The organism is Streptomyces sp. DT224 (assembly GCF_049844595.1).
In the GTDB taxonomy this organism is placed as follows: domain Bacteria; phylum Actinomycetota; class Actinomycetes; order Streptomycetales; family Streptomycetaceae; genus Streptomyces.
The window spans coordinates 336,259-448,810 of the sequence record NZ_JBNCLI010000005.1; the positions used below are offsets into that span (position 1 = coordinate 336,259).

The window sequence follows — 112,552 nt, forward strand, 5'->3', positions numbered from 1 at the left end:
CCTGGAGCGCGCGCACGTCCGCTCCGTACGCCCCGAGCTGCTGGACCGGATGCACGCCAACGACCCTGCCCTCGCGCGCGAACTGCTCCAGGACGGCGTCGTGCGGCGCCGCAACCGCATCGCCCTCGACTGGACGGGCGCCTGGCGCCTGGACACCGGGGGCGACACCCGCCCGGAGCACGAGGCGATCGACGTGTCGGTCCGCTTCGGGGCCCGGATACCGCTCCGTCCGCTGCGCCTGATCGCGGACGGCTTCGGGCTCTCCCGGGCCGATACGGAACGCCTGCTGGCCGAGGGGAACCTCGTCTCGGCGGCGCGCCTGACCGGGCGGACGTCGAGCGGCTTCGGCTTCCTGCTGAAGCGGTGAGGCGGCGGGGCCGGTTTCCACGAGGGCGCCGGCCCCCGCACTCAGTGCGCCGCCAGCCGTCCGACGAGCCCGATCGCGCGGGCCAGCAACTCGCGCTCCTCGCCGCTCAGTTCCGCGTCGATCGCACGGGCCAGCCAGTCGGCCCGGCGCTCCCGCTCCTCCTCCAGGAGGGCACGCCCGGCCTCCGACAGCTCGACCAGGCTCTTGCGGCCGTCGGTGGGGTGGGCGCGGCGCGTGATCAGCCCCTGGTCCATCAGCAGCCCGACCGCGCGCGCCATGGACTGCGGCCGCACCCGCTGGTTGGCGGCGAGCTCGCTGGTGGTCAGGGCGCCGTTGCGGTCCAGCTCGCCGAGCACGGCCACCTGGCCGAGCGGCATCTGGTCCTCAAGCTTCACGCGGCGGGTGAGCTTGCCCATCGCTGTGCGCAGCTCGGCGGCGATGGAGGCGGATTCCGGGAGGGGCATACCGCACTTTAACGCGGGGGCGGAAACAGGACAGAGGACTGTACAGCAGAACTGAACAGCACATCTGAACAGCACATCTGAACAGCAGAGCTAAACAGCATTGCTGTAGAGTCGCTTCTCGCCGGGTCCCGCGCCACCGTCGTCGCAGCCGGACCGCGGCACGCGACAAGGGAAGGACTCCCATGACCGCCATCACCTCCGTCACCGGCCGCCGCGTCCTGGACAGCCGGGGCAACCCCACCGTCGAGGTGGACGTGGAGCTGTCGGACGGCTCGCTCGGCCGGGCCGCGGTCCCCTCCGGGGCGTCGACCGGCGCCCGCGAGGCCGTCGAACTGCGCGACGGCGACCCGGCCCGCTGGCACGGCAAGGGCGTCGACCGGGCCGTGCACCACGTCAACACGGAGCTCATCGAGGCCGTCATCGGCCGGGACGCGGAGGACCAGGCGGGGCTGGACGCCGCGCTCGTCGCGGCGGACGGCACCGCCACGAAGTCCCGGCTCGGCGCCAACGCGATCCTGGGCGTCTCGCTGGCCGCCGCCAAGGCCGCGGCGGCCGCGCACCGCCTGCCGCTGTACCGGTACCTGGGCGGGCCGGACGCCCGGCTGCTGCCCGTACCGATGATGAACATCGTCAACGGGGGCGCCCACGCCGACAATCCGCTGGACTTCCAGGAGTTCATGATCGCCCCGATCGGCGCGGAGACGTTCGCCGAGGCGGTCCGCATGGGCTCGGAGGTCTTCCACACCCTGCGCCGCGACCTGCTCGCCGCCGGCCACTCCACGGGCGTCGGCGACGAGGGCGGCTTCGCGCCTTCCCTCCGTACGGCGGAGGAGGCGCTGGACTTCGTCGTGGCGGCCGTCGAGCGCACGGGGTACCGGCCGGGCACGGACATCGGGCTCGTGATGGACCCGGCGACGTCGGAGTTCTTCCGCGACGGGGTGTACGACTACGCGGGCGAAGGCGTACGCCGCACCCCGGCGGAGCACGCCGACTACCTGGTGAAGCTGATCGACGCCTACCCCGTCGTGTCGGTCGAGGACGCCATGGCCGAGGACGACCTGGACGGCTGGCGCGAGCTGACCGCCCGCGTCGGCGACCGCTGCCAGCTCACCGGCGACGACGTCTTCTGCACGAACGACGCCCTGCTCCGCGAGGGCATCGCCTCCGGGGTCGCCAACTCGGTCCTGGTGAAGGTCAACCAGATCGGCACGCTGACGGAGGCGATGACCACGGTGTCCACCGCGCACCGCGCCGGCTACACGGTCGTCATGTCGCACCGCTCGGGCGAGACGGAGGACACCACGATCGCGGACCTGGCGGTCGCCACGGGCTGCGGCCAGATCAAGACCGGCTCCCTGTCCCGGTCCGACCGCACCGCCAAGTACAACCAGCTGATCCGCATCGAGGAGGAGCTGGGCGAGAGCGCCCGGTACGCGGGCACCGAGGCGCTGCGCCGCCGCTAGAGCGTGTCCGGCGGGTCGCCGCCGGCCCACGACGATCCGCCGGACAGGGCGGTACGCCTGGAACGATCGGGGCGTGCCGGAGCCCTGGCGGCCGTTGCCGCAGGCGCGTAACATCCGGTCGGTCCCGGCCCCTTGAGCCTCGTGAGCCTCAGGGGCCACGGCAGGAACGGTCATACGACCCCAAGGGGGACCAGGGTGTCAGCGCTTCCCACGATCATCGTCGTCGTCTTTCTGGCCCTGCTGGTGATCTGGATCATCTCGGCGTTCACCGGCGGGCGCGGCGGCCGCGGTTGACGCGTGCCACGCCGCTGACGGCGGAGCGGCGCCGGGCCGCGGTCAGCCGGGTCCCGGACCGGTGCGCGGACGCGGGAGTGGTGGAGCGCCGGGCCCCGCGGTCACCCGGGCCGTAAGTCCCCGCTTCCGGGGCACACGCCTTCCATGACCTCATCGCGGAGCGAAGCGAAGGGCCGGGCGGTCCTGGCCGGGTGCGCGCTGCTGGTGCTGTCCGCCTGCGGCCACGACGGCCCGGACGCGCGGGGAGCGGAATTCCGGACGGCCGACCTCGCGCAGGACACCCGGCTCGTCATCACCACCCAGGGCGGTGTGCGGGTCGTCGGGACGGACGGGGACCGCGTCACGGTGGACGACTCGGTTCTCGCGCACGGGGACGACGGGGAGGGGCGTACGTACACCCTCGACCTGCCGTGCGACGAGGGCGACGACCGGGCCCGGGACAACTGCGGCGGCATGCCGCTCGTACGCGTACCCGCCGGGGTCGCGCTCACCGTGCGGGCGCGCAACGCGGGGATCGACGTCAGCGACGTACGGGGCGGGCTGAGCCTCAGCACCGTCAACGGCGACGTCACCGTGCAGGACTCCGGCGCGAAGGACGCCCGTCAGCACCTGGTCACCCGGAACGGGTCCGTCCGCGCGACCGGCCTCCGGGGCGCCGGCATCGACGCCGAAACGGTCAACGGCGACGTGGACGTAGGCTGCGCCACCGCCCCGGCCGCGCTCAGCGGCATCACCCGCAACGGCTCCGCGCGCGTGACGCTCCCGGCCGACGCACCGGCGTACGCGGCCGACGCGCACACCGTCAACGGGCGCTCGACCACGGACGTCCCGACGGCCGAGCGCTCGGACCACGCGCACCGCCTCACTCTGCGTACCGTCAACGGCGACACGGAGGCCCGGCGGGGGTAGGGGCGCCGCCGCAGGCCAGGACATCGCGAACTATCGCCCGTATATTCGTAAAATGCGCTTTATGGGCATCGCGCCTTTCCTCCCCGCCCGGACGGAGGCCCCGGGGTGAGGGACCCCGGAAGGCTGGAGGCGCTGCGGCTGGCCGGGCTGACCTCGGCGGCCGATCCCGGCATGGACCGGTTCGCGCGGCTCGTCTCCCGCCTGCTGCGCGTCCCGGTCTCCCTGGTCTCGCTCCTGGAGCCCGACCGGCAGGTGTTCCCCGGCATGGTCGGGATGTCCGGCCCCTGGGCGGACCGGCGGGAGACCCCGCTCAGCCACTCCTTCTGCCAGCATGTCGTCGCGGACGGCGGCCCGCTGGTCCTCAGTGACACCCGGGCGCACCCCCGCACCTGCGCCAGCCTCGCCATCCCCGATCTCCGGGTGGTCGCGTACGCCGGTATGCCGCTCACCGACGCCGACGGACGGGTGCTCGGATCGCTCTGCGCCATCGACCACCACCCCCGGGAGTGGACGGCGGACGAGCTGCACGACCTGGAGGACCTCACCGCCGCCTGCTCGATGGAGCTGCGGCTGAGGATCGCGACGGAGCTGATCCAGCGGGACCGCGACCATGCCGGTCTGCTGCTGCGTGCCTCGGTCGAACTCGCCCGCGCCCTCGATCCGACCGACCTCGTCCGCCGCCTCCGCCAGCTGTTCAAGGGCCCCGCCGAGCCCGCGTTCGTGGGTCTGCTGCTGGCCGACGGCGAGGGGTTGTGGCGGGTCGTCGACCCGGACGACGTACGCCCTGCGGAGAGCGCCATCGACCGTCTGGACCGGGACGCGGCGTTCCCCAGCGCTCTGGCCATGCGGGAGCAGCGCACCGTCTTCGTGCCGGACCGCGCGACGCTCGTGGCCGGCTTCGGGCCCGAGGCCGTCGCCGGGTACGACTCGCTGGGCCTCCAGTCCGCCCTGTGCGTCCCGCTGCCGGACGCCCACGGCGTGCTGACGTGGTGCTGGACCCGCCCGCACGTCATGGCACCGACCGAGGAGGCGGTCCTCACGAGCGTGGCGGGGTACGTCAGCCAGGCCGTGGAGCGCACCCGCTTCGTCGCCAACCGGCTCAGCACGGCCGAGCAGCTCCAGGCCGCGATGCTGACGGAGCTGCCGGACGTGCCCGGCCTGGACATGGCGGCCCTGTACCTGCCCGCCGCCGACCAGGACATGGTGGGCGGGGACTGGTACGACGCCTATCCGCTGCCCACGTCCCTCATGATCTCGATCGGCGACGTGATCGGCCACGACGTCCGGGCCGCCGCCGTGATGGGCCAGATCCGCAGCATGCTCCGCCAGGCCAGCCTGGACGACCCGGCCCACTCACCCGCCGCCGCCCTGCACGCCATCGACCAGGCCATCGACGTCCTGCCCCTGGGCGCGGGCGCCACGGCGGTGCACGCCCGCCTCGACCGCGACGCCGGCCGCTGGAGCCTGACCTGGTCCAACGCCGGACACCCCCCGCCGCTCCTCCACACCCCGGGCTCGGGCGTCGCGCCCCTGTACGGCCACGACCTCCTCCTGCTCGGCCTGCCGGACGCCCCACCCCGCGAGGACCACACCCAGGACCTGCCCCCCGGCAGCGTGCTCCTGCTCTACACCGACGGCCTGGTCGAGCGCCGCGACGAGGACATCGACGCGTGCACCGCCCACACGGCCGCCGTACTCGCCGACCACGCGGACCAGCCCCTGCCCCTCCTCCTCCAGGCCCTCTCCGCCGGACTCGCGGAGATCCCGCACCGGGACGACGTGGCGGTACTCGTCATCCGGGTCACTCAGCCCGGAGGGTGACGGGGCGACGAACCGGATTACTCCACGGCAGGGAAGTCAGCCTCGCGCACTCTCGACCAGGTGTCAGGCATGGAGGCCATCCCCTCATCATGCCCAAAGCCGCTCGCATCAGTGCCTGTTCACGGCACCACCGCCGCGGACGACTGTCAGACGCGGCCTCCGCCGGCCGCCTCCAGCGCCTCGGCCACCGCCTGCTCCAGTGAGCCATCGGTGACCCAGCGGTTCTTCCCGCCGGCCAGGGACGCGACGGCCCGCCCGACCCATTCCGGGTCGCCGAGGAGACCCAGCCTCCCCTCATCGGTGAGCCGCCGCAGCAGGGCCTCCAGCCGGAGAGCGTCCACCGCCCGGTAGGGACGCGCGTGCTGGTCGAAGCGCAGCTGGTGGTCCTCGTACGGGTCGCGCAGGGTCATGTGGAGCCAGGCCCCGTCGCGGTCGGCGACCAGGCCCTTCAGCGTGTACTTGCCTCGGCTGCTCGTGTTCCGGGCGTGCTTGCCCCAGGTGATCCTGATCCCGGTCATGACCCTGGCCCAGGGCACCAACTGCCCTTCGACGTCGGGCTCGTGCTGCTGGAACCCGTCCGGACGCAGCTCCACCCAATGGCCGCTGGGCCGTGCGGAGTCCCCGATCCCCCAACGCCCGTCGGCCAGTTCCAGTGGTCCCAGGGATGCGTGGTCCGCCATCATGCGGTCATTGCATCACGCGTTCGACGCGCTACGGCTCCGCCTGCGTCAACGAGGAGGCGGGCCGGTGGCACCCCTGCGTACCCACGAGAAACCGGAACGCGACTGTCAGCCCAGATACGGGTGCTCGCGCGCTTCCAGATAGTGGCCGAGGCGCAGCCGCTGTGTGTGGTGCATCGGCAGCGCGTCCACATCTTCGGGCGCCACGAAGCGCAGCTCAGTCGACTCGTCCGACAGCGTCAGCCGGCCACCGGTGACCCGGGCCGTGAAGCACACATTGAACTGCCGGCGCACCTCGCCGTCGCTGTACGCGATGACGTGCCTCGGGTCGGTGTACGTACCGACGAGCCCGGTGATCTCCACATCGAGCCCGGTCTCCTCCTTCACCTCGCGCACCGCCGTACCGGGCAGCGAGTCGGTCATGTCCATCCCGCCCCCGGGCAGCGCCCACAGCCCGTTGTCGCAACGGCGCTGAAGCAGGATGCGGCCGGCTTCGTCAGTGACGACCGCCGAGGCGGCGACGACGAGGCTGTTGGGCTCCGGGGCGCCCGGGTCGTCGTAGTACTCCGTACGGCGTGACATACGCTCAGCCTTCCTGAACGGGGGTGGCGGTGGACCAGATCGCGTCGAAGGACGCCGCATAGGTCGTGAACATGCCCTCGTCACTCTGCCGGCGCAGATGCCACAAGGGCGCGGCGTAGGCGCTTACACCCCAGACGTGCGCGTTGACCAGGAGCTGGTCATCCGCCCGGTACAGCGAGTTGTAAAGGGTCGTCGCGTGCGTACGCACATCGATGCCAGGAACGCCGACGAGAGGGCGAAAGTGCATCAGGGCCAGGCGGCAACGCGACTCGATGCCGTGTCCGTACCGTTCCTCCCGGCCGCGCTGACTGACGTGGTCGCTGTCCGCGTCACCCAGTGCGATTCGTACGGTGCAGCCGGCGGCTGAGCGCTCGCTGAGGAGATCGTTCAGCCTGGGGTACGCCTCGTGCAGGTGCACGGCGGCGTAGACAAGAATGTCGATGCGCTCGCGGGCCCGAGCGAACAGTTCGATGAAGGCAGAGACAGGCAAGTCCGCGCGCTGATCGTAAACGGCGATGAGTTCAGGACTGGCGGCGCGAGCTGGGCGCGCCTGTCGTATCGCCGGCCAGAGCGCGTGCACGTCCTCCCCCAACTTCTCAGCCGCCCTCACGGCGGTCCTGCGACGCGGGACCCGGCCGAGGTTGACCCACCGTTCGACGGACTTCGGGTCGACGCCGACCTTCTCGGCGAGGCTGCCGTAGGTGAAGCCGGCCGCGGCCATCGCTTCTCGTAATCGCTCGTTCTGCATGGACAGTCTCCCCCTCGATACCGGGACGGCGCCACGGACGTTGCCAGGACGCTCTACCCGACGCGGGACGTCCCGATGTGGTCTTTAAGCGAGGTTTCACCGTCCCACCGACGGGTTTCAGTATCGGGGCCCGCACCTTCAACGAAGGAGGAATCCGAATGTCCCCACAACAGGCACGCACCGAGGCGGCCACCGCTGCGGCGGAGCGCTTCGACATCCAGTCACTGGCTGAGGTCCTGGCGCGCACGCTCCCGCAGGCCGGACTGGACCGCATGACCTCGGAGAAGGTCGAAGAAGTCCTGGCCGTCACAGCGCTGACCGCGCACATCTAGAAGCAGCGGCCCCGTCCCTGTGCCCCCTCAGGGGCGGGGCCGACTGCGCACAGTCACAGCGCATATCCGACGACACTGGAGACGCACATGGTCACGCTCGATCAGGTCACGATGCTGTTCTCGCAAGGCGCCCGGAGCCCGAAATCCCAGGACCTGTTGACACTGGCCGACGTCCTTCTCGCTCACCGGCTTCCCCCCAGCCTGTTCCAGGCATACGAGGTACCCGGCGACGGCAGCCTCAAGCCGATCCCCATTTCGGCGACCTTGGCAGAGGTGCAGGACGACCGGCAGGTCATTCTTCAGTGCATCCGTAATACCGACATCGACGCGATCGATCCCGGCAAGGTGGAGACCGTGGAACATGGCCGGAATCCGGCCGTCGCGATGTACGACTTCCAGTGGGCCGACGATGCGAAACGCCCCACTCATCGCGTCCACACCCTGGATGCCGAGCAGGCGCAGGAGATCGTCTTCACCAGGATCTGCGACTTCCTCACCGACCACACCGCGACTCCGCCTCTGGTGGCCGGAATCTCCGGCGGCGGTGACTCCAATACCCTCGTGCAGGGCACCCAGCGCTACGTGTCCAAGCACGGTTTGGACCCGTCGAAAGTGGTGTGCTTCACGCTGACGATGATGCCGATCTGGCCCGAAGCGGCCACCGAGCGGGCAGCAGCTCTCTGTGCGGAGGCAGGCTTCACGCACCGGGTACTGCACCCCGACGAGATCGCGATGTTGCTGGGGATGAGCAAAGGCCCGGACGAGCTGTGGCGTGAACTTTCCAGCCGTTACAGTCCGGACCTTGCACATTTCTTCGCCACGTTCCTGATCAACCTCGCCGGCCGGGCGATCTGCGAGGAGATCGGCGGATCTCGGCTGATGGTCGGCTACAACCGCGAGGACGTCGCGGCGGAACTGTTGTTCTGCCTGATCAACGGCCGCCGTCCCATGCCGTTTCCGGTCCGCCGCACCGGGAACACTGACGTCTTGATGCCCGTCTGGGACGTCCCCAAGGGCATGCTCGATTCCTGCTACCCGCGCTTCTCGGAGGAGAATTACAGCGAACGGGTGGACTCCTCCGCCGTCCGCCGGTCGTCGATCTACTACATGGCCCACGGCATCGACGCCCTCGTGCCCTCCATGTCGCTGTCGCTGATGACCGGCGTGCAGAAGCTGATGGACCAGTTGAGCGGCTGGGAACAGCTCACGGAGATCGAAGGAACCCCACTGATGCACACCGGCTACGGCGACCAGGGGCAAGTGGACGAACTGCTGTCGACGCTGGCGCGATACTTCCCCAGCTGGCGCCTCTCCCACTCAACAGCGAAGTAGGCTACGCGCATTCAACCGACCTAGACGCCAACGGAGTGCACCGCGCATGGGCAAGGCCGCTCAGCCCCCGTCCGGAACCCGCGACTTCCTCGCAGACGACCTCCGTCGCCGTAAGTATGCGTTCGACACTCTGGCCGAGATCTTCGAACGCTACGGCTTCGACCCGCTGGAGACTCCGGCGTTCGAGAACCTTTCGGTGATCACCGGAAAGTACGGCGAGGAGGCCGCCCGCCTGATCTTCAAGATCCTCAAGCGCGGTATCCACGAGTCCAGCGGGCAGGCGGACCTTGCCTTGCGCTACGACCACACGGTTCCCCTGGCTCGCGTCATCGCGACCCACGGATCGAAGCTGCCGCAGCCCTACAAGCGCTACGCCATCGGCCCGGTGTGGCGCGCGGACCGCCCGCAGGACGGCCGTTTCCGAGAATTCGTTCAGTGCGACATCGACACGGTCGGCTCCCGTTCACCGCTGGCGGACGCCGAAATCGTCCTCGCGCTCGCGGACGGCCTCGACGCCCTCGGCGTCGAGGGCTTCACTTTCAACGTCAACTCGCGTCGGGCGCTGCACGCGCTGCTGGATGTCTACGGTGTCACTCCGCAAGCGGGGACGACCGTGCTGGCCATTCTGGACAAGCTCGACAAGGTGAGCCCGGACGCCGTCGCCAAGGAGTTGGCGACCGGCGCGGCCGGGTTGCCGACGGAGACTGCCGACAGCCTCGTCGCCGACGTCACCGCCGACGACCGCGACGTCATCCGCGAACGTTTGTCCTCCACCGAGGACGGGACAGCCGGTCTGGCCGAGATCGACACTCTCATCCAACTGGTGACCGATGCCGGCCTCGCGGCCGGCCGGATCGCCTACAACCCGAGCATGGTTCGTGGGCTGGACTACTACACCGGCGTGATCTATGAGGCGACCGCCCCCTCCTACCCGGGCTCCATTTGCGCGGGTGGCCGCTACGACAAACTGGTCGCCACGCTCGGCGGTCCGGACATGCCCGCTTGCGGTGGTTCCATCGGCGTCGAGCGCATCCTCGCCATCCAGAGCCACGAGACCGCCTCCCCTCGCGGACTGGACGTCGCCGTTCCCGCACTCCTCGATGAAGCCTCCGTGGCAACCCTGGCCGCGCAGTTGCGGCGCGAGGGCCTGCGCACCGGTGTCTTTCTCGGTGCATCGAAGAAGCTGGCCCGCCAACTGAAGTGGGCGGCCGATCAGCACGCCCGCGTCGTCGCGATCGTGGGGCCCGACGAGGAGGCTGCCGGAAACGTCACGGTACGGAACATGACGACTGGCGAGCAGACCACTGTGGCCCGAGCGGCAGTGGCAGACCATGTGCGCCAGTTGCTGGCGGACCGTTAGAACGGCCCTCCACGGCGGGTTCCTCGCTCCGGGCACCGGTTCGCCGGCGCCCGGAGATTTCGACGCTGACAGCCCAACGACGCCCGCACGGGAGACTGATGGGCCGCGATCGCCGCTGCGCGGGGTCCCTACGCTCCCGTCACGTCCAGAGCCGTTCCGTACAGCCGGTCCGCCTTCAGTCGGATGACCACCCGGCGCTCGGCCACCAGCTGCTCAAGGAACACGTCCTCGTCCTCGGGTCGCGCGGCCGGCGGGATCACGGCGAGGAGTTCTCGCCCGACCGCGTCGCCCGGAGTGGTGGTGACCTCGGAGACCTCTGCCGTACCCTCGGCCACCGCGAACGACCACACGTCATCGCCCAGTACGTGCAGCGCCGCGTGCGGGTCGCGGCGCAGGTGCGAGACCTTGACCCGTTCCGCGGTCGTGGAGAACCGCGCGACGCGGGCCTCCGCGTCCCAGCTGTACAGCATGGTCGTCAGGTGCGGGTGGCCGCTGCGCTTGACGGTGGCGAGCGTGCCGAACTGCTGCGTCCCCAGCAGTTCGGACAGGGCGGCGTCGGACAGGGAGCGCGGCGCGGGTCCTTGAGTCATGTCCGCACCAACACGCCGGGCCGCCGCCCCCATTCCCACGTCTACGGCCGCGCGGCCAGCGACGCCCGAAACGCGTCCCATGCGGTGGGGGCGAGTACGAGGACGGGTCCGGCGGCCCGCTTCGAGTCGCGGACGGCGACGGTGCCGGTGACGTTGCGGGCCACCTCGACGCACTCGCCGTTTCCACTGCTGTAGCTGGACTTGACGAACTCGAAGTGCGGCACGACTACAACTCCTTGCGGATACGTCCCATCAGAGCGATGGAATCGCGGGGAGCGAGTCCGTTTCTGGCGATACGACTGAACGTGACGTTGTGCCGCTCGGCGTCCGTCTCGCTCTCCAGCCACAGCGTAGACGACGTGGTGTCCATGTAAACCACGTCCATCGCCCCTGGTTCAGCGAACGATACGACGCTGAACGCGCCGGTCATGCCGGGGTGGGAGCCAGCGAGGAACGGCACAATTTGCACCGTGACATTTGGCTCATTGGCGGCCTCCTCCAGCCGCTCCAATTGGGCGCGCATCACGTCGCGGCCTCCGACGAGCTGACGCAGGGCGCCCTCCGAGACGATCGCCCACAGCGCGAGCGGGTTGTCGTCCGCCAGACGCTCCTGCCGTGCGATCTTGGCCTCGACGAAGCGCTCGATCTCGTCCGGGTCGTCCCAGTCCGCGTTGCCCACAGCGAGCGCCCGCGCGTAGTCCGGAGTCTGGAGCAGGCCGGGCACAAAGGCGCCCTGCCACGTCCTGATCTGGGTCGCGATGTCTTCGAGGGCCACGTACTCAACCAGCGACCGCAGCTCCGGGTATTGGTTCCACCAGCCCTTCGCTTTGCGACGTTCGCGGTCCAGTCGGGCCACTTCCAGCAACCGGCCGATCAGCTTGGAGTCCGTGAGGCCATAGAACTCGCACAGCGTGCGGATGTCCGGATCCCTCATCGGAACCCACCCGCGCTCCATCTTGACGATCTTCGAGTTCGTGGCACTGATGACCTGGGCAGCCTGCTGCTGAGTCTTGCCCGAGGCGTCCCTCAAGCGCAGCAGTTCGCTACCGAGCCTGCGGCCCAGGACAGTTGACGACCGATTGCCTAGCTGAGTCGCTCGATTCACCGGGCCAGTCTCTCGCGCCGCGAGCAGCGTCGTCGACCACCCCTCACCCGCTGGAGACAATTGTCTCCGTTTCACTTGCCCTGAGCGTGCGGCAGTCGCTACTTTCAGTACAGACCCGCTGGCACAGCGCTAGCACCGGCGGAAGCGCACCGGCCTGCCCCCGGGCAGCACCGGCATTGCCACCGCTCCACACAGAAGGGCCCCCCATGACCGCAGCCCAAGAGGTTCCCGAGGACAACCCGCCGCTTCACGACGACCTCCTCGACTACACCCCCACCGCCCGCAGCGTCACCCTCGCCCGCCGACGCGCCGCGCGGCTCGTCGGTGAATGGGGGCACGCCGACCGCGCTGGCGAAGTCGCGCTCCTGGTATCCGAGTTGGCCACCAACGCGCTCATCCACGGCAGCCTGCGCGGCCGGCTCTTCCGGGTCCACCTCATCCTCACCGGCGGAGCCATCCGTATCGAGGTCAGCGACCCCCGAGGGGAACGGCTCCCGGGACTCCGCGAGGCGGAGCGGGACGAGTGCTACGGGCGCGGGCTCGTCCTCGTGGACGCCGTCGCCGACCGGTGGGGCGTCGAGCCGCGCACCGTGGGCAAGACCGTGTTCGCCGAACTCGCGCTACGGACGGCGGAGGCGGTGCCCAGGGGCCCGCACCGGCTCGGCGCGGACCCCTCCGGCCCGCCGGAGGCCGGGCCGGTCCCCGGTCAGGCGGCGGGCCCGACGACGATGACCCGCCGGCCACGCGTGTGACCCGCCTGGCTGTCCGCGTGCGCCTGGGCCGCCTCGGCAAGGCCGTACGACTTCTCGACCGGGATGTGCAGCCGCCCCCGTGCGATGAGGCCCACCGCCTCCGCGAGCGCGTCCGGGACGCTCCCGGCCACGCCGGAGAACCGGACGCCGAACTCCGGCGCGCCGAGATCGGCGATGGTGATCACCCTGCACGGGTCCCCCGTCAGCTCGACCAGTTCTCGGATCACGCCCGAGCCGGCCAGATCGAGGGCCGCGTCGACCCGCCCGAGCCTCCGCACCCGCTCGACCCAGCCCTCTCCGTACGTCGTGGCGAGCGCGCCCAGACTGCGCAGGTAGTCCTGGTTCGCCGCCCCGCCGGTGCCGATCACCGCGATGCCCCGGTCGCGGGCGATCTGCAGCACCGCCGACCCGACTCCCCCGGACGCCCCGCTGACCAGCAGCGTCTCGCCCGGCCGTACGCCGACCTGGCCGATGACGCGCAGAGCGGTCTCCACCACGGACGGATACCCGGCCGCCTCCGCGAACGACAGCCCCTCGGGCATCCGGGCCCACGCCGACAGCACGGCGAACTCGGCGTAGGTGTCAGCCCCTTCGCCGAACACGCGGTCGCCGGTCTCCACGCCCTCGACACCCTCACCCACCTCGTCCACGATCCCGGCGGCGTCCAGCCCCACGCCGGAAGGCAGCACGGTCGGATGGGCACCCAGGACCTGCCCCTCGCGAACCCTCCAGTCGACGGGGTTCACCCCTGCCGCCCGCACGGCGATACGTATCCGGCCGGGGCCCGCGTGGGGCTCCTCGGCATCGATGAGGCGCAGGACCTGGGGGCCGCCGAACTCGGCGAAGCTCACTTTCTTCATACCGGGGACGCTAGCACTAACGGTTAGTGTTTTGAAACGGTTACGGATACGTACCTGATAGCGTGAGCGCATGACCGTGCAGCCCGGACGCCGCGAGCGCAAGAAGGCCGCGACCCGCCAGAAGATCGCCGACACCGCCCTGCGGCTTTTCCTGGAACGCGGATACGACGCGGTGGGCATCCGTGACATCGCCGCCGAGGCCGACGTGGCCGTCACCACGCTCTTCTCCCACTTCGCCTCGAAAGAGGCCCTGGTGTTCGAACAGGACGCCGACTTCGAGCACCGGCTGGCGCAGGCGGTCACCGGCCGCGCACCGGACGAACCGCTCATGCCCGCACTGCGCCGCGAGATGCACGCCATGGTGCGGCACTGCACGGGGGACGGCGCCGCCCCCGTCTGGCGCATGATCGACGGATCGGCCTCTTTGCGGGAGTACGAGGAATCGATGAGGCTGCGGCACGCGGAGTCGCTGGCGACGGCCATCGCCGCGGACCCAGGGCTGTCCCGGACCCCGACGGCCTGCCGGACGATCGCCGGATTCGTGGTCGCCGCGCACGCGCTGGCCCGCGAGGCGGCCGATCCGGAGGCCGCGGTGGACGAGATCTTCGGGATGATCGAGGCGGCCTGGGACTCCACGGCCCCCTGAGGGCCCTGGCCGACGTACGGACGAGGGGCCCCGCACCGTCACGGGACCCCTCGTCGATGTGCCCGAGGGCACGGACCGTACGGCTCAGCCGCCCTGCCCCGCGCTGCCGATCGGGCCGACCGTCACGGGGTCGCCCGAGCCGTCCGTGACGGGGAGCGAGGGCTTGCCCGGCCAGGCGAGGGTGACCGACTTCGTCTCGTTGGGCGGGGTCACCACCAGCCCGGTGATGCGGACGCCGGAGCCGCCCGTCTCGTTGAGCGGGTAGTTGACGGCGAAGGCGATCGTCTTGCCGTTCTTCAGGACGTACGGGTCTGCGGGCGCGCCCTTGCGCTCGGCGGAGATCGTGCCCGCGTTGGTCTTGAGGTCGACGCCCGCGAACCCCGCGACCACGCAGTCCTGGCCGCTGGTGTTCTTCATCTCCACCGCGACGGTCGCGTCGGGGTCGCCGTCGATGTAGTTGTCCTTCGCCGTGATCGCCAGCCCGGCGGTGGCGCACTTGGCGGTCTTGCCCTGCGTGTCCTGCTCGGCCGGCCCCGCCCCGGCGGCGGTGTCCTTCCCGCTGTCCGCGTCCGAACCGCTCGCGCCCGAGCCGCCCGAAGTCGGACCACCACCCGAGGGGGACGCGGTCGCGACCGACGACGGGTCGGTCTGCGCCGCGGCGTCGTCGCCGTCGTTCTGGCAGGCCGTGAGCGAGAGGCCCGCGACGACGGCCAGGGCGGCGAGGGTGATCTGGTGAGCGCGCATCGTTGTGTCCTCGGTATCCGTTGACAGTGCCGGCCGCTCGGCCGGGGTCGCCCGAGCGAACGCTTCTGATCAGCAAGAACCGTGCGGGACGGCGGTACGTTGCGCCCGAGCGGCGGCTAATACGTCCCTGTTACACAGCCGGGGGAAGACCGTGGCATCCCGTCCGGCGTGGGCTGCGACGGACACGGAGAGGGGCCCGCGCGAACCTCGCGCGGGCCCCTCTCCAACGGACGACTACGCCCAGGTGATCAGCCGCTTCGGCTGCTCCAGGATCGCGGCGATGTCCGCCAGGAACCTGGAGCCCAGCTCGCCGTCGATCAGGCGGTGGTCGAACGACAGGGCCAGCGTGGTCACCTGACGGGGCTTCACCTTGCCCTTGTGGACCCAGGGCTGGAGCTTGATCGCGCCGACCGCGAGGATCGCGGACTCGCCCGGGTTGAGGATCGGCGTACCGGTGTCGACGCCGAAGACGCCCACGTTGGTGATGGTCACCGTGCCGCCCGCCATCGCGGCCGGGGACGTCCTGCCCTCCCGGGCCGTGGCGACCAGCTCGCCCAGGGACGCGGCCAGCTGCGGCAGCGTCTGGTCCTGGGCGTCCTTGATGTTCGGGACGATCAGGCCGCGCGGAGTGGCGGCGGCGATGCCCAGGTTCACGTAGTGCTTCTGGACGATCTCCTGGTTCGCCTCGTCCCAGACCGCGTTGACCCCGGGGTTCCGCTTGATCGCGACCAGGAGGGCCTTGGCGATGAGGAGGAGCGGGTTGACCCGCACCCCCGCCATGTCCTTGTCCTCCTTCAGCTCCGCCACGAGCTTCATCGTGCGCGTCACGTCGACGGTCACGAACTCGGTGACGTGCGGAGCGGTGAACGCGCTGCCGACCATGGCCTGCGCGATGGCCTTGCGCACGCCCTTGACCGGGATGCGCGTCTCGCGGGTGCCGGCCGGGACGGGAGCGGGGGCCTGCACGGGGGCCGGGGCCTCGACGGACGGCTCAGGCACCGAGGGCGTTGAAGGCGTTGAAGGCGCCGAAGGCGCGACGGGCGTCGCCGCCGCATGCACGTCCTCGCGCGTGATGACCCCGCCCGTGCCGGTCGGGGTGACCGTCGCCAGGTCGATGCCCAGGTCCTTCGCGAGCTTGCGGACCGGCGGCTTGGCCAGCGGACGGGCCTCCGGAAGCGCCGCCGTGCCCTGGCCGTTCAGCTCGGCCTGGACGGCGGCGGGCGCGGCGGCCGGGGGCGCGGTCTCGGCGCCCTTGCGGGCCCGCCGCTTCGTGGAGGACTCGGCCACGCCGTAACCCACGAGGACGGGCTGGCGGCCCTTGGGCGCCTCGGCCTCGGGAGCGGCGGCGGCTTCGGGAGCGGCGGCGGCCTCGGGGGCCGGAGCGGCGGCCGGCTCCTCGGCGCCGGAGTCCGACCCCGGCGCCACGTCCACCGCGATGATCACCTGGCCCACGTCGACCGTGGTGCCCTCGGGGAAGCGCAGTTCGTGGACGACGCCGTCGAACGGGATCGGCAGCTCCACGGCGGCCTTCGCGGTCTCGACCTCGCAGACGACCTGGCCGTCCGTGACGGTGTCGCCGGGCTGGACGTACCACTTGAGGATCTCGGCCTCGGTCAGTCCCTCGCCCACGTCGGGCATCTTGAACTCACGGAAGCGAGCAGCGTTGGAAGTGTCGGTCATCGTGGTCACGCTCCTCTCTCCTCAGTACGCCAGCGAGCGGTCGACGGCGTCGAGCACCCGGTCCAGGCCCGGCAGGTACTCCTCCTCCAGCCGCGCCGGCGGGTACGGGGCGTGGTAGCCGCCGACCCGCAGCACGGGCGCCTCCAGGTGGTAGAAGCACCGCTCCGTGATGCGGGCGGCGATCTCGGCCCCGGAGCCGTAGAAGACGGGTGCCTCGTGGACGACGACCAGGCGGCGGGTCTTCTCGACCGACGCCTGGATGGTGTCGAAGTCGATCGGGGACATCGAGCGCAGGTCCACGACCTCGACCGACTTGCCCTCCTCCTGGGCGGCCGCGGCGGCCTCCAGGCAGACCTTCACCATCGGGCCGTACGCGGCGAGCGTGAGGTCCGTGCCGGTGCGGGCGACGGCCGCCGCGTGCAGCGCGCCCGGGATGGACTCGGTGTCGACCTCGCCCTTGTCCCAGTAACGCCGCTTCGGCTCGAAGAAGATGACCGGGTCGTCGCTCTGGACGGCCTGCTGCATCATCCAGTACGCGTCCGACGCGTTGGAGGGGGAGACCACCTTCAGGCCCGCGACGTGCGCGAACAGTGCCTCGGGCGACTCGCTGTGGTGCTCGACGGCGCCGATGCCGCCGCCGTAGGGGATGCGCACGACGACGGGGAGCTTGATCTTGCCGAGCGCGCGGGCGTGCATCTTCGCGAGCTGCGTGACGATCTGGTCGTACGCGGGGAAGACGAAGCCGTCGAACTGGATCTCAACGACCGGCCGGTAGCCGCGCAGGGCGAGGCCGATCGCCGTGCCGACGATGCCGGACTCGGCGAGCGGGGTGTCGATGACGCGGTCCTCGCCGAAGTCCTTCTGCAGGCCGTCGGTGATCCGGAAGACGCCGCCGAGCTTGCCGACGTCCTCACCCATGATGAGGACCTTCGGGTCGGTGTCGAGGGCCTTGCGCAGCGACTCGTTGAGCGCCTTCGCGAGGGACATCTTTTCCACGGCCATGGTTACTTGCCCTCCTCGGCGAACGAAGCCTGGTAGGCGGCGAACTCGGCGCGCTCCTCGTCGACGAGCGGGTTCCCGTCGGCGTAGACGTGGTCGAACATCGCCATCCGGTCCGGGTCGGGCATCGCCCGTACGGCCTCGCGGACGCGCTTGCCGAGGGCCTCGCTCTCCTCGTCCAGGGCGGTGAAGAACGCCTCGTCGGCCGCGCCCTGCTTCTCCAGGTACGCGCGCAGGCGCAGGATCGGGTCCTTCGCCTCCCAGGACGCGCGCTCCTCGTCGGCCCGGTACTTCGTCGGGTCGTCCGAGGTGGTGTGCGCGCCCATGCGGTACGTGAACGCCTCGACCAGCGTCGGGCCCTCGCCGCGCCGGGCGCGCTCCAGGGCGGAGCGGGTGACGGCCAGGCAGGCCAGGACGTCGTTGCCGTCGACGCGGACGCCGGGGAAGCCGAAGCCCTGGGCGCGCTGGTAGAGCGGCACCCGGGTCTGCTTCTCGGTGGGCTCGGAGATCGCCCACTGGTTGTTCTGGCAGAAGAAGACGACCGGGGCGTTGTAGACGGCGGAGAAGGTGAACGCCTCCGCCACGTCGCCCTGGCTGGACGCGCCGTCGCCGAAGTACGCGATCACGGCCGAGTCCGCGCCGTCCTTGGCCACGCCCATGGCGTAACCCGTGGCGTGCAGGGTCTGCGAGCCGATGACGATCGTGTACAGGTGGAAGTTGTTGCTGTTCGGGTCCCAGCCGCCGTGGTTCACACCGCGGAACATCCCGAGCAGGTTGGTCGGATCGACGCCCCGGCACCAGGCCACACCGTGCTCACGGTAGGTCGGGAAGACGTAGTCGTCGTCGCGCAGGGCCCGTCCCGAACCGATCTGGGCGGCCTCCTGGCCCAGCAGCGAGGCCCACAGGCCCAGCTCGCCCTGGCGCTGGAGGGCGGTGGCCTCGGCGTCGAAGCGGCGGGTGAGGACCATGTCCCGGTACAGGCCGCGCAGCTCTTCCGCGCTCAGGTCGATCGAGTAGTCCGGGTGCTCGACGCGCTCGCCCTCGGGCGTCAGCAGCTGTACGAGCTCGGGCGTCGAACCCTCCGGCGTCTTCGCGGGCGTTTTCGCGGCGCTGGTCCGCTTGCTGCTGCGTCGCGGTTTACGCGCGGCAGCAGTGCTCTCCACGGTCACGTGCGTGCTCCTCCGTCGGTCCGGCCCCCGGGGTCTGCCGGGAGACCAGTGCGGCTCGCCTGTGTCCGTACCCGTGCACGGGGTGGGTGCCGCTCGGTCCGGGAAACAGGCGTGACAGGTGCCCCGGCGAGCGCCCTGTCCAAGGCACGTTACCCAGTGGGCCCCATAACTGCGAAACCCTCCCTGACCTGCGATTTTGCTTGGATATCCAAGTAAATCGAGGAATTCGGGAAGTCTCGCTGGTCACAGCACTGATCACAGCCTCGCAGGCCGCCGGAACAACGGCACGTTATCCCGCCCGGCAGCGGCAGGGAAGGGGCGAGTGTGTGAGACTGCGATTGTGCGCGAAAATGGAAAAATCACCGTATTCCTACTCGACGATCATGAAGTAGTCCGACGCGGGGTCCATGAGCTGCTCTCGATGGAGGACGACATCGAGGTGGTCGGCGAGGCGGGCACGGCGGCCGACGCGCTGGTGCGGATTCCGGCGGTCCGCCCCGACGTGGCCGTGCTCGACGTACGGCTGCCGGACGGCAGCGGCGTCGAGGTCTGCCGCGAGATCCGGTCCCAGGACGACTCCGTCAACTGCCTGATGCTGACGTCGTACGCGGACGACGAGGCCCTGTTCGACGCGATCATGGCGGGCGCCGCGGGCTACGTCCTCAAGGCGATCCGGGGCAACGAGCTGCTGGCGGCGGTCCGGGACGTGGCGGCCGGGAAGTCGCTGCTGGACCCGGTCGCGACCGCGCGGGTGCTGGAGCGGCTGCGCGACGGGAAGCGCGGGCGGGACGACGAGAAGCTGGCGAACCTCACGGACCAGGAGCGCAAGATCCTGGACCTGATCGGCGAGGGGCTGACCAACCGCGTGATCGGCGAGCGGCTGCACCTCGCCGAGAAGACGATCAAGAACTACGTCTCCAGCCTGCTGTCCAAGCTGGGCATGGAGCGCCGCTCGCAGGCCGCCGCCTACGTGGCACGGCTCCAGGCGGAGAAGCGCTGAGAAGGACTTTGGTCCCGGTGAAACGGGGGCCCCGGCCTCTTATCCGGCCCACACGGACTGGCCGACAGTGGAAGGCATGTCCACCGAGGAACTCCACGCGATCGACCTGCTCGGCCGGGTCCCCTACGGCCGGCTGGCGACCAGCATGCGGGCCCTCCCGATCCTGACGGTGGCCCGGCACATCGTCATCGACGGGCGCGTCGTGCTGCGCATGCACAGCGGGCTCGGCCACCACGGCGCCTGCGACGGCGCGGTCGTGGCCTACGGCGCGGACAACTTCAACACCGCCCCCGTCGGCACGGAGGACCTGTGGTCCGTGCAGTTCACCGGGCCCGCGCGGGTCGTGGAGCCCACCCCCGCCCAGCGCGAGCGCTTCGGGCCGCCGCCCGTCGAGGTCAACGGCGAGCCGTTCGCTCCCTCGTACCTCTGGCTCGAACCTCACTTCGTCACGGTGCACACTCTGGACTTCCACGCAAGCCGGCAGATCCGCAACGCAGCGTGATCTAACATCTGACGCGTGTCGCGCTCATCTGTCGCCTCCCCGCCGGTCCCGCCGGTCGGCGAGGTGCTTCGCCGTTACCCGGGCGCCGGTGAGCCCCTCACCTGCGCCCCGCTCTCCCAGGGCCTGCTCAACCACGGTTACCGGGTGTCCACCACGCGGGGCTCGTACTTCCTCAAGCACCACTCGGACGACACCACCCGCGACCGCGCCACCATCGTCCGCCAGCACCGCGCGACCCGGCGCCTCCAGTCACTCGGAGTGCCCGTCGCCCCGCCCGTCCGGGCCCGCGACGGCGAGACCGTCACCGAGATCGCCGGCCGCTGCTACGCCCTCCACCCCTGGGTCGACGGCCTGCACCGGGGCGGCGCCCAGCTCACCCCCGCCCAGTCGACGCGTCTCGGGGCGCTCCTCGGAGCCGTACACACGGGTCTTGAGCAGGTCATGGGATCCGAGCGCGATACGGGGACCGGGGGCGGGCATCCGCCCGGTTACGCGAGCCCGGAGGCGGCCGACACCTACGCGCTGATCGGCGACCTGCTCGCCGCCGCGCGCGGACGCGACGGCCGGGACGCCTTCGACGAGCTCGCCGAGCACCGGCTGCGCGAGCGGCGCGTCCTGCTCGAACGGTACGCCGACCGCCGGCCGCCCGACCCGGGGGCGCCCGCGACCGGCTGGGTGCACGGCGACTTCCACCCGCTGAACGTGCTCTACCGGGGCGCCGACCCGGTCGCGATCCTCGACTGGGACCGGCTGGCCGTCCAGCCCCGGGCGGAGGAGGCGGTCCGGGCGGCGGCGATCTTCTTCGTGCAGCCGGCCGGCGCCCTGGACCTGGCGAAGGTGCGCGCCTACGCCCGGGCCTACCGGCGGGCGGCCGGGGCGGACGCCGCCGAACTGGCGGCGGCCGTGCACCGCGTCTGGTGGGAGCGGCTCAACGACTTCTGGATACTGCGCTGGCGCTACTGCCTGAACGACCGGAGGGCCGACCCGCAGTTCCCCGCGGTGTCGGCCCTGGCGGTCTGGTGGACCCGTGAGTACGAGGCGGTGCGCGCGGCCTTCACGGGCTGAGCGGGGCAGGCCCTGGCTAGGGCGTGTTTCGAAAGTCCCGCCTGTCCCGCGACGCCTGGCACGCACGCTCGCCGCGTTGTCGGGATCACCCCGATACACCCAGTATCGGGGTGCCCCTCCGCCTTGCGATCGCACGCACCAGACGCCGCCGGACCCGCCCTACGGGCGGACGGCGCTACTTTCGAAACACGCCCTAGTTGCCCGTGGCCGAGCCCGCCGCTCCACCGGGCGCTCCGGTCGCGCCTGCCGCGGCGCCGCCGGGGGCGCCCTCCGAACCCTCGGCCGCGCCCTCGCTGGTGCCGGCGTCGGTGCCCTCGCTCGTGCCGGTGCCGGTACTGGTGCCGTCGCTGGTCCCGGTGCTGGTGCCGTCGCTGCTTCCGGTGTCGCCGGTGTCCCCCGTACTGCCACCGCCGGAACCGTTGTCGTTCCCGCCGGTGCCGTTGTCTCCGTCGTCACCGCCGTCCGCGCCGGCGTTGTCCGAGCCGCCCGTGCCCGGCTGGGGCGAGGAGGCGGTCGGGGACTCGGAGGTCTTGCTCGGCGGGGGCGACGGCGGCCAGGTGTCGTCGCCCCAGTCGCCGCCGGTGCCGCCGCCCGGCTGCTGGGTGTCGTCCTCGGTGGCGTCGGGGGTCGGGGTGGGCGAGTCCTTCGTGGGCGTCGGCGAACTGGAGGTCTCCGTGGGCTGCTTCTCGTGCTTCTGGCCGCCCCCGTTCGCCGCGTTGAGCGCGATGGCCACGCCCGCGCCGATCGCGACCAGGGCGAGCACGACGAACAGCCACAGCTTGCCGCGCCCGCCGCCGCCCTGCCGGGTACTGCCCCCGTCGTACCCCCCGTCGTCCGGGTTCATCGGCGGCAGGATCGGCGCCTGCGAGGTGTCCCCGTGCTGCGGGTAGCCGCCCATGGCGCGGGTGGCGCCGGCCATACCGCCGGGCGGGGTGCCGGGCCCGTCGTTGAGAACGACCGGGCCGGTGTTCCACGTACCGGTGTGGCCGCCCTGCACCTGGAGCATCTGTAGGCCGTACTGGACCAGGCCGCGCATCTCCTCGGCGCTCTGGAAGCGGTCGTCCGGGTCCTTCGCCAGCGAGCGCATGACGAGCCCGTCCAGCTCCGGCGGCACCGAGTCCAGGATCCGCGACGGCGGAACCGGGGTGTCCTGCACGTGCTGGTACACCACGGACAGCGGCGTCTCACCCGTGAAGGGGGGCCGCAGCGCCAGCAGTTCGTACAGCAGGCAGCCGGTGGCGTACAGGTCGGAGCGGTGGTCGACGGCCTTGCCGAGCGCCTGCTCGGGGGAGAGGTACTGCGGCGTGCCCATGACCATGCCGGTCTGCGTCATCGTGGACTGCGCGCCGTGCAGCGCGCGGGCGATGCCGAAGTCCATCACCTTGACCGCGCCGGAGTGGGTGATGATCACGTTCGCGGGCTTGATGTCGCGGTGCACGATGCCGTGCTGGTGCGAGTAGGCCAGCGCCTCCAGGACCCCGGAGACGATGATCAGCGCCTGCTCCGGCGGCGGGGCCTCGGCGTTGATCAGCAGGTCGCGGATGGTGCGGCCCTCGACCAGCTCCATCACGATGTACGGAACGGTCTGGCCGGCGACGGTGTCCTCGCCGGAGTCGTACACCGCGACGACCGCGTGGTGGTTGAGCCCGGCGACCGACTGCGCCTCGCGCGTGAAGCGGGCCTTGGAGACCGGGTCCTCGGCGAGGTCGGAGCGCAGCAGCTTCACCGCGACGGTGCGCCCGAGCCGGACGTCCTCCGCCGCGAACACCTCGGCCATGCCGCCCCGGCCGAGCCGGTGGGTCAGCCGGTACCGTCCGTCGCCGACGACCCCGCCGATGCCCCAGGAATCGGTGCCATCCGGAACGCCGCCGCCGTTTGCTTCGGGTTCGGGTGCCATCAGTCCTCGCCGTCGTATCTGTCCGCGTCCGTCCGCGCGTCCGCGGGGTCTCACGGTGCCTTGCTGCGTCGCCGGCTGCGCTGCCGGCCGCATTGCCCCGTCACGCTACAGCCTCGGTAGGACAGGCCGATTCGGCGCCGGACCGGCCATCCAATCGGCTGGCGCGCCGCCGACGCAAATTCCATGCCGGTCCTGTAACGCTTCCGAGACGCTTCCAGCGCGTACGGTCACGGAACGGGCACCCGGCTTGACGTGTCGTACCCCTACGGCAGACTTGGCCAGTAATTACGGATCATCGCGTGAGTCGCGCGCCGAGTTCCCGGGAGTCGCGCGCCGAGGGGGAAGCAAGTCATGAGCCACGACGGCGCACACGGTTCGCCGGGTCGGTACGCGGGCGGTTCCGTCGCCGGCGGCCGCTACCAGCTGCGCGACCTGCTCGGCGAAGGCGGGATGGCGTCCGTATACCTGGCGTACGACTCCGCCCTCGACCGGCAGGTCGCGATCAAGACGCTCCACACCGAGCTGGGCCGCGAGCAGTCGTTCCGCGAGCGCTTCCGCCGCGAGGCCCAGGCCGTGGCCAAGCTCCAGCACACCAACATCGTCTCGGTGTTCGACACGGGCGAGGACGAGCTCGGCGGCGCGCTGATGCCGTACATCGTCATGGAGTACGTCGAGGGTCAGCCGCTCGGCTCCGTGCTCGCGGCGGACATCCGCGCCCAGGGCGCGATGCCGGCCGACAAGGCGCTCAAGGTGACCTCGGACGTGCTGGCCGCGCTCGACACCAGCCACGAGATGGGCCTGGTGCACCGCGACATCAAGCCGGGCAACGTCATGGTGACCAAGCGCGGTGTCGTGAAGGTCATGGACTTCGGCATCGCCCGCGCCATGCAGTCGGGTGTGACGTCGATGACGCAGACCGGCATGGTCGTCGGCACCCCGCAGTACCTCTCCCCCGAGCAGGCCCTCGGCCGCGGGGTGGACGCGCGCTCCGACCTGTACTCGGTCGGCATCATGCTCTTCCAGCTGCTGACCGGGCGTCTCCCCTTCGACGCGGACTCCCCGCTCGCCATCGCGTACGCGCATGTGCAGGAGGAGCCGGTCGCCCCGTCCACGATCAACCGCTCGCTGACGCCGGCGATGGACGCCCTCGTCGCCCGCGCGCTCAAGAAGAACCCGAACGAGCGCTTCCCGAGCGCGGCGGCCATGCAGGACGAGATCGCGCGCGTGCTCAGCGCGAGCGGCCACACCGGTGCCCCGGTGATCGTCGGTGACGGGGGCGCCCCGGCCAACAGCGGCTCCGGCGTCGGCTCGGCGGTCTTCCCGCCGGTCGACCAGTCCGCGCCGGCCCCGCACAGCGTCCAGACGCCGTACCAGCCGGGCCCGTACCAGCCCCAGCCCGGCCCGTACGGCCCGGCGACGCCGGCCCCGGCCACCAACCCGTCGTACGGCTACCCGCAGACGGCAGCCCCGGCGTACCAGAGCCCGGGGCCGATGCAGCACCAGACGCAGACGCCCGCGCCGTACACGGTCTCCCCGCAGACGACCTCGTCCCCGGCCTCGGGCGGCGGCTCCAAGCGGAACATGCCGGTGATCATCGGCTCGATCGTCGTCGCGCTGGTCGCGATCGGCGGCCTGATCACGGTCATCGCGCTCAACGGCGACGACAAGGGCGGCGCGGACGCGAAGGCCACCGAGTCCCCGGCCGGCGAGCACCGCGATCCGGAGCGGAACCGGACGATGAAGACGGAGGACTGCACGGAGGCCCACGAGGACTTGGACGACCCGAGCAAGGTCGACGCTCCGAGCTTCATGTACAAGGACATCCTCTCCGCACGCGCCTGCGCGGACGCGGCGGGCTGGACGCTCAAGGTGAAGAAGGTCGCGGGCAACGCCTACGCGGAGGACCAGGTCGTCAACCAGTTCCCGTCCCCTGGGGCGGCGGTTCCGGAGACCGGCGCGCACTTCGAGCTGGAGATCGCGACGGGCGACCCCGCGTAGGGCCTTTCGTTCGCACCGGACCCCGCGAGCCCGGCGTGATCCATGCACCAGACCCCGCAGGCCCGGCGTGATCCGCCGGACACGCCCTGGTCCGCGCGCTCCCGCCATCCTTACGCCTCACCCGGGATGCCGCTCGTGCCGTCCCGTGTGACGGTGACCGCATGGCTTCGGGACGGCTCCGCGCGCGCTGCTCCCGGGGCGTGGTCTGTCTGGTGCTGACGGCGGCCGCGGCCCTGGGTGCCGCCGCCCCAGGCGTTTCCGGGCCGGCCTCCCCCTCTCCCTCGTCCAGTGGTTCACCGCACGCCGGGGAGATGCAGTCCCCGCTCGCCGGGTGGCCCGCCGGGGCCGGACGGGAGCGGCCCGGGCGGTCGGCGGCCGAGGTGGCGCGCCAGGACGCGCTGGACGACCGGGAGCCGCAGCCCTCGCCGTCCGAGTCCGCCGCCGTGCTGGCCTTCACTCCTGACCCGGACGACTTCCGTGATCCTCCGCCCGCGGGCCGGCAGGCCCTGAGCGGGGCGGCCGTGCGGCGGTTCCAGCAGCTGTCACTCGGTGCGGGGATCGCCCTGGTCGGGCTGGGTCTCGGCTTCCTCGCGCTGCGGATGCGCCGGGCCGGCTGACCGTACGGCCCTCCTCTCGAACCGCCGGACCGGAGACTTGCGGTGATCAACATACTCGGTATACATACTCAGTATGTCGATCCGTCACGGGCTTCTCGCCCTCCTGGAGCGCGGGCCGCGTTACGGCTCCCAGCTCCGCACCGAATTCGAGTCGCGCACCGGCTCCACCTGGCCGCTCAACGTCGGGCAGGTGTACACGACGCTGAGCAGGCTGGAGCGCGACGGCCTGGTCGTCCAGGACGGCGAGGACGACCAGGGCCACGCCCTCTACTCGATCAGCGACGCCGGGCGCGCCGAACTGCGCACCTGGTTCGAGACGCCGGTCGACCGCAGCAGCCCGCCCCGTGACGAACTGGCCATCAAGCTGGCCATGGCGGTCGGGGCGCCCGGCGTCGACATCAAGGCCGTCATCCAGGCCCAGCGCCACCACACCGTGAAGGCCATGCAGGACTACACCCGCCTCAAGGCGCGGTCCCTCGCCCAGGCCCCCGCCAACCGCGACGAGGTGGCGTGGCTGCTCGTCGTGGAGCAGCTGATCTTCCAGGCCGAGGCCGAGGCGCGCTGGCTGGACCACTGCGAGGCGCGGCTGATCCGCCTCGCCGAGGCCGCCGCGAAGGAACCGGAGGAGGGCCCGTCCCCGGGCCCGGCCGCCCGCACCACGGCCCGGCCCTCCGGCCGGTCCCGCACGCGCCGCTGAGTCCGGCGCGCGCTCCATCCACCCGTTCCGAGAGGGAGCCATGTCCCTGCACGTCCCGTCCCCATCCGCCCCGCCCCTGCCGGTGGACGCACCGGTGCTCGAACTCCGCTCACTCACCCGCACCCACGGCACCGGCATCGCCGAGGTGCAGGCGCTGCGCGGCATCAGCCTGTCGGTGCACGCCGGTGAACTCGTCGCCGTCATGGGCCCGTCCGGATCGGGCAAGTCCACCCTGCTCACCCTCGCCGGCGGTCTCGACACCGCGAGCGGCGGCCAGGTGATCATCGAGGGCCAGGACATCTCCACGCTCGGCCGCAAGGGCCTCGCCGCCCTGCGCCGCCGCAGCGTCGGCTACGTCTTCCAGGACTACAACCTGATACCCGCCCTCACCGCCGCCGAGAACATCGCCCTGCCCCGCGAGCTCGACGGCGTCTCGGTCCGCAAGGCCCGCAAGGAGGCGCGCGCCGCGCTGGAGGAGATGAACCTCCTGGAGATCGCGGACCGCTTCCCGGACGAGATGTCCGGCGGTCAGCAGCAGCGCGTCGCCATCGCCCGCGCGCTGGTAGGGGACCGGCGCCTCGTCCTCGCCGACGAGCCGACCGGGGCGCTCGACTCCGAGACCGGCGAGGCCGTCCTCGCGCTCCTGCGCAACCGCTGCGACCAGGGCGCGGCGGGGGTGATGGTCACGCACGAACCGCGTTACGCGGCCTGGGCGGACCGGGTCGTCTTCCTCCGGGACGGTTCGATCGTGGACCAGACGCTGACGGCCGGGGCCGACTCGCTGCTGGACGCCGGGGGAGCCGAGTGAGCGTCTTCACGGGGTGGCGCGCCGCCCTCCGGATAGCCCGCCGCGACGCCCTGCGGGCCAAGGGCCGCAGCGCCCTGGTGGTCGCGATGATCGCGCTGCCGGTCCTCGGGGTGACGGCCGCCGACATCACGTACCGCAGTGCGGATCTGAGCCCGGCCGAGCAGCTGACGGCCGAGATCGGCTCGGCCGACGCGCTGTACAGCGACGCCGGTCTGGGGCCGATCCATCAGATGCCCGACGGCGACATGTACGACAGGGCGAGCGGCAAGGAACCCTCCGAGGCGCCGAAGCCGGTCGACATGCGTTCGGTGTTCCCGAAGGGCGTACGGGCGATCAGCGAGCAGTCCGTGTCCGCGACCGTCACCACCTCGTACGGCATCGCGAGCACCGAGATCATCGAGCTCAGGACCTCGGACCGGATGGTCCGGGGGCGGATCGATCTCGTCGGGGGCGCGTTCCCGCAGGCCACGGGCGAGCTGGTGGCCACTGAGGCGTTCCTGGAGTCGGCGGGGCTGCACGTGGGCTCCGACGTCGAGGTGACGACCTCCGGCAAGAAGTACACGATCACCGGTGCGGTCGAGCTGCCCGCCGACCTGTCGGCGAAGGCGCTGTACGCGGAACCGGGCGCGGTGATCGCCCCCTGGGCGGCCCTGGCCGAGCACGACAAGAAGGTGCCGGCGCCCCAGCCGGGCGAGACCCGGTGGCTGGTCGAGGGGGCCGGGGACGCCGGAATCGTCTGGCAGGACGTGCTGGCCGCCAACAAGGCCGGTGCCCTCGTCACCTCCCGGCAGGTCTTCGAGAACCCGCCGCCCGACTCCGAGGTCCCGCTGCTCCGGTCGAACCCGCAGTACGCCGTCGACCGCAGTTACGCCTCCGACGAGACCGATGCCGCCCTGATCACCGTCGTCGCGATGGCGCTCCTGGAGGTCGTGCTGCTGGCCGGTCCGGCGTTCGCCGTCGGCGCCCGCCGGTCCCGGCGCCAGCTGGGCCTGCTCGGCACGTGCGGCGGCGACCGGAGCCAGGTCCGCGCGGTCGTCCTCGGCGGCGGTGTCGTCCTCGGTGGCGTCGGCGCGGTCGCCGGTGTCGTGACCGGCCTGGTGCTGACGACGGTGTTCCGGCCGATGATCGAGGGCTGGGCCGGTCACCGCTTCGGGTCCCTCGCGCTGCACCCCGCCGACCTCCTGGTCATCGCCGTGCTCGGTCTGGTCACCGGCCTGCTGGCGGCGTTCGCCCCGGCGATCGTGGCCGGCCGGCAGTCGGTGCTGGAATCGCTGACCGGCCGGCGCGGGGTGCGCCGCAGCTCCCGGGTGCTGCCGATCACGGGGGCCTGTGTGCTCGCGGTCGGTGTGCTCGTCGCCGTGTACGGGGGCACCAGCGGCAACTCCGCGCTGGTCGCCGGCGGCTCGGTCGTCGCCGAGCTGGGCCTGCTGGCCTGCATCCCGGTGATCGTCGGGCTGCTGGGCCGGCTCGGGCGCAGGTTCCCGCTGTCGCCCCGGATGGCGCTGCGGGACGCGGCCCGCAACCGGGGCCGTACCGCTCCGGCGGTGGCCGCCGTGATGGCCGCGGTCGCGGGCTCCGTCGCCATCGCGACATACATGTCCAGCAGTCAGGCCGAGTCCGACTACGACTACATGCCCATGCTCACCGAGGGGACGATCTCCCTGTCGGCGGGCGACGCGGAGGCCGCCGAGCGGCTCCCGGCGGCCCGGTCCGCCGTCGAGCACAACATGGCGGTGACCGGTGGCCGGGCGGACATCTCCCGGGTGTGGGCGGGCAGCGACTGCAACGTCTACTACGAGGACGAGAGCGGCTGCGGCTCCATGACGCTGGTCAAGCCCACCGGCAAGGGCCACACCTGCCCGCTCGCCGGAAAGGGCGCCAAGGAATTGGCCGCGCGGCTCTCCGCCGACGAGCACCGGGCCATGATGCGGACCCCCGCCTGCGTGGACGTACGCTTCTCCGTCAGCACCTTTAGCTCGGACTCCAACAACATCGTCGTCGGCGACGCGGCCCTCCTCGACACGTATGTGAAGCTGCGCGACCCGGCGGCGGCCGCGGCCCTGAAGGCCGGCACCCCCGTCCTGCTCAACGAGGCGTACGCGGAGAACGGCGAGGTCACCCTCAAGGCCGTCCACCGGTACAGCCCCAAGGACACGAAGAACCGCAAGCTGCACCCCGGCAAGGCCCGGAAGACCACCGACCGGCTGAAGGTGTACGTCGCGAAGCCCGAGTACGCCACCACCCCCGGCATCCGCATGATCCTTCCGCAGCGGACCGCCGAACGCCTCGGCCTGTACACGCAGCCGTACGGCAGTGTGTACGCCGTCAGCCACCAGCCCACGGACGCGGAGAACCAGCGGACGTCGGCCACCATCGACCAGGCCGGCGGCGGACTCTGGGTGCAGTCCAACTCCGGCCCCAACGACCGGGGCAGCACCATTCTGCTGATCCTCACCCTGTTCGCCGGAGTGGTGACCGTGGGCGCGGCGGCGATCACGACCGGCCTGGCCAAGGCGGACGCGGAGGCAGATCTCACCACGCTCAGCGCGGTCGGCGCGCCACCGCGCGTGCGGCGGTCGCTCTCCGGCTTCCAGTGCCTGGTAGTGGCGCTGACCGGCGTACTGCTCGGAACGGCCGCGGGGCTGGTGCCCTCGGTGGCACTGCGCCTGGTCGATCTGCGCCAGGCCATGGAGCAGATGCGCGAGCAGCCCATGGAGTCCGCGTACACGCCGATCGTGCTGCCCTGGGCGACGATCGGGCTGCTGGCCGTGGCCGTCCCGCTGCTGGCGGGCGGGCTCGCGGCGGCGTTCACCCGCTCGCGGGTGGCCCTGGCACGCCGGGCCGGCTGAGAGCCGCTGAGCTGTTCGGTGCCCCCGGGGCGGTGGATCAACCGTTTCCGGGGGCACCACAGTGTTGAACACCGTGTGTGCGAGACAATGGCGGCATGGAGATGCCGAGGAATGAACGGTCGCAGGAGCACCCCCAGGTCCTCGTAGTGGGGCAGGACGGAATGGCGATCGGCGGCGGTGGCACTGACGACGAGTCGCGGGAGGTCCCGGTGACGGAGATGGTCGAGCAGCCCGCGAAGGTCATGCGGATCGGCAGCATGATCAAGCAGCTCCTGGAGGAGGTCAGGGCCGCTCCTCTGGACGAGGCGAGCCGGGTGCGCCTCAAGGAGATCCACGCCGGTTCCGTCAAGGAGCTGGAGGACGGCCTCGCGCCGGAGCTGGTGGAGGAGCTGGAGCGGCTGTCCCTGCCGTTCACCGAGGACTCGGTCCCCTCCGAAGCGGAGCTGCGGATCGCCCAGGCCCAGCTGGTGGGCTGGCTGGAGGGGCTGTTCCACGGCATCCAGACCGCGCTGTTCGCCCAGCAGATGGCGGCCCGCGCCCAGCTGGAGCAGATGCGCCGCGCCCTGCCGCCCGGCAGCGGCCCGGAGGAGGACGGCGGAATCGACCCGCACGGACCGGTCCGCTCGGGGCCGTACCTGTAACCGACCATGCATGAGGGGCCCGGCACACAGCGGTGTGCCGGGCCCCTCTCGTACGCGTGCGTGCGTTCAGGCGGCCGTCGGCGGCTGGAGCAGCACCTTGCCGATGTGGGTACTGGACTCCATGACACGGTGGCCCTCCGCCGCGTCCGGCATCGGCACCGTACGGTCGACCACCGGCTTCACTACGCCTTCCTCGATGAGCGGCCAGACGTGCTCGCGGACCGCCGCGACGATCGCGGCCTTCTCCGCGAGCGGGCGCACACGCAGCGAGGTCGCCGATACGGCCGCCCGCTTGTTGAGCAGCATGCCGAGGTTCAGTTCGCCCTTGGCGCCGCCCTGGAGCCCGATGATGGCGAGCCGGCCGTTGACGGCGAGTGCCTGCACGTTCCGGTCGAGGTACTTCGCGCCCATGTTGTCGAGAATGACGTCCGCGCCCGCCCCGGCCGTCACCTCTCGGATCTCCTCCACGAAGTCCTGCTCGCGGTAATTGATCAGGACATCCGCGCCCAGCTCCGCGCAGCGCGCCAGCTTGTCGGGGGTTCCGGCCGTCACGGCGACCCGTGCGCCGACGGCCTTGGCGAGCTGGATCGCCATCGTGCCGATGCCGCTGGACCCGCCGTGCACCAGCAGGGTCTCGGCGGGCCGGAGGTGGGCCACCAAGAACACGTTGGACCAGACCGTGGCCGTCACCTCGGGCAGCGCCGCGGCCCGCACGATGTCCAGGCCCTTGGGCACGGGGAGGAGCTGGCCCACCGGAACGGCGACCTTCTCCGCGTAACCGCCGCCCGCGAGGAGCGCGCACACCTCGTCGCCGACGGCCCAGCCGGTGACTCCGGGCCCGAGGGCGGAGATCCGGCCCGAGCACTCCAGGCCGGGGTAGGGGGACGCTCCCGGCGGCGGGTCGTAGAAGCCCTGCCGCTGGAGCACATCGGCCCGGTTGACCGCGCTCGCCACGACATCGACGAGGACCTCGCCCTCGCCGGGGACGGGATCGGGCACCTCGGCCCACACGAGCGCCTCGGGGCCACCGGGTTCGGGGATCGTGATCGCATGCATGGCCGCGAGGCTACTCCGTGGGCGGGGCGGTCTCAGGAACGCGGCATGCCCTGGTGCGGCGGAGTGACGGGCGGCTCGTTCGAGGCGCGGACGATGGTGATCAGGCGGTCCGTCAGCTGCAGGGGGCTCGCCGCCGGATCGTCGTAGCCGAGGAGCCGATGGCCTCGCAGCACGTTGACGACGAGGTCGTCGGTCTCCCGCACGTTCTTGCCGACCTCGCTCTTTATCACCGGCCGTTCGACCAGGTCGAGACCGCTGCCCTGCTGGATGAGGTCCTCCATGACCGTGCCCGCGCTGGGGCTGAGCACGGAGAGGCCGAGCAGTCGGCCCGCCGCACTGGCACTGGTGATGACGGCGTCCGCACCGGACTGCCGCAGCAGCGGGGCGTTCTCCTCCTCGCGGACCGCGGCCACGATCTTGGCGCTCCGGTTGAGCTGGCGGGCGGTCAGCGCGACCAGCACCGCGGTGTCGTCGCGCTGGGTGGCGATGATGACCTGACGGGCCTTCTGGAGTTCGGCCCGCAGCAGCACATCGCTGCGCGTGGCGTCCCCGACGACACCCGTGAAGCCCTCGGCGTTGGCGACCTCGATCACCTTGGACGCCGGATCCACGATGACGATCTGTTCCTTGCTCAGCCCGGTCGCGCACAGGGTCTGGATGGCCGAGCGGCCCTTCGTGCCGAACCCGACGACGACAGTATGGTCACGCAAGTTGGTTCTCCAACGCTTCAGCCGGAAGTCTTCCCGGGTCCGCTCCGTGAGGACCTCGAGGGTGGTGCCGACCAGGATGATGAGGAAGAGCACGCGCAGCGGTGTCACGAGCACCACATTGATGAGACGGGCCCCGTCGCTGTACGGGGTGATGTCGCCGTACCCGGTGGTGGAGAGGGTGACCGTCGCGTAGTACACCGCGTCCAGCAGGTCGACCTTGCCGTCGGCCGCGTCGTGGTAGCCGTCCCGGTCGATCCAGACGATGAACACCGTGATGGCCAGCACCATCAGAGCCATCATCAGCCGCTTGGCCACCTGCCGCGCCGGCCCGTCCACGACCCGGCGCGGGAGCATCACGCGGGTGGGAACGACTTGTTCGTCCGCCCGCCTGGCCATCGCGTCTTGGCCGGGAAGTTTCACGTGAAACACCCTTCAGTCCACGGCGTCGCCGAGGCCCACGGTAGATCGAGGATCTCCACCTCGGTGCCGGACCGTACCCCGCCCGGCTCCACGACGGCCAGCCCGTCTGCGGCGGCGATCCCACGCAGCATGGCGGGACCGTTGTAGTGCAGTGGTACGACGTGCTCTGCCCCGCCCGCGGTTCCGGGTTCTCCGGCCGCCCGGTGGACCACGGGCACCAGCCGGGTGTCATGGGGATGCCCGTGCACATCGTCGCGTACGGACACCCGGTAGGCGTCGTCGGGGGTGCGGCCGGCCAGTCCGCCGAGGAGCGGCCCGGCCAGGGTGAGCAGTCCGGAGACGGCGGCCAGGGGATTGCCGGGCAGCCCGACGAGCCAGGGCCCGTCCGAGGAGAGCCGGGCCAGCAGCATCGGATGGCCGGGCCGCACCGCGACACCGTCGACCAGGAGCTCGGCCCCGACCCGGTCGAGGACGCGGTGGACGTGGTCGACGGGCCCGGCGGCGGTCCCGCCGGTCGTGATGATCAGGTCGGCCTCGGAACCGGTGAGCGCCTTCCACAGGGCCTCCGCGTCGTCGCCGAGGCGCCGCGGTGGCGTGACCTGGGCGCCCAGTGCGTGCACCCAGGGGCCGATCATGGGGCCCAGCGCATCGCGGATCAGCCCGTCGTGCGGCAGCCCGGCGGTCAGCAGTTCATCACCCAGCACCAGGACATCGACGCGCGGACGGGCGCGGAGAGGCAGCTCGTCGTACCCGGCGGCCGCGGCCAGTCCGAGCACGGCGGGCGTGACGACCGTGCCGGCCGGAAGCAGGGTCTCCCCCGACCGGCACTCCTGGCCGCGCGGCCGGATGTCCTGCCCCTGACTCACGGACCGCTGCGCGTACAGGACGCCCTTCGCCTCGTCGGCGTGCGCGTGCTCGCTGCGGATGACGGCGGTGGCCTCGGCGGGGATACGGGCGCCGGTGGCGATGCGCACGGCCGCCCCGTCGGTCAGCGGGGCGGGCGCGCCGTGCCCGGCGAGGATGCCGCCGCCGTCCCGGATGCGCCAAGGCCCCGGTCCGGCAACGGCCCACCCGTCCATGGCCGAGGTGTCGAAGGACGGCAGATCGGTGAGTGCGACCAGCGCCTCCCCCAGGACCCGCCCCAGCGCCGCGCCGAGCCCGAGCCACTCGGTACGCACGGCACCGCGCCGCCCGGCCCGCGAGGCGACGGCCCGGGCCGCGCGCCAGGAGACGTGGCCGCGCCGGGCCGCGCCGGCGGGGGAGCCCGGCCGGTCCCCACCGGGGAAGCCGTCGGACCCGTCGGACCTGTCGGACCCGTCGGCGCCACGGTTTCCCGGCCGGCGCGTGGGATCGGCGCCGCCCAGCGGATCGCCACCGAGGCGAGGGCCCGACGACGCCGCGACGGGGGCGGCGGGGGCGTCCGGCGCGTCCGGCGCGTCCGGCGCGTCCGGCCAGTCGTTGTGGAGGCTGGTGAACCAGTCACCCGCCACGGGGGAGGGCTGGTCGCCCGGCGGCCCGGCGTGACTGTCGGCCGGCGCCTCCACCGGGCGGTGCGTCTGTCGGCTCACGAGTGCCAGGGCCTGGGCGACGGCCCGCTCCTCGTCGTCGGCCCGCTCCTGGTCGGCCCGCGTCTCGTCGTCGGCCCGCGCCTGGTCGGCCCGCGTCTCGTCGCCTGCCCGCTCCTCGTCTGCCCGCGTCTCGTCGCCTGCCCGCTCCTCGTCTGCCCGCGTCTCGTCGGCCCGCTCCTCGTCTGCCCGCGTCTCCGCCTCGGCGGCGGCGCGCGCTTCCGTGGCGGCACGGACGGCGGCCCCGGCGCGGGGGACGGCCCCGGCGCGAGGTTCGCCCCCGGCCCGTTCCTCGTCCGCGCGAGCGGCGTCCTTGCCGGGGTCGCCGGAACCCGCGAGCTCCCCGGGGCTCCCGGCCCGCTCGGAGCACCCGACGCCACAGGGGTCTTCCGGAGCACCGGCGCCTCCGGGAGCACCGGCGCCTCCGGCGCCCACGCGCCGGGTCACGGTGTCTCGTTCTCGTCCGCCCACCGGAGCGCGAGCGCGGCCGCCTTGCGGGCGGCCTCCGCCACTGCCTCGGGCCCTCCGCCGTCGCCGGCCGCCTTCCCCGCCGCGTAGCCGACCAGGAAGGTCGTCAGCGGCGCGGCGGGCCGGGCGACGCCATGGGCGGCGTCACGGGCGAGGTCGAGCAGGCGGCCGGTGTCGACGTCGAGGTCGATGCCGAGTTCTTCCTTGACTGCGGTGATCCATTCGTCCAGCACCGTCCCATGTTCTCTGATCCGGGCCCGGGCCGAAGCGATGTCCTCCCAGGTGTCGCAGTCGAACGAGGCGAGGGGGTCCGCCGCCACCCGGCCCAGCGTCAGCTCCCGCGTGAGCAGCCGCAGCGGCAGCCCGCCCAGGCCCCCGTGCTCGGCGGCGAGGAGGGCGAGTTCGCGGCGGAGCGGCTCGCCCCGGTACACGGCGACGAGCGGCTGGTCGCGCCCGTCCTGGTCGCAGCACAGGGCGCCCTCGACGCCCTCCCGCCCCGAGGCGGCCACCAGTGCCGCGACCGTATCGGCGCCCAGGAACGGCAGATCGGCGGAGAGCACGAGCACCCGCTCCGCCGAGGTGTGCCGGACCCCGGCGCCCAGCGCGGCCAACGGTCCTCCACCGGGCGGTACTTCGCGCGCCCAGGTGACCGCACGCGCGGTGGGCCGCCGGTCCCCCACCACCACGGTGGTCCCGGCGTCGGGGCAGGCCGCGAGGACCCGGTCGAGGAGCGGACGACCGCCCACCCGCACGGCGGGCTTGTCGGCACCGCCCAGCCGCTCGGCGGCCCCTCCGGCGAGAACGATGGCGTCGTAGGCGGTCATGCCCCGAGTATGCGGGCCCGATCGCCCCTCCGGGCGGCCGGTCCGCATCGGCAAGAGGGCCCCTCCGGCCCCCTACACGCTCCGCAGCAGCAGCACCGGCCGCTCCACGCAGTCCGCCACGTACCGCAGGAAGCCCCCGGCGGTGCCGCCGTCGCAGACCCGGTGATCGAACGTCAGGGACAGCTGGACGACCTGGCGCACGGCGAGCTCGCCTTCGTACACCCACGGCTTGGGGACGATCCGGCCGACGCCCAGCATCGCGGCCTCGGGGTGGTTGATGATCGGCGTCGAGCCGTCGACCCCGAAGACCCCGTAGTTGTTGAGCGTGAACGTGCCGCCGGTCAGCTCGGCCGGTGTCAGCGAGCCCGTTCTGGCCGCCTCGGTCAGCCGGGCGATCTCGGCACCGATCGACTCCGTGGTGCGGGCGTGGGCGTCCCGTACGACGGGAACGACCAGGCCCCGGTCGGTCTGCGCCGCGAAGCCGAGGTGGACCTGCGGCAGCCGGACGATCTCGCGCGCCTCCTGGTCCACCGTGGAGTTCAGCTCCGGGTAGCGGGCCAGGGCCGCCGTGCAGATGCGTGCGAGAAGCGCGAGCACCGACACCTTGGGCGCACCGGCCCCGGCGGCACCGTTCATCGCGGCGCGGGCGGCCATCAGCTCGGTCGCATCGGCGTCGACCCAGCAGGTGGCGTCGGGGATCTCCCGCCGGCTGCGGGCCAGCTTGTCGGCGACCGCTCCCCGTACCCCTCGCAGCGCGACCCGCTCACCGGCAGGCGCGGAGGACGCGGTGGCCTCCGGAGCGGGCGCCTCGGCGGCCGACCGGATCGCGGACTCGACGTCGGCGCGCAGGATCAGCCCGTCGGGCCCCGACCCGGCGAGCCCGCGCAGATCCAGGCCGTGCTGCCGCGCGAGCCTGCGGACCAGCGGCGACACGACCGCGACCGGCCCCGGCGCGGGCTCGGGCACGGGGGCCACGACCTCGACGGACGCCACGGGCACGGCGACCGCCGCCTTCAGCCCCTCCGGCCGGACCCGTCGGCGCCGCACCGGCGGCGCCCCCGTCCCGTAGCCCACCAGCACGTTCCCGGACCCGGAATCCTCTGCCCCGGAATCCGCGTCCGCACCGTCCCCGGCGGATCCCACGGGCGACCCGACAGCCACGGTCAGCAACGGTGCGCCCACCGGGAGTTCGGTGCCCTCGTCGCCGAAGCGGGCGGTCACCACACCCCCGTACGGGCAGGGCACCTCCACCATCGCCTTGGCCGTCTCGACCTCGACCACCGGCTGGTCGATGGCGACGACGTCCCCGACCTCCACCAGCCAGCGCACGATCTCGGCCTCGGTCAGCCCCTCCCCGAGATCCGGAAGCCTGAATTCAAGAACCTGAGGCATCAGTTGTCCGCCTCCCACTGGAGCCGCGCGACGGCGTCGAGCACCCGGTCCACACCGGGAAGGTGGTGCCGCTCCTGCATGGGCGGCGGGTAGGGGATGTCGAATCCGGCGACCCGCAGCACCGGCGCCTCCAGGTGGTGGAAGCACTGCTCGGTGATCCGGGCCGCGATCTCGCCGCCGGGTCCGCCGAAGCCGGTGGACTCGTGGACGACGACCGCGCGCCCGGTGCGCCGGACCGAGGCGGCGACGGTCTCGTCGTCGAACGGCACCAGCGAGCGCAGGTCGACCACTTCGAGGTCCCAGCCCTCCTCGACCGCCGCCTGCGCGGCCTCCATGCAGACGGGCAGGGACGGCCCGTACGTGATCAGGGTCGCGCTGCGGCCCGGGCGGCGCACGACGGCCCGGCCGATGGGCTCCACGGCCGTGGGGTGCTCCGGCGACCAGTCCGCCTTCGACCAGTACAGCCGCTTCGGCTCCAGGAAGACCACCGGGTCGTCCGAGGCGATCGAGGCCCGGAGCAGCCCGTACGCGTCCTCGACCGTGGCCGGGGTGACGACATGGAGACCGGGGGTCGCCATGTAGTACGCCTCCGAGGAGTCACTGTGGTGCTCGACGCCTCCGATACCGCCGCCGTAGGGCACCCGGACGGTGATCGGAAGCGGCATCGCGCCCCCCGTCCGGTTCCGCATCTTGGCGACATGGCTGATGAGCTGCTCGAACGCCGGATACGCGAACGCGTCGAACTGCATCTCGACCACGGGCCGCAGCCCGTACATCGCCATGCCGACCGCCGCCCCGAGGATGCCCGCCTCGGCGAGCGGGGTGTCCGTACAGCGCTCGTCGCCGAACTCCTTCGCCAGGCCGTCGGTGATCCGGAAGACCCCGCCGAGCGTCCCGACGTCCTCCCCGAGGACGTGCACCGCGGGGTCCTCGGCCATCGAGTCGCGCAGGGCGCGCCCCAGCGCCTGCGCCATGGTGGCGGGCTTGGCCTTCGCCGTCCGCTCCCCGGCCGTCACCGCTGCCGTGGTCATCGCGCCGCTCCCCCGTCTTCCGTGCCGTGCTGGTCGTTCTCCGCGGCCAGCTCCTGCCGCAGCCGGGCCGCCTGCTCCCGCAACTGCGCCGTCTGCTCCGCGTACACATGGGTGAAGAGGTCCATCGGGTCGAGCTCCGGGTCCGCGTTCATCCGCTCCCGCAGCGCCGCGGCCATCCGCTCGGCGGCCGCCCGTGCCGCTTCCACCCCTTCGTCGTCGAGCAGGCCGCGCCCGGTCAGCTCGCGCTCCATGAGCTGGACGGGATCGTGGTCCCGCCACGCCTCGACCTCGCTGTCGACGCGGTAGCGGGTCGCGTCGTCGGCGTTCGTATGGGCGTCCATGCGGTACGTGACCGCCTCGACCAGCGTCGGACCGCCGCCGCTCCTGGCCCGGGCGACCGCCTCGGAGAGCACCTGGTGCACGGCCGCCGCGTCGTTGCCGTCGACCAGCCGGCCGGGCATGCCGTACCCCACGGCCTTGTGGGCCAGGGACGGCGCCGCCGTCTGCTTGGCCAGGGGTACGGAGATGGCGAAGCCGTTGTTCTGCACGAGGAAGACCACCGGCGCCCGCCAGACCGCCGCGAAGTTCAGCGCCTCGTGGAAATCGCCCTCGCTGGTGCCGCCGTCGCCGACCATCGCCAGCGCGACCACGTCGTCGCCCTTCAGGCGCGCCGCGTGCGCCAGCCCCACGGCGTGCGGCAACTGAGTGGCGAGCGGGGTGCACAACGGGGCGACGCGGTGCGCGCGCGGGTCGTAGCCGGTGTGCCGGTCGCCCCGCAACAGCGTCAGCGCCTCGACCGGGTCGAGGCCCCGGGCCACCGCCGCGAGCGTGTCGCGGTAGCTGGGAAAGAGCCAGTCCCGCTCCTCCAGGACCAGGGCCGCGGCGACCTCGCACGCCTCCTGGCCCGTGCTCGACGGGTAGACCGCCAGCCGGCCCTGCTTCGTCAGGGCCGTCGCCTGGGCGTTGTACCGCCGCCCGCGCACCAGCTCCGCGTAGAGCCGCAGCAGCAGCTCGGGGTCGGCGTCGGCCACCGCGTCCGTACCGAGGACCCGGTACGGCTCGGGGTCCGGAAGCAGCGGGGCGGGATCGGTCAGCGGCTTCCAGGCCGGGGGCGGCGTGGGCCGGTAGGCGGCCGCACCGGGCAGCTCTTGGACCGTCATGACAGGCACCTCCGAGCATCGAGGGGTGTCGACATATGGTGATATATCGAAAACGATGTGAGGCACAGGTGTGGCGCGCCTCACCTACCGATTGTTCGGTCGCGAGCGCATTTTGGCTACAGGCACCGCCAGCCTGTGGACAAACGGTTTTCCACAGCCTGGGATGGGGGCAGGTCGTCCAGGACGGGGAGGCGCGGGAACATGCCAGCTGAACAAATGGCCGACGGGGCCGAGGGGCCGGGCCAGGTTCCCCCGGCGCGCCCGCTCGATTCCATCGACCACGCCATCCTGCGACTGCTCCAGACGGACGGACGCGCCTCGATACGGTCGGTTGCCGACCGCGTCCACGTATCGCGCGCGAACGCCTACGCCCGGATCAACCGGCTTATCGAGGACGGCGTGATCCGGGGCTTCGGCGCACGCGTGAACCACGAGCGGGCGGGGCAGGGCGCCTCCGCGTACATCACGCTCAAGATCGTTCAGAATTCCTGGCGGACCGTCCGCGAACAGCTCCAAGCGCTGCCGGGCGCCACCCACATCGCGCTGGTCAGCGGCGACTTCGACGTTCTGCTCCTGGTGCACACGCCGGACAACCGGACGCTGCGCGAGCTGGTGCTGACCCGCATCCAGGCCATCCCGGAAGTGCTCTCCACGCGGACGCTGCTGGTGTTCGAGGAAACGGACCTGGCCCCGGGCCCGGACCGCCCCACGGAGCTCGCCTGAGCGGGTACGGGCAGGTCAGGACCCGTACTTCGCGAGGAAGTCGCGCACGGTGGCCCAGCGCGTGTCGTCATAGAGCAGCGCCACCCCGTGAGCACTCTCGTCCCGCACGTAGACCAGCTTGTGCTCCGGCGACCTCACGCTCTTCCTGTTCATCTCCTTCACCCCGGCGCCGAAGTCGCCGTCCAGCTCTCCGACCATGTACAGCACGGGCGAGGTCAGCTTGGGCACGGCCCCCACGGCGTTCATGTTGGAGTACTGCTCCGGGGCGGAGAGCGCGACGACCGCGTCGGGCTGCGGGTTCAGCCGGGGCGCCGCGGCGAGCACCGCGGTACCGCCCTTGGAGGCGCCCATGAGCAGGAGCTTCTTGGCACCCTCGTCCCGCAGGTAACCGGCGGCGCCGATGATCTCGGCGACCTCCGGCCCGGTCGAGTTGACCGCGAGCACGCGGTAGCCGGCCCTGCTCAGCTCGTCGGCCTTGTCCTTCCACTGGCAGGCCGTGCCGTCGGACTGGTGCGCGAGCACGATCCCGGCGCCCGAGCCTCCGCGCGGCGCGTACGCACCGGTTTCGGAGCCGTCCTCGCTCGGAAAGGTGATCGACGCCCGCTTGGCCTCCTCCGGCGTCAGACAGCCGAAATCGTCCGGCTTCCCGGCCGATACGCCCCCGCCGCCGTCGCCCTTGCCGTCCTCCCCGCCGTCCGACGAACAACCGGCCAGCGAGGCCGTGAGGAACAGTGCGGCGGCGGCACAGAGAAGTCCGGGCACCCGGAGCGCAGCGGTCATGGGCGCGATGGTCGTCCGGGCCCATGCCGTAGTCAACGGCGTTCCGGACCGGCCTTCATGCCGCCGAAGGCCAGCCGCACCACCGTGTCGGCGAGGCGGTCCCCGTCCGCGCCTCCGTCGGGCAGCGGCCGGTACCACTCCACGAGCGAGTTCACCATTCCGAACAGCAGCCGCGTCGCGAGCCGTATGTCCACGTCGGAGCGGAGATCACCGTCCGCGACGGCCGCCTTCAGCAGTTCGGCGACCCGCTGGTCGAACTCGCGCCGCCGCTCCAGGGCCCAGCGCTCGGTCTTCGTGTTGCCCCGCACCCGCAGCAGCAGCGTGACGTAGGGCAGTTCGGCTATCAGCACCTCGACGGTACGACGAGTGACGTACTCGACCCGCTCGACGGCGCGGCCCCGCGTCGCCCCCGATTCGTCAAGAATCTCGAACAGCCCGTCGAGAGCCCGGCTGACCGCTCGGCGCAGCAGCTCTTCCTTGCCCGCGACATGGTGGTAGATGGACGACTTGGAGATTCCGGCCGCCTTGGACAGGTGCTCCATGGACGTGCCGTCGTAGCCGCGCTCGTTGAACACACGGACGGCGACGGTCAGCAGAGTCTCCGGCGTGTACGTGTCCCGCTTGGCCGTGGTCATGTCCGCGATCCTCCCCTACGAGTTGTCCACAGGTTTCGCGGGCCCCCTTGTCCCGACCGATCGTTCGGTTACTCTAACTCTGTCCGCCCGTCCCTGCCCAGCTCGATGAGGAGTTGGTCCGTCATGGCCGCCGAGCTCTCCCCGCACCTGCTGTCCGAGAAGCACCGCCCCACGCTGGACAGGGCCCTCGAAGCGATCCGCACGCGTGACTACTGGTCCCCGCACCCCGAACACCCGAAGGCGTACGGAGAGGGCGGCGCTCCCGGCAGCCTCGGCGCCGCCGAGGGCAAGGCCGCCTTCGACGCCGTGCTCCGCAGCCGGCTCGACCTGGGGCAGCCGGGCACCGACGGCTGGACGGGCGGAGAGGTCTCGCCGTACGGCCCCGAGCTCGGCGTCGAGTACCCGCACGCGGACCTGGACGTGCTGCTCCCGGCCATGCGCGCGGGCATGCCGGCCTGGCGCGAGGCGGGCCCGGAGACCAGGGCCCTGGTCTGTCTGGAGATCCTGGCGCGGATCAGCGACCGGACCCATGAGTTCGCCCACGCCGTGATGCACACCAGCGGCCAGGCGTTCATGATGGCGTTCCAGGCCGGTGGCCCGCACGCCCAGGACCGCGGCCTCGAAGCCGTCGCCTACGCCTACGAGGAGCAGCTCCGCGCGCCCCGGACGGCCGACTGGTCGAAGCCGCAGGGCAAGCGCGATCCACTCGCGCTGCACAAGACGTTCATCCCGGCGGGCCGCGGAATCTCGCTGCTCATCGGCTGCAACACCTTCCCCACGTGGAACGGCTACCCGGGCCTCTTCGCCTCCCTCGCCACGGGCAACCCGGTCCTGGTCAAGCCCCACCCCCGCGCGGTCCTCCCGCTGGCCCTCACGGTCCGGCTGGCGCGCGAGGTGCTCGCCGAGGCCGGCTTCGACCCCAACCTCGTCGCCCTGGCCGCCGAGCGTCCGGGCGAGGGGATCGCCAAGACGCTGGCGGTCCGCCCCGAGGTCAAGATCATCGACTACACGGGCTCCACGGAGTTCGGCGACTGGCTGGAGACCCACGCCCGCCAGGCCCAGGTCTACACGGAGAAGGCCGGGGTCAACACGGTCGTCGTGGACTCCACGGACGACTACCGCGGCATGCTCGCCAACCTGGCGTTCTCGTTCTCGCTGTACAGCGGCCAGATGTGCACCACCCCGCAGAACGTGCTCATCCCGCGCTCCGGCATCACCACGGACGCCGGCGACAAGTCGTACGACGACGTGGTCGGCGACATCGCCGCCGCCGTGACCGGTCTCCTGGGCGACGACGCCAGGGCCAACGGCCTGCTGGGTGCCCTGGTCAACCCGGAGGTGAAGGCCCGCCTGGAGTCGGCGGCCGACCTGGGCGAGGTCGCCCTCCCGTCCCGCGAGGTGGCCAACCCGGACTTCCCCGACGCCACCGTCCGCACCCCCGTGATCGTCAAGCTCGACGCCGCCAAGACGGACGGCGAGGCCCCCTACCTCTCGGAATGCTTCGGCCCGGTCTCCTTCGCGGTCGCGGTCGACTCGACGGCGGACGCCCTGGAGCTGCTGCGCCGCACGATCCGCGAGAAGGGCGCGATGACGGTCGGTGCGTACACGACGTCCCCGGAGGTGGAGCGCGCTGTGGAGGACGTCTGCCTGGACGAGTCCGCCCAGCTCTCCCTGAACCTCACCGGCGGCGTGTACGTCAACCAGACGGCAGCCTTCTCCGACTACCACGGCTCGGGCGGCAACCCCGCGGCCAACGCGGCCCTCTGCGACGGAGCCTTCGTCTCCAACCGCTTCCGCACGATCGAAGTACGCCGCCAGAACTGAAGCCGCCCCGCCGTGCATCCCATCCGCCCCGGGTCCCTCCCACCCTCACCGCCGTGCATCCCAGCCTCGCCGGCGTTTGAGGCGCGGGGTCCGGGGCGGAGCCCCGGTTACGGGAAGGGGCGGGCAAGGGAAAGGGCCCGCCGCAAGGCGCACCCGCCCCGCCCGCACCCCCACCTCACCCAGGAATCACCGCATACCGCGCCACCCACGCATGCATGGCAATCGCCGCCGCCGCCCCCGCATTGATCGACCGCGTGGACCCGAACTGCGCGATGGAGCACACCCTCTCCGCACACCGCCGGGCCTCCTCCGTCAACCCGGGCCCCTCCTGCCCGAACAGGAGGACACACCGCCGGGGCAGGACCGTCCGCTCCAGTGGCACCGCCCCCGGCAGGTTGTCGATCCCGATGATCGGCAGGCCCTCGGCCGCCGCCCAGGCGGTCAAACTCGCGGTGTCGGGGTGGTGCCGGACATGCTGGTAGCGGTCGGTGACCATCGCCCCGCGCCGGTTCCAGCGCCGCCGCCCGACGATGTGCACCTCCTTGGCCAGGAAGGCGTTCGCGGTCCGCACGACGGACCCGATGTTGAAGTCGTGGCCCCAGTTCTCCACGGCCACGTGGAAATCGTGGCGCCGCAGGTCGAGGTCGGCGACGATCGCCTCACGGCTCCAGTACCGGTACTGATCGCCCACATTCCGCCGGTCGCCGCCGGCCAGCAGCTCGGGGTCGTACCGCTCGCCCTCGGGCCAGGGCAGCGGATGCGGCCCGACACCGATCTCCGCTCCGAACCCCTCGTCGTACTGCGCGGGCTCATCGCCCACGGGCGCGCCGCTGCCGCTGGTCTCACCGGTGCTGCCGGTCTCACTGCTCACCCGACGAGGGTATGGCTCCCGTCGCCGCCGGGCTCCGGTGCCTCCGGGCCGTCGGCGGCGGCACGCGGCGCCGGCACTCGCCCCAGCCGTCGCCGGAACAACCGCTCACGCCCGGTGGTCACCCGCCGGCCGAGCCACACCAGAAAGGCTGTCGGCAGGAAGACGGCGTCTGCGGCGATCATGGCCATCGAGAAGAACGGCAGCCCCAGCAGGAGCGCGATCCCCGCGTGCTCACAGATCATCGCGCCGAGCAGGACGTTCTTCACGCGCCGGTTGAAGAGGGTGAACGGGAAAGCCACCTGCACGATGACCGTGGCGTACGACAGCACCATGACCATGACGCCGCTGGACGCCAGGAGGTCCGACAGGGCGGGCCACGGCGTGAAGTACTCCAGCTTGAGCGGGTAGTACAGCGCGGTCCCGTCCTGCCAGCGCGAGCCCTGGATCTTGTACCAGCCGGCCGTCGCGTAGATCAGGCAGACCTCGGCCATGATCACGACGAGAGTGGCGTTGTGGGCGAGGTTGGCGATGACGTCGAGGAGGGTACGGAACTCGTTGCGCGGCGCGTACCGGTTCACGGCCCACCAGGCGCCCTGGCCGATCCACAGGCACCACAGGAGGAGCGGCAGCCACACGGTGCCGCCCAGGCCGCCCGCCACCGCGGCCCCCACCAGAACGGCCCCGAGCACCACCCACAGCACGATCCCCGCCGGTTCCCCGGGGACCAGCCGCCCGCCGGCCTCCTGGCCGGCGCGCGCCGCGGCTTCGCGGCGCCTCGCCCGCCGGGCGTCCAGCGACCAGACCTGCCCGCAGCGGGTCAGCACCAGGTAGATGGCCATCAGGTGGATGACGTTGTCGCCGCCGTCGCCCATGAAGATGCTGCGGTTCTGCAGCGAGAGCACTCCGGCCATGAAGACCACGGACGCGGCGCGGGTGTGCCAGCCGAGCATCAGCAGGAGGGACGAGAGCAGCGCCAGCGCGTAAACAGTCTCGAACCAGATCGTGCTGTCCGACCACATGAGGGTCGTGAACGCCTGGTTCCCGGATATCAGCTGCCGCGCCAGGTCCCAGTGCCAGGGCGCGTCCGGACCGTACATCTCGTGCCGGTGGGGCAGCTCACGGAGCAGGAACAGCAGGAAGGTGGCCGAGAAGCCGATACGGATGACGGCGCTCTGGTAGGGGCCGAGGGCCGAGGCCGTGACGCGCTGGATGGAGCCGGCGAGGCCGCGGGCCGGGTGGGGCGTGCTCACTGTCCGGCCTCCTCGGGCAGGTCGTCGGCGGTGACCTTCCACCAGGGCAGGACGCGGTAGGACGGGCCGGTGCTGATCTTCTCGTCGCTCCACTCGGGCGCCGCGACGGCCCGTACCTCGGACCTGACCTGGATCCTCAGGATGGTCCCGCCGTCGTCCTGGCCGCCGAGACGCAGCATCACGAGGCGGCGGACGTACTTCTCGGAAAGGGTGCCGCGCAGGCCGTTGGCCCGGTTCTTGTCGTCGTGCGATCCGACGTAGAAGTCCCAGGCCCGGCGCAGTTCGTTCTGCTGGACGTGGCTGGGCAGCAGACTGCCGCGTATCGCCCGGCCGTCCTCGGCGGAGAGGTCCCGCCAGGCCGAGGTGCGGGGGCCTCCGGGGCCGGCTGTCTCGGTGCGCGCCTGAACGGCCACGTTCTGCTGCAGCGGGTTGGGTGCGAAGAGCTTCCAGTTCTGTTCGAACTCGGGGTACACCCACTCGTCCACCGCGGCGCCGTGCTGCTTGGTCAGCGTGTTGGAGGGAGCGACGTACAGGAAGACCATGGCCAGCTGCACGCAGGCGAGCACCCCGAAGGCGGCGAGCGCCACAGCGGCGACGATCTGGTACGGAAACGAGAGCCCGGCCATTCCGCCCGGCACCGCGGGCGCCTCGACGGCGGTCACGGGTCCGTCCCCGCCGCGGGCCTCCCTGTCGTCGTCCGAATCCATCCCGCCCCGATCGCGTCGGTTATCCACAGGGTTGACACCCTACGGGCCCCGGACTCACCATTGAAGACATTGAACCGAACGATCGGTCGGTAGGGAGTCCGGGATGGCGGCAGGGACTGCGAGCCAGGCAGCGCAGACGGCAGCAGGCGGCGAAGAGGGGCCCGACGCGGCCCTCCAGGAAGCTTTCGACGCGGCGGTGGCGGCCGACGAGCGCATCGAGCCGCGTGACTGGATGCCCGACGCGTACCGCGCCTCGCTGGTCAGGCAGATGGCCCAGCACGCCCACTCCGAGATCATCGGCATGCAGCCGGAGGCCAACTGGATCACCCGCGCCCCCTCGCTGCGCCGCAAGGCGATCCTCATGGCCAAGGTGCAGGACGAGGCGGGCCACGGACTGTATCTGTACAGCGCGGCCGAGACCCTGGGCACCGGCCGCGAGGAGCTGCTCGACAAGCTCCACGCAGGACGCCAGCGCTACTCCTCGATCTTCAACTATCCGACGCTGACCTGGGCGGACGTGGGCGCCATCGGCTGGCTCGTGGACGGCGCCGCGATCACCAACCAGGTGCCCCTCTGCCGCTGCTCCTACGGTCCCTACGCCCGCGCGATGGTCCGCATCTGCAAGGAGGAGTCGTTCCACCAGCGCCAGGGATACGAACTGCTCCTCGCGCTGAGCAACGGCACCGCCGCACAGCACGAGATGGCCCAGGACGCGGTGAACCGCTGGTGGTGGCCCTCCCTGATGATGTTCGGCCCGCCGGACGACGCCTCGGCCCACTCGGCGCAGTCGATGGCCTGGAAGATCAAGCGGCACTCCAACGACGAACTGCGGCAGCGGTTCGTGGACATCTGCGTCCCCCAGGCCGAGGCGCTCGGCCTGTCCCTCCCCGACCCGGACATCCGGTGGAACGAGGAACGCGGCAAGCACGACTTCGGCGCGATCGACTGGACCGAGTTCCAGGAGGTCCTGAAGGGCAACGGGCCGTGCAACGAGCAGCGCCTCACCCAGCGCCGCCGGGCGCACGAGGAAGGCGCCTGGGTGCGTGAAGCCGCCGCCGCATACGCCCGCACACACACGCCCGGCGCGGACCCTGCCGTACGCAACGGAAAGGCGACAGCATGAGCAGCTCGACGGACTGGCCGCTGTGGGAGGTGTTCGTCCGCTCGCGGCGCGGGCTCTCCCACACCCACGCCGGCAGCCTCCACGCGCCGGATGCCGAGATGGCCCTGCGCAACGCGCGCGACCTCTACACCCGCCGGTCCGAGGGGGTCTCCCTGTGGGTCGTGCCCTCCTCCCAGATCACGGCCTCCTCGCCGGACGAGAAGGACTCGTTCTTCGAACCGGCCGGTGACAAGCCCTACCGGCATCCCACCTTCTACGAGATCCCAGACGGGGTGAAGCACCTGTGACCGCGGCCCTCGCCCTGGGCGACGACGCGCTGGTGCTGTCGCACCGGCTGGGGGAGTGGGCGGGCCACGCCCCAGTGCTGGAGGAGGAGGTCGCCCTCGCCAACATCGCCCTCGACCTGCTGGGCCAGGCCCGGCTGCTGCTCTCACTCGTGGGCGACGAGGACGAACTGGCCTACCTCCGCGAGGAGCGCGCCTTCCGCAACGTCCAGCTGGTCGAACAGCCGAACGGCGACTTCGCCCACACCATCGCCCGGCAGCTCTGCTTCTCGGTCCACCAGCAGGGGCTGTACGAGCAGCTGGCGGCCGGCGACGGTCCGTTCGCGGCAATCGCCTCCAAGGCGGTCAAGGAGGTCGCCTACCACCGGGATCATGCCGAGCAGTGGACGCTGCGCCTCGGTGACGGGACGGACGAGAGCCACGAGCGGATGCAGCGGGCGGTGGACGCGCTGTGGCGCTTCACCGGCGAGCTGTTCCAGCCGGTCGAAGGCGTCGACGCAGACTGGCAGGCGCTGCACAGCGGCTGGCTGGAGGCCGTCACCGACATTCTCGGCCGGGCCGCCCTGACCGTGCCGACGGGGCCGCAGTCCGGCGCCTGGACGGCGGGCGCGGGCCGGCAGGGCATCCACACGGAGTCCTTCGGCCGGATGCTCGCCGAGATGCAGCACCTGCACCGCAGCCACCCGGGGGCGTCATGGTGACCTGGACCGCCGTCGAGGCGGAACTGCTGAGCCTCGCGGGCTCCGTCCCCGACCCGGAGCTGCCCGTGCTGACGCTGGAGGACCTGGGTGTGGTCCGGGGCGTGGACGTGCACGACCCGGACCATGTCACGGTCAGGCTCACTCCGACGTACACCGGCTGCCCGGCGATCGAGGCGATGTCCGCGGACATCGAGCGCGTGCTGCACGACCACGGCGTGGCAGAGGTGTCCGTGGAGACCGTCCTGTCGCCCGCATGGTCGACGGACGACATCAGCGCCGAAGGGCGCCGGAAGCTGGCGGAGTTCGGCATAGCCCCGCCCCGGCCGCACGACACCGCGTCCGACGGCCCGGTGCCGCTGGCCCTGTCCGTGCGCTGCCCGCACTGCGGCTCCACCGAGACGGAGCTGCTGAGCCGGTTCTCCTCCACGGCGTGCAAGGCGCTCCGGCGCTGCGTTGCCTGCCAGGAGCCGTTCGACCACTTCAAGGAGTTGTAGATGTTCCATCCGCTCCGGGTCAGCGGGATCGAGCGGCTCACGGACGATTCGGTGGCCGTCACCCTCGCCGTCCCGCCCGGCCTGCACGAGACCTTCCGGCACCAACCCGGCCAGCATCTCAACGTCCGCTACACCGTGGACGGCGAGGAGGTCCGCCGCTCGTACTCGATCTGCGCCCCGGCCCCCGAGCCCTCGGCCGGTCCGGAGCTACGGGTGGGCATCCGCCTCGTGGACGGCGGCGCGTTCTCCACGTACGCGCTCAAGGAGCTGCTGGTCGGGGACACGATCGAGGCGATGCCTCCGATGGGGCGCTTCGTCCTGACACCCCGCGCCGGGCAGTTCGCGGCGATCGTCGGCGGAAGCGGCATCACCCCGGTGCTGTCCATGGCGGCCACCCTGCTCGCCCGGGAGCCGAATGCCACATTCTGCCTGTTCCGCAGCGATCGGACGGCTGCCTCGACGATGTTCCTGGACGAGGTCGCCGATGTGAAGGACCGCTATCCGGACCGGTTCCAGCTGGTCACCGCCCTGTCCCGGGAAGAGCAGCAGGCGGGTCTGCCCTCGGGCCGGCTGGACCGCGAACGGCTCTCCGGACTGCTGCCGGCGCTGCTGCCGGTGGCGGAGATCGACGGCTGGTTCCTGTGCGGGCCGCTGGGCCTGGTCCGGGCCGCCGAGGTCGCGCTGCACGGGCTGGGCGTGGACCGCTCCCGCGTCCACCAGGAGATCTTCCACGTCGAGGACACCCCCGCCGCTCCCGCGGGGCCCCGGGTCGAGACACCCGTGGGCGGCACCCTGACGGCGACGCTCGACGGCCGGTCCGGCACCTGGCCGGTGGAGGGGGGCGAGTCGCTGCTGGAGACGGTGCTGCGCAGCCGCTCGGACGCTCCGTACGCGTGCAAGGGCGGCGTCTGCGGCACCTGCCGGGCGTTCCTGGTCTCCGGCAAGGTGCGGATGGACCGCAACTACGCCCTGGAGCCGGAGGAGACGGACGCGGGTTACGTACTGGCCTGCCAGTCCCATCCGGTCACCGAGGAGGTGGAACTCGACTTCGACCGCTGACGCCCCGGGCGCCGGAGGACCGGGGCGGGTCGCGTCAGGCGACGAAGGCCGGGGCGCCGTTGTCGGTGACCATCGGGCGCCCCGCGCCGTCCCAGGCGAGCATGCCGCCGTCGATGTTGACGGCGTCGATCCCCTGCTGCACCAGGTACTGGGTGACCTGGGCGGACCGGCCGCCGACCCGGCACATCACGTGCACGCGCCGGCCGTCCTCCACCGCCTCGGTCAGCTCACCGAAGCGGCCCACGAAGTCGCTCATGGGGATGTGCAGGGCGCCCTCGACGTGTCCGGCCGCCCACTCGTCGTTCTCCCGGACGTCCAGCACGAGGCCGTCCGCCGGGACGGACGCGACGTCGACCGTGGGAAGCGGGCCGAAATTCATGGGTCATGCCTTCTCTCGTCAGTGCGCTCGGGGTCACCGAATCAGTGCGCTCGGGCCACCGAAAACGCTACTGCACCAGAGCCGCGAGCTCCGCCTCCCGCTGCGAGACCTCGCCCAGCAGTTGTTCGGCGATCTCCTCCAGCAGCTGGTCCGGGTCGTCCGGGGCCATCCGCAGCATGGCGCCGATCGCGCTCTCCTCCAGCTCCTGCGCCCACTCCGTCAGCAATTCCTTGCGCTGGGTCAGCCAGTCCAGCCGGGCGTAGAGCTCGTCGGCCTCGCTCAGCTCCTGCCGCGGCGCGGCCGGCCCCGCCGCCCACTCCTCGGCCAGTTCGTTGAGCAGGGCCTCGTCACCGCGTCCGTAGGCGGCGTTGACGCGCGCGATGAACTCGTCCCGCCTGACCCGCTCCGCCTCGTCCTGGGCCAGGTCCGGGTGCGCCTTGCGGACCAGGTCACGGTACAGCTTGCGTGCCTCGTCGGTGGGGCGGACCCGCTTGGGCGGGCGCACCGTCTGATCGGTCAGCATGGCCGACGCCTCGGGGGACAGGCCCTCGGAGTCCATCCAGTCGTGGAACAGCTCGTCCACGCCGGGCATGGGCATCACGACCGACCGTGCCTCTGCCGCCTTGCGCAGGTCCTCTGGGTCACCGGTCTTCGCCGCCCGCGCCTCGGCGATCTGCGCGTCGAGCTCGTCCAGCCGCGCGTACATCGGGCCCAGCCTCTGGTGGTGCAGCCGGGAGAAGTTCTCCACCTCGACCCGGAACGTCTCCACCGCGATCTCGAACTCGATCAGCGCCTGCTCGGCCGCCCGCACCGCGTGTGCGAGCCGCGCCTCGGGCCGCTGCCCTGCCCCGGACGCACCGGACTCGCCGTCCCCCGGCGCCCCGAGACCGGGCTCACCGCCCTCAGGTCCTCCGGCGTCCGGCCGCGCCTCGTCCTGCTGGTCATCGTCGTTCCGGGAGGGCACCCCGGCGGCTTCGTGGGTCACCCGCCCAGCGTATGGCCCAGGCCCGCCGCCGAGGACACACGGGCACCGCAGCGGGCGCCCCGCACGGGCCCCGCGACCCCCCGCTACACGCCCCGCTCCGCGGCGATCCGCCCCGCCCCGATCGCCCGCACCAGCTCCGCGTGGTCCGCCTCCGTGCGGTCCGCGTAGGTCACCGCGAACGCCGCCACAGCCTCGTCCAGCTCGTCGTTCTTGCCGCAGTAGCCCGCCAGCAGCCTCGGGTCGGCACTGTGGGCGTGGGCCCGCGCCAGCAGCGCCCCGGTCATGCGGCCGTAGTCGTCGACCTGGTCGGCGGCGAGGGCGGCGGGATCGACGCTGCCCTTGCGGTTCCTGAACTGCCGTACCTGGAAAGGACGGCCGTCCACCGTCGTCCAGCCCAGCAGATGGTCGCTGACGACCTGCATCCGCTTCTGCCCGAGCACCACGCGCCGCCCCTCGTGCGCGACTTCCGGCACCCCGAACCCCACGGCGGCGAGATGCGGCCCGAGCACCGAGGGTCTGGCCTCCTTCACCTGGAGCACCAGGGCCTCCCCCCGGTGGTCCAGCAGCAGCACCACGTACGAGCGGGTGCCCACACTGCCGGTGCCGACCACCCGGAACGCCACGTCATGGATCGCGTACCGGGCCAGTAGCGGCAGCCGGTCCGCGGAGACGGTCTCCAGATAGTCCCCCAGCCCCGCCGCGACGGCCGCGGCCTCCGTGTCCGGGACCCTGCGCAGCACCGGCGGCGCGTCCACGAAACGGCGGCCACCGTCCTCGCAGTCCTCCGTGGACTTCGCCGCGAAGCGCGCACTGGTGTTGTTGCGGGCCTTCTCGGAGACCCGCTCCAGGGTGCCGAGCAGATCCCGTGCGTCGGTGTGGGAGACGAGCTCCTCGTCCGCGATGGCGTTCCAGGCGTCGAGCGCGGGCATCCGGGCCAGCAGCCGCATCGTTCGCCGATAGGCCCCCACGGTGTCGTAAGCGGCCTTGCGGCAGGTGTCCTCGTCGGCACCGGCCTCCCGGCCCGCGAGCACCAGCGAGGTCGCCAGGCGTTTGAGGTCCCATTCCCAGGGCCCGGCCACGGTCTCGTCGAAGTCGTTCAGGTCGATGACGAGGCCGCCCCTCGCATCGCCGTACAGCCCGAAGTTGGCCGCGTGCGCGTCGCCGCAGAGCTGGGGGGCGACGCCGGTGACCGGGGTGCCCACCAGGTCGTGGGCCATCAGCCCGGCAGAGCCGCGCAGGAAGGCGAAGGGGGTGGCAGCCATCCGGCCCACCCGTATCGGCGTCAGCTCCGGCACCCGGCCCCGGTTGGATTCCTCGACCGCGCGCACCGCGTCCGGCCGTCCGGCCGGCAGCTCCAGCGTCGCGTGAGCGGACCGGGGCACCCGCGCCCGCAGCGCCTTGCCTCTGCCCTTCGGTCGCCCCCCGGCCTCCGCGTACGCCCTGTCCGTACGGCGCGCGAACCCCGGCACGGCCGGTATGCGCGGCCCGTCGGCCTCCGCGGGAACCGCGGCACCCCCACTACCGGGCTCGACAAGTCGCACCGGAGGCAGTCCCGTCCCGGTCGCTTCCATGGCACGCAGCCTCCCCCGCCCCCGCCCGGCGCAGTCGCCGGGCACCTGCCCGAACATCAACTGCCGCCGACCGTACCGCCGCACCCCGACCGCCGTCTGCCCCTGAGCGCGGCTGCGCCGACCGGACAGGCCCTTCCACGCCCGCACCCATGAAACGGGCGTTTCACGTGAAACCAAACACACAGAGGAGGGGCCGGCCCCGAACTGAAGAAGCCCCCCAGGGCGATGCCTGGGGGGCTTCCTTCTTGTGCGCGAGGGGGGATTTGAACCCCCACGTCCCTAAGGACACTGGCACCTGAAGCCAGCGCGTCTGCCGTTCCGCCACTCGCGCAAGAGTGGTGTTCCGGGCTCTCTCACTTTTCGGTGCGAGCGCCTGGCGACATCCGGAAGATTAGCACGCTGGACAGGGTGGATTCACATCCGTTGTTTCGCCGCCCGATCGCCGGGCACGCGCCGCACGCTCGGCCGACGTCCGCAGAACGTCCGAAAGGAACCGGGAACCCTCAGGGGTGGCCCCCCACTCCTCCTGAGTGCGTCCGAGGTGCGGGACACTGTCAGGAGGCCGCCTCTACGATCCGTGTGAGGGGGGACACTCATCCACAGGGCAGACAAGGGGAACCAGCCGATTTCCCGACGCGTGGATACGATCAGTAAGCAGTACAGGGACGACGACACCGGAGGAGGTGCCCCATGGGAGTGATGAAGCGCTTCGAGCAGCGTCTCGAAGGTCTGGTCAACGGCACTTTCGCCAAGGTCTTCAAGTCCGAGGTCCAGCCGGTCGAGATCGCGGGTGCCCTCCAGCGGGAGTGCGACAACAACGCGACCATCTGGAACCGTGAGCGCACCGTCGTCCCCAACGACTTCATCGTCGAGCTCAGCGCCCCCGACTACGAGCGCCTGAGCCCGTACTCCGGCCAGCTGGGCGACGAGCTCTCCGGCCTCGTCCGGGACTACGCCAAGCAGCAGCGGTACACCTTCATGGGACCCATCAAGGTGCACCTGGAGAAGGCCGAGGACCTCGACACCGGTCTCTACCGGGTCCGCAGCCGCACGCTGGCGTCCAGTTCGTCACAGGGCCAGGGGCCGGCGCAGAGCCAAGGACCGGCGCAGGGCCAGAGCTACGGCGGCCAGTCCCCCCAGCAGGGGTACCCCGGCCGTTCCGCTCCGCAGGGCCCCGGCGGCGGTTACGGCTATCCTCCCGCCTCCGCCCCGCCCATGCCCGCCGGCCCGCCGCCGGGCGCCGGGCGTCACGGCGGTCCCGACCGGCGTCCGCCGGCCGCTCCCGCCTCCCCGCCGAACGTGCAGGTGCGGCGCTGGATCGAGATCAACGGCACCCGCCACCAGATCTCCCGCCCGACACTGGTCATGGGCCGCAGCACCGACGCCGATGTGCGGATCGACGACCCCGGTGTCTCCCGCCGGCACTGTGAGATCAGGACCGGAACGCCCTCGACGATCCAGGATCTCGGGTCTACCAACGGCATCGTGGTAGACGGGCAGCACACCACCCGCGCTACGCTCCGCGACGGCTCGCGGATCGTCGTGGGCAGCACCACCATCGTTTACCGGCAAGCCGAAGGGTGAAGCGGGGGCAATGTCAGAGCTGACCCTGACGGTCATGCGGCTAGGTTTCCTGGCTGTTCTGTGGCTGTTCGTGATCGTGGCCGTCCAGGTCATTCGCAGCGACCTGTTCGGAACGCGCGTCACGCAGCGCGGCTCACGCCGCACCGCGAACGACGCGCGTCCGCCCCAGGGACGCCAGAACGCGGCACCGCCGCCGCAGCGCCAGCAGCCCGGCCGCCAGCGCCGGGGCGCGCCGACCAAGCTGGTCGTCTCCGAGGGCACGCTCACCGGCACCACGGTGGCGCTCCAAGGGCAGACCATCACGCTGGGCCGTGCCCATGATTCAACGATCGTGCTGGACGACGACTACGCGTCCAGCAGGCATGCCAGGATCTACCCCGACCGTGACGGCCAGTGGATCGTCGAGGATCTCGGGTCCACCAACGGCACGTACCTGGACCGGACCCGCCTCACCACCCCGACGCCCGTTCCGCTGGGCGCGCCGATCCGGATCGGCAAGACCGTCATCGAGCTGCGGAAGTAGTACGACAATGAGCGAGCGGAGCGAGCGAGCCGCGGGGGTCCGGGCACCGGACCCGGCCAGGCTCCCGATCGGAGGGTGGGCAGTGTGGCTCGAGACCGGCTGTACCCCGAACCGACGGGTGAGGTGCGCATGAGTCTGTCCCTGCGCTTCGCCGCCGGGTCGCACAAGGGCATGATCCGGGAGGGCAACGAGGACTCCGGCTACGCCGGTCCCCGCCTCCTCGCGATCGCCGACGGCATGGGCGGCCAGGCGGCCGGCGAGGTCGCCAGTTCCGAGGTGATCTCCACCCTCGTCCAGCTCGATGACGACGTTCCGGGCTCCGACATCCTCACCTCGCTCGGTACGGCCGTCCAGCGGGCCAACGACCAGTTGCGGATGATGGTCGAGGAGGATCCCCAGCTGGAGGGCATGGGCACCACGCTCACCGCCCTGCTCTGGACCGGACAGCGCCTCGGCCTGGTGCACGTCGGCGACTCGCGCGCGTACCTGCTGCGCGACGGCGTGCTCACCCAGATCACGCAGGACCACACCTGGGTCCAGCGGCTGGTCGACGAGGGCCGGATCACGGAGGAGGAGGCCACCACCCACCCGCAGCGCTCCCTGCTGATGCGCGCGCTGGGCAGTGGCGACCATGTCGAACCCGACCTCTCCATCCGTGAGGTCCGGGCCGGCGACCGCTATCTGATCTGCTCCGACGGGCTCTCCGGCGTCGTCTCCCACCAGACGATGGAGGAGACGCTCGCCAGCTACCAGGGCCCGCAGGAGACCATCCAGGACCTGATCCAGCTCGCCCTGCGCGGCGGCGGACCGGACAACATCACCTGCATCGTCGCCGATGTCTTCGACGTCGACGGCAACGACACCCTGGCCGGTCAGCTCAATGACACCCCGGTCGTCGTCGGCGCGGTCGCCGAGAACCAGGCTGCCCAGCTGAACGACGGCGGTGCGATGCAGACGCCCGCCGGCCGTGCGGCCGGCCTCGGCCGTCCCGTGCCGCCGCCCGCCGGCAGCTTCGGCCCGCCCGGCAGCGGTGACGGCTCCGGCTACGACGGAATGCCCGACGGGGCGTTCGGGTCCTACTCCGACGACGACTTCGTCAAGCACGGCGGCGGCCGCACATGGCTCAAGCGGTCCCTGTACGTGGTGCTCGCGCTGGCCGTCGTCGGCGGCGGGCTCTACGGCGGCTACCGCTGGACCCAGACCCAGTTCTACGTCGGCGCGAAGAACGACAACGTCGCGCTGTACCGGGGCCTCAGCCAGGATCTCGGCTGGCTCTCGCTCTCGAAGGTCGAGACGGACCACCCCGAGATCGAACTCAAGTACCTCCCCGCCTACCAGCGCAAGAAGGTCGAGGCGACGATCGCCGAGGGCAGCCTCGCCGACGCCCGCGAGAAGATCGCCGAGCTTTCCGTCCAGGCGTCCGCCTGCAAGAAGGACGCGGCGCGGCGCGCGGCGGAGAAGGAGCACGGCGACGAGGGCCAGGCGCAGGGCACGGACACGGATGCCACCAAGGCGTCCAAGTCCTCCAAGACATCCGGTGGCGACACCAAGTCCGAGCAGACTTCCACGACTCCCACTCCTGGGCCCAGCCTCTCGGAGGAAGAGAAGAAGCTGGTCCCGCAGTGCGGTAAGAAGTAGAGCCGTAGGGGGCCTTCAGCACCATGAGCGTTGTCACCAACACGACCACGATCGGCGCGATCGACGCACCGAGCCGGCGCAACACCGAACTGATGATGATGGTCTTCGCCATCGCCATCTCGGTGTTCGCCTACGCCAACGTGGGCCTGGCCATGGACGGCAAGCTGCCGTCCGGCATGTTCGGCTACGGAGCGGGGCTCGTCCTGCTCGGCGGTGTCGCCCATCTCGTGGTGCGGAAGTTCGCCCGGTACGCGGACCCGCTGCTGCTGCCGCTGGCCACGCTGCTGAACGGGCTGGGGCTGGTGCTGATCTGGCGGCTCGACCAGTCGCAGAGACTGATCCAGCGCGCGGAGACGCTGTTCGGCGCGTACACCCCCGACGCTCCCAAGCAGCTGATGTATTCGGCAGTGGGCGTCGCCCTCATGGTCGCCGTGCTGCTCATTCTCAAGGACCACCGCATCCTGCAGCGCTACACCTACATCTCCATGGTGGCCGCGCTGATCCTGCTGATTATGCCGATGTTCTTCCCGGCGGTGAACGGCGCCAAGATCTGGGTGAGCCTCGGCCCCTTCTCGATCCAGCCCGGCGAGTTCGCGAAGATCATCATCGCGGTCTTCTTCTCCGGCTACCTCATGGTCAAACGCGACGCCCTCGCACTCGCGAGCCGCCGTTTCATGGGCTTGTACCTGCCTCGTGGTCGCGACCTCGGCCCTATCCTGGTCATCTGGGCGCTGTCCATCCTGATCCTGGTCTTCGAGACCGACCTCGGGACGTCGCTGCTGTTCTTCGGCCTCTTCGTGATCATGCTGTACGTGGCCACCGAACGGACCAGCTGGATCGTCTTCGGCCTCCTGATGTCGGCCGCCGGTGCCGTGGGTGTCGCGACTTTCGAACGCCACGTCCAGTCCCGTGTGACTGCGTGGAAGGATCCGTTCGCCTGTTACTCCACCGACCTCAGCGGCGCCTGTGAGCAGGTTTCCAACGCGATCATGTCCTTCGGCTCGGGGGGCACGATCGGCACCGGATGGGGACAGGGCCACTCCGACCTGATCGGTTTCGCGGCCAACGCCGACTTCATCCTCTCCACCGTTGGTGAGGAGCTCGGACTGGCCGGAATGATGGCCGTGCTGCTGATCTACGGCCTCATCATCGAGCGGGGTATCCGCACGGCGCTCGCCGCCCGCGACCCGTTCGGCAAGCTCCTCGCGGTCGGCCTCTCCGGCGCCTTCGCCATCCAGGTCTTCGTCGTGGCCGGCGGTGTCATGGGCCTCATCCCGCTCACCGGTATGACGATGCCGTTCCTCGCGGCCGGCGGTTCGTCCGTGATCGCCAACTGGGCCCTCATCGGCATCCTCATCCGCATCAGCGACACCGCCCGGCGCCCCGCGCCCGCCCCCGCACCCTCGACCGACGCCGAGATGACCCAGGTGGTCCGCCCGTGAACAAGCCACTGCGCCGGATCGCGATCTTCTGCGGCGTCCTGATCTTCGCCCTGCTCGCGCGGACCAACTACCTGCAGTACGTGAAGGCCGACGACCTCAACACCCGCGACGAGAACCGCCGCGTCCGCATCGAGCGGTACGCCCATGAGCGCGGCAACATCATCGTGGACGGCAAGTCGATCACCGGGTCCACCGAGACCAAGGGCAGCGACTTCAAGTACAAGCGGGTGTGGAAGGACGGCCCCATGTGGGCCCCCGTGACCGGCTACTCCTCGCAGGCGTTCGGTGCCACCCAGCTGGAGAACCTCGAGGACGGCATCCTCACCGGCAACGACGACCAGCTCTTCTTCAACCGGACGATGTCGATGTTCACCGGCGAGGAGAGGACCGGCGGCAACGTCGTCACCACGCTCAACGGCGCGGCTCAGAAGGCCGCCTTCGAGGGTCTCGGCAAGAAGAAGGGCGCCGTCGTCGCCCTCGACCCGCGGACCGGGGCCATCCTCGCGCTCGCCAGCACCCCGTCGTACGACCCCTCGACCTTCGCGGGCACCAGCAACGCAGACGGCAAGGCGTGGCAGTCCCTGAAGGGCGACAAGGACAAGCCCCTGATCAACCGGGCGCTGCGCGAGACCTACCCGCCCGGCTCGACGTTCAAGGTCGTCACCGCCGCCGCCGCCCTGGAGAACGGGCTCTACACCGACATCGACGAGCACACCAAGTCGCCGCTTCCCTGGCGCCTGCCGCAGTCGAGCGACGACCTGCCCAACGAGGGCAACATCCCGTGCGAGAACGCCTCGCTCCGCGAGGCGCTGCGCTACTCCTGCAACACCGTGTTCGGCAAGATCAGCGATGACCTGGGCAACCAGAAGATGATCGACGAGGCCGGCAAGTTCGGCTTCAACAAGGAGATCTTCACTCCGGTCCGCTCGAACGCCAGCGTGTACCCCGAGGACAACCGGCCGCAGAACGCGATGGCGGGCATCGGCCAGGCGTCCAACCGTGCCACCCCGCTCCAGATGGCGATGGTCGCCTCCGCCGTGGCCAACGACGGCAAGCTCATGCAGCCGTACATGGTCGCCGAGCGCAAGGCGCCCAACCTGGACGTGATCTACACGCACGAGAAGGAAGAGTTCAGCCGGCCCCTCTCGGCGGAGAACGCCCAGAAGCTCCAGCAGATGATGGAGACCGTCGTCAAGGAGGGCACGGGCACCAACGCCCGGATCCCGGGCGTCACGGTCGGCGGCAAGACCGGTACGGCCCAGAACGGTCTGAACAACAAGGGGAACCCGTACGCGTGGTTCATCTCGTACGCGAAGACCGACAACGGTTCGCCGGTGGCCGTGGCCGTCGTCGTCGAGGACAGCGGCGCCACCCGCGAGAACATCTCCGGTGGTGGCCTGGCCGCCCCGATCGCCAAGGCGGTCATGAAGGCGGTCATCGACAGCGAGAAGTGAGACCGCTCACTCCCGGCCGCGAAAGCGCCTCTGTGGATACCGGTCGGATATCAGGTATCGCCTCCGGGCGGATCAGCTGATGCGCGGCCGGTAGCGTATGCGCGAACAGCACACCGCCGGACCGCGCACCGGTGCGGTCAGGACTGACGGAGAGGGCTGGAACAGTTATGGAAGAGCCGCGTCGCCTCGGCGGCCGGTACGAGCTGGGCTCGGTGCTCGGCCGTGGTGGCATGGCCGAGGTCTACCTCGCCCACGACACCCGGCTCGGCCGCACCGTCGCCGTGAAGACGCTCCGGGCGGACCTCGCCCGCGACCCGTCCTTCCAGGCCCGGTTCCGCCGTGAGGCCCAGTCCGCCGCCTCGCTCAACCATCCGGCGATCGTCGCGGTGTACGACACCGGCGAGGACTACGTCGACGGGGTCTCCATCCCGTACATCGTCATGGAGTACGTCGACGGCTCGACGCTCCGCGAGCTGCTGCACTCGGGGCGCAGGCTGCTGCCCGAGCGGACGCTCGAAATGACGGTGGGCATCCTCCAGGCGCTGGAGTACTCGCACCGCGCGGGCATCGTCCACCGGGACATCAAGCCGGCCAACGTCATGCTGACCCGGACCGGTCAGGTCAAGGTCATGGACTTCGGCATCGCCCGCGCGATGGGTGACTCCGGTATGACGATGACCCAGACCGCCGCCGTCATCGGCACCGCCCAGTACCTCTCCCCGGAGCAGGCCAAGGGCGAGCAGGTCGACGCGCGGTCCGACCTCTATTCGACCGGCTGCCTGCTCTACGAGCTGCTGACCGTCCGGCCCCCGTTCGTCGGGGACTCCCCGGTGGCGGTGGCGTACCAGCACGTACGGGAAGAGCCGCAGCCGCCGAGCAACTTCGACCCCGAGATCACGCCCGCGATGGACGCGATCGTACTGAAGGCGCTCACCAAGGACCCCGATTACCGCTACCAGTCGGCCGACGAGATGCGCGCCGACATCGAGGCGTGCCTCGACGGCCAGCCGGTCGCCGCGACCGCCGCGATGGGTGCGGCGGGCTACGGCGGCGGCTACCCCGGCGGGTACGACCACGACCAGCCCACCACCGCCCTGCGCCCCGCCGACCAGAGCGGCGAGCGCACGTCGATGCTGCCGCCGGTCAACCCGGACGACGGCGGCTACGGCTACGACGACCGCCCCGACCGCCGCAGGCAGAAGAAGAACCACACCTCGACGATCCTCCTGGTCGTCGCGGGCATCCTGGTGCTGATCGGCGCGATCCTCATCGGCAAGGCGGTCTTCCCCGGCGACGGCGGCGACGACGGCGCGTTCGACGTGCCCAGCATGATCGGCATCACGGTCGAGGACGCCCAGAAACTGGCCGACAACACGAACATCGTCCTCAAGGTCGGCCCGAAGGAAGAGTGCAAGGAGCAGCCCAAGGGCAAGATCTGCCGCCAGACGCCGGAGGACGGGCAGATGAAGGAGCAGGAGACCCTCACGGTCTTCGTCTCCAGCGGTCCGCCGAAGGTCGAGGTGCCGGACGTGACCAACCAGTCCGAGGACGACGCCCGCGACGCCCTGGAGAAGAAGGGCTTCACGGTCACCGTCGACTCGGTCGAGTCCGACCAGGCCGAGCCCGGCACCGTCCTGGAGCAGTCCCCGAAGGGCGGCGAGAAGGCCGAGGAGAACTCGGAGATCACGCTCAAGGTCGCCACGGAGGAGCTGCTCACGATGCCTCCGGTGACGGACCGCTCGTACGACGCCGCGGTCGCCCAGCTGAACGGGGTCGGCTTCAAGAACATCGGCCGCAGTGACGTCGACTCCGACAAGCCCGCGGGCCAGGTGGTCGAGCAGACCCCCGTCGCCAACGAGAAGGTCGGCAAGGACACCTCGATCATCCTCAAGGTCTCCAAGGGCCCGCCCGAGCCGGAGAAGGTGGCCGTCCCCGGTGACCTCCTCAACAAGAGCTACCAGGACGCGAAGGCCCAGCTGGAGGGCATGGGCCTGGTGGTCGCGCTCCAGCCCGGTTCGGTCGACAAGCCGGATGCCAAGGTGATCCTGAGCTCCCCGATGCCCAACCAGGAAGTGGAGAAGGGCGGCACGGTCACCCTGACCACCGTCGAGGGCGGCGGCATCTTCGGCGGGCTGAACGGCGGACGGGGTCACTGACCCGCTCCGCACCCGGTACGGACAGAGGGCCCCGGTCACCATCGAGGTGACCGGGGCCCTCCGCCGTAACGGCACAGGCGTCAGCGCAGCTCCGCCGGGACCGTGCGGTCGCGGTCGACCTTCTCCGTACGGACCAGCTCGCCCCAGACGATGTAGCGGTACGTGGACGTGTAGACCGGGGTGCAGGTCGTGAGCGTGATGTAGCGGCCCGCCTTCGTCACGCCGGCGTCCTTCGGGACCGGGCCCAGCACGTCGACGTTGTACTTGGACGTCTCCGGCAGCTCGCTGAAGACCTTGTAGATGTACCAGGTGTCCTTCGTCTCGAAGACGATCGCGTCCCCGGTACGCACCTTGTCGATGTTGTGGAACTTCGCCCCGTGCCCGTCCCGGTGGGCGGCCAGGGCGAAGTTGCCCTCCTTGGCGGAAGGGAGCGCGGATTTCACCGGATCGGTGTAGTAGCCGGCGACGCCGTCGTTGAGCGTTTCCGTGTCGGTGCCCTTCTTGACGAGCACCTCGCCGTTCTTCATCGACGGGACGTGGAGGAAGCCGATGCCGTCCTTGGTGTCCAGCGCGCCGGGGCCGCCGGCCCACTTGTCGCGGACGGTGTGGCCCTGCTTGGCGGCCTCGCGGTCGGCGAGGACGTTCGTCCACCACAGCGAGTAGACGACGAAGAGGCCGAGCACCAGACCTGCGGTGATGAGCAGTTCACCGAAGACACTGACGGCGGTCGCGAGGGGATGGCGGCCGCCCTTCCGCACGGGTGGCGCGGGCTCGTCGGTCCGCTCCTGGTCCTCGGTCGTCGCTGTCATAGCACCGCCCTGTCGTCATGGCGTCCGGCCCGTTCAGTCCGCGAGCGCGTCGGGTTTGCCCTTGCTGCGCGGCCGTTCGTCGACCATCTTGCCCCAGACGATCAAACGGTACGTACTCGTGAATTCCGGCGTACACGTCGTCAAGGTGATGTACCGGCCGGGCCCGGTGAAGCCGGACTGCTTCGGCACCGGCGCGATCACGGAGACGTTGGAGGGCGAGGTCTGCGGCAGCACGCTCGTCATCTCGTACGTGTAGTACGCCTCCCGGGTCTCGACCACGATCGGGTCGCCGGGCTTCAGCCGGTTGATGTAGCGGAACGGTTCGCCATGGGTGTTGCGGTGGCCGGCCAGCGCGAAGTTGCCCTTCTTGGCGGAGGGCATCGCCGTGCGCAGCGGCTCCTCGCTGTAGTGGCCGACCATGCCCCGGTCGAGGACCTTCTCCTTGCTGGTGCCCTCGGCGATCGGCGTGACGACGTCCAGCTTGGGGATGTGGATGATGGCGAAGCCCTGCCCCGGCTCGAACGCCTCCTGCTTCTCGGGGGCCTTCTCGTTTTTGGCCCAGTCGTCCTGGATCTTGTGGGTCTCCCGGCCGGCGATCTGGTCGGCGCGCACATTCGTCCACCAGAGCTGGTAGGTGACGAACAGCAGCATCAGAACGCCCAGCGTGATGAAGAGTTCGCCGATGCCCCGGCTGATGACGATCGCGGGGCTGTCCTTGGCGGCCTTGGCCGCCCGGCGCGCCTCCATACGGGTCATGGGCTTCGCGGGCGCCACGCCCCCCGGCCCGGGGCGCGGTGCGGGGCGCCGTCGGCCACGCCCCTTGGCGGCGCGCCTGCGCTCGGCGCGGCCGCCGGTGGGCGGTGACGTCTCCGGGGCCGCGCCGGGCCCGCCTTCGGCCTCGTCGGCGCCGGTGTACGGCTCCGGCTCGGGCTCCGGGCGGGGCAGCGGCACGACCGGGTCGCCCGGATCCAATCGGGCGAAGACCTCCGTGGCCGGCTCCACGGCCTCGCCGGCCGGGGGCTGGGAAGGGGCCGCGGGGCCCAGGGCGCCCGGAGGGTACGGGTCGGGCGTGGGCGGTGACGCAGCCAGGGGCTGCTGTACGGGCCCCTGGTGGCCGTACCAGTCCCGTTGGTATCCGTGGGGGTCGTACCACTCCTGCGGGGCCTGCTGGGGGCCCTGTGGCTCGTAGGGCCCCTGCTGTCGCGGGGCCACGGGATCCGGCCCCGGCAGCGGGTCGTTCAACGGGTCCGCCAGCTGGTGGACCGCCGCCTCGAACGTGCCCGGGTCCTCGTACGCCCGCGGATCGTGCGGGTCGTCCTGCCCGGCCCCGGCTCCGTGGCGGGGTGAGGTCACGCGACGGCCTTGCCCACCACCGGAGCGAGCCCCGCCGACCTCTCGACGGCTCCGGTGTCCCCGCAGCGCACCAGCCAGTTGGCCAGCATCAGGTGGCCGTGCTCGGTGAGCACCGACTCCGGGTGGAACTGCACGCCCTCGACGGCCAGCTCCCGGTGGCGCAGGCCCATGATGATGCCGTCGGCGGTCCGCGCGGTGACCTCCAGCTCGTCGGGCACGGTGTCCGGTTCGGCGGCGAGCGAGTGGTAGCGGGTCGCGGTGAACGGCGAGGGCAGGCCGGCGAACACACCCGTGCCCTCGTGGAGCACCGGAGAGGTCTTGCCGTGCAGCAGCTCGGGGGCGCGGCCGACGACGCCGCCGTAGGCCACCGCCATGGACTGCATGCCCAGGCAGACGCCGAAGACCGGGACGCCGGTCGCCGCGCAGTGCCGCACCATGTCGACGCAGACGCCCGCGTGCTCCGGGGTGCCGGGGCCGGGGGAGAGCAGAACGCCGTCGAAGCCGTCCTGCGCGTGGGCCGTGGTCACCTCGTCGTTGCGCAGCACCTCGCACTCGGCACCGAGCTGATAGAGGTACTGGACGAGGTTGAAGACGAAGCTGTCGTAGTTGTCCACGACGAGGATGCGGGCGCTCATCGGGCGGCCCCCGTCGGCGCGCTCGCTCCGTCGACCGTCACGTCGCCGAACGGAAGCAGCGGCTCCGCCCACGGGAAGACGTACTGGAACAGCACATAGACGACCGCCAGGGCGAGCACGAGCGAAATGAACGCACGCACCCACACGTTGCCCGGCAGATGCCGCCAGATCCAGCTGTACATCCAGACCCTCCATTCGGTACCGGGTCCAGACTAAAGGGCCCGGGGCCCGGCGTGGGATGCCTGCGGAAAGCTGTGCGGCGCCTGTCGCCGTCTGCTACTTCACCGGCTCCGCGTAGTGCAGGTCCACCGCGCCCGAGTAGCCGGGAAGGGTCGTCGCCCCCTGCTCGTCCACCTTCCAGCCGAGCCCGTACGCCTGCACGTACAGCAGGTAGTTCTGGATCGCCGGCGAGGCGTCGAGCGCCCGTCGCAGCGCCCCGGGGTCGCCCACCGCGGTGATCTTGTACGGGGGTGAGTAGACCCGGCCCTGGAGGATCAGGGTGTTGCCGACGCAGCGCACGGCACTGGTGGAGATCAGCCGCTGGTCCATGACCTTCACGCCCTTGGCGCCGCCCTGCCACAGGGCGTTGACGACCGCCTGGAGGTCCTGCTGGTGGATGACCAGGTCGTTGGGCTGCGGGTCGGGGTAGCCGGGACTGGCGGTGGCGTTGGGCGGGGCGTCGTCGAGCGTGACGGAGACGGCCCGGCCGGACAGTTCGGCGGTGCCCGCCGTCCGCTCGAGCGCCTTGAGCCGGGCGGCTTCCGCCTTGGTGCTGCCGTTGTCGCGCTGGGCGAGGCGGTCGATGTCCCCGCGCACGGACGCGGCGGACTCCTCCAGGGAGGCGTTCTTCTCGCTGCGCTGCTGGATGAGGTCGGAAAGCTTGAGCAGTGAGGCGTCAGTGCGGATATTGGTGCCCTTCGCCGTATTCGCGCTGGTCACGAAGATGAGTCCGGCAAGGGCGAAAACGGCAGCCGTGAGCACTCTGACCGGGTGCCGGAAGGTGCGGCGGACCGGCCCGGGGGGAGAGTCGGCAGAATTGCTCAACGTACCCTTATCTCCTTCGGTGCCACGGAAGGACTACGCTAACGGACGCCCGGGGGAGGCCACATTCCCCCTCGCGCCCCGCCCCGGCGCCAGCCACAGTTCCCTGCGCGGTCACGCAGCGCATCGACAGGAGAGTTCCTCGTGCCGAAGTCACGGATCCGCAAGAAGGCCGACTTCACGCCACCCCCGGCGAAGCAGGCGACCAACATAAAGCTGACCAGCCGCAGCTGGGTGGCGCCCGTGATGCTGGCGCTCTTCCTGATCGGGCTGGCCTGGATCGTCGTTTTCTATGTGACCGACGGCGATCTGCCGGTGGAGTCACTGGGGAACTGGAACATCGTCGTCGGCTTCGGTTTCATCGCCGGTGGCTTCGGCGTCTCCACGCAGTGGAAGTAGGCCGCGCGACCGCGTAGAACCACACTCCGGCCCTGCTCCGCAACCCCTGCCCTGAGTTACCCACAGCGTTATCCACAGGTGGGGGAAAAGGTCAGACGATCTGTGGATAACTCTCAGGCCGTTGACGCCGACGCAACCGCGGCCGCCCCGCCCCGGGGTGCCACGCCCCTTGTCCCGACTGGAAAAACCCAGCTCAGGACAAGGGGCACAGGTGTACCCGCGATATGCACAAGATCAGCGTCCTCCGGTGGAACCCTGTGGACAACTTCGGTCACAAATGGTCCACACCCGCCTCCCGGCACCCCTAGGTGAGGGCGGCCGTTCTCGTCATCACGATCAGGACGACGGCCGCGAGGACCAGGGCGCAGGTCCCGAACTGCACCAGATCGCGCCGCTCGCGCGGGGCGTGCACCATGCCGATCCCGATCAGCACTCCGGCGATCAGCCCCCCGACATGGGCCTGCCAGGCGATGCCGCCCCAGGGGTTGAAGGTGATGATCAGGTTGAGCACGAAGATCGCGATGACCGGCCGCATGTCATAGTTCAGCCGGCGCATCAGTACGGCAGTGGCGCCCAGCAGACCGTAAATGGCCCCCGAGGCTCCCAGCGACGGCTGATTCGGCTCCGCGAGCCAGTACGTCAGGGCGCCGCCCGCCAGCCCGGAGAGCAGATAGAGCGCGAGGAAGCGCACACGGCCCAGCTTCGCTTCCAGCGGCCCGCCCAGCCACCACAGGCCCAGCATGTTGAAGGCGATGTGCCACACCTCCTGGTGCAGGAACATCGACGTCACCAGCCGGTACCACTGGCCCTCCGCGACGCCTTCGGGCGGCCCTCCGTAGGAGAAGCTGGCACGGCCGAGCAGCATCAGGCGGTCGAGGAGGGCGTCGTCGGCCCATACCGCGACGAACACGGCGACGTTGATCCCCATCAGGATCTTGGTGATCAGCCTGGGGTCCGCCGCGACGACGCCCCCGGCCAGTGTGCGCGGCCGGGCGGCGGACGCGCCGTGCCCCGTACCGGACCCCTGGCGGACGCAGTCCGGGCACTGGAAGCCGACCGACGCGCCGATCATGCAGTCCGGACAGATGGGCCGGTCGCAGCGGACGCACCGGACCGCCGTCTCCCGGCCCGGGTGCCGGTAGCAGGGGGCCGGCCCCTCCGCGGGCGGGGGCGGTCCGGACGTTCCCGGCGGCTGCTGGTCCCTCGGTCCCATGGCTTCCCGGTCCCCTCGGTCCTCGTCGTCGCGGGTGCGCGCGACACAGCCCCGCGCGTCCGTTCTGTCATGACATACGGACGGGCGGGGCGGTTGGTTCCCGAACGTGGAGTCGGAGGGTGAGCGGACGGACGCGAAGGGCGATCAGCGCGTCTCGATGACGACCGACTCGATGATCACGTCGTTCACCGGCCGGTCGGTACGCGCGTTGGTGGCGGTCGCCGCGATGGCGTCGACGACCTTCTTGCCGGCGTCGTTGGACACCTCACCGAAGATCGTGTGCTTGCCGGTCAGCCAGGCCGTCGGCGCGACCGTGATGAAGAACTGCGAGCCGTTGGTGCCCGGTCCGGCGTTGGCCATGGCGAGCAGATAGGGCTTGTTGAAGGCGAGGTCCGGGTGGAACTCGTCCTTGAACTCGTACCCCGGCCCGCCGGTACCGTTCCCCAGAGGGTCTCCCCCCTGGATCATGAAACCGCTGATCACGCGATGGAAGACGGTCCCGTCGTACAGCCGGTCCGTGGACCTCGCCCCGGTCGCGGGGTGGGTCCACTCACGCTCCCCGTTGGCGAGCTCGACGAAGTTCTTGACCGTCTTGGGAGCGTGGTTCGGCAGGAGCCGGATCTCGATGTCGCCCTGGTTGGTCTTCAAGGTGGCGTAAAGCTGCTCGGCCACGATCTGCCTTCCGTGAGTCTGCACGTGTGCTCTGCGCGTCTGCGCCGCGCACCGGCCCGGTCCTGTCCGCCGACCGGCCCGACGTTCCGATCCTTGCACGGTCGGCGTCCGCGCCGTCCGAGGCGAGAGCCGGCGGCCTCCGTGCCCCCGCGGCACGGACGATGCGGCCAAGTGCGTGACGAACCGGCGCGATCCGCGACGAACCGTGGCATGGTCGTCGGAAGGTACCGAATGACCCGGATGCCCGCCCCGCATGCCGCACAGGTCCCACGCAGGCATGATCTCGAATTGGGTGGAAAGGCGGAGTACCTACCCGCCACCAAGGAGGAGGATCCCGTGACCCGCATCGACAGCGTGCGTGCCGCAACCGACTCGGCGAGGGACAGCGTGCAGCACGCCGCGGAAGTGGTGGCGCCCTACGCCGACTCGGCCAAGGACCAGGCCGTTCACTATGCGCACGAGGCCCGCACGCTGCTCGCACCGAAGGTGTCGAAGGCAGCCAAGCAGGCCCGTGTGCAGTACGGCGCGCACGTCGCCCCGCGTATCGAGCTCGCCCGCACGCACGTACCCCCCAAGGTTGACGAGGTCGCCCAGCGCGCCGCGCTCCGCACCCGTCAGGCGGCCCGCAGCGCCGCGGACTACACCGTCCCGCGCATCGAGAGCGCCCGGGCCGCCGCCCAGCCGGTGGCGGAGGAGGCCGCCGCTCGCAGCGCCGCCGCGGTGGCCGCCCTGCGCGGGCAGGTCACGGCGAAGCAGATCCGCAAGCTGGCCCGGAAGCACGAGCGGCGGGCCAGGGCGGGCAAGGCGTTCAAGGGCCTGGCGGTGACCGGTCTCCTCGCGGGCGCGGGCTACGCGGTGTGGCGCTGGTGGGACAAGCAGGCCAACCCCGAGTGGCTGGTGGAGCCGCCGGCCCCCACCGAGGTCGACGACCGCGCCCCGCTCTCCTCCGTCGACGGGAGCCCGCACGCCTCGACGCTCCTGGACCCCGAGGTCGAGGCCAAGCAGGCCGACGCCGAGGCGGCCGGCGAGGACGGTCCGGACGCCGTGGACGGCACGGACCCGGACGACCGCGCCTGACCCGCGCACACGGGACCGCACGCACCAGGACGGGCGCCGGAGGACCACGAGGTCTCCCGGCGCCCGCCCGCGTGCCCGGCCCCCACTCCGCACCCGCTTTCGCACGGACCGTTCTGTACTAACGTTCGGACACCGGCAGGAGGCCGTGGAGGGGGAACGTGAGCGCTCGCATTCTGGTCGCCGAGGACGACGCGAAGCAGTCCCGTCTGATCCGGATCTATCTCGAAAGAGAAGGACACGCCGTCCAAGTGGTCGCGGATGGCCGGGCGGCGCTGGAACGGGCGCGCTCGGCCGGTCCCGACCTCATCGTTCTGGACGTCATGCTCCCCCTCGTCGACGGCCTCGACGTGTGCCGCATCCTGCGCACCGAGTCCGATGTACCGATCCTGCTGCTCACCGCCCGGGTGACCGAGGAGGACATGCTTCTCGGCCTCGACCTCGGCGCCGACGACTACCTCACCAAGCCGTACAGCCCGCGCGAGCTGACCGCCCGGGTGCGGGCGCTGCTGCGCCGCTCGGGACGGTCCGGCGGCGACGGGCCCGCGGTGCTGCGGGTCGGCGCGGTGGAGCTGGACACCGCGCGCTTCGAGGTCCGGGTGGCGGGCCGGCCGGTGGAACTGACGGCCAAGGAGTTCGCCATCCTGGAGACGCTCGCGCGGGAGCCGGGCCGGGTCTTCACCCGCGCCCAGATCATCGAGCGCGTCTTCGGTTTCGACCGGAACGTACTGGAAAGGACCGTCGACGCCCACGTGATGAACCTGCGGCGAAAGCTGGGGACGGGCCCGGACGGCCCCCGCCATGTGGAGACGGTGTACGGCAGGGGCTACCGCCTCGCGGACGATCCCGTCTCAGCGCCGTCCTGAGGCTTCCCCCTCCGCCTGGGAGCGGCCGTCCGGCGCCGGGGGGAGGGCGACCGCGAACGTCGTACCCTCCCCGACCGTGCTGCGCACCTCGATGACGCCCCCGTGGTCGGCGACGATCTGGCGGGCGATCGAGAGCCCCAGTCCGCTGCCTCCGGTGGCCCGGTCCCGCGAGGCGTCCGCCCGCCAGAAACGGTCGAAGAGCCGTGGCAGGTCCTCGGCCGCTATCCCCGTGCCCGTGTCGCGTACCTCCATGACGGCCCGGACGCCGTCCCGGGGCAGGGCCAGGGTCACGGTTCCCCCCGGGGCGGTGGCGCGCAGCGCGTTGCCGACGAGGTTGCCGACGACCTGGCGCAGCCGGTCCGGATCGGCCCGCGCGTACACCGGTCGTGGCGCCACCAGGGCCAGCGTGATGCCCGCACTCCGTGCCTGGGGGAGATGGGCGCGGTGGCTCGTCTCCAGCAGTTCGCGGAGATCGACGTCCCTGGGGTGGTAGGCGAGCGCGCCCGCCTCGGCCAGCGCGAGGTCCCGCAGGTCGTCCACGATCCGCTGCTGCAACAGCGCCTCCTCGTGGAGGGATTCGAGGAGTTCGTGGGTCGGTTCGAGGACCCCGTCGCGCAGGGCTTCGAGATAGCCCCGCAGATTGGCCAGCGGGGTGCGCAGCTCGTGCGCGATGTCGCTGGTCAGGCGGCGCTGGTGCTCCTCGCTCGTCTGGAGCGAGTCGGCCATGCGGTTGAAGGCCCCGCCGAGTTGCGCGATCTCGTCCCGCCCGGACGCGGGCACCCGCCGCCCCAGGTCGCCTTCGCCCAGCCCCGTCGCGGCGCGCGTCAGAGCGCGGACAGGGCGCAGGACCGCCCTGCTCAGCAGCAGCCCGCCCAGGATGACCACCAGGGCCACGCCCCCCGCGACGGCCACGGTGGGCGCGACGGCCAGCGTGGGCGGCGCCTCGTCGCGGAAGCCGAGCCCGACCTCCAGGCGGGGCGGGGCCACGGAGGCGACGCGCTCGCCGAAGACCCGCTGCAAACAGTCGGAGAACCGTTTCTCGGACTCGCACGACCGCAGCGCGTCGAGGTCCCGAGGGGTCAGCGGGTCGTACGCGTCCGTGGGTTCCGGACACTGGGCGGGCCTGCGGTCCGCGCGCACCGTCGGCACACCGAAGGCACCGGCCCCGGTGACGACCGCGGCCCCCGCGCGGGTCAGGCAGACCGCGTCGGCGGCGTAGGAACGGTAGGCGGCGACGGCGGAGGCGGTCTGCTTCATGGAGGCCCGCCGCACCTGTCCCCCGGCGAGCCGCAGCGTGGGGCGCGCGTCGACCAGCACCGGCGGCCGGCCGCTCACCGCACGCGGTGCACGGCCGGCCAGGGTGTCCGAGTCGGCGAGCAGCGCGCCGGTCTCCGTGGCCACCCGGATGCGCTGCCCGGTGCCCTTCGCGAGCGCCGCGACCGTCGGCGCGAGCCCGTCCCAGGTGGCGTGCGCCAGCCCGTACGCGCGCAGCTCCCCGGCGATCCGGGAGGTGTCCTGCTGACCGGCCGTGACGGTCTCCCGCACCTGGCGGTTGGCCTGGCGCAAGGTCAGCCAGGCGGTGGCCACTGTGGCGGTCATCGCGATCAGCATCAGCAGGCCGAGGGCCCGGATCCGGAAGCTCACCCTGTCCCCTCTCGTTATGTGCCGGCCAGCGCCTGGGTCGGCGAGAGCCTGCTGGCCCTTACCGCCGGATATAGCCCGGCTGCCGCGCCGATGACCAGGGTCGATCCGATGCCCGCCGCGCTCGCCCACGCGGGCACGACCGTAGGCCAGTCGCGGCTGAGGGCGTACCCCGAGGTGATCAGCGTCCCCAGGACCGTTCCGGCGAGGCCGCCGATGAGCGACAGGAGCAGTGACTCCATCACGAACTGCGTGCGGATCTGCGCCCGGGTCGCACCGAGCGCGCGGCGCAGCCCTATTTCCGTACGCCGTTCCAGTACGGAGATCACCATCGTGTTGCCGACGCCGACACCGCCGACCAGGAGGGCCACGCCGCCGAGCCCCAGCAGAAGCCCGGTGAGCGCGGACTCGGTGGCCTCGCGGGCGGCGAGCGCGTCCGAGGGCCGCGAGACGCGGACCTCGCCGGGCTTCGCGGGGTACGCCGTGGCCGGGAGCACGTCCCGCACCGCGGCGACCCGGCTGTCCTCCGCCCGTACGTAGACCGTGGACGGGTGGCCGTCGAAACGGAGGTAGGTACGCGCGGCCGGCCGGCCGACCAGGGCGGCGCTGTCGAGTTCCGGGGCGAGCGGCACCGGGTCGAGCACGCCGATCAGCGAGAACCACAGGCCGCCGATCCAGACCCGGGTGCCCGGCCGGTACACGTCCAGCCGCTGGGCGGCCGTCGCCCCGAGCACGACCGCCGGGTACTCCTCGGTGGCGGAGTCCAGCCAGCGGCCCTCGCGGAGGCGGCCGCCGACGGCGGGCAGCAGACCGGTGTCCGCCGCGAGGACGCTCAGCGATCCGGTCCGCCCCACGGCGATGCGTTCGTTGCGGTAGACGTGCGCACCGGTCTCGCCGGTGGCGGCGACCTCCCGCACCGGCGGGATGCGGCGGACCATCGCCACGGACTCCTCCGGGAGTTCGGCCTTCTCCCCGGACAGGGATTCGCCGGGGGCGACCCGCAGCAGGTTGGTCCCGAGCGCGTCGAGCCTGCGGTCCACCTCGGCCTGGCCGGAGCCGGAGATGCCGACCACCGCGATCATGGCGGCGACCCCGATGGCGATCCCGAGGGCGGAGAGGAAGACCCGGAGGGGGCGGGTGCGCAGCCCGGTGGAGCCGAGCCGTACGACGTCGGCGGGGCGCAGCCGGGCGGGTCGCGGCCGGGACGGGCCCCGCCTTCCGTTTCGCGCCTGCCGGGGTGGGAACGGCGAGCGGGCCCCGGCCTCTTCCCGGGTCGGCCCGGACGTATGCGTGCGGTCCGTCATCGGAGATCCCCGGTCGTCGCGGCGCGGGTGACGTCACCGGTCAGCCGGCCGTCGCGTATGTCGAGGCGGCGGGGGAGCCCGGCGGCGATCTCCCGGTCATGGGTGATGACGACGACCGTGGTGCCTGCCGCGTGCAGCCCGTGCAGCAGTTCCAGTACGGCCGCCCCGGAAGCGGAGTCGAGGTTGCCGGTCGGCTCGTCGGCCAGCAGGACCGCGGGGTCGCCGACGACCGCGCGGGCGACCGCGACCCGTTGCCGCTCACCGCCGGAGAGCTGATGCGGGAGGTGGTGGACGCGGTGGCTGAGCCCCACCCGGGCGAGCGCGGCGGCTGCCCGGGCCCTGCGGCGGCGCAGCGATACCCCCGCGTAGAGCAGGCCGTCACCGACCGCGTCGAGCACCGGGACGCCGACCGCCAGGTGGAACTGCTGGAAGACGAAGCCGATCCGGCCGGCCCGGAGAGCAGAGATCTCCCGATCGGACAGCTTCGCCACATCGTGGCCGTCGATCAGCACACGGCCGGCGGAGGGCCGGTCCAGGCTGCCCATCAGGTGGAGCATGCTCGACTTGCCGGAGCCCGAAGGCCCGACGACGGCGACCAGCTCCCCGTGCCCGATCCGCAGACTGACGTCACGCACCGCGTGCACCCCGCCCGGATACGTCTTGGAGACGGCGTCGAATTCCACGACCGCCGAAGAGCCCGCGCCGTGCGCCGGCGAGTCCCCGCTCACTCCGGGATCCTCACCTTCAGGCCCTCGCGGACCGCCGGACCGCTCACCTCCACGTCCCCCTCCGCGAACAGCCCGGTCTTCACCGCGACGAACGTGCCGTCCGCCTTCTCCAGGCCGTGGCCGCCCTCCGCGAGAGCGACCAGGGCGGCGACCGGGACGGTCAGCACGTTCTCGGCACGCCGCCCCACGTACTCGACGGTCACGGGTCCGCTCTCCCATTTCCCCACGGCCTGCTGGTCCTTGATGGTGAGGGTCACCGGCACCGTCGCCGCCCGCGCGCCCGTGCCGCCGCCCTCCTCGGCCTCGTCCGCCTGCTTCCCCACGGACGCCACCCGCCCCTTCACGGCGTTCTCGTCGGGCAGCCGGATCGTCACCCCGGCGCCGCGCACGGCCCACGACGCCTCGGCCGCCGAGGCGTTGACGACGACCTTGCGGGTCGTGCCCGTGTAGGTGAGAGCGCCCTCGCCGACGGCGGCGCCCACCCGGACGCCCGGTCGGCCGATCCGTATCCGCCCGGCGCCGTAGATGACGTCCCCGACGCCGACCGTGCCGGTCTGCGGCAGACCCAGCGACTTCTGCCAGCGCTCGACCGCCGCGGCGGTCTCCTCCGTGAACATCTCGTCCACCGTGAAGCCCGTGTAGCCGAGAGCGGCGAGGTTGGTCTCGAACTGCATGACGTCCATGCCCCGTACGGGCTCGGGCTCGCGTGCGGCCGGGGGCGCGCCCTCGGCGGACTCGCCGGACTCACCGGACTCGCCGGACTCATCGGACTCGGGGGCGGCCGGGGCGGTCCGAGCCAGGCCCAGGTCGCGGTACATCGGCAGCGCCCCGTAGAGCAGCACGGTCGGGCGGTCGTCGACGCGCAGCAGCGTGTCACCGCGCTCCGCCGTCGTGCCGGAAGCGGGCAGCCACGTCACCGTGCCGGTCGCCTTGACCGGCAGCGGGGTCTCCGGGCCGTACCCCAGAGTGCCGTCCACCGTGGTGCGTTCGGTCAGTGTCGCCCGGGTGACGGGAACGGTCGAGCCGGTCCTCGGAAGGGCTTGTGGCCCCTCGTCCCCGCCGCCACCGAGCCCGAGGGCTCCGGTCACCGCGACCGCCGCCACGACGGCCGCGCCGGCGACGACGACGAACATCCGCCGTCCGCGAGCGCCACGCTTCTCATCGAGGTCTGTCACCGTCTCCACGCTCAGCCCTTGCCCGGGCCCGCGTTCTCGGGGACGCCGATGATCGGCCCGCAGATCCGGGCGGCCCGCTTCGCTCCGGCCGCGCTCTGGTCCCACTCGCCCTGGCCGAGGCCGTCGGGGCCGGGGTCGGGGAAGTCGGCGGCGCCGTTCTTCTGCATACAGGCGGCGTATTCGCGCTTCACCTCGATCTGGGCGGCCGACAGCTTGGGCTGGTTGCCCTTCTCGATGCTCTCGGGCACGGCGGAGACGTACCCGGCGCACTTCTCCTGGGCGGACCTGAACTTCGGGTCCTGCTTCAGGTCGCGCCGCTGGTCGCCCGCGCCGAAGTCGATGGTGCCCTTCGCGTCGGGGTCCGGTGCGTCCACGCCGTGTTCCCGCAGGCACGTCGCGTACGCGCGCTGCGCCTTCACGTACGCCGCCACGTCGTCCGTGGCCCTTCCCCTCTCGGCCGGGGCCGACACCTTCCCGCCGCCGGCCGTAGGGACCTCCGCGCCGCCGTCGCTCCCGCCGCAACCGGCCAGTACGAAGGCCACGACCGAGGCCGCGACGGCCGGCCGTACCCGGTTCGTCCTCATCGTTCTCCCGCTCTCCCTGTCGGGCCCGGCCGCGGGTGCGGCGGGCAGGGCGAACGTAGAAGCGGAACGATGAAGAACCTTTGAAGAACCTGTCCGACTGCCGTGCGGTCCGCCACGGGCCGATGCAAAGAGGTCCCCCGACCCGCGTTTCCGCAGGTCGGAGGACCTCTGGGGATGTGGAGCCTAGGAGATTCGAACTCCTGACATCTGCCTTGCAAAGGCAGCGCTCTACCAACTGAGCTAAGGCCCCGACAGCACGCAGCCCGAACACCTCGATGTTCCGGCCACCGCCGCAGAACAGAGTACCGGCTCACCCCCGTGATCATGCAAAAATACGGGGACTCCCCGTGTGCGACCACGCTCCGTAAGATGCTGGTCGAGGTTCGCAGCAGCGAAGCGGATGCGAAGGGGAGACGCAATGGATGCAGCGCAGCAAGAGGCCACGGCCAGAGCCAGAGATCTGCAGCGCAGTTGGTACGGCGAGCCGTTGGGGGCACTCTTCCGCAGGCTGATCGACGACCTCGGTCTCAACCAGGCCCGCCTCGCCGCGGCGCTCGGACTGTCCGCTCCCATGCTCTCCCAGCTCATGAGCGGTCAGCGCGCGAAGATCGGCAATCCGGCGGTCGTCCAGCGGGTCCAGGCCCTGCAGGAGCTGGCCGGCCAGGTCGCCGACGGCAGCGTCAGCGCCGGCGAGGCCACGGCCCGCATGGAGGAGATCAAGAAGTCCCAGGGCGGCTCGGTCCTCTCGGGCACCGGCCAGACCACGTCGAGCGGCGGGGCGCCCACCGTGCGCCGGGTGGTCCGGGAGATCCAGTCGCTGCTGCGCTCGGTCGCGGCGGCCGGTGACATCATCGATGCCGCGGACTCCCTCGCCCCGACGCACCCGGAACTGGCAGAGTTCCTCCGGGTGTACGGAGCGGGGCGCACCGCGGAAGCGGTGGCGCACTACGAGAGCCACCAGAGCTAGGCCCTGCACGGTACGGGGGGCACGGGCCGGAACATGAACGGGGAGCGGGCGCAGCGCCATGGGTGAGGTCTTCGCCGGACGGTACGAACTGGTCGATCCGATCGGACGCGGTGGCGTCGGTGCCGTGTGGCGCGCGTGGGACCACCGGCGCCGCCGCTATGTGGCGGCCAAGGTTCTCCAGCAGAGTGACGCGCACACGTTGCTCCGCTTCGTCCGTGAACAGGCGCTGCGCATCGAGCACCCCCATGTGCTGGCACCGGCGAGCTGGGCCGCCGACGACGACCAGGTCCTGTTCACCATGGACCTCGTCAGCGGCGGTTCGCTGGCCCATGTCATCGGCGACTACGGCCCGTTGCCCCCTCGCTTCGTCTGCACCCTGCTCGATCAGCTGCTGTCCGGCCTCTCGACGGTGCACGCCGAAGGCGTCGTGCACCGGGACATCAAACCGGCCAACATCCTCATGGAGGCAACCGGTCGGGGCCGGCCGCATCTGCGGCTGTCCGACTTCGGCATCTCCATGCGCAAGGGCGAGCCCCGCCTCACCGAGACGAACTACGTGGTGGGGACGCTCGGTTACTTCGCGCCCGAGCAGATGATGGGCGCCGAACCGGACTTCCCGGCGGACCTCTTCGCGGTCGGCCTGGTCGCCCTCTATCTGCTCCAGGGCACCAAGCCCGACTCCCAGGCGCTCATCGAGCACTTCGCGGAGCACGGCACGCCCAGTGCCCCGGACGGCGTCCCGGAGCCTTTGTGGCAGGTCATCGCGGGGCTCCTGCAACCGGATCCGCACGACCGTTTCCGTACCGCCACGGGCGCGCGCAAGGCTCTGAACGCCGCCGTCGACATGCTCCCCGAGCCCTCGGACGCCGAGGAGCCGGTCGAGGTCTTCGATCAGATCGGCCCGCTGCCCGAGGGCTTCGGCCCCGACGGCCCCCTGCGGTCCGGCGGGACGGCGGCAGCGCACTCACCGGATCCTCGGACAAGCGGCCTGCCGGCCGCCCCTCCGTCGCCCCAGGAAGCCTCGGCGCCCCAGCCGACAGCGCCCCAGCCGACAGCCCCCCAGCCGACGGCGCCCCAGCCGACCGGCCCGCACCCCGGCGGGCAGCAGCCGCAGCCCTACCCCTCCGCACCGGCTTCCCTCTCCGAGACGGGCAGTTTCCACCTTCCGCCTCCCGGGCCGGCCGTTCCCGCACACAACACCCCGCACACCGCCGCACCCGCGGCCCCGTACGGCTATCCGAACCCGGCCGGCTACACCGCCCCCGACGCGGCGCCCTCGCACGCGTCGGCCCCCCGCCCCCACGACCGGTCCTTCACCCACCCCTACACGGCTCCCCAGCAAGCGCCGGCCCCCTTCCCGGCCCCGGCATCCACCCCGGGAACGCGTCCGGGACCGTCCCCGAAGGTGGCGGTCCCGGTCCTGCTGGTGGCGCTGATCTGCTTCGCCGTGGGCATCTGGGCGCTGACCCAGGTCTGAGTACGGGGACGGCCGCCCGGCCTACCAAGCCTGGGGCGGCCCGCCGTAGGGGTGCTGCCCGCCCGTGGGTGCGGCCGGGGCGGCGGCCGCGCGGCGCCGTGCGAGCAGGGTCCACGCCCCGAGCCAGAGCACCAGCACGGTGCCGACGCCGATTCCGCCCGCCGCGACCAGCTTCATCGTGCCGCGCTCGCTCCCGGCCTCGGCGGCCTGCGCCCCGCTCTGACCTTCGCGCGCCGCGTCCTTGTCGCCCTGGGTGACGGCGAAGATCCCGGCGTCCCCCTTGTACGGCGACTTCCCCGCCTCACCCCTCACACTGATCTTGAGGGTCAGCGCGATCGGCTTCTGCCCGTACGCCTTGGCGACCTCCGGGCTCAGCGAGACGGAGAGGTAGTACCAGCCCGCGAACCGCATCCCGCCGACATCGTCACTGGAGTCGTACCGGTTCCGGTACGCCACCGGGGGCAGCGGGTCGAAGGGGACGGAAATCGGCTTTCCCGAATAGGACATGGGCGACACATCGGCGACATGCCCCAGCGCGGGGTTCTCCAGTGACACCGCCAGTGCGCTGCCGACGTACGCGCTCTTCTCGGAGGTGCTGTTGCTCAGTTCCGCGGTGGCGAACAGCTGCTGGCCCCAATCCACCGGCACCCGGTAGAAGAGGGTCTGCCCGGGCTCGATCCGGTCCTTCCACTCACCGGTCTCCAGGCTCGTGGCGTCGTAGTAACCGGCGCCCCCGCGCCGGTCCTTGACCGTGGCGGCGGCGGGCGGCTGAGGCGAAGCCGACGGCCAGGACGACGGAGCGGTGGTGGGCATGGCGGAGGGTTCGGCGAGCTCCGGCTCGGAGGTGTAACGCAGTTCCAGGCCCCACTCCCCCTGGTCGGAGGTCCCCTTGCTCTCCCGCTCGATCAGCACGTAGTACGTACCGGCGTCCTGGCAGATGCCGTCCTTGTCGATCCGCCGGGAGGCGTAGGCGGCGATGGGGCGCGGGTACTGCGCGGTCCCGAACATGGCGTCCTGCGAGCTGCACTCGTCATCCGAGCTGTCCCGGACGCTGAGGGTGATCCCGTCCCCGTACGCCACCTTGCCGCCGCCCTTCGGCACGACGACGGCGGAGACATAGGCGTTCGTCTTCGCGTCCAGGTCCAGCCGGTAGTACAGCTTCTGCCCGCTCCGGATCGCGCTCTTGTAGACCCCGTCCGGCTCCAGCTTCGACGCCTCGGCGCTGATGTCGGCGCCGCCGACCGACTCGGCGCCCGGATCGAAGGTGTACGAGCCGGGTGCACCGGCCGCGTACGCCTGTCCCGGCAGCACCGCCACCGCGAACACCGCCGCCACCACCGCCAGCGCCCCCCGCATCCTGCTGCGCCGCCTCATCACGCGCTTCCCCTCGTCATCCGTGCGGCTGCCCGTCAGCGGCCGCGTACCCATACGAACACGGCCGGAATCGCGGCCATGGCGGCAGCCCCCGCGGCCGCAACGACGGCCCATCCTGCCTCTCCCGTACCGCACCTGTCTGCGGAGGCGGCCGAATCACCCCGCTTGTCCGCGCCTCCGTCCCACCCGTCCCCGCCCTTCGGCTCAGCCGGCAGCCGGGCTCCCGCACCCTCACCCTGCGACATCTTTGCTTCCGCACGCTATTAATTCGCTTGCGTGAACTCACGTGCACAGCCGTCACGGTCCCGCAACAGCACGAAGCCCCGGCCGCGTCGGCGACCGGGGCTCCCTACCAGGCTGTTCCGTCTCAGGCACCCGAACCCGCGGGCACGGAGTCGGTCGCCTCCGTCCACAGATCCTGCTCGGCGCGATCCGCCTGGATCTGGCGGTACACGAGGAGCCCGCCGATGGCGGCCAGTGCGACCAGGAGAAGCTTCTTCACCGCGCGACCTCGTCCTTCGTTGGCGTAGGGGACTTCTGCCGCCCGACTATACACACCGGCCGATATCGACCGGTGACCTCCCCGCAACCCAATTGGCGCCTGCCGGAGTGCGGCAGGCGCCCCTCTGTGCGTGCCCCGCGGAAGCACCCGCCGGAAGCCGGAACGGGCCGGTTGAACCATACGAGTGGTGTTCATCTGAAGATCGGCGCATGCGCGGCGTCGGTCCACGAAATCGCGGGCCGGATCCACATCATCGGAAAGGTAAGCAAACCGGACCACCCGAAAGTGAGGGGCCATGAGCACCGTCACGGCCAAGAACATCTGGACCGCCTTCGTCACCGCGTTCTTCGCACTCCTCGCGGCACTGGGCCTCGCGAGCTCCACGGCCACCGCCGCGCAGGTCACGGCCGCGAACACGAACACGGAGCCGGCGGCCACGGTCCACGAGCACACGCCCGCCGCCCGCGCAACCGCGACCGGACCTTCGGTGCGATGGACCCTTCCGCGTGACCGGGCACTGCCCCCCACGATGAAGCAGCGCATCCGGGCCGAGGCCCACGGCTCCTCACCCGCCACCCGGCATCTGTCCGCCGACACCAGGAACACCGTGAACGCCACGGGCTCCGCCCGCGCCTCGCACGGCACTCCGGCACAGGACGCCTCGCTCCTCCCACCGTGACAGCGCCGCCGCACCTGATCCCCTGAGCCCCCGGGCCGGTTCACACCGGACGGGGGCTTTCCCGTGCGCCCGCGCCGGAACACATGCCGGTTGAGTACGTGTACTCACGCCAGGAACAGCGCCCGCCAGAAGCATGAGGACCACCAAGCACGACTACTCCCGGGGGAACCCCATGCACGCTCGCGCCCTGTTCCGTCTGACCTTCGCCAACCCCGTCTCCGCCGTCTACCTGGGGATCGTCGGCGCCTCCATCGTGTTCGAGGCGGCCGTCGCGACCTACGGGGACCCCGGCTTCGTCGGCGTCTGGCCGTTCCTCCTCACCGCCCCGGCCTCGCTGCTGTTCGCCATGGTGGGCATGCGGATCGGCGGCCCGGACGCCGTCTCCTACTGGTTCCTGGCCGGCGGAGTCGTCGTCAGCGCCCTGGTCCAGGCGTTCGTCCTGGGCGCCCTCACGGAGACGCTGCGCGGCCGGCTGCGGCGTACCGCCACGAGATGACACCGCACCCGGGCTGACGTCCCGACAACGCCGAAGGCCCCCCACCGTTCCCGGTGGAGGGCCTTCGTGCTGGTGGGGCTAACAGGATTTGAACCTGTGGCCTCATCCTTATCAGGGATGCGCTCTAACCAACTGAGCTATAGCCCCGCCGCGCTGTTTCCGTCGCGCTGACTTCTGAAGATTAGCGCACGTCGGGGCCAGTCCCAAAATCGATACCCGCCGACCTACTCGTCCTCCGCCAGCGTGAGCTCGACGCCGCCCACGAAGCCCGCCGACAGGTTGTAGATGAAGGCGCCCAGGGTGGCCAGCGCGGTGGCCAGGACCACGTCGATCACTGCGATGACCGAGGTGAAGACCAGGACCCTGGGCAGCGACAGGAACGCCTGGAGGTCGAAGCCGTTGCCCTCGTTGGAACCGGTCGCCTCGCTGATGGTGCCGCCCACGGTGGAGAAGACGCCCATCGCGTCCATCACCATCCACAGGACCGCCGACGCCACCACCGTGCAGATGCCGAGCGCGATGGACAGCAGGAAGCTGACCTTCATCACCGACCACGGATCGGCCTTGGAGACACGCAGGCGCGCCTTGCGGGTACGCGGAGTGGTCCGCGCCCCCGTCCGCGGCTTGCGGGCCGTCTGAGCCGGTCCCGCGCCCTGCTGAGCGCCGTAGGGCCGCCCACCGCCCTGCGTCCCGCCCGGAGGCGAGGGGTAGGCCTGGGGCGGGTGGTACGGGCCCGCCTGACCGGGTGCGGGTTCCCGCTCACCGGGCAGCGGCCCGGTCGCGTAACCCTCGTACTGGGGCTGAGGGCCCCGTGTATCCGTCACAGTGCCCCCTTGGGAGTCCGTGGCGGGGCCACGGGCACCGTTACCTCCCGCTCCGGAAGCGGCCGAACCGGCGCCCGTGGCTCCACTCACGCTCTACTCCTCGTGCTCCCCGGTCGAGGGCGACGTGCCCTCGACATTGCTGTCGACCGTGCTGCCGGCGGCCTCGTCGGCCGTCGTCGCCCCGGTCGTCCCGCCTTCGGCGTCGCTGTCGACGGGTCCGTCGACCTCGTCGGCCTCGCGGCCCGCCTCGGCGTTGCGGGCGATGCCGACGACGGCATCCCGCTTGCCCAGATTGATCAGTTGGACGCCCATGGTGTCACGGCCCGTCTCCCTGACTTCGTTGACTCGCGTACGAATCACACCGCCGCCGAGCGTGATGGCGAGGATCTCGTCCGTCTCCTCGACCACCAGCGCGCCGACCAGCGAGCCCCGGTCCTCCACGATCTTGGCGGCCTTGATGCCGAGGCCACCGCGGCCCTGGACGCGGTACTCGTCGACCGCGGTCCGCTTCGCGTACCCGCCGTCGGTGGCAGTGAACACGAAAGTACCGGGCCTGACCACATTCATCGAGAGCAGTTCGTCTCCCTCGCGGAAACTCATGCCCTTGACACCCGAGGTGGCGCGTCCCATCGGGCGCAGCGCCTCGTCCGTCGCGGTGAACCTGATCGACTGGGCCTTCTTGCTGATGAGCAGCAGATCGTCCTCGGCCGAGACCAGCTCCGCGCCGATCAGCTCGTCGTCGGCGCCGTCCGCCGTCTCGCGCAGGTTGATCGCGATGACGCCACCGGAGCGCGGTGAGTCGTAGTCCTTCAACGCGGTCTTCTTCACCAGGCCGCCCTGGGTGGCCAGGATCAGGTAGGGCGCGGCGTCGTAGTCGCGGATCGCGAGGATCTGCGCGATCCGCTCGTCCGGCTGGAAGGCCAGCAGGTTCGCCACGTGCTGGCCGCGCGCGTCCCGGCCGGCGTCCGGCAGCTCGTACGCCTTGGCCCGGTAGACCCGGCCCTTGTTGGTGAAGAACAGCAGCCAGTGGTGCGTCGTGGACACGAAGAAGTGGTCGACGATGTCGTCTTCCTTGAGCTTCGTGCCGCGCACGCCCTTGCCGCCGCGCTTCTGCGAGCGGTAGTCGTCCGTCTTGGTGCGCTTCACATAGCCGCCGCGGGAGATCGTGACGACGATGTCCTCCTCGGCGATCAGGTCCTCGACGGACATGTCGCCCTCGAAGGGCACCAGCTTGGAACGCCGGTCGTCGCCGAACTTGTCGACGATCGCCGCCAGCTCCTCGCTGACGATCTGCCGCTGCCGCGCGGGCGAGGCCAGGATCTCGTTGTACTCGTTGATCTTCGCCTGGAGCTCGTCGTGCTCGGCGGTGATCTTCTGGTGCTCCAGCGCGGCCAGCCGGCGCAGCTGCATCTCCAGGATCGCGTTCGCCTGGAGCTCGTCGATCTCCAGCAGGCCCATCAGGCCCTCGCGGGCGATCTCGACGGTCTGGCTGCGCCGGATGAGGGCGATGACCTCGTCGATGGCGTTGAGGGCCTTGAGCAGGCCGCGCAGGATGTGCGCGCGCTCCTCGGCCTTGCGCAGCCGGAACTTCGTACGCCGGACGATGACCTCGATCTGGTGCGTCACCCAGTGGCGGATGAACGCGTCGATCGACAGGGTGCGCGGCACCCCGTCCACCAGCGCCAGCATGTTGGCGCCGAAGTTCGACTGCAGGTCGGTGTGCTTGTACAGGTTGTTCAGGACGACCTTGGCGACCGCGTCCCGCTTCAGTACGACGACCAGGCGCTGGCCGGTACGGGAGGAGGTCTCGTCGCGCACGTCGGCGATGCCGCCGACCTTGCCGTCCTTCACCAGGTCGGCGATCTTCTGCGCGAGGTTGTCGGGGTTGGTCTGGTACGGAAGCTCCGTGACGACCAGGCACTGGCGGTTCTGGATCTCCTCGACCGCCACGACCGCGCGCATCGTGATCGAGCCGCGTCCGGTGCGGTACGCCTCCTCGATGCCCTTGCGGCCGACGACCAGCGCGCCGGTGGGGAAGTCCGGGCCCTTGATCCGCTCGATCAGGGCGTCCAGCAGCTCCTCCTGCGATGCCTCCGGGTTCTCCAGGTACCACTGGGCACCGGACGCGACCTCGCGCAGGTTGTGCGGCGGGATGTTGGTCGCCATGCCGACCGCGATGCCGGCGGAGCCGTTGACCAGCAGGTTCGGGAAACGCGCCGGGAGGACCGTCGGCTCCTGGTTGCGGCCGTCGTAGTTGTCCTGGAAGTCGACGGTCTCCTCGTCGATGTCCCGGACCATCTCCATGGACAGCGGCATCATCTTGCACTCGGTGTACCGCATGGCGGCGGCCGGGTCGTTGCCCGGGGAACCGAAGTTGCCGTTGGAGTCCACCAGCGGCATGCGCATCGACCAGGGCTGGGCCAGGCGGACCAGGGCGTCGTAGATCGAGGAGTCGCCGTGCGGGTGGTACGTACCCATGACGTCACCGACGACGCGGGCGCACTTGTAGAAGCCCTTCTCGGGCCGGTAGCCGCCGTCGTACATCGCGTACAGCACCCGGCGGTGGACGGGCTTGAGGCCGTCCCGCACGTCGGGCAGCGCACGCGAGACGATGACGGACATCGCGTAGTCGAGGTAGGAGCGCTGCATCTCCGTCTCGAGCCCGACGGGCTCGACACGCATACCCACGCCCTCGACGGGCGGAACCTCTTCGGGCGTCACGGGTGCGGGGGTGTTCTCGTCGGCCATTGCTGGTCAAAGTCCTTTCGCGGCTGCGGTTCGGAGGGTCGCCGGACCCTCCTCCTTGTTCGGCCGACTCAGATGTCGAGGAAGCGGACGTCCTTGGCGTTGCGCTGGATGAACGAGCGCCGCGCCTCGACGTCCTCACCCATGAGCACCGAGAACAGGTCGTCGGCCTGCGCCGCGTCGTCCAGCGTGACCTGGCCGAGCACCCGGTGGTCGACGTCCATCGTGGTGACGCGCAGCTCCTCGGCGTTCATCTCCCCGAGGCCCTTGAAGCGCTGGATCGAGTCTTCCTTGATCCGCTTGCCGTTCTGCTTGCCGAGCGCGACCAGGGCGTCCCGCTCGCGGTCCGAGTACGCGTACTCGGAGTCGTCGCGACCCCACTTGATCTTGTACAGCGGGGGGCGCGACAGATAGACATGGCCGGCCTCGACCAGCGGACGCATGAAGCGGAACAGGAACGTCAGCAGCAGGGTGTTGATGTGCTGGCCGTCGACATCGGCGTCCGCCATCAGGATGATCTTGTGATAGCGGAGCTTCTCGATGTCGAAGTCCTCGTGGACCCCGGTGCCGAACGCCGAGATCAGCGCCTGGACCTCGGTGTTCTGGAGGATCTTGTCGACCCGGGCCTTCTCGACGTTCAGGATCTTGCCCCGGATCGGCAGGATCGCCTGGTACATCGGGTTGCGGCCGGACTTGGCCGAGCCGCCGGCGGAGTCACCCTCGACGATGAAGATCTCGCACTTGGTGGGGTCGTTCGACTGGCAGTCGCTGAGCTTGCCGGGGAGCGAGGCGCTCTCCAGCAGCCCCTTGCGACGGGTCAGGTCGCGCGCCTTGCGGGCCGCCACGCGGGCGGTCGAGGCGGCGATGCCCTTGCGGATGATGTCGGCCGCCTCGTTGGGGTTGCGGTCGAACCAGTCCGTCAGCTGCTCGTGGACGACCTTCTGCACGAAGGTCTTGGCCTCCGTGTTGCCCAGCTTGGTCTTCGTCTGGCCTTCGAACTGCGGCTCGCCCAGCTTCACCGAGATGATCGCGGTCAAACCTTCGCGGACGTCCTCGCCGGTGAGGTTGTCGTCCTTCTCGCGGAGCAGCTTCTTGTCACGGGCGTACCGGTTGACCAGGGAGGTCAGCGCGGCGCGGAAGCCTTCCTCGTGCGTACCGCCCTCATGCGTGTGGATCGCGTTGGCGAAGGAGTAGACACCCTCGCTGTACTGCGTGTTCCACTGCATGGCGATCTCGACCGACAGCAGCCGGTCCTTGTCCTCGGCCTCGATGTCGATCACCGACTGGTGGATGACATCGCCCTTGCGGGAGTTGAGGTACTTGACGAAGTCGACGATGCCGTTCTCGTAGTGGTACGTGACCGAGCGGGCCACTTCCTCCTCGGGAACGTCCACCGCCTCGGCGCTGTCCGCGCCGGCCGTCGCCTTCGCCGACTCGCGTTCGTCGGTCAGCTTGAGGGTGAGGCCCTTGTTGAGGAAGGCCATCTCCTGGAAGCGGCGCGAGAGCGTCTCGAAGGAGTACTCGGTCGTCTCGAAGATGTCGCCGTCGGCCCAGAAGGTGACGCTCGTACCGGTCTCGTCGGTGGCCTCGTTACGCGCCAGCGGGGCGGTCGGGACACCGAACTTGTAGTCCTGGGTCCAGCGGTACCCGTCGGTCTTCACCTCGACGGCCACCCGCGTGGACAGGGCGTTGACGACGGAGACGCCGACGCCGTGCAGACCACCGGAGACGGCGTAACCGCCGCCGCCGAACTTGCCGCCCGCGTGCAGGACGGTGAGGACGACCTCGACGGCGGGCTTGCCCTCGGACGGCACGATGCCGACCGGGATGCCACGGCCGTTGTCGATCACGCGCACCCCGCCGTCGGCGAGGATCGTGACGTCGATGGTGTCCGCGTGCCCGGCCATGGCCTCGTCGACCGAGTTGTCCACGACCTCCTGCACGAGGTGGTGGAGACCGCGCTCACCGGTCGAGCCGATGTACATGCCAGGTCGCTTGCGGACCGCGTCCAGACCCTCCAGCACGGTGATCGCGCTGGCGTCGTACGAGGGCTGCGCCTCGGCCTGGGCGGGAGCGGCGTCGCCCTCGCCCTGAGTGGACGGAATGTTCTCGTTGGGGTTGCCGGAATCGGCCACGAAGCGCCCTTTCTGGCACAGCACAGGCCGTTCTCCGGGCAGGCGGGAGCGGCTGCGTCGTTCGGCTTGTATCGACGAATCCCGCAAGACGCGGGATTGTTCATCAGTCTACCGGTAGCGCCGACCCGAATGGGGGTTTGCGGGCACCTGAGTACGCATGTGCCGCCCTGAATGAGCGGCTGACGACTCCCCATATTCGGGACGGGGCCTCAAGGGGCTCACGCAGGCGTTGAGCGCTTCGGCCTGTCAGCCTTCCGCTACGGTGAGGGACGCCCGTTCACCACCACCTGGTTTCACATGCCACGTCATCCGGCCCCTGGGCAGCCGGTACACGGCTCAGATCCGGCTGCGGAGGGGAAAAGCCCAGGTCGCGGCGGGTCAGCCGTAGGTGTCGCCCGGGCCCGTGCTCCCCGGGGCGCGCAGCGGGCCGAACCGGTGCTGCGGCCCGCCAGGACCCAGCACCTTGATCATCCGCACAGTGCCGTTGCCCAGGTCCGCGTTGAGCCGGGCCACCAGCTGAGGGGCCAGCAGCCGCAGCTGCGTCGCCCAGGCCGTCGAATCGCACTGCACCGTCAGCACCCGCTGGTCGGGCTCCTCGTCGTACCGCACGGGCACACAGTGCAGGGCGAGGTCGTCGCCGACGATCTGCGGCCAGCGGCCCATCACCCCGCCCACCGCCGCCGGGGTCTCCCAGCCGCGCTCGGTGATCAGCCGGTTGATCGCGGCGCCCAGCGGCAGCGGGTCGCGGCCGTCCCGCCGCGCCCCGGAGCGCAGCCCGCCACCGCGCCTCGCCTGCTTCTTCTGCTGCGCCGCCTCACCGCGCGCCCGCGCCTGCTCCTTCGCCGCGCGCAGGGCGACCCGGGCCAGGTCCACGCCGGAGGGCTCCGCCGGCTTGGCCCCGTCCTCGCCGCCGGGGGCCTTCCCCTCGCCGTCGCCGCTCACACCCGCTCCACCTCGCCGGCGGACACCACGTACCGCGTCCCCGCGAGCGTGCCCGGCACGTCGTCGTCCACAGCCGCGGTCACCAGCACCTGCTCGGCCGGCGCCACCAGCTCCGCCAGCCGCTCCCTGCGGCGGGCGTCCAGTTCGGCGAACACGTCGTCCAGCACCAGCACCGGTTCGTTGCCCTCGCCACGCAGCAGCTCGTAGGAGGCGAGGCGCAGCGCCAGCGCGTACGACCAGGACTCCCCGTGGCTCGCGTACCCCTTGGCGGGCATCCCGCGCAGGCCCAGCACCAGGTCGTCGCGGTGCGGACCGACCAGTGTGACTCCGCGCTCGATCTCCTGCTTGCGGACCCCTGCCAGGGCCTCGATGAGCTGTGCGTACAGCTCTTCACGCGTCCGCGCGGGGCCGGCCTCGCCGCCGACGGAACTGCGGTAGTCCAGGGCCACCGGGCCGCCGCCCGGCGCCACGTCCCCGTACGCCTTGTCCGCCAGCGGCTGGAGTGTGGCGATCAGGTCCAGGCGCTGGGCCAGCAGTTCCGCGCCCACTGCGGCCAGATGCTGGTCCCATACATCGAGCGTCGACAGGTCCAGGGAGCGCCCGCCGTGCCTGCGGGCCATCGCGGCGGACTTCAGCAGCGTGTTCCGCTGTTTGAGCACCCGCTCGTAGTCCGAGCGCACTCCCGCCATTCGCGGCGACCGCGCGGTGACCAGCTCATCCAGGAACCGCCGGCGCTCGCCGGGGTCCCCCTTCACCAGGGCCAGGTCCTCCGGGGCGAACAGGACCGTCCGCACGATGCCGAGCACGTCACGGGGTCTGACCTGCGACGATCTGTTGATCCGGGCACGGTTCGCCTTGCCCGGGTTGAGTTCGAGCTCGACCAGCTGCGAGCGCTCGCCCTGGGTGACGGCCGCCCTGATCACCGCCCGCTCGGCGCCCATGCGGACGAGCGGGGCGTCGGAGGAGACGCGATGGCTGCCGAGCGTGGCGAGATAGCCGACGGCCTCCACCAGATTCGTCTTGCCCTGGCCGTTGGCCCCCACGAACGCGGTGACGCCCGGGTCGAGGGACACCTCGGCCCGGGCGTACGAGCGGAAGTCGGCCAGCGACAGATGCGTGACGTGCATGATGTACGCCGACCTTCCCGGCTTCCTGCTCCGTGCTCCGGTGGCGGCAGGGGCGATCGGCCCCTCCCGCTCCTCGTTGCGGGGTTACTTCTTGTTCTCGACCGCGTGCCCGCCGAACTGGTTGCGCAGCGCGGCGATCATCTTCATCTGCGGGGAGTCGTCCTGGCGCGAGGCGAAGCGCGCGAAGAGCGAGGCCGTGATCGCGGGCAGCGGCACCGCGTTGTCGATCGCGGCCTCGACCGTCCAGCGGCCCTCGCCCGAGTCGGCCGCGTAACCGCGGAGCTTGTCGAGGTGCTCGTCGTCGTCCAGGGCGTTGACCGCCAGGTCGAGCAGCCAGGAACGGATGACCGTGCCCTCCTGCCAGGAGCGGAAGACCTCGCGCACGTCCGTGACGGAGTCGACCTTCTCCAGGAGCTCCCAGCCCTCGGCGTACGCCTGCATCATGGCGTACTCGATGCCGTTGTGGACCATCTTGGCGAAGTGGCCGGCGCCGACCTTGCCCGCGTGGACCGAGCCGAAGTCCCCCTCGGGCTTCAGGGCGTCGAAGACCGGCTGGACCTTCGCCACGTCCTCGGCGTCGCCGCCGTACATGAGCGCGTAGCCGTTCTCCAGGCCCCAGACGCCGCCGGAGACGCCGCAGTCGACGAAGCCGATGCCCTTGCGGCGCAGCTCCTCCGCGTGCTTCTCGTCGTCGGTCCAGCGGCTGTTGCCGCCGTCCACGACGATGTCGCCGGGCGAGAGGAGCTCGGCCAGCTCGTCGACGGTGGACTGGGTCGCGGCTCCGGCCGGGACCATCACCCAGACGACCCGGGGGCCCTTGAGGCTGCCCACAAGCTCTTCCAGGCTGTGGACATCGGCGAGATCCGGGTTGCGGTCGTAACCGATGACGGTGTGGCCTGCGCGGCGGATGCGCTCGCGCATGTTGCCGCCCATCTTGCCGAGGCCGACGAGACCGAGCTCCATCAGAGATTCCTTAGCGTTGTGCCGATTCGTACCCAAGTCCGAGCCTACGCCCGGAAGGGGACAGGACGCCGGGCGTGCTCGGCGCTGAACACGCCCGTCGGGCCCCGCCGGGGCGGGGCCGGGGGAGGTCAGCCGGAGAGGCGGACCGGCATGATCAGGTACTTGTACGCGTCGTCCGCCTCGGCGTCCACGGCCGGGCGGCCGCTGAGCAGCGCCGGCTTGGTGGAGGTCGTGAACGAGAGCTGGGCGACCGGGGAGTCGATGGCGCTCAGGCCGTCGAGCAGGAAGGTCGGGTTGAAGGCGATCGAGATGTCGTCGCCCTCCAGCACGGCGTCGACCCTTTCCACAGCCTGTGCGTCGTCGCTGGAGCCGGCCTCCAGGATCAGGACGCCCTGCTCGAAGGTCAGCCGCACCGGGGTGTTGCGCTCGGCCACCAGGGCGACGCGCTTGACGGCCTCCACGAACGGGGCGGTCTCGATCACGGCGACCGAGTTGAACTCGGTCGGGAAGAGCGTCCGGTACTTCGGCAGGTCGCCTTCGAGCAGTCGGGTGGTCGTACGCCGTCCGGCACCCTCGAACCCGATGAGGCCCTCGCCCGCGCCGGAGCCGGACAGCGCCAGGGTGACCGTGTCACCGCTGGTGAGGGCCTTGGCGGTGTCCAGCAGCGTCTTGGCGGGCACCAGGGCGACGGCGGAAGCCTCCGGGTCCTCCGGCTTCCACAGGAACTCGCGGACCGCGAAGCGGTAGCGGTCGGTGGAGGCGAGGGTGACGGTGTCGCCCTCGATCTCGATGCGGACGCCGGTCAGGACGGGCAGCGTGTCGTCGCGGCCGGCGGCGATGGCGACCTGGGCGGCGGCGGAAGCGAAGACCTCACCGGGCACGGTGCCGGTCGCGGTCGGCATCTGCGGGAGCGCCGGGTACTCCTCCACAGGAAGGGTGTGGAGTGTGAATCGCGAGGAGCCGCAGGAGACGGTCGCCCGTACACCGTCTGTGGAGATCTCCACCGGACGGTTGGGGAGGGCGCGGCAGATGTCGGCGAGGAGCCGGCCGGAGACGAGGACGGTGCCGTCCTCCTCGACCTCGGCCTCCACCGAGACCCGTGCCGAGACCTCGTAGTCGAAGCTGGAGAAGCTGAGCGCGCCGTCCTCGGCCTTCAGCAGAAGGCCCGCGAGAACGGGCGCCGGCGGACGGGCCGGAAGGCTGCGGGCCACCCAGGCCACCGCCTCCGCGAGTACATCGCGCTCCACCCGGATCTTCACCGGAACCGCCTCCTGCTGTTTTCGCCCTGTCGGCCTTCGTCGTCTGGTCGGGTCGCTCCGCCGAAGAGACGGGGAGGACGCCGGGGACCAGTCTGACGCACCGCACCGACACTCGTTGCTGCTCGGGGTCAAATCGCGGCGAGCGGCCCGGAGCGCTCCGAGGGCGAGTTGTGCACAGGACCCACTTCGAAACGGATTCCGGGCTAACTATGAGTGGTGGTAGTAGTAGGCCCTGTGGAAACCGTGGATAACCCCGTTTCCGCAGCTCAGAGCCGGTTTTTTATCCACCGGCCCTGTGGGTGGAACCGGTGGACAACCCGGGCTTTCTGTGGACACCCGGAAGTTGTGCACAAGCCGTACACAGGGGAGGGCGGTTTCTCCCCAGGTCTGTCCCCAGCTTTACCCCCGTTCCCCACAGGGCAACCCTGGCCCCTGGTGTGACGCCTTTCACTCGACGCGGTGACGGGGCCTGTGGTGTTGCCGAACAGTGGACAGCGATGTGGAGAAGCGGCTTCGTGCTGGGGAAAACGGGCCCAGACCTGTGGGCGGTCGGTGGACAACCCTGAGCCCGGCCTGTGGACGAAGATTTTGTCCACAGGCTGTGGATCATCGTTGACCACAAATCCCCAGCCCGCTGAGCTGGACTGATGCCCTCGCGGAGGTTCTGCCTGTGGATGCAGTATGGACAACTTTTGGATCCCCAGGCTGTGGAGGGAAAAAAGCGCCCGGATCTGTGGAGAACACCCGTGACCTCCCGGTTAATCGAACAGGGCGGGGCCTCCGGGAGTGGGCCCGGTGCGCGGCAGGCGGGTGCCCGGAGCCGTGCGAAGGGGGTGGGGAGCCGGCTTTCGGGGAACGCAGAAGGGCGCTGTGCGGACTCCTGACGAGTCCGCACAGCGCCCTTGGGGTACGTGCGCGTGCCGGCGCGGGGCGCCGTCAGCCGTTCTTGATGCGGTTCGTGAGCTCGGTGACCTGGTTGTAGATGGAGCGCCGCTCCGCCATCAGTGCCCGGATCTTGCGGTCCGCGTGCATCACCGTCGTATGGTCCCGGCCGCCGAACTGGGCGCCGATCTTCGGCAGCGAGAGATCGGTCAGCTCGCGGCACAGGTACATGGCGATCTGCCGGGCCGTCACCAGCACGCGGCTCCGCGACGATCCGCAGAGGTCTTCCACCGTCAGGCCGAAGTAGTCCGCGGTCGCCGCCATGATGGCGCTCGCCGTGATCTCGGGGGCCGTGTCCTCACCGCCGGGGATCAGGTCCTTCAGCACGATCTCCGTGAGTCCCAGGTCCACGGGCTGCCGGTTGAGGCTCGCGAAGGCCGTCACCCGGATGAGAGCGCCCTCCAGCTCACGGATGTTGCGCGAGATCCGGGAGGCGATGAACTCCAGTACCTCCGGAGGGGCGTTGAGCTGCTCCTGAACCGCCTTCTTGCGCAGGATCGCGATCCGGGTCTCGAGCTCGGGAGGCTGTACGTCGGTGGTCAGCCCCCACTCGAAACGATTCCGCAACCGGTCCTCCAGCGTGACCAGTTGCTTCGGCGGCCGGTCGGAGGAGAGCACGATCTGCTTGTTGGCGTTGTGCAGCGTGTTGAAGGTGTGGAAGAACTCCTCCTGCGTCGACTCCTTGCTCGCCAGGAACTGGATGTCGTCCACGAGCAGGATGTCGACGTCGCGGTACCGCTTGCGGAAGGTGTCGCCCTTGCCGTCACGGATCGAGTTGATGAACTCGTTGGTGAACTCCTCGGAGCTCACGTACCGCACCCGGGTGCCCGGGTAAAGACTCCGTGCGTAGTGCCCGATGGCGTGCAGCAGATGGGTCTTGCCGAGTCCCGACTCCCCGTAGACGAACAGGGGGTTGTACGCCTTCGCGGGCGCCTCGGCCACCGCCACGGCCGCGGCGTGCGCGAAGCGGTTCGAGGCCCCGATGACGAAGGTGTCGAAGAGGTACTTCGGGTTCAGCCGGGCGTGCGGCTCGCCGGGTCCGGGGGCGGGTGCCGGCTGAGCGCCCATCGGTCCCGGGGCTCCCCCGGGACGGCCGGTGCCGGCACCGGGACGGTGCTGCGGCTCCGGGAGCTCGGGACGGGAACGCTCGCCGCGCTGGGGCTCGTACCCCTGGCGCTCCGGCGGCTGCGGACGGTAGTCGTGCTGCGGCTGCTGCGGGGAGCGGCCGCCGTACGGCTCGCGCCACTGGTCGGCGGACGGGTCGCGGTCCTGGAATCCGCCGAGCCGGGGCTGCTGCCAGGACAGGTCCTCCTGGGTGCGCGGCCAGGCGCCGGGCTCCGGGCGCTGCTGCTGGTAGTCCGGGTAGGCGGGGCGCGCGGTGGGCATGCCGTCGTCCGCGGACCGGCTGCCGTAACCGTCGTACGCGTCGCCGTGCCGGCCCTCGTCGTGCTGCGGGCCCTGGTAGCGGTGGGTGGGCTGGGGGGACTGGTGCATCGGGGGCGCCGGCGGGCCCGACGGTTCGCCCGCGGAGTCGTCGACCGTGATCGCGATCCGGATGGGGCGCCCGCACTCGCGGCTCAGCGTCTCGCTGATGAGCGGGGCGAGGCGGCCTTCGAGGACCCGCTTGCCCCATTCGTTGGGGACGGCGAGCAGTGCGGTGTCGGCGACCAGGGCGAGCGGCTGGCAGCGCTCGATCCACTGCTTGTCCTTCGGCTCGATGCCCTGCTGCCCCTCCCCGAGGAGCTGCTCCAGCACTCGCGGCCACACTGCGGCAAGATCGGCAGGTACGTCAGCCACAAGGCACGCTCTCTCGCTGGTCCCACGAATGTGTGGTTCTCGGGACGGTATGGGTCGGGGTGGGTGAGGACCGGCAGGCGGGAAGAAAAAGAACCGGAGTTCAGCCACGGTAGTCAGCCCGACCCGCGACGTTCAAGTCGTTGTCCACAGCCTGTGCACAATGGGGGGTCCGACAGGGTCGGTTTGACCGGATGGCGTAGCCGCGCGTACCGTGACCAGGTCGAGTTGTCGATGGCTGCTGCCGCCTGCCTCCGATGGGCAAAGATCACGATCTGTGATTGTGAATGCGGTGCACTAGGGCGTTTACGCGAGTCTCTCGTGGGCGCACGGTGACAGCCAGGCGATGTCCCGCCAACACACGAGTCATTTCTGGAGCCCCCGAGTGAGCAAGCGCACCTTCCAGCCGAACAACCGTCGTCGCGCGAAGACCCACGGCTTCCGGCTGCGTATGCGCACCCGTGCCGGCCGCGCGATTCTCGCGTCCCGCCGTAGCAAGGGTCGCGCCAGTCTGTCCGCCTGATCGCGTACAGGTCGTCATGACGTGCTGCCTTCCGAGAATCGGCTGAGGCGGCGCGAGGACTTCGCGACCGCGGTACGACGAGGACGCCGGGCTGGTCGTCCGCTCCTCGTCGTCCATCTACGAAGCGGTGCAACCGACCCGCACGTGCCTGGGGAGAACGTTCCCCCGCCGCGTGCGGGTTTCGTTGTCAGCAAAGCCGTGGGTGGTGCGGTCGTCCGCACAGCGGTGAAGCGCAGGCTTCGCCACCTGGTCCGAGAACGGCTCGCCATGCTGCCCCCCGGTAGCCTGGTTGTCGTACGAGCGTTGCCCGGAGCGGGCGACGCCGGCCATGAACAGCTGGCCCGAGACCTGGACGCCGCTTTGCAGCGGCTGCTGGGAGGGGGCGTGCGATGAAGTACCCGCTGCTGGCTCTCATCAAGCTGTACCAGTGGACGATCAGCCCACTTCTCGGGCCTGTCTGCCGTTACTACCCGTCGTGTTCCCACTATGGATATACGGCGATCGACCGGCACGGAGCGATCAAGGGAACGGCGCTGACAGCCTGGCGCATCCTGCGATGCAATCCGTGGTCACCCGGCGGCGTGGACTACGTACCACCACGCAAACGTCCGCGTTGGCACGAACTGCTGCGCAGCGCCATACGCGGCAGCAAGGGCGGGGACTCCGCCGCTGACGTGCCTCCCGGGGGTTCGGCCACCGAGCTCCCGAGTTCGGCCGCAGAGACTTCGCCCAATGCTCAAGGAGCCTGATTAGTGGACACGATTGCCAGTCTGTTCAGCTTCATCACCTGGCCCGTCTCCTGGGTCATCGTCCAGTTCCACAAGTTGTACGGGGCGATCTTCGGCCCTGACACCGGATGGGCCTGGGGTCTGTCCATCGTGTCCCTCGTGGTGCTCATCCGCATCTGCCTGATCCCGCTGTTCGTCAAGCAGATCAAGTCGACGCGGAACATGCAGTTGCTCCAGCCGAAGATGAAGGCGATTCAGGAGCGCTACAAGAGCGACAAGCAGCGTCAGTCCGAAGAGATGATGAAGCTGTACAAGGAGACGGGTACCAACCCGCTCTCCTCGTGCCTGCCGATCATCGCGCAGTCGCCGTTCTTCTTCGCGCTGTACCACGTACTCTCCGCGATCGCCTCGAACAAGAAGATCGGCGTCATCGACCAGTCGCTGCTGGACAGCGCCCGTCAGGCCCACATCTTCGGTGCTCCCCTGGCCGCCAAGTTCATGGACAGCGCTGAGAAGGTCGACGCCCTCGGCGCATCGCTGACCGACGTCCGGATCGTCACCGCGGTCATGATCGTGATGATGTCTGCCTCGCAGTTCTTCACGCAGCGCCAGCTGATGACGAAGAACGTCGACCTGACGGTCAAGACGCCGTACATGCAGCAGCAGAAGATGCTGATGTACATCTTCCCGCTGATCTTCGCGGTCATGGGCATCAACTTCCCCGTCGGTGTCCTCGTCTACTGGCTCACCACGAACGTCTGGACCATGGGTCAGCAGATGTACGTGATCAACCAGAACCCGACGCCGGGCAGCAAGGCCCAGGAGCAGTACCTCGGTCGCGTGCTGAAGAGCGTCACCGCGCACGGCGAGGTCCGTGGCCGGACCCGGCGCAACACCGTCAAGCGGATCGTGGCCAAGGGCCCGGACCGCAATGACATCGAGCGGAAGTTCGTCGTCGGGCTGGCCAAGATGGGGCTCGCTCCCCAGGAGGACGGCACGGTGGCCAAGAGCGACACGGCCGTCGCCGAGGCAGAGGGCGGAGCCGCGCAGCGCCGCCAGCAGCCCAAGCGGCAGACGAAGGCACAGCGCCAGACCGGTGCGGTCCACCAGGGCGGAAAGGACGACGACCCCGGCGAGCCGGTGTCCAAGACCTCCCTGAAGAAGAGCACCGCGCAGGACGACAAGTCGAAGCCGGCGGGCAAGACCGCGTCCGGCTCCTCACGCCAAGCCAAGTCCGGACAGCGCAAGGGCCCGCAGCGGCCCAAGCACCCGTCCAAGAAGTAAGAAGGAGTCCATCCGTGACGGAAGGCACCACCTCCACGGCCGCTGAGGGCAGCGACACCCTGACCCGCCTTGAGCAGGAAGGGGAGATCGCAGCGGACTACCTTGAGGGTCTGCTGGACATCGCCGACCTCGACGGCGACATCGACATGGACGTCGAGGCGGACCGGGCCGCGGTCTCGATCATCAGCGACTCGGCGCGCGAACTGCAGAAGCTCGTGGGGCGCGACGGTGAGGTCCTGGAGGCGCTTCAGGAGCTGACGCGGCTCGCCGTGCACCGGGAGACCGGTGACCGGAGCCGGCTGATGCTGGACATCGCCGGGTTCCGGGCCAAGAAGCGCACGGAGCTCGCCGAGCTGGGGGCCACGGCAGCGGACAAGGTCAAGAGCACCGGTGAGCCGGTGAGGCTGGACCCGATGACGCCCTTCGAGCGCAAGGTCGTGCACGACGCGGTCGCCGCGGCCGGCCTGCGCAGCGAATCGGAGGGCGAGGAGCCGCAGCGCTTCGTCGTCGTCCTGCCGGCCTGACCGGCCCCTTACCTGTCGGCCCCGTCTGTTCGCAGACGGGGCCGATCTTTGTCAGCCTGATAGACAGCCACCCATGGTTGGTAGTGCGGTACGGAAGGACGGTCCCCCTGTGACGGAGGAAGTAGCGCTTCCCCAGGCGCCCGACGAGGCCCGGGAAGTGTTCGGTGAGAGCTTTCCCAAGGCTGTCCGGTACGCGGAACTGCTGGCGGACGCGGGGGTCACGCGCGGACTGATCGGGCCGCGCGAGGTCCCCCGTCTGTGGGAGAGGCACCTGCTGAACTGTGCGGTGCTCTCCGAGGTCGTTCCCGAGGGGGTCACGGTCTGCGACGTGGGGTCGGGTGCTGGACTGCCGGGCATTCCCCTGGCTCTGGTGCGTCCGGACCTGAAGATCACCCTTCTGGAACCGCTGCTGCGCCGGACGAACTTTCTCCAAGAGGTCGTGGAGCTGCTGGGACTCGACCATGTGACGGTTGTCCGTGGGCGGGCCGAGGAGGTTCTTGGCTCCCTGCAGCCGGTGCATGTGGTGACCGCCCGGGCGGTAGCCCCGCTGGACCGGCTGGCCGGTTGGGGCGTGCCCCTGCTGCGTCCGTACGGCGAGATGCTCGCGCTCAAGGGCGACACCGCCGAGGAGGAGATCAACGGGGCGCGGGCCGCGCTCAGCAAGCTGGGTGTGGTGGACACCGAGGTGCTGCACGTCGGCGAGGGCGTGGTCGACCCGACGTCCACTGTCGTCCGGGTGGTGGTCGGCGAAAGCCCGGGCGGTGTGAGGTTCGCCGCAAAGCGAGCCAAGGCGGCGCGGACCAGCCGGACGCGACGTCGTCGCTGAGCCCTGCGCGGAGTGTCGTGCCCCCGTAACTACGCGGCGGAGGCATCGTGTTTCACGTGAAACGTCGTTCTCTGCTGCATGGAATCATCGGCCGCGGTCATGAGGCAGCCGCCCCTCCCCATCGCAGACCCGTTAGGGCTACGGAGTTGTCCACAGAAGTGGTTTCATCCACAGAAGAGCGGGCCTCGCTGGTTCACGACCCCGAAACCATGACAGGCTCTGCTCATTGCGAGCCTGAAGCCGAGGAGAGTGAATCCTTGCGGTCCGACGCCAACATCGCGGGGCCGATGACCGATCCGGTCCCCGGCCCCCGAACCGAATCGGCGGGGAACGGTGTTTCACGTGAAACACCGCCGCCGATGGACGACACACCCATCGGTCGTGCGGCCCAGCTGGCGGTGGAGGCCCTTGGCCGAGCCGGCGAGGGGCTGCCACGGCCCGAGCAGACCCGCGTCATGGTCGTGGCCAACCAGAAGGGCGGGGTGGGCAAGACCACCTCGACGGTCAACCTCGCCGCGTCGCTGGCACTTCACGGGGCACGGGTTCTCGTGGTGGACCTCGACCCGCAGGGCAATGCCTCGACGGCTCTGGGGATCGATCACCACGCCGACGTTCCCTCGATCTATGACGTTCTGGTGGAGAGCAAGCCGCTCTCCGACGTGGTTCAGCCCGTCCCGGACGTCGAAGGTCTCTTCTGCGCCCCAGCCACCATCGATCTCGCCGGTGCGGAGATCGAACTGGTGTCGCTGGTGGCGCGGGAGAGTCGACTCCAGCGCGCCATCCAGGCGTATGAGCAGCCGCTGGATTACATCCTGATCGACTGCCCGCCCTCGCTGGGCCTGCTGACGGTCAACGCGCTGGTGGCCGGTGCGGAGGTGCTGATTCCCATTCAGTGCGAGTACTACGCACTGGAGGGCCTGGGCCAGCTTCTGCGGAACGTAGAGCTGGTACGGGGCCACTTGAATCCAGACCTCCACGTCTCGACCATCCTGCTCACGATGTACGACGGCCGGACCCGGCTGGCGTCGCAGGTCGCGGAGGAGGTTCGCAGCCACTTCGGCAAGGAAGTGCTGAGGACCAGCATCCCCCGGTCGGTCCGTATCTCCGAGGCACCGAGCTACGGGCAGACCGTGCTCACCTATGACCCTGGGTCCAGCGGTTCGCTGTCGTACCTCGAAGCAGCCCGTGAGATCGCGTTGCGAGGGGCTGGGGTGCACTACGAGGGACAGCACGCCCAAACGGGCGGTTCGATCAGTCAGCAGAGCAATTCGGAGGGGATCCAGTGAGTGAGCGTCGTCGAGGGTTGGGGCGAGGGCTCGGTGCCCTGATCCCAGCCGCTCCGCAGGAGAAGCAGCTGCCGTCCGTCGGCTCCGGGGCTTCCTCGCCCGTTCTGACCACGGAGCGGGGTGTGGCGGCCGCCAAGGTGGCCACACTCGGGGCCGCTCCCGTCGTGCCGGAGCCGAGCTCGCCGGTGTCGGGGTCCGAGCCGACGGTCTCGGGCGATGTGGCCGGCGCGTACTTCGCCGAGGTGCCGATCGACTCCATCACACCGAATCCGCGTCAGCCACGTGAGGTCTTTGACGAGGACGCGCTTGCCGAGCTGGTCACCTCCATCAAGGAGGTCGGTCTTCTCCAGCCGGTCGTGGTGCGCAAGATCGGGGCCGACCGCTTTGAGCTCATCATGGGCGAGCGGCGCTGGAGGGCCTGCCGCGAGGCGGGCCTGGAGCGCATCCCGGCCATTGTCCGGGCTACGGACGACGAGAAGCTTCTCCTGGACGCCCTCCTGGAGAACCTGCACAGGGCTCAGCTGAATCCGTTGGAAGAAGCCGCCGCCTACGACCAGCTGCTCAAGGACTTCAAGTGCACGCATGACCAGCTGGCGGACCGGATCGGCCGTTCCCGGCCGCAGGTGTCCAACACGCTGCGTCTACTGCGGCTGTCCCCGCCGGTACAGCGCAGGGTCGCCGCCGGGGTGCTGTCGGCGGGCCACGCGCGCGCACTGCTGTCGGTGGACGACTCCGAGGAGCAGGACAAGCTGGCCCATCGCATCGTGGCAGAAGGGCTCTCGGTGCGTGCGGTCGAGGAGATCGTGACGCTCATGGGCTCCAGGCCCACGAGTGCCAAGAAGGCCAAGGGCCCCCGGGCAGGGGCGCGACTCTCCCCGGCGCTCTCGGATCTGGCGTCGCGGCTCTCCGACCGGTTCGAGACCCGGGTGAAGGTCGACCTCGGGCAGAAGAAGGGCAAGATCGTCGTGGAGTTCGCCTCGATGGAGGACCTGGACCGCATTCTCGGCAGCCTTGCCCCGGGCGAGGGCCGAGTGCTGGACCGTGCTCCCTCCGAGGAGTCGGGCGAGGCCGACGAGAGCTGACGCACGCCGACGATGAGGGCGGGCTGTTTCCGGTTCACGGAATACAGCCCGCCCTTTGCTCTGTCACGGTGTCGGCTTGATCCAGCGGTGGTTACGATGCGTTCTGGCACGGCATTTCCGTCCATGACGCAGTGGGCGCGAGAAGTGAGGAACAGCCTTCATGGGGCGTCGGCTCGTACCGCTCACGCTGGACAACCTTTCCGACCTCCCCCGGCGCTGCCGCTCCTGTGTCTTCTGGGAGCTCGACCCCGTCAGCGGAGAGGCCGCCGTCAAAAGCGGGACATCCGACCGGGAGAAGGAAGCGTGGATCTCCGGCGTTCTCCTGGAATGGGGCTCCTGCGGGCGGGTGGCCTACGTCGATGACGTGCCGGCCGGCTTCGCGCTCTACGCACCACCCGCATACGTTCCGCGCGCCACCGCCTTCCCGACGAGTCCCGTCTCCCCCGATGCTGTTCAGCTGATGACTGCGCTGATCATGCCGGGCTACCGAGGACAAGGGCTGGGGCGGGTCCTGGTGCAGACGGTTGCCAAAGATCTGATCCGCCGGGGCTTCAAGGCGATCGAAGCCTTCGGTGATGCCCGGTGGCAGGAGGCGGCCTGTGTGCTGCCTGCCGATCACCTTCTGGCCGTGGGGTTCAAGACGGTGCGCCCGCACCCGGTGCATCCTCGGCTGCGGCTGGAACTGCGGACGACTCTCTCCTGGAAGGAAGATGTCGAGATGGCCCTGGACCGGCTCCTCGGGGCAGTCCAGAAGGAGCCGGCGCTGCGGCCGTTGTGAGGAGCTGCCGAAGCACGAAAACGGGCTCGTCCTGGGAAGGACGAGCCCGTTTCACGTGAAACAGCAGAGGCAGGTTCTGCCTTACTCGGCGATGAAGCCCGCGAGGTCGCGGAGGATCGCGGCCTTCGGCTTGGCGCCGACGATGGTCTTGGCGACCTCGCCGCCCTGGTAGACGTTCAGGGTCGGAATGGACATGACGCCGTACTTGGCGGCGGTGGCCGGGTTCTCGTCGATGTTGAGCTTCACGACCTCGATCTCGCCGTGCTCGGCCGCGATGGCCTCCAGCGACGGGGCGATCTGGCGGCACGGGCCGCACCAGGCGGCCCAGAAGTCCACCAGCACCGGCTTGTCGCTCTTGAGGACGACCTCTTCGAAGGAGTCGTCAGTCACGTTCTTCAGGGCGCCGGCCACGGCGGCCTCCTAACTTCGCGGGGTGTGCGGGGATGTGGGTGAGGTGTGGGGTCAGACAGCGGCCGCGGGGGCGGCCTTCTCGTCGTCGGCGAGCGCGGCGAGGAAGCGCTCTGCATCGAGGGCGGCGGAGCATCCGGTGCCGGCCGCGGTGATGGCCTGGCGGTACGTGTGGTCGACAACGTCGCCGGCGCCGAAGACTCCGGACAGGTTGGTGCGCGTCGAGGGAGCGGCGACCTTCAGGTAGCCCTCGTCGTCGAGGTCGAGCTGACCCTTGAAGAGTTCGGTGCGCGGGTCGTGACCGACGGCGATGAACAGGCCGGTCACGGGCAGCTCGGACGTCTCGCCGGTCTTGGTGTTGCGCAGCGTCACGCCGGAGAGCTTCTGCTCGCCGTTGACGCCGGCGACCTCGCTGTCCCATGCGAACTTGATCTTCGGATCGGCGAAGGCGCGTTCCTGCATGGTCTTGGAGGCGCGCAGGGTGTCGCGGCGGTGGATGATGGTGACCGACTTGGCGAAGCGCGAGAGGAAGGTCGCCTCCTCCATCGCGGTGTCGCCACCGCCGACCACGGCGATGTCCTGGTCCTTGAAGAAGAAGCCGTCGCAGGTCGCGCACCAGGAGACACCGCGTCCGGAGAGGGCGTCCTCGTTGGGGAGTCCGAGCTTGCGGTGCTGGGAGCCCGTGGTGACGATGACCGCCTTGGCGCGGTGGACGGTGCCGGCCGTGTCGGTGACGGTCTTGATGTCACCGGTGAGGTCCACAGAGACCACGTCGTCCGGGACCAGCTCGGCGCCGAAGCGTTCGGCCTGGGCGCGCATGTTGTCCATGAGCTCGGGGCCCATGATGCCGTCCTGGAAGCCCGGGAAGTTCTCCACGTCGGTGGTGTTCATGAGCGCGCCACCGGCGGTGACGGCCCCCTCGAAGACCAGCGGCTTCAGCGAGGCGCGCGCGGTGTACAGGGCGGCTGTGTAGCCGGCCGGGCCGGAGCCGATGATGATCACATTACGCACGTCGCTCACGGGTTTCTTCCTCGTCTCTGCAGACTGCCTACTGTCCACGCCTACTGGGGCCGGTTCAACGACTCTCACCCCACCCAACGGATCCTACGGGGGATGCATTCCCGACGTGCCGGGGCGGCTGGCGGCGGGATTTTCAGGGGCGCGCGTAGGCGTGCGTCAGCAGCAGCTTCCCCTCGGCGGGAGGCTTTGCTCCTACGCAGGCCGCGTCGACGACATACGCCTGAACGCTGTCCGGGTCCGTGGGATGGGGCAGGACGACGAGGAACGCGTCGGTGCCCTCGTAGCTGCCCCTTTCGATGGCGAGGGCCGGGCTGTTCCGACCGATGCCTTTTTCCACGCAAGCAGGGACGGACACAGCGGGGGCCCGGAGTGGAGTCTCGGGAGACATGGAGTCTGAGGGGTCCGCCTGGAGCGAGGGGCGGGTGTGGGGCGAGGACTGGGATCCCACCGAGGGAGCTTCTTCGCTTCCCTTGGAAGCCTGTGGGTTCTCCGTGCCGGTGCTCGGGCCGAGCAGTGCGTGTACCCGTCCCTCAAGCGTGGTTGCGGAGAACTCCTGCGATCGGCTCTTCCGGGCTGTGGCCCCCGTGTCCTGACTTACCCCGGAGGCGGAGGTATCGCTGCTCGCCGATCCCGGGCCATTCTGCAGCAGGAAAACGCTCATACCGACCAGGGCAGCGGCGCCCAGTGCAGAGGCGAGCACAGTGGTACGACGGCGCCTCCGGCCGGGATGCCGCCCGGGGCCTGTGTTCGCACGCCCAAATCCGGCCGGACGATCCGGCACCTGCGACCGGGACGGAAGGCCCCCGCCTATGTGAGCGAGCCCTGTTTCACGTGAAACATCCGACGTCGCGTCCAGCTTCGCGCGATGGTCCCGCACCTCGGCGGCGAGAGCGGCATCGATACGGTCGGCGATGTCTGCGGGCATGGGCTCGGGGTCGGGCAGTCCGCCGAGCAGCCCGCGAATCTCTTCCAATGATGCGAGGACATCACTGCAGGGCTCACAGACGTCCAGGTGGCTGCAGATCTCGGCTGCGCGGCGTTCGGGCAGCAGGTCCTCGGTGAGGTCGGAGATTTCCGAGACTTCCGGGTGCTGGGTCGTGTCGGGTGTTGATGTCATCGGTGTCCACCTCCGCCCTTCGTCACAGTGGGGTCGCTTGTGCCCGCGTCTCGTGGTCCGGCTGCCGGTGGGACGGATGCCCTGGGCGTCCGGTTCCCTTCCGCGCCGGGCGTTTCTCCGGTGCGCCCCTCGCTGCGAAGGTGCGCCAGCAGGGGAGCCAGGCGGGCGCGACCCCGTGCGCAGCGGCTCTTCACGGTCCCCACGGGCACCTCGAGGATGCGAGCCGCCTCTGCCACCGGGTACCCCTGCATGTCCACAAGGACGAGCGCCGCGCGCTGCTCTGCGGGGAGGGTGGCCAGCGCGGCGAGGAGTTCGCGGTGAAGATCGTGGCGCTCCGCCGGAACCTCCGCGGACTCATGCGGTTCCAGCAGTTGGTCGAGCCGTTCCGGGTCGTCGACGGGCGAGGTCTTCCGCGACGCGGCCTTGCGTACGCGGTCGAGGCAGGCGTTCACCGTGATGCGGTGAAGCCAGGTGGTGACGGCGGACTGGCCCCGGAAGGTGTGGGCGGCGCGGAAGGCGGAGATCAGGGCGTCCTGCACAGCGTCGGCCGCTTCCTCGCGATCACCCAGCGTCCGCAGGGCCACGGCCCACAGTCGGTCGCGGTGGCGTCGAGCCAGTTCACCGAAGGCGTCTGGGTCTCCGGCGACATGATGGGCGAGGAGGTCCGCGTCGCTCGGTGGGACGGTGGCATCGGCGCCGTAGCGCTCGCGGTCTCCCCCCTCAGCTGTCGCCATCCGTGCATTCAAACCGATCCATGCCGGGAAGTAAATGGCGAGGCCGGTTCGATTGTATGAATGATAAAAGGCGCGATTCGCTCGTGCTTCGGAGGCGTCCTGTCCGCCCTATATTGAGGTAAATCAGAAAGGGGACCATGTGATGCAGAAGCATGTGAAGCGGAACTTGGGAAAGGCCCTCACGGCCGTTCTTACCGCACCCGTGCTCGTGGCGCTGCTTCCGGGGAGCGCATCGGCGGCCACCTATTCGTTGGACGGAAAAAATCCCATTTCCGCCGGGTGCTCCGGCGATGCCGCCACCGTGAAGCGCGCGCTGATCGGTACCTCCAGCTGGACGCTCGGCGCAGTTGAGCTGCGGTACAGCGTCAAGTGCCACACAGCGTGGGCGAGGGTCAGCCTCTCCGAAGACGTATGGGGTAAGGCCCAGATCGTGCGGAACGCGGACGGTAAGTCTTATAATTGCGCGAAGCTTTCCTACAGCTCTTCGCTCGATAGTTATACCTGCTACACGGCGATGGTCTACGACAAGGATCCGCTCTCCGCGTATGCGGAAGGCTGGTCCCAGTACGACAACGTAAGTCTGCACTCGAAGACGCCTTCGTACTGACCGCCGAATCGGCTCGCGGAAAAAAATGGGGCTGGGCCGGATCCCTGGATCCGGCCCAGCCCCATTCGCGTTCGAAGCTGTCAGCTTGTGACCTTGATGTCCGAGATCTTCCCGCGGAAGTTGCCTTCACCGCTCGGCGGGAGCTTCGTCAGCCAGACGAGCAAGTACCGGGCTTGTACGGGCTTGGCAGGCTTGAGCGATACCTGCGTTCCCGACCCCTGGGCGACTGTGTGGAAGCCGGTGGGCTCGGCCGGGATCGTCGAGCCGCTGGTTGTCCGCAGCTCCACCGAGGTGGTACTGCCGAGGAAGGACACGTCCACCTTGCCGACGCGCTGCGTGGTGCCGAGGTCGAGGACGACGCCGACGCCCTTCTTCAGTCCGCCGAAATCGGCGGACGCGTACCAGTCCGTGTACCAGTACGAGCTCGGGTCGCTGTCGTAGACGTTGCCTATGCTCTGTGGCTTCTCACTGCCGTCGGGACCGAGCGGATCGTAGTCCTTGGCGTGGACGATCGGGACGGGCTTGCTCTTCTCGACCGGCGGGGGTTCGTTGTTCTCCGGGTTGGACTGAGTGGTGCCGGGGTCCCCGCCCGAGTTGTTGTCCCGGTCGATGAGCGTCTCGGCGAGCTGCCAGCTGCCCAGGCCCAGGGCGGCGATCAGCAGCGCGGACACGGCCCACTTCAGGGCCCTCCCGGTGCGGCTCTGCAGCGGGGCGGGGGGCGCCTGCACAACAGGCTGGGTGACGAGGGGGCCGGCCGCCGCCGGCCTTCCGTAGGTGCCCTGCTGGTAGGTGGTCCGCTGGTACTCGGGCGGGGCGGTGAAGACGGGCTCGGGCGGAGGGATGCGGGGCATGGCTGCCACGGCCTTGGCGAGCTCGTCGGGCGTGGTGCACGGCTGCTCCTGCCGGGACGCAGTGGCGCCGTCGTTGGCGAGAGCCCGCATGGCGATCTCGGAGAGGCCCCGGTGGACTCCGGCCCGTACCTGGTCGGGAGGGAGCAGCCCCATCCCCTTGGGCAGTCCGGTGAGCCCGTACGCATCGCTCTCGTACGGCCAGCGCTGAGTCAACGCGGCGTACAGCAGCGCCCCGATCGCCTCCGTGTCGGCGCGCTGAGGGCTGTCGGACGTGATGCCCCGCAGGGCGGCGTTCACCGCGAGGCCGCGGATGCGGTATTGACCGGACGAGCTGCGCAGCACGGCCCCCGGCGTGAGCCTCAGGTGGGCCAGGCCCTCCCGGTGCGCGGCCGCCATGGCCTGGGAGATCTGGCTGACGAGCTGGTACGCGTCGTGGGCGTCCATCGGGCCCGCGCTCAGCAGCGCTGTGAGCTCGGTGGCGTCGGGAAGCCACTCGTGGACGACGTAGACGAGTTCGTCCTCCTCGACGGCGTCGAGGACCTGTACGAAGCGCGGGTCGCCCAGCAGGGCGGAGGACCGGGCGGCAGCCAGGACCGAGCGTGCCCGCGGGTGGTTCGCCGGCAGGAGGTGAACCCCCACCGCGCGACGCAGCTTCTCGTCGACGGCACGCCAGCTGCTGAACCCGTCCAGACGGGTGACGCATTCCTCCAGCCGGTACCGGCCGGCCAGCTTGTGACCGCTGTGCAGATCCGGGGTGGCCGGGAAGGTCTTCGATGCGGCCTTCTCACCGTTCTCCTCCTGGGAGCCCGCGTCCGCCGCGTCCTGCGCTTCTTCCGTACCGTCGGTCGTGGCCTCGTCCGCCTTGGCGGCCAGCGGCTCTTTCCCGCTGTTGTCGGCCACGTCGACGGCAGCCGTGCTACGTTCCGCCACCGTCGTTCCTGCCTCCCCATCCGTTGCGCGATGCCAGCCGGCTCTGCTCTGCACAGTCACGCCAATTGTGCCCACACTCCGGCGCTATGCACGACACGCGGAGACCGGCGATGGTTGTGCGGGCCGGTCGGCCTCAGCGGCCGAGCCGCCCCCTGACCATGCCGACCATGCCGTTGATCTCCTCGATCCGCATTCTCCTCGCGGCGACGAAGAACACTCCCAGCAGCAGTGCACCGCCGCAGACCAGCGCGACGAGCGAGCCGAAGGCACCTTCCCCGAGCACCCGCAGGAGGCCGAAGCCGACGGCTCCGCCGACCACGGTGGCGGGCAGTGCGGCGAGGCACAGCCTGGCGTAGGTGCGGACCACGTGTGCGCCGTCCAGGTCGCCGCCCAGGCGGTTGCGCAGCCGGCGCCATGCGATCCCGACGCCGACGGCGTAGGCCAGGCCGTACGAGGCGGCCATGCCGACCACGGCCCACTGGGCGGGCAGCACGACGTAGCAGAGAGCGGAGGCCGCCGCGTTGACCAGGGCGACGATGACGGTGTTGTAGAAGGGCGTGCGGGTGTCCTCGTACGCGTAGAACCCGCGCAGCACCACGTACTGCACGGAGTAGGGGATCAGACCGAGGCCGAAGGCCATCAGGATGAAGCCCATGGAGCGGGCGGCCTCGGGGCCGCTGGACGAGTAGAGCAGGGTGCACATCGGCACACCCAGGGCGAGGAACGCGAAGGCGACCGGGACGATGGCCACGGCGGAGTTGCGGAGCCCTTGCGAGATGTCGTCGCGGACGGCGCCGGGGTCGTTGTCGTGGGCGGCCCGGGAGATCCGGGGCAGCAGGGCGGCCATGACCGAGACGGTGATGATCGCCTGCGGCATGCCCCAGATCAGCTGGGCGTTGGAGTAGGCGAGGAAGCCCGCGCCGTCTGTTCCGGACGCCTTGCCGGCCGAGGTCGCGAGCTGGGTGACGACCAGCACACCGGCCTGGTTGGCGAAGACGAACAGCACCGTCCACTTCGCGAGCTTTATCGTCTTGCCCAGCCCGTGGCCCTTCCAGTCGAACCGCGGGCGGAAACGGAAGCCGGCCTCGCGCAGGTAGGGGACCATGGCCAGCGCCTGCACGACCAGACCGAGCAGGGTGCCGATGCCGAGCAGCCGCACGCCCTCCGGCGGGATCGTCTGCACGCCCATGTGGGACTCGTGGGACGTTCCGTAGACCCAGATGAACATCCCGAAGGTGAAGATCATGACGATGTTGTTCAGGACCGGGGTCCACATCATCGCGCCGAACTTCCCGCGGGCGTTGAGGATCTGGCCCATTACGACGTGCACACCCATGAAGAAGATGGTGGGCAGGCAGTATCGGGCGAAGGTGACAGCGACGTTGTTGGCCGCCGGGTCGTCCGCGATCGTCGAGGACATCAGCCGGATCAGCCAGGGGGCCGCGAAGACCACCACGGCGACGATGAGGCCGAGCGCGACCATCACCAGGGTCAGCAGCCGGTTGGCGTATGCCTCGCCGCCGTCCTCGTCGTCCTTCATCGAGCGGACGAGTTGGGGGACGAAGACGGAGTTGAGGCCGCCGCCCACGGTGAGGATGTAGATCATCGTGGGCAGCGTGTACGCGATGGTGAAGCTGTCGCCGAGCAGGGCCGCGCCGAGCGCCGCGGTGATGACGAGGCTGCGGACGAAACCGGTGAGGCGCGAGACAAGCGTTCCGGCCGCCATGACCGCGCTGGACTTCAGCAGGCTGGAGGCGCGGCCGCCGGACTTGGCCGGCGCCGGGGCGGGCTCGGGCTGGGCCGGTGCCGGAGAGGCGGCCGGGTTCGCGGGCCCCTCCTGGTCGCGGAAGAGGTGGGCGAAGGCGTCGGGCTCGTCTCGGTTCGCTGAAGCCTGTGTGACGAGGTCGTCCACGCCCACGAACTGGGTCGTCGCGGCATGGTCGCCGTAAGGGAGGTGGCGTGAGGGGCCGGCGGGCTCCGGCGGCGGTGTCTGGGCCCAGATACGGGGGTCAGGGGCGTACTGGGGCGCCGGGGGCTGCTGATAGAGCGGCTGCGGCTGCTGGTAGGTGCCGGGAGGCGGCGGCGGATGCGCGGCGCGGTCGTACAGAGCCTCGTCCACCGGGTCCTGAGCGGACAGATCCTGGGCCCGGTACGGGTCGTAGTCGTACGCGGACTGCAGATACGGGTCCGGCGCCGGTTGCTGCTGTGGGTCAGGGGGCACCGGAGGGCCGCCGGAGTACCCGGCCCCGCCCGTACTCTGACCGCGGTCACCGTCGTACGGCGCGTTCATCGAAACCCCACCTCATCGTCCCCGGCCGACCGGCCACGACAGACATCGCTCAACGGTCCACTTTCTCACCCGTGCCCGAAGGCTCCGCGCTTTCGGGACCGGTGTCCGGCGTCGGGTCACTCGGCTGCTCGGGTTCACTGCCGTCGTCGCCCGCCGCGCCGCCCGCGTTGGAGCGCTTGCGATGTGCATACATCCTGATGCCCGCCAGCACCAGCAGCAGGAGCCCGCCGGCGATGACCAGAAGCACCGTCGGGGTGATCTCGGAGACCTTTACGGTGAAGGCCATCTCCTCGCCGTACGGAGTCCCGTCCTCCGTGTAGAGCTGCGCGGTCATCTGGACCTGACCGTTGATGTTGGCCGCCGCGTCGAACTTCACGGACTGGCTGTGCCCGGCGCCGATCTGGATGGGCTGCTCCGCGGTGCTGCCGCCGTCGTTCAGCTTGAGCCTGGTCGCGTTGTCGGACTTCAGCCGCAGCACCAGGTGATCGACGTCCTGCAGCAGCCTGTTCTGTACGGTCACGGGGATCGTGGCGCTGCGGCCGGAGAGAGTGATGTCCGACTTCGGGACGAGCTGGACCTCGCCTACGAGCCCTTGAAGATAGGTGCGGACCGAGTCCCGGTACTGCTGGGCCTCCAGTGGCCTGCCCCGCCACGACGTCGACATGGACCGGTTGACGGCGTTCCCGAAGGGGGTCACCACCCGCTCGGGGTGGGTGAGGATGACCTGGAAGTTGTCGAGCGAGGACTGGATGGACTTGATGTCCTGGAACGCCTGCGTGGGCAGCTCCTGGCGGCGCAGCTTCTTCGGATACCGGGAGGCCGGAGGCACGTCGGTGGTGGCCTCGGAATCCGGCTCGGTCGTCGCCGCCTGAGCCAGGCCCTCGGACTTCGTCCAGCGGTCGTCGTCCAGTGTGTCGATGGCGCGTGCCATCGACTGCGCCTGGGCGACCGTCGGTGTGCGCTGGGGTGCCACGACGACGGACCGGTCCTTGTCCGTGTCCTGCTCGGCCAGGGCGAGGGTCAGTGCGAGGAACTTCTGCACGGCGAGCGTGGAGGTCCCGGCGTTGCCCATGTCGCCCTGGAACGCCGTGGAGAGCCTCGCATCGGAGACGACCGCCGTGGTGCCGCCGCCGATCGGGCGGGCGGCGGACGGCGTGTAGACCAGGTTCCCGGTCTCGTCGAGGCTGTCGCTGCGGGCGATCACATGGTGGGCACCGGCCGAGGTGGCGACGTCCACGATCGACGGGTCCACCGCACCGTCGACCGGCCACGCGAAGTCGGTGGACGGCTTCAGGTGGAGGATCGTCTCCACCGTCATCCCGGCGACCTCACTGGCGGTCTGCAAGTGGCTGAGGGTGCCGGAGACGTTCTTGCCGCGGTGGGCGATCGACGCCAGGTCCGGGTCGCCGAAGGGCAGGGCCACGACCTTGCCGTCGGACACGGCAGCTTCCAGCGAGGTCAGCCACTTCTTCGCCACGTCCTGGTTCGTCCCGGCCACCGTGGTGTCACCGGACTTGACCCGGTAGGGCTTGGTCATCGCGTCGACGCTGGCCAGCAGGTCCGGATCGATGACCCAGGTCACAGGCAGCCGGGTGCCCAGGGAGACCATCTGTTCGAGGCGGCCGCCCGGTGCGATCTCCGCGGCGAGGTCGTCATCGGCGAACACCGGAGTCTGCTGCTCGTCCGAGCCGGTCTCCGCCGTGAGGTGCGCGGATGCGATCAGCGGCCAGAGGTAGCTGATGCCGATCTTGGAGTCGCGGTCACCGTCCTGCCAGGGCAGGAAGGTCCGCTTGATGCCGAGCACCTGGTCGTACACGGTGTGCGAGGTTCGCCCCGACAGTGAGACGCCCAGCTGGTAGACCCCGTCGTCTCCGAGGCCCAGCTTGCTGACGGGAACGGACAGTGTGAAGTCCTGGCTGATCCCTGAGCGCAGCTTGTCGATCTCGACCGTGTACTTGCCCCCGATCGGATACGGGTCGGTACCGGGCAGGTAGCCCGTGCGCCGAGCGGCCGTGTCGATGGCGGTCCTGCTGGAGAGGCGAGGGCCGACTCGCAGGTCCACCTGGGCGTCGGTGACCGTCTCCTTGCCCTTGTTGGTCAGCGTCCCGGAGATCCGCAGCGTGTCCCCCTTCTCCGGGGCGCTGGGGGTGATCTCGTCCAGGGACACCGACACCGTGCTGGAACCCGTCGGAGCCTTGGCCGGAGCGTCGGCTCGGGCCTGCGGGACGGAGGCTCCGGCCAGCAGGGCGGCGACGAGCGGAGCCCCGGCGAGCACGGCGGCTGTGCGCCGCAGCCACCGGCGGGCAGGAGAGGGATGCATCCCCTGGATGTCTGCCGCCTCGGCCACGCGTATCCGTCCCTCGTCATCGTCAACTGCTGTTGATCGTCGTCCGTTGCTGCGTCCCCGCATGGTAACGAGGTGCGTCGGGGCTAAGTGCCGGGGAGTGTGCCGCATGATCGGGAGAGTCTCGCAGGGCCGAGGAAATGGGTGACGCCCGGACCGGTCCGTGCACGTACCCTTTTCTGTTGTGCCGAATGCCAACGAAGACAACCCCAGCGCCCTGACCCAGGTGCAGCACCGCGCAGTCAGCGAACTGCTGCGGGTCGCCCCGGTCGCCGACGATCTCGCCCGCCGATTCCAGGATGCCGGATTCAGTCTCGCACTGGTCGGCGGCTCGGTCCGTGACGCACTTCTCGGCAGGCTCGGGAACGACCTGGACTTCACCACCGACGCCCGCCCCGAGGACGTGCTGAAGATCGTCAGGCCGTGGGCCGATTCCGTGTGGGAGGTCGGGATCGCCTTTGGCACGGTGGGAGCGCAGAAGCACGGCTACCAGATCGAGGTCACGACGTACCGGTCGGAGGCGTACGACAGGACCTCACGCAAGCCGGAGGTGTCCTACGGGGACTCCATCGAGGACGACCTCGTGCGGCGCGATTTCACGGTCAATGCCATGGCCGTCGCGTTGCCCGAGAAGGACTTCATCGATCCGCACGACGGCCGGAAGGACCTGGCCGAGCGGGTCCTGCGTACGCCCGGGACGCCTGAGGCGTCGTTCTCCGATGATCCGCTGCGCATGCTGCGGGCGGCACGCTTCGCCGCACAGCTCGACTTCGACGTGGCCCCCGAGGTCGTCGCCGCCATGACGGAGATGGCGGGCCGTATCGAGATCGTCTCCGCCGAGCGGGTGCGGGAGGAGCTGAACAAGCTTCTGCTCTCCGCGCATCCCCGGAAGGGGCTGTCCCTCCTCGTGGAAACAGGACTGGCCCAGCAAGTCCTGCCCGAGCTGCCGGCACTCCGGCTGGAGAGTGACGAGCACCATCGGCACAAGGACGTGTACGAGCACTCCCTGACCGTCTTGGAGCAGGCGATCGGCCTGGAGGAGGACGGGCCGGACCTCGTTCTGCGTCTCGCCGCCCTCCTCCATGACATCGGCAAGCCGAGGACGCGGCGCTTCGAGAAGGACGGGCGGGTCTCCTTCCACCACCACGAGGTGGTGGGTGCCAAGATGACCAGGAAGCGCATGACGGCCCTCAAGTACTCCAACGAGATGGTCAAAGACGTCTCGAAGCTGGTGGAGCTGCACCTGCGCTTCCACGGTTACGGTGACGGCGAGTGGACCGACTCGGCGGTGCGCCGCTACGTACGGGACGCCGGCCCGTTGCTGGAGCGGCTGCACAAGCTGACCCGGTCGGACTGCACCACGCGGAACAAGCGCAAGGCTGCCGCTCTCTCGCGCACCTACGACGGCCTTGAGGAGCGCATCGCCCAGCTGAAGAGCCAGGAGGAGCTGGATGCGATCCGGCCGGACCTGGACGGGAACGAGATCATGCAGATCCTGGGCGTGGGGCCGGGCCCGGTCATCGGTGAGGCGTACGCCTTCCTGCTGGAACTGCGCCTGGAGCACGGCCCGCTGGAGCGTGATGCGGCAGTCGCGGAACTGAAGAAGTGGTGGGATGCGCAGAGCTGACGCTCTGGCTCCCGTTCCATGCGGCGGGGGGGGGGGTGTGGTGGGGGACGGGAGGCGGGCGGCGGCGAGGGCCCGGGGGGGTTGTGGAGGAAC

106 protein-coding genes and 3 tRNA genes (1 of these 109 cut by a window edge) are annotated in these 112,552 nt (G+C 70.6%); 49 read left to right on the forward strand and 60 right to left on the reverse strand.

From position 1 onward, the window contains the following. A protein-coding gene (locus ACLQ2N_RS14695; RefSeq protein WP_425812889.1) for a DUF1062 domain-containing protein crosses the window boundary here: on the forward strand, window positions 1–367 show its 3' portion. 182 nt of this gene lie to the left of the window's left edge; only the last 367 of its 549 coding nucleotides appear in the window; the start codon falls outside the window, past its left edge; the stop codon is at window positions 365–367. A 41-nt stretch (window positions 368–408) separates the two neighbouring features. On the opposite strand, the gene ACLQ2N_RS14700 is transcribed toward ACLQ2N_RS14695, so the two are convergent. Further along, window positions 409–831, reverse strand: a complete 423-nt coding sequence (locus ACLQ2N_RS14700; protein ID WP_425812891.1) for a MarR family winged helix-turn-helix transcriptional regulator — start codon at window positions 829–831, stop codon at window positions 409–411. Between the two features lie 182 nt (window positions 832–1,013). Here ACLQ2N_RS14700 and eno point away from each other — a divergent pair, with 182 nt between their 5' ends. From eno to ACLQ2N_RS14715, 3 genes are all read left to right on the forward strand, one after another. After that, entirely contained in the window at window positions 1,014–2,294 is a 1,281-nt protein-coding gene (gene eno, locus ACLQ2N_RS14705; RefSeq protein WP_425812893.1) for a phosphopyruvate hydratase, read from the forward strand. A gap of 438 nt (window positions 2,295–2,732) precedes the next feature. Further along, window positions 2,733–3,497, forward strand: coding sequence for a DUF4097 family beta strand repeat-containing protein (locus ACLQ2N_RS14710; protein WP_425812895.1), 765 nt, complete (start codon window positions 2,733–2,735; stop codon window positions 3,495–3,497). Window positions 3,498–3,602: 105 nt separating this feature from the next. Next, entirely contained in the window at window positions 3,603–5,318 is a 1,716-nt protein-coding gene (locus ACLQ2N_RS14715) for a GAF domain-containing SpoIIE family protein phosphatase (protein WP_425812896.1), read from the forward strand. 146 nt (window positions 5,319–5,464) lie between these two features. Here the strand turns inward: ACLQ2N_RS14715 and ACLQ2N_RS14720 are convergent, their stop codons facing one another. The 3 genes from ACLQ2N_RS14720 to ACLQ2N_RS14730 form a co-directional block, all read right to left on the reverse strand. Continuing rightward, window positions 5,465–6,001 (reverse strand): hypothetical protein, encoded by a 537-nt coding sequence (locus ACLQ2N_RS14720; protein WP_425812897.1) that lies wholly within the window; start codon window positions 5,999–6,001, stop codon window positions 5,465–5,467. A gap of 105 nt (window positions 6,002–6,106) precedes the next feature. Further along, entirely contained in the window at window positions 6,107–6,580 is a 474-nt protein-coding gene (locus ACLQ2N_RS14725; RefSeq protein WP_425812898.1) for an NUDIX hydrolase, read from the reverse strand. A 4-nt stretch (window positions 6,581–6,584) separates the two neighbouring features. After that, entirely contained in the window at window positions 6,585–7,328 is a 744-nt protein-coding gene (locus ACLQ2N_RS14730; protein WP_425812899.1) for a helix-turn-helix domain-containing protein, read from the reverse strand. A gap of 158 nt (window positions 7,329–7,486) precedes the next feature. Between ACLQ2N_RS14730 and ACLQ2N_RS14735 the strand changes: the two genes are divergently transcribed. The 3 genes from ACLQ2N_RS14735 to hisS all read left to right on the forward strand — a co-directional run bounded on the left by ACLQ2N_RS14735 (window position 7,487) and on the right by hisS (window position 10,352). Continuing rightward, window positions 7,487–7,660 (forward strand): hypothetical protein, encoded by a 174-nt coding sequence (locus ACLQ2N_RS14735; protein ID WP_425812901.1) that lies wholly within the window; start codon window positions 7,487–7,489, stop codon window positions 7,658–7,660. An 87-nt stretch (window positions 7,661–7,747) separates the two neighbouring features. Further along, window positions 7,748–8,992, forward strand: a complete 1,245-nt coding sequence (locus ACLQ2N_RS14740) for a hypothetical protein (protein WP_425812903.1) — start codon at window positions 7,748–7,750, stop codon at window positions 8,990–8,992. A gap of 46 nt (window positions 8,993–9,038) precedes the next feature. After that, on the forward strand, window positions 9,039–10,352 hold the full coding sequence (hisS, locus tag ACLQ2N_RS14745; protein ID WP_425812905.1) for a histidine--tRNA ligase: 1,314 nt from the start codon (window positions 9,039–9,041) through the stop codon (window positions 10,350–10,352). Between the two features lie 128 nt (window positions 10,353–10,480). Here hisS and ACLQ2N_RS14750 read toward each other — a convergent pair whose 3' ends face one another. The 3 genes from ACLQ2N_RS14750 to ACLQ2N_RS14760 are packed head-to-tail and all read right to left on the reverse strand — an operon-like array spanning window position 10,481 to window position 12,047. After that, window positions 10,481–10,942, reverse strand: coding sequence for a TIGR03618 family F420-dependent PPOX class oxidoreductase (locus ACLQ2N_RS14750; RefSeq protein ID WP_425812907.1), 462 nt, complete (start codon window positions 10,940–10,942; stop codon window positions 10,481–10,483). A gap of 41 nt (window positions 10,943–10,983) precedes the next feature. Continuing rightward, window positions 10,984–11,166 carry a DUF397 domain-containing protein gene (locus ACLQ2N_RS14755; protein ID WP_425812909.1) on the reverse strand — a complete coding sequence of 61 codons (183 nt, stop codon included), beginning with the start codon at window positions 11,164–11,166 and terminating at the stop codon, window positions 10,984–10,986. A 2-nt stretch (window positions 11,167–11,168) separates the two neighbouring features. Continuing rightward, a complete protein-coding gene (locus ACLQ2N_RS14760) occupies window positions 11,169–12,047 on the reverse strand; it encodes a helix-turn-helix domain-containing protein (RefSeq protein WP_425812911.1) in 879 nt (292 codons plus the stop codon). A 206-nt stretch (window positions 12,048–12,253) separates the two neighbouring features. Between ACLQ2N_RS14760 and ACLQ2N_RS14765 the strand changes: the two genes are divergently transcribed. Beyond that, window positions 12,254–12,799: an ATP-binding protein gene (locus ACLQ2N_RS14765; protein ID WP_425812912.1), complete on the forward strand. Its 546-nt coding sequence runs from the start codon at window positions 12,254–12,256 to the stop codon at window positions 12,797–12,799. Here the strand turns inward: ACLQ2N_RS14765 and ACLQ2N_RS14770 are convergent. Beyond that, complete coding sequence (locus ACLQ2N_RS14770) at window positions 12,754–13,659, reverse strand: NADP-dependent oxidoreductase (protein WP_425812914.1); 906 nt, start codon at window positions 13,657–13,659, stop codon at window positions 12,754–12,756. The genes ACLQ2N_RS14765 and ACLQ2N_RS14770 overlap by 46 nt on opposite strands. Before the next feature lie 70 nt (window positions 13,660–13,729). On the opposite strand from ACLQ2N_RS14770, the gene ACLQ2N_RS14775 reads away from it, so the two are divergent. Further along, window positions 13,730–14,305 (forward strand): TetR/AcrR family transcriptional regulator, encoded by a 576-nt coding sequence (locus ACLQ2N_RS14775; protein WP_425812916.1) that lies wholly within the window; start codon window positions 13,730–13,732, stop codon window positions 14,303–14,305. An 84-nt stretch (window positions 14,306–14,389) separates the two neighbouring features. Here the strand turns inward: ACLQ2N_RS14775 and ACLQ2N_RS14780 are convergent, their stop codons facing one another. From ACLQ2N_RS14780 to pdhA (ACLQ2N_RS14795), 4 genes are all read right to left on the reverse strand, one after another. Further along, window positions 14,390–15,049 carry a DUF4232 domain-containing protein gene (locus ACLQ2N_RS14780; protein WP_425812918.1) on the reverse strand — a complete coding sequence of 220 codons (660 nt, stop codon included), beginning with the start codon at window positions 15,047–15,049 and terminating at the stop codon, window positions 14,390–14,392. A gap of 234 nt (window positions 15,050–15,283) precedes the next feature. After that, window positions 15,284–16,738 (reverse strand): dihydrolipoamide acetyltransferase family protein, encoded by a 1,455-nt coding sequence (locus ACLQ2N_RS14785; RefSeq protein ID WP_425812920.1) that lies wholly within the window; start codon window positions 16,736–16,738, stop codon window positions 15,284–15,286. Window positions 16,739–16,750: 12 nt separating this feature from the next. Continuing rightward, on the reverse strand, window positions 16,751–17,731 hold the full coding sequence (locus ACLQ2N_RS14790) for an alpha-ketoacid dehydrogenase subunit beta (RefSeq protein WP_018101959.1): 981 nt from the start codon (window positions 17,729–17,731) through the stop codon (window positions 16,751–16,753). Between the two features lie 2 nt (window positions 17,732–17,733). Next, on the reverse strand, window positions 17,734–18,897 hold the full coding sequence (gene pdhA, locus ACLQ2N_RS14795; protein ID WP_365677023.1) for a pyruvate dehydrogenase (acetyl-transferring) E1 component subunit alpha: 1,164 nt from the start codon (window positions 18,895–18,897) through the stop codon (window positions 17,734–17,736). Between the two features lie 340 nt (window positions 18,898–19,237). Here pdhA (ACLQ2N_RS14795) and ACLQ2N_RS14800 point away from each other — a divergent pair, with 340 nt between their 5' ends. The 3 genes from ACLQ2N_RS14800 (at window position 19,238) to ACLQ2N_RS14810 (ending at window position 21,464) form a co-directional block, all read left to right on the forward strand. Next, window positions 19,238–19,897 carry a response regulator gene (locus ACLQ2N_RS14800; RefSeq protein WP_425812923.1) on the forward strand — a complete coding sequence of 220 codons (660 nt, stop codon included), beginning with the start codon at window positions 19,238–19,240 and terminating at the stop codon, window positions 19,895–19,897. 76 nt (window positions 19,898–19,973) lie between these two features. Then, the gene (locus tag ACLQ2N_RS14805) at window positions 19,974–20,399 is read left to right on the forward strand and encodes a pyridoxamine 5'-phosphate oxidase family protein (RefSeq protein WP_425812925.1); all 426 of its coding nucleotides are present in this window, start codon (window positions 19,974–19,976) and stop codon (window positions 20,397–20,399) included. Window positions 20,400–20,462: 63 nt separating this feature from the next. Continuing rightward, window positions 20,463–21,464, forward strand: coding sequence for a phosphotransferase (locus tag ACLQ2N_RS14810; protein ID WP_425813228.1), 1,002 nt, complete (start codon window positions 20,463–20,465; stop codon window positions 21,462–21,464). 193 nt (window positions 21,465–21,657) lie between these two features. On the opposite strand, the gene ACLQ2N_RS14815 is transcribed toward ACLQ2N_RS14810, so the two are convergent. Beyond that, entirely contained in the window at window positions 21,658–23,361 is a 1,704-nt protein-coding gene (locus ACLQ2N_RS14815) for a protein kinase domain-containing protein (protein WP_425812927.1), read from the reverse strand. Window positions 23,362–23,712: 351 nt separating this feature from the next. Here ACLQ2N_RS14815 and ACLQ2N_RS14820 point away from each other — a divergent pair, with 351 nt between their 5' ends. The 6 genes from ACLQ2N_RS14820 (at window position 23,713) to ACLQ2N_RS14845 (ending at window position 30,971) form a co-directional block, all read left to right on the forward strand. Further along, window positions 23,713–25,359 carry a protein kinase domain-containing protein gene (locus ACLQ2N_RS14820; RefSeq protein WP_425812929.1) on the forward strand — a complete coding sequence of 549 codons (1,647 nt, stop codon included), beginning with the start codon at window positions 23,713–23,715 and terminating at the stop codon, window positions 25,357–25,359. A 161-nt stretch (window positions 25,360–25,520) separates the two neighbouring features. Further along, entirely contained in the window at window positions 25,521–25,976 is a 456-nt protein-coding gene (locus ACLQ2N_RS14825; protein ID WP_425812931.1) for a hypothetical protein, read from the forward strand. 73 nt (window positions 25,977–26,049) lie between these two features. Next, complete coding sequence (locus tag ACLQ2N_RS14830; protein ID WP_425812933.1) at window positions 26,050–26,673, forward strand: PadR family transcriptional regulator; 624 nt, start codon at window positions 26,050–26,052, stop codon at window positions 26,671–26,673. A gap of 40 nt (window positions 26,674–26,713) precedes the next feature. Further along, window positions 26,714–27,481, forward strand: coding sequence for an ABC transporter ATP-binding protein (locus tag ACLQ2N_RS14835; protein ID WP_425812935.1), 768 nt, complete (start codon window positions 26,714–26,716; stop codon window positions 27,479–27,481). Beyond that, entirely contained in the window at window positions 27,478–30,330 is a 2,853-nt protein-coding gene (locus ACLQ2N_RS14840; protein WP_425812937.1) for an FtsX-like permease family protein, read from the forward strand. Before ACLQ2N_RS14835 ends, ACLQ2N_RS14840 begins: the two co-directional genes overlap by 4 nt. A 95-nt stretch (window positions 30,331–30,425) precedes the next feature. Further along, window positions 30,426–30,971 carry a bacterial proteasome activator family protein gene (locus tag ACLQ2N_RS14845; RefSeq protein WP_073966598.1) on the forward strand — a complete coding sequence of 182 codons (546 nt, stop codon included), beginning with the start codon at window positions 30,426–30,428 and terminating at the stop codon, window positions 30,969–30,971. Between the two features lie 66 nt (window positions 30,972–31,037). Here the strand turns inward: ACLQ2N_RS14845 and ACLQ2N_RS14850 are convergent, their stop codons facing one another. The 7 genes from ACLQ2N_RS14850 to pdhA (ACLQ2N_RS14880) all read right to left on the reverse strand — a co-directional run bounded on the left by ACLQ2N_RS14850 (window position 31,038) and on the right by pdhA (ACLQ2N_RS14880) (window position 39,597). Then, window positions 31,038–32,027 (reverse strand): NAD(P)H-quinone oxidoreductase, encoded by a 990-nt coding sequence (locus ACLQ2N_RS14850; RefSeq protein ID WP_425812939.1) that lies wholly within the window; start codon window positions 32,025–32,027, stop codon window positions 31,038–31,040. Window positions 32,028–32,059: 32 nt separating this feature from the next. Next, on the reverse strand, window positions 32,060–33,133 hold the full coding sequence (locus ACLQ2N_RS14855) for a potassium channel family protein (protein WP_425813230.1): 1,074 nt from the start codon (window positions 33,131–33,133) through the stop codon (window positions 32,060–32,062). A 20-nt stretch (window positions 33,134–33,153) separates the two neighbouring features. Beyond that, window positions 33,154–35,169 (reverse strand): molybdopterin-binding protein, encoded by a 2,016-nt coding sequence (locus ACLQ2N_RS14860; protein ID WP_425812941.1) that lies wholly within the window; start codon window positions 35,167–35,169, stop codon window positions 33,154–33,156. Further along, window positions 35,166–36,014 carry an NTP transferase domain-containing protein gene (locus tag ACLQ2N_RS14865; RefSeq protein WP_425812943.1) on the reverse strand — a complete coding sequence of 283 codons (849 nt, stop codon included), beginning with the start codon at window positions 36,012–36,014 and terminating at the stop codon, window positions 35,166–35,168. The genes ACLQ2N_RS14860 and ACLQ2N_RS14865 overlap by 4 nt, the downstream gene beginning before the upstream one ends. A 72-nt stretch (window positions 36,015–36,086) precedes the next feature. Continuing rightward, window positions 36,087–37,406: a dihydrolipoamide acetyltransferase family protein gene (locus ACLQ2N_RS14870; RefSeq protein ID WP_425812945.1), complete on the reverse strand. Its 1,320-nt coding sequence runs from the start codon at window positions 37,404–37,406 to the stop codon at window positions 36,087–36,089. Further along, entirely contained in the window at window positions 37,406–38,437 is a 1,032-nt protein-coding gene (locus ACLQ2N_RS14875) for an alpha-ketoacid dehydrogenase subunit beta (RefSeq protein WP_425812947.1), read from the reverse strand. Before ACLQ2N_RS14875 ends, ACLQ2N_RS14870 begins: the two co-directional genes overlap by 1 nt. Further along, a complete protein-coding gene (pdhA, locus tag ACLQ2N_RS14880; RefSeq protein WP_425812949.1) occupies window positions 38,434–39,597 on the reverse strand; it encodes a pyruvate dehydrogenase (acetyl-transferring) E1 component subunit alpha in 1,164 nt (387 codons plus the stop codon). Before pdhA (ACLQ2N_RS14880) ends, ACLQ2N_RS14875 begins: the two co-directional genes overlap by 4 nt. Before the next feature lie 216 nt (window positions 39,598–39,813). Between pdhA (ACLQ2N_RS14880) and ACLQ2N_RS14885 the strand changes: the two genes are divergently transcribed. After that, complete coding sequence (locus ACLQ2N_RS14885; protein WP_425813232.1) at window positions 39,814–40,320, forward strand: Lrp/AsnC family transcriptional regulator; 507 nt, start codon at window positions 39,814–39,816, stop codon at window positions 40,318–40,320. Between the two features lie 15 nt (window positions 40,321–40,335). Here ACLQ2N_RS14885 and ACLQ2N_RS14890 read toward each other — a convergent pair whose 3' ends face one another. Both ACLQ2N_RS14890 and ACLQ2N_RS14895 read right to left on the reverse strand, forming a co-directional pair. After that, on the reverse strand, window positions 40,336–41,100 hold the full coding sequence (locus tag ACLQ2N_RS14890; RefSeq protein ID WP_425812951.1) for an alpha/beta hydrolase family protein: 765 nt from the start codon (window positions 41,098–41,100) through the stop codon (window positions 40,336–40,338). A gap of 32 nt (window positions 41,101–41,132) precedes the next feature. Further along, window positions 41,133–41,735: a TetR/AcrR family transcriptional regulator gene (locus ACLQ2N_RS14895; protein WP_425812953.1), complete on the reverse strand. Its 603-nt coding sequence runs from the start codon at window positions 41,733–41,735 to the stop codon at window positions 41,133–41,135. Window positions 41,736–41,858: 123 nt separating this feature from the next. Between ACLQ2N_RS14895 and paaN the strand changes: the two genes are divergently transcribed. After that, window positions 41,859–43,559 carry a phenylacetic acid degradation protein PaaN gene (paaN, locus tag ACLQ2N_RS14900; RefSeq protein ID WP_425812955.1) on the forward strand — a complete coding sequence of 567 codons (1,701 nt, stop codon included), beginning with the start codon at window positions 41,859–41,861 and terminating at the stop codon, window positions 43,557–43,559. Between the two features lie 175 nt (window positions 43,560–43,734). On the opposite strand, the gene ACLQ2N_RS14905 is transcribed toward paaN, so the two are convergent. From ACLQ2N_RS14905 to ACLQ2N_RS14915, 3 genes are read right to left on the reverse strand one after another with little or no spacing between them, the layout of a single operon-like run. Further along, window positions 43,735–44,430 carry a TrmH family RNA methyltransferase gene (locus ACLQ2N_RS14905; protein WP_425812957.1) on the reverse strand — a complete coding sequence of 232 codons (696 nt, stop codon included), beginning with the start codon at window positions 44,428–44,430 and terminating at the stop codon, window positions 43,735–43,737. Then, the gene (locus tag ACLQ2N_RS14910) at window positions 44,427–45,680 is read right to left on the reverse strand and encodes an HTTM domain-containing protein (RefSeq protein ID WP_425812959.1); all 1,254 of its coding nucleotides are present in this window, start codon (window positions 45,678–45,680) and stop codon (window positions 44,427–44,429) included. Before ACLQ2N_RS14910 ends, ACLQ2N_RS14905 begins: the two co-directional genes overlap by 4 nt. Next, complete coding sequence (locus ACLQ2N_RS14915) at window positions 45,677–46,387, reverse strand: DUF5819 family protein (RefSeq protein ID WP_425812961.1); 711 nt, start codon at window positions 46,385–46,387, stop codon at window positions 45,677–45,679. The genes ACLQ2N_RS14910 and ACLQ2N_RS14915 overlap by 4 nt, the downstream gene beginning before the upstream one ends. Before the next feature lie 103 nt (window positions 46,388–46,490). On the opposite strand from ACLQ2N_RS14915, the gene paaA reads away from it, so the two are divergent. From paaA to ACLQ2N_RS14940, 5 genes are read left to right on the forward strand one after another with little or no spacing between them, the layout of a single operon-like run. Beyond that, window positions 46,491–47,510 (forward strand): 1,2-phenylacetyl-CoA epoxidase subunit PaaA, encoded by a 1,020-nt coding sequence (gene paaA / locus ACLQ2N_RS14920; RefSeq protein ID WP_425812963.1) that lies wholly within the window; start codon window positions 46,491–46,493, stop codon window positions 47,508–47,510. Continuing rightward, entirely contained in the window at window positions 47,507–47,797 is a 291-nt protein-coding gene (gene paaB / locus ACLQ2N_RS14925; protein ID WP_073966613.1) for a 1,2-phenylacetyl-CoA epoxidase subunit PaaB, read from the forward strand. The genes paaA and paaB overlap by 4 nt, the downstream gene beginning before the upstream one ends. After that, window positions 47,794–48,495: a 1,2-phenylacetyl-CoA epoxidase subunit PaaC gene (gene paaC, locus ACLQ2N_RS14930; RefSeq protein WP_425812965.1), complete on the forward strand. Its 702-nt coding sequence runs from the start codon at window positions 47,794–47,796 to the stop codon at window positions 48,493–48,495. The genes paaB and paaC overlap by 4 nt, the downstream gene beginning before the upstream one ends. Continuing rightward, entirely contained in the window at window positions 48,489–48,989 is a 501-nt protein-coding gene (paaD, locus tag ACLQ2N_RS14935) for a 1,2-phenylacetyl-CoA epoxidase subunit PaaD (RefSeq protein ID WP_425812967.1), read from the forward strand. Before paaC ends, paaD begins: the two co-directional genes overlap by 7 nt. Next, complete coding sequence (locus tag ACLQ2N_RS14940) at window positions 48,990–50,048, forward strand: 2Fe-2S iron-sulfur cluster-binding protein (RefSeq protein WP_425812969.1); 1,059 nt, start codon at window positions 48,990–48,992, stop codon at window positions 50,046–50,048. A gap of 34 nt (window positions 50,049–50,082) precedes the next feature. On the opposite strand, the gene ACLQ2N_RS14945 is transcribed toward ACLQ2N_RS14940, so the two are convergent. The 4 genes from ACLQ2N_RS14945 to ACLQ2N_RS14960 all read right to left on the reverse strand — a co-directional run bounded on the left by ACLQ2N_RS14945 (window position 50,083) and on the right by ACLQ2N_RS14960 (window position 53,314). Further along, window positions 50,083–50,427: a rhodanese-like domain-containing protein gene (locus ACLQ2N_RS14945; RefSeq protein WP_425812971.1), complete on the reverse strand. Its 345-nt coding sequence runs from the start codon at window positions 50,425–50,427 to the stop codon at window positions 50,083–50,085. A 67-nt stretch (window positions 50,428–50,494) separates the two neighbouring features. After that, complete coding sequence (locus ACLQ2N_RS14950; RefSeq protein WP_425812973.1) at window positions 50,495–51,412, reverse strand: hypothetical protein; 918 nt, start codon at window positions 51,410–51,412, stop codon at window positions 50,495–50,497. Window positions 51,413–51,495: 83 nt separating this feature from the next. After that, on the reverse strand, window positions 51,496–52,983 hold the full coding sequence (locus ACLQ2N_RS14955) for a DUF2252 domain-containing protein (protein WP_425812975.1): 1,488 nt from the start codon (window positions 52,981–52,983) through the stop codon (window positions 51,496–51,498). Window positions 52,984–53,231: 248 nt separating this feature from the next. After that, window positions 53,232–53,314: transfer RNA gene (locus tag ACLQ2N_RS14960), tRNA-Leu, on the reverse strand. 359 nt (window positions 53,315–53,673) lie between these two features. On the opposite strand from ACLQ2N_RS14960, the gene ACLQ2N_RS14965 reads away from it, so the two are divergent. The 6 genes from ACLQ2N_RS14965 (at window position 53,674) to pknB (ending at window position 61,780) form a co-directional block, all read left to right on the forward strand. Then, window positions 53,674–54,567 carry an FhaA domain-containing protein gene (locus tag ACLQ2N_RS14965; protein ID WP_425812977.1) on the forward strand — a complete coding sequence of 298 codons (894 nt, stop codon included), beginning with the start codon at window positions 53,674–53,676 and terminating at the stop codon, window positions 54,565–54,567. Between the two features lie 10 nt (window positions 54,568–54,577). Continuing rightward, window positions 54,578–55,090, forward strand: coding sequence for an FHA domain-containing protein FhaB/FipA (locus ACLQ2N_RS14970; RefSeq protein ID WP_425812979.1), 513 nt, complete (start codon window positions 54,578–54,580; stop codon window positions 55,088–55,090). Between the two features lie 129 nt (window positions 55,091–55,219). Then, window positions 55,220–56,728 (forward strand): Stp1/IreP family PP2C-type Ser/Thr phosphatase, encoded by a 1,509-nt coding sequence (locus ACLQ2N_RS14975; RefSeq protein WP_425812981.1) that lies wholly within the window; start codon window positions 55,220–55,222, stop codon window positions 56,726–56,728. Between the two features lie 23 nt (window positions 56,729–56,751). Continuing rightward, window positions 56,752–58,170, forward strand: a complete 1,419-nt coding sequence (locus ACLQ2N_RS14980; protein WP_425812983.1) for an FtsW/RodA/SpoVE family cell cycle protein — start codon at window positions 56,752–56,754, stop codon at window positions 58,168–58,170. Then, complete coding sequence (locus ACLQ2N_RS14985; RefSeq protein WP_425812985.1) at window positions 58,167–59,624, forward strand: peptidoglycan D,D-transpeptidase FtsI family protein; 1,458 nt, start codon at window positions 58,167–58,169, stop codon at window positions 59,622–59,624. Before ACLQ2N_RS14980 ends, ACLQ2N_RS14985 begins: the two co-directional genes overlap by 4 nt. 167 nt (window positions 59,625–59,791) lie before the next feature. Beyond that, on the forward strand, window positions 59,792–61,780 hold the full coding sequence (pknB, locus tag ACLQ2N_RS14990) for a Stk1 family PASTA domain-containing Ser/Thr kinase (protein WP_425812987.1): 1,989 nt from the start codon (window positions 59,792–59,794) through the stop codon (window positions 61,778–61,780). 80 nt (window positions 61,781–61,860) lie between these two features. On the opposite strand, the gene ACLQ2N_RS14995 is transcribed toward pknB, so the two are convergent. The 5 genes from ACLQ2N_RS14995 to ACLQ2N_RS15015 all read right to left on the reverse strand — a co-directional run bounded on the left by ACLQ2N_RS14995 (window position 61,861) and on the right by ACLQ2N_RS15015 (window position 65,621). Then, window positions 61,861–62,589 carry a class E sortase gene (locus ACLQ2N_RS14995; protein ID WP_425812989.1) on the reverse strand — a complete coding sequence of 243 codons (729 nt, stop codon included), beginning with the start codon at window positions 62,587–62,589 and terminating at the stop codon, window positions 61,861–61,863. Window positions 62,590–62,622: 33 nt separating this feature from the next. After that, window positions 62,623–63,942 carry a class E sortase gene (locus ACLQ2N_RS15000; protein WP_425812991.1) on the reverse strand — a complete coding sequence of 440 codons (1,320 nt, stop codon included), beginning with the start codon at window positions 63,940–63,942 and terminating at the stop codon, window positions 62,623–62,625. Next, window positions 63,939–64,577, reverse strand: a complete 639-nt coding sequence (locus ACLQ2N_RS15005; RefSeq protein WP_164399256.1) for an aminodeoxychorismate/anthranilate synthase component II — start codon at window positions 64,575–64,577, stop codon at window positions 63,939–63,941. Before ACLQ2N_RS15005 ends, ACLQ2N_RS15000 begins: the two co-directional genes overlap by 4 nt. Next, window positions 64,574–64,759 carry a hypothetical protein gene (locus ACLQ2N_RS15010; protein WP_018101915.1) on the reverse strand — a complete coding sequence of 62 codons (186 nt, stop codon included), beginning with the start codon at window positions 64,757–64,759 and terminating at the stop codon, window positions 64,574–64,576. Before ACLQ2N_RS15010 ends, ACLQ2N_RS15005 begins: the two co-directional genes overlap by 4 nt. 94 nt (window positions 64,760–64,853) lie before the next feature. Continuing rightward, on the reverse strand, window positions 64,854–65,621 hold the full coding sequence (locus ACLQ2N_RS15015) for a DUF881 domain-containing protein (RefSeq protein WP_425812994.1): 768 nt from the start codon (window positions 65,619–65,621) through the stop codon (window positions 64,854–64,856). 141 nt (window positions 65,622–65,762) lie between these two features. Here ACLQ2N_RS15015 and crgA point away from each other — a divergent pair, with 141 nt between their 5' ends. Next, window positions 65,763–66,017 carry a cell division protein CrgA gene (gene crgA, locus ACLQ2N_RS15020; RefSeq protein ID WP_361033578.1) on the forward strand — a complete coding sequence of 85 codons (255 nt, stop codon included), beginning with the start codon at window positions 65,763–65,765 and terminating at the stop codon, window positions 66,015–66,017. 304 nt (window positions 66,018–66,321) lie between these two features. Here crgA and ACLQ2N_RS15025 read toward each other — a convergent pair whose 3' ends face one another. Further along, window positions 66,322–67,230: a rhomboid family intramembrane serine protease gene (locus ACLQ2N_RS15025; protein WP_425812996.1), complete on the reverse strand. Its 909-nt coding sequence runs from the start codon at window positions 67,228–67,230 to the stop codon at window positions 66,322–66,324. A 144-nt stretch (window positions 67,231–67,374) separates the two neighbouring features. Next, on the reverse strand, window positions 67,375–67,902 hold the full coding sequence (locus ACLQ2N_RS15030; RefSeq protein WP_425812998.1) for a peptidylprolyl isomerase: 528 nt from the start codon (window positions 67,900–67,902) through the stop codon (window positions 67,375–67,377). 336 nt (window positions 67,903–68,238) lie between these two features. Between ACLQ2N_RS15030 and ACLQ2N_RS15035 the strand changes: the two genes are divergently transcribed. Further along, complete coding sequence (locus ACLQ2N_RS15035) at window positions 68,239–68,979, forward strand: DUF5324 family protein (protein ID WP_425813000.1); 741 nt, start codon at window positions 68,239–68,241, stop codon at window positions 68,977–68,979. 158 nt (window positions 68,980–69,137) lie between these two features. After that, window positions 69,138–69,842 carry a response regulator transcription factor gene (locus ACLQ2N_RS15040; RefSeq protein ID WP_425813002.1) on the forward strand — a complete coding sequence of 235 codons (705 nt, stop codon included), beginning with the start codon at window positions 69,138–69,140 and terminating at the stop codon, window positions 69,840–69,842. Here the strand turns inward: ACLQ2N_RS15040 and ACLQ2N_RS15045 are convergent. From ACLQ2N_RS15045 to ACLQ2N_RS15070, 6 genes are all read right to left on the reverse strand, one after another. Next, window positions 69,828–71,486, reverse strand: a complete 1,659-nt coding sequence (locus tag ACLQ2N_RS15045; protein WP_425813004.1) for a sensor histidine kinase — start codon at window positions 71,484–71,486, stop codon at window positions 69,828–69,830. The genes ACLQ2N_RS15040 and ACLQ2N_RS15045 overlap by 15 nt on opposite strands. A gap of 14 nt (window positions 71,487–71,500) precedes the next feature. Further along, a complete protein-coding gene (locus ACLQ2N_RS15050) occupies window positions 71,501–72,787 on the reverse strand; it encodes an ABC transporter permease (RefSeq protein WP_425813006.1) in 1,287 nt (428 codons plus the stop codon). After that, complete coding sequence (locus ACLQ2N_RS15055) at window positions 72,784–73,515, reverse strand: ABC transporter ATP-binding protein (protein WP_425813008.1); 732 nt, start codon at window positions 73,513–73,515, stop codon at window positions 72,784–72,786. Before ACLQ2N_RS15055 ends, ACLQ2N_RS15050 begins: the two co-directional genes overlap by 4 nt. Then, window positions 73,512–74,690, reverse strand: a complete 1,179-nt coding sequence (locus ACLQ2N_RS15060) for a peptidoglycan-binding protein (protein WP_425813010.1) — start codon at window positions 74,688–74,690, stop codon at window positions 73,512–73,514. The genes ACLQ2N_RS15055 and ACLQ2N_RS15060 overlap by 4 nt, the downstream gene beginning before the upstream one ends. Window positions 74,691–74,701: 11 nt before the next feature. Next, window positions 74,702–75,274, reverse strand: a complete 573-nt coding sequence (locus ACLQ2N_RS15065; protein ID WP_425813012.1) for a hypothetical protein — start codon at window positions 75,272–75,274, stop codon at window positions 74,702–74,704. 177 nt (window positions 75,275–75,451) lie between these two features. After that, window positions 75,452–75,524, reverse strand: a tRNA-Ala gene (locus tag ACLQ2N_RS15070). Window positions 75,525–75,692: 168 nt separating this feature from the next. On the opposite strand from ACLQ2N_RS15070, the gene ACLQ2N_RS15075 reads away from it, so the two are divergent. Continuing rightward, window positions 75,693–76,241: a DNA-binding protein gene (locus ACLQ2N_RS15075; protein ID WP_425813014.1), complete on the forward strand. Its 549-nt coding sequence runs from the start codon at window positions 75,693–75,695 to the stop codon at window positions 76,239–76,241. 58 nt (window positions 76,242–76,299) lie between these two features. Then, window positions 76,300–77,718: a serine/threonine protein kinase gene (locus tag ACLQ2N_RS15080; RefSeq protein WP_425813016.1), complete on the forward strand. Its 1,419-nt coding sequence runs from the start codon at window positions 76,300–76,302 to the stop codon at window positions 77,716–77,718. A gap of 21 nt (window positions 77,719–77,739) precedes the next feature. Here the strand turns inward: ACLQ2N_RS15080 and ACLQ2N_RS15085 are convergent, their stop codons facing one another. Then, window positions 77,740–79,074 carry a hypothetical protein gene (locus ACLQ2N_RS15085; protein WP_425813234.1) on the reverse strand — a complete coding sequence of 445 codons (1,335 nt, stop codon included), beginning with the start codon at window positions 79,072–79,074 and terminating at the stop codon, window positions 77,740–77,742. A 385-nt stretch (window positions 79,075–79,459) separates the two neighbouring features. After that, window positions 79,460–79,594, reverse strand: coding sequence for a DLW-39 family protein (locus ACLQ2N_RS15090; RefSeq protein WP_221939369.1), 135 nt, complete (start codon window positions 79,592–79,594; stop codon window positions 79,460–79,462). Window positions 79,595–79,889: 295 nt separating this feature from the next. Here ACLQ2N_RS15090 and ACLQ2N_RS15095 point away from each other — a divergent pair, with 295 nt between their 5' ends. Further along, window positions 79,890–80,273 carry a DUF6344 domain-containing protein gene (locus ACLQ2N_RS15095; RefSeq protein ID WP_425813018.1) on the forward strand — a complete coding sequence of 128 codons (384 nt, stop codon included), beginning with the start codon at window positions 79,890–79,892 and terminating at the stop codon, window positions 80,271–80,273. Between the two features lie 133 nt (window positions 80,274–80,406). Continuing rightward, entirely contained in the window at window positions 80,407–80,769 is a 363-nt protein-coding gene (locus tag ACLQ2N_RS15100; RefSeq protein ID WP_425813020.1) for an SCO4225 family membrane protein, read from the forward strand. A 70-nt stretch (window positions 80,770–80,839) separates the two neighbouring features. Here ACLQ2N_RS15100 and ACLQ2N_RS15105 read toward each other — a convergent pair. The 9 genes from ACLQ2N_RS15105 to dnaA form a co-directional block, all read right to left on the reverse strand. Further along, a tRNA-Ile gene (locus ACLQ2N_RS15105) sits at window positions 80,840–80,916 on the reverse strand. Window positions 80,917–80,993: 77 nt separating this feature from the next. Then, window positions 80,994–81,593 (reverse strand): DUF3566 domain-containing protein, encoded by a 600-nt coding sequence (locus ACLQ2N_RS15110; RefSeq protein ID WP_425813022.1) that lies wholly within the window; start codon window positions 81,591–81,593, stop codon window positions 80,994–80,996. Between the two features lie 93 nt (window positions 81,594–81,686). Beyond that, window positions 81,687–84,341 carry a DNA gyrase subunit A gene (gene gyrA / locus ACLQ2N_RS15115; protein ID WP_425813024.1) on the reverse strand — a complete coding sequence of 885 codons (2,655 nt, stop codon included), beginning with the start codon at window positions 84,339–84,341 and terminating at the stop codon, window positions 81,687–81,689. A gap of 68 nt (window positions 84,342–84,409) precedes the next feature. Beyond that, window positions 84,410–86,497, reverse strand: a complete 2,088-nt coding sequence (gyrB, locus tag ACLQ2N_RS15120) for a DNA topoisomerase (ATP-hydrolyzing) subunit B (RefSeq protein ID WP_425813026.1) — start codon at window positions 86,495–86,497, stop codon at window positions 84,410–84,412. Between the two features lie 354 nt (window positions 86,498–86,851). After that, on the reverse strand, window positions 86,852–87,415 hold the full coding sequence (locus ACLQ2N_RS15125; protein ID WP_328901158.1) for a DUF721 domain-containing protein: 564 nt from the start codon (window positions 87,413–87,415) through the stop codon (window positions 86,852–86,854). Beyond that, the gene (recF, locus tag ACLQ2N_RS15130; protein WP_425813029.1) at window positions 87,412–88,542 is read right to left on the reverse strand and encodes a DNA replication/repair protein RecF; all 1,131 of its coding nucleotides are present in this window, start codon (window positions 88,540–88,542) and stop codon (window positions 87,412–87,414) included. Before recF ends, ACLQ2N_RS15125 begins: the two co-directional genes overlap by 4 nt. Window positions 88,543–88,626: 84 nt before the next feature. Continuing rightward, on the reverse strand, window positions 88,627–89,505 hold the full coding sequence (gene gnd / locus ACLQ2N_RS15135; RefSeq protein ID WP_425813031.1) for a phosphogluconate dehydrogenase (NAD(+)-dependent, decarboxylating): 879 nt from the start codon (window positions 89,503–89,505) through the stop codon (window positions 88,627–88,629). Between the two features lie 128 nt (window positions 89,506–89,633). Next, complete coding sequence (gene dnaN, locus ACLQ2N_RS15140; RefSeq protein ID WP_073966647.1) at window positions 89,634–90,764, reverse strand: DNA polymerase III subunit beta; 1,131 nt, start codon at window positions 90,762–90,764, stop codon at window positions 89,634–89,636. Window positions 90,765–91,700: 936 nt separating this feature from the next. Then, complete coding sequence (gene dnaA / locus ACLQ2N_RS15145; protein WP_425813033.1) at window positions 91,701–93,503, reverse strand: chromosomal replication initiator protein DnaA; 1,803 nt, start codon at window positions 93,501–93,503, stop codon at window positions 91,701–91,703. Window positions 93,504–93,885: 382 nt separating this feature from the next. Between dnaA and rpmH the strand changes: the two genes are divergently transcribed. From rpmH to ACLQ2N_RS15190, 9 genes are all read left to right on the forward strand, one after another. Then, a complete protein-coding gene (gene rpmH / locus ACLQ2N_RS15150; protein ID WP_006348049.1) occupies window positions 93,886–94,023 on the forward strand; it encodes a 50S ribosomal protein L34 in 138 nt (45 codons plus the stop codon). Between the two features lie 21 nt (window positions 94,024–94,044). Beyond that, on the forward strand, window positions 94,045–94,416 hold the full coding sequence (gene rnpA / locus ACLQ2N_RS15155; RefSeq protein ID WP_425813036.1) for a ribonuclease P protein component: 372 nt from the start codon (window positions 94,045–94,047) through the stop codon (window positions 94,414–94,416). Continuing rightward, window positions 94,413–94,772: a membrane protein insertion efficiency factor YidD gene (gene yidD / locus ACLQ2N_RS15160; RefSeq protein WP_073863860.1), complete on the forward strand. Its 360-nt coding sequence runs from the start codon at window positions 94,413–94,415 to the stop codon at window positions 94,770–94,772. The genes rnpA and yidD overlap by 4 nt, the downstream gene beginning before the upstream one ends. Before the next feature lie 3 nt (window positions 94,773–94,775). Further along, complete coding sequence (gene yidC / locus ACLQ2N_RS15165) at window positions 94,776–96,035, forward strand: membrane protein insertase YidC (RefSeq protein ID WP_425813038.1); 1,260 nt, start codon at window positions 94,776–94,778, stop codon at window positions 96,033–96,035. A gap of 14 nt (window positions 96,036–96,049) precedes the next feature. After that, complete coding sequence (locus ACLQ2N_RS15170; RefSeq protein ID WP_425813040.1) at window positions 96,050–96,559, forward strand: protein jag; 510 nt, start codon at window positions 96,050–96,052, stop codon at window positions 96,557–96,559. 109 nt (window positions 96,560–96,668) lie between these two features. Continuing rightward, window positions 96,669–97,385 (forward strand): 16S rRNA (guanine(527)-N(7))-methyltransferase RsmG, encoded by a 717-nt coding sequence (rsmG, locus tag ACLQ2N_RS15175; protein ID WP_425813042.1) that lies wholly within the window; start codon window positions 96,669–96,671, stop codon window positions 97,383–97,385. Between the two features lie 209 nt (window positions 97,386–97,594). After that, window positions 97,595–98,671 carry a ParA family protein gene (locus ACLQ2N_RS15180; protein WP_425813236.1) on the forward strand — a complete coding sequence of 359 codons (1,077 nt, stop codon included), beginning with the start codon at window positions 97,595–97,597 and terminating at the stop codon, window positions 98,669–98,671. Beyond that, entirely contained in the window at window positions 98,668–99,753 is a 1,086-nt protein-coding gene (locus tag ACLQ2N_RS15185; protein ID WP_425813044.1) for a ParB/RepB/Spo0J family partition protein, read from the forward strand. Before ACLQ2N_RS15180 ends, ACLQ2N_RS15185 begins: the two co-directional genes overlap by 4 nt. 160 nt (window positions 99,754–99,913) lie before the next feature. Beyond that, the gene (locus ACLQ2N_RS15190; protein ID WP_425813046.1) at window positions 99,914–100,531 is read left to right on the forward strand and encodes a GNAT family N-acetyltransferase; all 618 of its coding nucleotides are present in this window, start codon (window positions 99,914–99,916) and stop codon (window positions 100,529–100,531) included. Window positions 100,532–100,612: 81 nt separating this feature from the next. On the opposite strand, the gene trxA is transcribed toward ACLQ2N_RS15190, so the two are convergent. The 4 genes from trxA to sigM form a co-directional block, all read right to left on the reverse strand. Further along, window positions 100,613–100,942: a thioredoxin gene (gene trxA, locus ACLQ2N_RS15195; RefSeq protein WP_147975245.1), complete on the reverse strand. Its 330-nt coding sequence runs from the start codon at window positions 100,940–100,942 to the stop codon at window positions 100,613–100,615. A 51-nt stretch (window positions 100,943–100,993) separates the two neighbouring features. Then, complete coding sequence (trxB, locus tag ACLQ2N_RS15200; protein WP_143622338.1) at window positions 100,994–101,959, reverse strand: thioredoxin-disulfide reductase; 966 nt, start codon at window positions 101,957–101,959, stop codon at window positions 100,994–100,996. A gap of 133 nt (window positions 101,960–102,092) precedes the next feature. Beyond that, complete coding sequence (locus ACLQ2N_RS15205) at window positions 102,093–103,076, reverse strand: hypothetical protein (protein WP_425813049.1); 984 nt, start codon at window positions 103,074–103,076, stop codon at window positions 102,093–102,095. Then, window positions 103,073–103,810, reverse strand: coding sequence for an RNA polymerase sigma factor SigM (gene sigM / locus ACLQ2N_RS15210; protein ID WP_425813051.1), 738 nt, complete (start codon window positions 103,808–103,810; stop codon window positions 103,073–103,075). Before sigM ends, ACLQ2N_RS15205 begins: the two co-directional genes overlap by 4 nt. 142 nt (window positions 103,811–103,952) lie before the next feature. Between sigM and ACLQ2N_RS15215 the strand changes: the two genes are divergently transcribed. Beyond that, window positions 103,953–104,417: a DUF2690 domain-containing protein gene (locus tag ACLQ2N_RS15215; RefSeq protein WP_425813053.1), complete on the forward strand. Its 465-nt coding sequence runs from the start codon at window positions 103,953–103,955 to the stop codon at window positions 104,415–104,417. Window positions 104,418–104,497: 80 nt separating this feature from the next. On the opposite strand, the gene ACLQ2N_RS15220 is transcribed toward ACLQ2N_RS15215, so the two are convergent. From ACLQ2N_RS15220 to ACLQ2N_RS15230, 3 genes are all read right to left on the reverse strand, one after another. Next, window positions 104,498–106,198 (reverse strand): serine/threonine protein kinase, encoded by a 1,701-nt coding sequence (locus ACLQ2N_RS15220; protein ID WP_425813055.1) that lies wholly within the window; start codon window positions 106,196–106,198, stop codon window positions 104,498–104,500. Window positions 106,199–106,331: 133 nt separating this feature from the next. Then, entirely contained in the window at window positions 106,332–108,488 is a 2,157-nt protein-coding gene (gene murJ, locus ACLQ2N_RS15225; RefSeq protein ID WP_425813057.1) for a murein biosynthesis integral membrane protein MurJ, read from the reverse strand. A 49-nt stretch (window positions 108,489–108,537) separates the two neighbouring features. Next, window positions 108,538–110,835, reverse strand: a complete 2,298-nt coding sequence (locus ACLQ2N_RS15230; protein ID WP_425813059.1) for a DUF6049 family protein — start codon at window positions 110,833–110,835, stop codon at window positions 108,538–108,540. 181 nt (window positions 110,836–111,016) lie between these two features. On the opposite strand from ACLQ2N_RS15230, the gene ACLQ2N_RS15235 reads away from it, so the two are divergent. Continuing rightward, a complete protein-coding gene (locus ACLQ2N_RS15235; RefSeq protein ID WP_425813061.1) occupies window positions 111,017–112,459 on the forward strand; it encodes a CCA tRNA nucleotidyltransferase in 1,443 nt (480 codons plus the stop codon). Window positions 112,460–112,552: the final 93 nt, after the last annotated feature.

Excerpts from the sequence above, each read along its gene's own strand:
- ACLQ2N_RS14820 (WP_425812929.1), top strand. The coding sequence starts at position 23,713 with ATGAGCCACGACGGCGCACACGGTTCGCCGGGTCGGTACGCGGGCGGT.
- ACLQ2N_RS14890 (WP_425812951.1), bottom strand. The coding sequence starts at position 41,100 with ATGACCGCTGCGCTCCGGGTGCCCGGACTTCTCTGTGCCGCCGCCGCA.
- ACLQ2N_RS14945 (WP_425812971.1), bottom strand. The coding sequence starts at position 50,427 with ATGAATTTCGGCCCGCTTCCCACGGTCGACGTCGCGTCCGTCCCGGCG.
- ACLQ2N_RS14700 (WP_425812891.1), bottom strand. The coding sequence starts at position 831 with ATGCCCCTCCCGGAATCCGCCTCCATCGCCGCCGAGCTGCGCACAGCG.
- ACLQ2N_RS14830 (WP_425812933.1), top strand. The coding sequence starts at position 26,050 with ATGTCGATCCGTCACGGGCTTCTCGCCCTCCTGGAGCGCGGGCCGCGT.
- sigM (WP_425813051.1), bottom strand. The coding sequence starts at position 103,810 with ATGGCGACAGCTGAGGGGGGAGACCGCGAGCGCTACGGCGCCGATGCC.
- ACLQ2N_RS14965 (WP_425812977.1), top strand. The coding sequence starts at position 53,674 with ATGGGAGTGATGAAGCGCTTCGAGCAGCGTCTCGAAGGTCTGGTCAAC.
- ACLQ2N_RS14790 (WP_018101959.1), bottom strand. The coding sequence starts at position 17,731 with ATGGCCGTGGAAAAGATGTCCCTCGCGAAGGCGCTCAACGAGTCGCTG.
- ACLQ2N_RS15010 (WP_018101915.1), bottom strand. The coding sequence starts at position 64,759 with ATGTACAGCTGGATCTGGCGGCATCTGCCGGGCAACGTGTGGGTGCGT.
- ACLQ2N_RS14955 (WP_425812975.1), bottom strand. The coding sequence starts at position 52,983 with ATGGAAGCGACCGGGACGGGACTGCCTCCGGTGCGACTTGTCGAGCCC.
- ACLQ2N_RS14770 (WP_425812914.1), bottom strand. The coding sequence starts at position 13,659 with ATGAAGAAAGTGAGCTTCGCCGAGTTCGGCGGCCCCCAGGTCCTGCGC.
- ACLQ2N_RS14875 (WP_425812947.1), bottom strand. The coding sequence starts at position 38,437 with ATGACCACGGCAGCGGTGACGGCCGGGGAGCGGACGGCGAAGGCCAAG.
- ACLQ2N_RS14975 (WP_425812981.1), top strand. The coding sequence starts at position 55,220 with ATGAGTCTGTCCCTGCGCTTCGCCGCCGGGTCGCACAAGGGCATGATC.
- ACLQ2N_RS14850 (WP_425812939.1), bottom strand. The coding sequence starts at position 32,027 with ATGCATGCGATCACGATCCCCGAACCCGGTGGCCCCGAGGCGCTCGTG.
- ACLQ2N_RS14845 (WP_073966598.1), top strand. The coding sequence starts at position 30,426 with ATGGAGATGCCGAGGAATGAACGGTCGCAGGAGCACCCCCAGGTCCTC.
- ACLQ2N_RS14915 (WP_425812961.1), bottom strand. The coding sequence starts at position 46,387 with ATGGATTCGGACGACGACAGGGAGGCCCGCGGCGGGGACGGACCCGTG.
- ACLQ2N_RS15085 (WP_425813234.1), bottom strand. The coding sequence starts at position 79,074 with ATGCGGGGGGCGCTGGCGGTGGTGGCGGCGGTGTTCGCGGTGGCGGTG.
- ACLQ2N_RS14940 (WP_425812969.1), top strand. The coding sequence starts at position 48,990 with ATGTTCCATCCGCTCCGGGTCAGCGGGATCGAGCGGCTCACGGACGAT.
- ACLQ2N_RS14775 (WP_425812916.1), top strand. The coding sequence starts at position 13,730 with ATGACCGTGCAGCCCGGACGCCGCGAGCGCAAGAAGGCCGCGACCCGC.
- ACLQ2N_RS15065 (WP_425813012.1), bottom strand. The coding sequence starts at position 75,274 with ATGAGGACGAACCGGGTACGGCCGGCCGTCGCGGCCTCGGTCGTGGCC.
- ACLQ2N_RS14780 (WP_425812918.1), bottom strand. The coding sequence starts at position 15,049 with ATGCGCGCTCACCAGATCACCCTCGCCGCCCTGGCCGTCGTCGCGGGC.
- ACLQ2N_RS14750 (WP_425812907.1), bottom strand. The coding sequence starts at position 10,942 with ATGACTCAAGGACCCGCGCCGCGCTCCCTGTCCGACGCCGCCCTGTCC.
- ACLQ2N_RS14730 (WP_425812899.1), bottom strand. The coding sequence starts at position 7,328 with ATGCAGAACGAGCGATTACGAGAAGCGATGGCCGCGGCCGGCTTCACC.
- ACLQ2N_RS15080 (WP_425813016.1), top strand. The coding sequence starts at position 76,300 with ATGGGTGAGGTCTTCGCCGGACGGTACGAACTGGTCGATCCGATCGGA.
- recF (WP_425813029.1), bottom strand. The coding sequence starts at position 88,542 with ATGCACGTCACGCATCTGTCGCTGGCCGACTTCCGCTCGTACGCCCGG.
- ACLQ2N_RS14885 (WP_425813232.1), top strand. The coding sequence starts at position 39,814 with ATGGCCGACGGGGCCGAGGGGCCGGGCCAGGTTCCCCCGGCGCGCCCG.
- eno (WP_425812893.1), top strand. The coding sequence starts at position 1,014 with ATGACCGCCATCACCTCCGTCACCGGCCGCCGCGTCCTGGACAGCCGG.
- murJ (WP_425813057.1), bottom strand. The coding sequence starts at position 108,488 with ATGAACGCGCCGTACGACGGTGACCGCGGTCAGAGTACGGGCGGGGCC.
- ACLQ2N_RS14855 (WP_425813230.1), bottom strand. The coding sequence starts at position 33,133 with ATGGCCAGGCGGGCGGACGAACAAGTCGTTCCCACCCGCGTGATGCTC.
- yidD (WP_073863860.1), top strand. The coding sequence starts at position 94,413 with ATGAAGTACCCGCTGCTGGCTCTCATCAAGCTGTACCAGTGGACGATC.
- ACLQ2N_RS14865 (WP_425812943.1), bottom strand. The coding sequence starts at position 36,014 with ATGACCGCCTACGACGCCATCGTTCTCGCCGGAGGGGCCGCCGAGCGG.
- pdhA (WP_425812949.1), bottom strand. The coding sequence starts at position 39,597 with ATGACGGTCCAAGAGCTGCCCGGTGCGGCCGCCTACCGGCCCACGCCG.
- hisS (WP_425812905.1), top strand. The coding sequence starts at position 9,039 with ATGGGCAAGGCCGCTCAGCCCCCGTCCGGAACCCGCGACTTCCTCGCA.
- ACLQ2N_RS15215 (WP_425813053.1), top strand. The coding sequence starts at position 103,953 with ATGCAGAAGCATGTGAAGCGGAACTTGGGAAAGGCCCTCACGGCCGTT.
- ACLQ2N_RS15050 (WP_425813006.1), bottom strand. The coding sequence starts at position 72,787 with ATGACGGACCGCACGCATACGTCCGGGCCGACCCGGGAAGAGGCCGGG.
- ACLQ2N_RS14735 (WP_425812901.1), top strand. The coding sequence starts at position 7,487 with ATGTCCCCACAACAGGCACGCACCGAGGCGGCCACCGCTGCGGCGGAG.
- ACLQ2N_RS14970 (WP_425812979.1), top strand. The coding sequence starts at position 54,578 with ATGTCAGAGCTGACCCTGACGGTCATGCGGCTAGGTTTCCTGGCTGTT.
- ACLQ2N_RS14895 (WP_425812953.1), bottom strand. The coding sequence starts at position 41,735 with ATGACCACGGCCAAGCGGGACACGTACACGCCGGAGACTCTGCTGACC.
- ACLQ2N_RS14725 (WP_425812898.1), bottom strand. The coding sequence starts at position 6,580 with ATGTCACGCCGTACGGAGTACTACGACGACCCGGGCGCCCCGGAGCCC.
- ACLQ2N_RS14740 (WP_425812903.1), top strand. The coding sequence starts at position 7,748 with ATGGTCACGCTCGATCAGGTCACGATGCTGTTCTCGCAAGGCGCCCGG.
- ACLQ2N_RS14710 (WP_425812895.1), top strand. The coding sequence starts at position 2,733 with ATGACCTCATCGCGGAGCGAAGCGAAGGGCCGGGCGGTCCTGGCCGGG.
- ACLQ2N_RS14835 (WP_425812935.1), top strand. The coding sequence starts at position 26,714 with ATGTCCCTGCACGTCCCGTCCCCATCCGCCCCGCCCCTGCCGGTGGAC.
- ACLQ2N_RS15205 (WP_425813049.1), bottom strand. The coding sequence starts at position 103,076 with ATGACATCAACACCCGACACGACCCAGCACCCGGAAGTCTCGGAAATC.
- ACLQ2N_RS15005 (WP_164399256.1), bottom strand. The coding sequence starts at position 64,577 with ATGAGCGCCCGCATCCTCGTCGTGGACAACTACGACAGCTTCGTCTTC.
- ACLQ2N_RS14765 (WP_425812912.1), top strand. The coding sequence starts at position 12,254 with ATGACCGCAGCCCAAGAGGTTCCCGAGGACAACCCGCCGCTTCACGAC.
- ACLQ2N_RS15025 (WP_425812996.1), bottom strand. The coding sequence starts at position 67,230 with ATGGGACCGAGGGACCAGCAGCCGCCGGGAACGTCCGGACCGCCCCCG.
- ACLQ2N_RS15180 (WP_425813236.1), top strand. The coding sequence starts at position 97,595 with ATGACAGGCTCTGCTCATTGCGAGCCTGAAGCCGAGGAGAGTGAATCC.
- pknB (WP_425812987.1), top strand. The coding sequence starts at position 59,792 with ATGGAAGAGCCGCGTCGCCTCGGCGGCCGGTACGAGCTGGGCTCGGTG.
- gyrA (WP_425813024.1), bottom strand. The coding sequence starts at position 84,341 with ATGGCCGACGAGAACACCCCCGCACCCGTGACGCCCGAAGAGGTTCCG.
- ACLQ2N_RS14805 (WP_425812925.1), top strand. The coding sequence starts at position 19,974 with ATGTCCACCGAGGAACTCCACGCGATCGACCTGCTCGGCCGGGTCCCC.
- gnd (WP_425813031.1), bottom strand. The coding sequence starts at position 89,505 with ATGGAGCTCGGTCTCGTCGGCCTCGGCAAGATGGGCGGCAACATGCGC.
- paaN (WP_425812955.1), top strand. The coding sequence starts at position 41,859 with ATGGCCGCCGAGCTCTCCCCGCACCTGCTGTCCGAGAAGCACCGCCCC.
- paaB (WP_073966613.1), top strand. The coding sequence starts at position 47,507 with ATGAGCAGCTCGACGGACTGGCCGCTGTGGGAGGTGTTCGTCCGCTCG.
- paaD (WP_425812967.1), top strand. The coding sequence starts at position 48,489 with ATGGTGACCTGGACCGCCGTCGAGGCGGAACTGCTGAGCCTCGCGGGC.
- ACLQ2N_RS15190 (WP_425813046.1), top strand. The coding sequence starts at position 99,914 with ATGGGGCGTCGGCTCGTACCGCTCACGCTGGACAACCTTTCCGACCTC.
- ACLQ2N_RS14995 (WP_425812989.1), bottom strand. The coding sequence starts at position 62,589 with ATGACAGCGACGACCGAGGACCAGGAGCGGACCGACGAGCCCGCGCCA.
- ACLQ2N_RS14980 (WP_425812983.1), top strand. The coding sequence starts at position 56,752 with ATGAGCGTTGTCACCAACACGACCACGATCGGCGCGATCGACGCACCG.
- ACLQ2N_RS14815 (WP_425812927.1), bottom strand. The coding sequence starts at position 23,361 with ATGGCACCCGAACCCGAAGCAAACGGCGGCGGCGTTCCGGATGGCACC.
- ACLQ2N_RS15075 (WP_425813014.1), top strand. The coding sequence starts at position 75,693 with ATGGATGCAGCGCAGCAAGAGGCCACGGCCAGAGCCAGAGATCTGCAG.
- paaA (WP_425812963.1), top strand. The coding sequence starts at position 46,491 with ATGGCGGCAGGGACTGCGAGCCAGGCAGCGCAGACGGCAGCAGGCGGC.
- ACLQ2N_RS15100 (WP_425813020.1), top strand. The coding sequence starts at position 80,407 with ATGAGGACCACCAAGCACGACTACTCCCGGGGGAACCCCATGCACGCT.
- ACLQ2N_RS15095 (WP_425813018.1), top strand. The coding sequence starts at position 79,890 with ATGAGCACCGTCACGGCCAAGAACATCTGGACCGCCTTCGTCACCGCG.
- ACLQ2N_RS14720 (WP_425812897.1), bottom strand. The coding sequence starts at position 6,001 with ATGATGGCGGACCACGCATCCCTGGGACCACTGGAACTGGCCGACGGG.
- ACLQ2N_RS14870 (WP_425812945.1), bottom strand. The coding sequence starts at position 37,406 with ATGCCTCAGGTTCTTGAATTCAGGCTTCCGGATCTCGGGGAGGGGCTG.
- ACLQ2N_RS14825 (WP_425812931.1), top strand. The coding sequence starts at position 25,521 with ATGGCTTCGGGACGGCTCCGCGCGCGCTGCTCCCGGGGCGTGGTCTGT.